Here is a 115,343-nt window from a genome sequence, read left to right as displayed (position 1 = left end):
CCGTGGCGCGGATATTGTCCAACATGGCGCGGATGCCGTCGGAGCGCTCGGCGCGGCCCATGCGCTTCAGCACCGCGTCGTGGGCGTGCTGTAGCGGGATATCGAAGTAGGGCAGGATGTTGTCATGCCGCGCCACCGTCTGCAGCAGCCGGTCGTTGATCAGCGTCGGGTAGAGATAGAGCATGCGAATCCACGGCTTCTGCGGAATCGCCGCCAACCGCTCCAGCAGCTCGGCCAGGTCGGCGCGGGGGGTCAGATCCCGCCCATACCAGGTGGTGTCCTGACTCACCAACACCAGCTCTTTGACGCCGTTTTCCGCCAACTGCCGCGCCTCGGCCTCCAGATCATCCAACGCGCGCGAACGGAAGCGCCCGCGCAACTGCGGAATGATGCAGAAGGCGCAGGTGTTGTTGCACCCTTCGGCGATCTTTAGATAGGCGGTGTGTTCGGCGGTGGTGAGCAGACGCGGCGCATTGTGGTCGCTCATCTGCCCCGGCGCGGCGAACAGATCGGCATCGCCCGCCTCGGCCGGGTGCGCCAGCAGCGGGATGATCTTGTCATACTGCCCCGAGCCCACCACCAGATCCACGTCGGGATAGTCCGCCTTCAGACCATCGCCGTAGCGCTGCGACAGACAGCCGGTGACGATGAGCTTTTTATCCGGGTGGGCGCAACGCACCTCGGCCATGGCGGCGATATTGCTGCGCGATTCGGCCTCGGCGTCGGCGATGAAGCCGCAGGTGTTGATCACCAGCACATCGGCCTCTTCGGGATCGCCGGTGAGCGCATACCCTTCGCCCACCAGACGCCCCAGCATATTCTCGGTGTCCACGGTATTCTTGGGACACCCCAGGGAGATGATCCCCACCTTGCGACTCATGGCGTTCTGACTCAATCGCGGAAGTTGGTGTATTGCAGCGGCTGTTCGAATTTCTGCTCTTTAATCAGGGCGATGGCCTCTTGCAGATCGTCACGCTTTTTGCCGGTGACGCGCACTTGTTCGCCCTGAATGGCGGCCTGCACCTTGAGCTTGGCGGTTTTGATCGCCTTGACGATCTTCTTGGCCAACTCGGTCTCCACCCCCTCCTTGATGGTGATCTCCTGACGCACCATGGCGCCGGAGGCGGGCTCCACCTTGCCATACTCCAGATAGCCGGGATCGACCTTGCGCTTGACCAGTTTGGTCTTGAGCACGTCGATCACCTGTTCGAGCTTGTAGTCGTCGTCGGCGAGGATCTTGATCACCTTGTCATCGCGCGACAGCTCGCTTTTGGAGCCCTTGAAGTCGTAGCGGGTTCCAATCTCCTTGGACGCCTGATTGACGGCGTTGTCCACTTCCTGCAGGTCCACTTCCGAAACCACGTCAAAAGACGGCATCGCTCTGTTCCTTTAATTCTGTTGCTTGCGAACACATCCAGATCTGACGGCAAACGCACACAGGCCGGATACGCGCACGAGGGTAAACTAACCGAGGTCCAGGAGGGCGTCCCTCCTGGTGGGTCCAGGGCAACGCCCTGGTGGGGTCTGGGGCAACGCCCCAGTCTCTTTACTCTTCCAAGACCAACAACAAACGCACAAACCTAGCCATCGATCACATCCACCCCTTTAGGCGGAGTGAACTGAAACTTCTGTTTGTCGATGGGCTCATTGCGCTGCATATCCTGAAAGAAGATATACGACCGATTGCCCAGATTGTCGGTCACCTCCAGATTGAGAATCGCATCCTTATTGGGGGCGAGAGTGATGGCGATCTCCTGATACTGCGCGGCGGCGCCCTCCTGACTCTTGGGCATCAACACCACGGTATCGGCGTTCCAGGCATCGCTGTGGCGCACGCGCCAACCAAATTGATCGACAATGCGCCCGCCGTTGACCAGGAAGGTGGCGGGGGATTGATCCATACGCTCTGCCGGAACCCGCGTGACCTGCTCAAGCTCCTGTTCATAGAACCAGAGGGTCGCGCCATCGGAGAGGATCATCTGCGGCGTGGGCGACTCATAGTCCCAGCGAAACTTGCCCGGCTTGAAGGCGGCGAACTGACCGCGGCTCTCCTGCAGGTCGCCTGACCCGGCCACTTCCGAGCGCTGGGTAAAGCGCCCTTGCAGGGTGATCATGCCGTCCAGGAACGTCTGCAGCCGCGTCACCGCTTGCGGCATCGCCTGTTCCGACTCCGCCGCAAAAGTTGGCGCGCCGACCAGAAGAGCGCCGCACGCGACAGCCAGCGTCACAAATCGCTTCCACATGGCAAAAACCTCTTACACAGTAAAACATTCTAGACAAAACAGGGAGACCAGCGCGCCTTACCACAATTAATTAACCATACAAACAACTTTCTCATATCAAACAACCCACTGTTATTCTGAACAAATATTCTTTATTCGAAAACTTTACCTGAAAAAATGGTTGATGGCGCGCTTTTCGCATCCGATGGTAGTAACGGACGACGCAGTTGCGCGTGACGACAGAACAAGCCTGACGCCACAGCCGAATCGCGGCTGATAAGTATGGCACAACCGCCCGCGCAGCGCCACGCCACGTCTCCCAAGGACGGGTTTGAGCCTGGAGGACGAGATGACTTTACAAGCGATCCACACAACCCGCGAAACCGCCAGCGCCATCCCCCTGCACCCGCTGCATGTGGCCTATGATGACAAGCGCATCGCTCTGGCGATTGATTCTCTGCGCGAAGCTCTGCAAGGCGATCTGCCCATTAACGCCATCATCGACCAATTGTGCCTGTGGTTGAATCGCCACATCGCCATTGAGATGGTCGGCTACTGGAACCCCCGTCGCGGCGCCCACGTGCTGGCGTGTGACAAACGCAATTCGCCGGAAGAGGCGCAACTGGCCGATCAGGTCGCGGAAATGATGGAGGGCGCCCTGCCGCGCATGAGCCATTGGCGGCGCGACGCCTGGGTGTTCCATCTGCGCGAAGGCGCGCCCATGGACAAATTCGACCGCTTGGTGATCGTCGAACGCGGCGAGCGCCTGCCGGTGGAGTCGGCCAACACTCTGATGCGCGAAATCATGGCCGTCCTCAGCGAGCCGCTGGAGCGCGCCTGGAGCGAATCCCACCCGGCAACCAAACGCCGCGTGGCGGTCGGCTATTAACGCGCACCCCGCAGTATAAGAGTCAGTTTTGGACGCTTGGTTGCAACCGGCCAGCGCCGCCTTCGCGCTCATCGCGCTGGCGGAGATTGGCGACAAAAGCCAACTGGTCTGCCTCACGCTGGCGGCGCGGCATCGTCGCGCGCGCCCGGTCATTATCGGCGCGGTGGCCGCCTTCGCCCTGCTCAACGCGTTGGCGGCGCTGTTCGGCGCCGCCCTCTCCCACTGGATTCCCCGCCCCTGGTTATTGGCCGCCGTTGCGCTCCTGTTCGCGTGGTTTGGCGTGCAGGCGCTGCGCGAAGCGTCGCAATCCGATGACGAAGAGGAGCCCATTGCCGCCAGCGGACGCAGCGTAGCGGTTTCGGCGTTCCTGCTGATCTTTTTGGCGGAGATGGGCGACAAAACGCAACTGAGCGTGGCGGCGTTGGCGGGGATTCATCCGCCCGAGGCTGTGTGGCTGGGCGCCACGATGGCTTTGACATTCACGTCGGCGCTGGGCGCAGTGGCGGGCAAGACGGTGTTCTCGCGTTTGCCGCTGGCGTTGCTGCATCGATTGGCGGGAGGCCTGTTCCTGCTCATGGCGGCGGGAGCCCTCTGGGGCGTTTTCAACAGCCTCCCAGCATAAACGGCTCGACACTCACGCCCGAAAGCGAAAGGTGGCAAATCGCGACATTTATTGGCGCGATTTGCCGGGGTCTGGGGGCCGCGCCCCCAGCGGGTCGAGGGCGGAGCCCCGCGGGTGCAGGGCGGAGCCCTGCCGGGTTGAGGGCAGAGCCATCATGGGGTTTGGGGCAACGCCCCAAGGTTTGGCCCTTGGGAGCTCGAGGGCAAAGCCCTCGATATCTTTCACCTTCCAAAACCAACACCAAAAAATTTCAATCCAGCGACATCAACTCACCCCGCCGCCCAGACAAAGATCCCCACGCCCAGCGCCAGGCGATAGATCACAAACGGCAGCATGCTCTGCCGCTTGAGCCAGCCCAACAGCCAGTGAATCACCGCCAACGCACACACCGCCGAGACCACAAAGCCAAACGCCAGCAGGGAGAGATCCATCATCCCCGCTTCGCCGCTGATGATGTCCTTCAGGTCCAGCAGCGCCACCAGCAGCCCCACCGGAATCGCCATCAGGAAGGAGAAGCGCGCCGCATCCTCCCGCGTCAACCCCACCGCCAACCCGGCGGTCATGGTGATACCCGAACGCGACGTGCCGGGGATCAGCGCAATGGCCTGCGCCACGCCCATGATCGCCACATCGCGCCAGCCGATGCTCTCCCAGCCGCGTAGATGCTTGGCGGCGCGATCGGCCCACCACAGCAGCAGTCCGAACACGATGGAGGTGGTTGCAATCACCAGCGGATCGCGCGCCACCGTGGCCACCCAATCCTTCAGCAGCAGGCCCGCCACCCCCACCGGGATGGTCGCCCCGGCCAGCAGCAGCACCAGACGCCCATCGGGGTCGGCGCGCCCGGAGGCGGTGAAGATCAGCAGGCTTCCGCGCAGCATGCGCGCCACCTCGTGGCGAAAATAGAGCATCACCGCCGCCAACGTGCCGGTATTCACCGCAATATCAAACGTCAGCCCCTGATCCTTCCAGCCCATCACATGGGGCATCAGAATCAAATGGCCAGAGGAGCTGATGGGCAGAAACTCGGTGACTCCCTGCACCAGCGCCAGCAGCGCGGCATTGATCCAATCCATACAGCCCTCTATTCTGTTGTCAGATATAGGCGCTTGAAACCAGAATGACGCAAACTCAGAATGCTCAATGTTTGCGTGACACAGGCCCGGCTTGCGCTGACTATTGGCCGCCGACCAGTCGGCGGCGGGGTCTGGGGGCCGCGCCCCCAGCGGGTGTGGGCGGACCCACGATTCGGCAGGATTGCCGAATCGGACTCGCGATAGCGAGCCCGAAGGGTGAGGGCCATGGATGGCCCGAATCACGGTTTATCTTTTGATCTTGGGAGCTCGAGGGCAAAGCCCTCGATATCTTTCATTTTCAAAATCGCCAATGTCCAATTTTGAATTCGACTGAGTATAGTGTTGTTCCCACCAGAATTCAGCAGGAGTAACCCATGTCCGCCATGCAATTCAAAGTCTCCGGCATGAGCTGCCAGCACTGCGTCGGCGCAGTGGAGAAAGCCCTCGACGCCCTCGACGCCGTGGAAGAGGTGAACATCGATCTGGAAGCCGCCACCGTCACCGTGGAGGGCGACGACTCCGCCCGCGACGCCATCGCCCAAGCCATCACCGATGCCGGGTATCCGGTGCAGGGGTAAGCTTGTCCAGCGCGGCGTTCTGTGTGATGGGATGATGAAAGATATTGGGGCTTTGCCCCAAACCCCACCAGGGCGCCGCCTTGGCCCCGCACACAGCGAACTCTCTCATCTTGCTCAACATGTTTGGGTGATGAAAGATATTGGGGCTCCGCCCCAAACCCCGGCAGGGCTTTGCCCTGCACCCACCAGGGCGCCGCCCTGGACCCGCACACCTGGAAATTTTCTTAACTTGCTCAGCATGTGTGGGCGATAAAAGATATTGGGGCTCCGCCCCAAACCCCGGCAGGGCTTTGCCCTGCACCCACCAGGGCGCCGCCCTGGACCCGCCAGGAGGCCAGCCTCCTGGACCTCTTGGACCACCGGCTGCCGCGCTTCACCCGCACCTCCCACCATCGGCCATACTCCCTGCCTTCGATGGACTCTGCGCGTCTAGCGAACGGGCTGATGGTGCAATTCCCACTCCAATCCGCCCGGATACTCCACCCGAGTCAATGTCAGCCCCCCGCCGGGGCCGTCGGCCCCGCTTGCGTGCGATCCCCCGCCGCCAACACCTCAGCAAATCGCTCAGACGTCCACTCGCCGCGCCCCACCAGCGCCAACGAACCAACGATATTGCGCACCATATGATGCAAAAAGGCGTTGGCCCCAATGCGCAGATGAATCTCCTCCCCCGCCTGGCTCACTTCAGCAAGGGACAGAATCTTCACCGGGTCGTCAGCCTGACACGCCGCCGCGCGGAATGCGGAGAAGTCGCGCTTGCCCAGCAGATGCTCGGCTGCAGCGTTCATCGCCGCCACATCCAGCGGCTTGGGGTGGTGCCAGATGTGATTGTGCAGCAGCGCCGGATAGGTAAAGCGCGTATGGATGCGGTAGAGGTATTCGCGGTAGTAGGCGTGAAAACGGCTATGGAAATCGTCGTCCGCCGCCATGCAGGAGCGAATGGTCAGAGTGTGGGGGGTGTTGACGTTGAGCGCCTGACGAAACGCGCCGGGCAGACGCGCGCGCGGTGAGTCGAAATGGGCCACCTGCCCGCTGGCATGGACTCCGGCGTCGGTGCGCCCGGCCCCGTGCAGGGTCACCGGGCCGCCGCACAGCGGCTCCAGCGCCTCTTCGATGGCCTGTTGCACCGACGCCTGCCCCTTCTGCCGCTGCCAACCATGAAAGGCGGCGCCGTCATACTCCACCAACAATCGATATCGGGGCACAGCCGCGCCTTATCACAATCAGGAGGTTAGAACGAACAAGGGGTAAGAACGAACAGGGGGTGAGAATGGGAAAAGCCCGCACTTGATGCGCGGGCTTTGATAATCCCTCAACCGGCGTAACCGGTGAATTACTCTTCCGCAGCCTTGGCCGCAGCAGCCGCTTTGGCGGCCTTGGCGGCGGCCACCTTGGCCTTGACGGCGGCGATCTTGGCGGCCTTGTCATCGGCGGCGGCGTCGCCCGCTGGCGCGGCTTCCGCAGCCGGGGCGGCTTCGCCATTGGCGGCGGCCTCTTTGGCCTTCTTGGCGGCGGCGGCTTTGGCCTTGATGGCGGCGATCTTATCGGCCTTGGACTGCTCGGCCACAGAACCGCCTTCGGCGGCTTTGGCGGGCGCGGGCTTCTTGGCCGGGCGCTCCTTTTTCTTCGGCTTGCCCACCGCCGGACGGTAGATCTCCACCCGGTCGCCCTCTGACAGCACTTGGTCAAGCTGCGCCAATTTGCTATAAACGCCTATCTTGTTGACCTCCAGATCGATCTGCGGGAACTTGTCCAGGACGCCCGATTTGCGAATCGCCTCCTCGCAGGTGCTGCCTTCGGGCACTTCGAACTCCAGAAGCAGCTGTTTTTGGGCTTCGGCATAGGTCACGGCGACGCGCATGGGTCTCTCCCGTTCTCGCTGAAAGAGCGTCTTCAGGTCAAACTTAAGCGTTCCAAGGCAAGATGCCTGAACGCGCAAATTTAGGAATATAACCGCCTGCGCCGAGTGACGCAAGGCCGTCGCGCATCGGGCGCGACGCGCGGCGCGGCGGCGGTCGGATGGAAACAGCATGAAAATCTATGCGGTGTACAATCTCAAAGGAGGCGTGGGCAAGACCACCACAGCGGTGAATCTGGCCTGGCTCTCGGCCCAGGAGGGCGCGCGCACGCTGCTGTGGGATCTCGACCCCCAGGGCAGCAGCAGCTACTACATGTGCGTCAGCCCCAAGGTCAAGGGCGGCCTCAAAGGGCTGATCCGGCGCAAACACGATCTGGACGACCTGCTGCGCATGAGCGGCTACGCCAACCTCGACGTGCTGCCGGCGGACCTCTCCTATCGCAATCTGGACATCCACCTGCACCACGCCAAGCACGGCGAGGAGGCGCTGCTGCGCATTCTCAAGCCGCTGCGGCAATCCTACGACCGGGTGATTCTGGACTGCCCTCCGGGCCTGTCGGCGCTGGCGGAAAACATCTTCCGCATGTCCGACGCCCTGACCCTGCCCATGATCCCCACCACGCTGTCGCTCAAGGCGTATAACCGGTTGATCGAATTCCTCAACCAAAAGCGCAGCGAAAAGCTCAAAGTGTTGCCGTTCTTCAATCAGGTCAGCGCCGCCAAGCCGATCCACAAGGTGGTGAGCCGCACCGTGCCGCTTAAACACCCGGCGTTCTTGAAGGCAACCATCCCCGACTCCAACCTCATCGAGGCCATGGGCATGAAGCGCGCGCCGCTGCTGGCCTATGCGCCCACCTCCGAAGAGGCGCAGGCGTACCGCAATCTGTGGAGCGCCATCCTCGCCCGCACCGATCCGGACAGTGTGGATGAGCGCGGCAAGTTCCGTCGCTTCCGCATCGATGAGAGCAAGAAAAAAAAGAAGAAGTGAGCGAAGCGCACAGCCCGCGGAATCCCCGGGCTGTGCGCTATACAGCGTTCGCTAAGAACTCAGCGGAACAGATCGGTGGAGAGGTAGCGGTCGCCGCGATCGGGCAGGATCACCACGATGGTGGCCTGTTGATCAGCGGGAATGGTGGCCGCCAGCTTCAACGCCGCCGCCACCGCGCCGCCTGCGGACTGACCGCAAAACACGCCCTCCTCTTTGGCCAGACGTCGGGTGACCTCATTGGCTTCGGCGTCGCCCACCGAGAGGATCTCATCCACCCACTCCCGTTCGTAGATCTTGGGCAGGTAGGCTTCCGGCCAACGGCGAATGCCAGCGATTTTGGCCCCCTCTTCCGGGTGCACCCCCACCACGCGAATCTTGGGATTGAACGCCTTGAGCGCGCGGGATGTGCCCATAATGGTGCCGGTGGTGCCCATGGCGCTGACGAAGTGGGTCACCTCGCCTTCGGTGTCGCGCCAGATCTCCGGGCCGGTGCCATGGAAGTGGGCGCGCCAGTTATCCGGGTTGGAGAACTGGTCGAAGTTGATGCCGCGCCCTTCGGCCACCATCTGCCGACACAGATCGATGGAGCCCTCCATGCTCTGCCCTTCGGGGGTGAGCACGATCTCGGCGCCGTAAGCGGACATGGAGGCGCGGCGCTCGATGGTCATGCTCTCGGGCATGATCAGCGTCATAGGGTAGCCCAGGCGCGCGGCGATCATGGCCAGGGCGATGCCGGTGTTGCCGCTGGTGGCTTCGATAATGCGCGTGCCTGGGGTCAGTTCGCCGCGGCGGATGGCGCCTTGAAACATGCTCAGGGCGGCGCGATCCTTGACGGATCCGGCAGGGTTGTTGCCCTCCAGTTTGGCCAGCAGGCGCACATGAGGGAACGGCTTACCCAGTTTGTCCAAATCCGCCAACGGGGTGTTGCCAACCAGAAACTCCAGCTTTGCCATCAACATGCTCCTTGAGCGCACAATCCAAATAAAGGCGCAGGATACCCCGGCTGGAAGTTGTCGGCCACCTGTTTTTTGTAGAAACCCTCCTCATTTCCATTGAACAGACGTCTTGGAAAATTCAATGAACAGTGAAGTAGCGTTAAAAGAGCGCGGTCTGCGCGTGGTCAGTCTGACCGTGGCCACGGGCCTGAACTATGCCTTCGCCGTAGCCCCAGGAGAGACTCTGGCGGTGATGGGCCCTTCCGGCAGCGGCAAGAGCCTGCTGCTGCGCGCCATCGCCGATCTCGACCCTCACGATGGCGATATTCATCTGCACGCCGACGCCCAGCAGGGCATCGCCGCCCATCTGTGGCGGCGGCAGGTGGGCTACCTGCCGGCCGAATCAGCATGGTGGGACGACACCGTGGGCGCGCACTTGCCGGAGAATCTGGATGCGACAGCCCTGAAGGGGTGGCTACAGGCGCTCAAACTCTCAGAAGAGTGCCTGGAGTGGCGCGTGGATCGCCTCTCCAGCGGCGAGAAGCAGCGTCTTTCGCTATTGCGTCTGTTGGCTGGGTCGCCTGGCGCGCTGCTGTTGGACGAGCCCACCGCCAACCTCGACCCGGAGACCACCGAGCAGGTGGAGAAGCTGCTGCTGGCGCGCATTGAAGAGGATGATTTGCCCGCCATCTGGGTCACGCACCATGAGGCCCAGGCCAAACGGGTGGCCAAGCGTATGCTGCGCATCACCAAAGAGAAGCAGGTTGAGGAGGTGACGCTGTGAACGATCCAACGCAACTGGTGGGCTGGCCGGATCTGGCCATTGCGGCGCTGCTGGTGGTCGCATTGGCGGGATTCTCCTGGCTGCAGAATCTACAATTGGGGTCACGAGTACTCATCGCCTCCACCCGCACGGTGGTTCAACTGAGTCTGATCGGTCTGGTGTTGCAGACGCTGTTTGCTCAGACCCATCCGGGCTGGGTGGCGCTGATGGGCTCCATCATGCTGCTCATCGCCGGACGCGAGGCGTCAGCGCGGCAGAAGCGGCGTCTGCGCGGCATTTGGGGCTACGGCGTAGGCTTGGTCTCCATGTTCCTCTCCTCGGTGGCGATCACGGTGTTGGCGCTGATCGTGATCGTGCGCGCCGACCCGTGGCACACGCCACAGATCGCCATTCCGCTGTTGGGGATGATGCTGGGCAACACCATGAACGGCGTCGCCCTGGGGCTGTCGCGCATCACTGAAGAGGCGTGGCGGCGCCGGGCGGAGATCGAAGCGCGTTTGTGCCTGGGCATGGATTGGCGCGCGGCGATTCTGCCTATGCGCCGGGAGGCGGTGCGCAGCGCCATGATCCCTATTCTCAATACTTTGTCGGCGGCGGGTTTGGTGACGTTGCCGGGCATGATGACCGGCCAGATTTTGGGTGGGGCGGACCCGATGACGGCGGTGCGTTATCAGATTCTGATCATGTTCATGATTGCGGCGGGGGTGGGATTTGGCGCGTTTGCGGCGGTGGGGCTGGGGGCGCGCAGACTGTTCGACAACCGCAGCCGACTGCGGCTGGAGCGCCTGCACGCGCCCAAGTAGGCAAAGGAACGGGCGGCAAGATGGCGGGCCGATGGAAGCAGTGAGCGGGCGGAGCGCAAAAGCGTGTGGTCCATGAGGCCCAGGAGGCTGGCCTCCTGGCGGGTCCAGGGCGGCGCCCTGGCGGGGTTTGGGGCAGCGCCCCAATATCTTTCATCTTTATGCCGTTTCCCCATGCAAAAACGCCGAGCCGGAACCCAGCATCAAGAGAAGTAAAGCCCACCAAGCCAGCACGGAGGCAAACGGGGAAACGGCGGTGAGCAGGCGCACGGCGCCGTCGTCCGCAGGACGGCGAATGCCGTAGGCCGCAGACCGGAACAGGGCGCCAATGTGTGCGGGAAAGAGTCAGAAAAACAGAGCGTCAGAGAGGAAAAGCGTCAGAACATTGGGAAAGAGCGCAAACCCAGCAACTCAGCCCCAAGCCTCAGACAGTTTCAATCGCTTTTTTTTAGCGGGAAAGAGTCGGAAATTGCGGACTTTCTTATAGACCCCTGCGCCGGGCACGCCCCAGATTTTGAAGAAGGCGTAGACCGCCACCGCCGCCACGCCCGCCACATAGAGCCAACCGCCGGTGAGCAGCAGCACCACCCCCAGCCCCAACAGCGCGCCCCAGAAGAGATTCTGAAACAGCCGTCCCACGCGGGCCAGATCCGGACGGATCATCACCAGCGACACCCCGGCCAGGAACGCCCCCGGCAGGTAGTCTCCCCACCAGAACATGCCGCTGGCCACCAGAGCCAGCAACACGGCCAGTATGCGCCGGGTATTGTCCCAACTGCGCTTGAACATGTGATTAACCCATCCCTGAGTTTATAGAGCCACGAGCATTCAAAAGTGAACATTTGGGCGCTGGAAGATATCGAGGGCTCCGCCCTCGAGCTCCCAAAGACCAAACCGTGGGCTCCGCCCATTGATTGTTGATACGGCTTCGCCTGTGGCGCTGGGGGCGCGGACCCCAGACCCCGCCGCCGACCAGTCGACGGCCAATAGTCAGCGCAAGCCGACCTACATCATGCAAACATTTCACGCTCTGTGCAGATTTGGTTTCGCATGGGGATATGCCCAGTATGCCCGAAGCTTGGCGCAAAAAAAAAGCCCCGGCCAGTGCGCCGGGGCTTTTTTATCCTCTGGCTGCGTCCCACACAAGACTTACAAGATCAGGGCCACAATCATCAACGCGACGATATTGACGATCTTGATCATCGGATTGACCGCCGGTCCAGCGGTGTCCTTATAGGGGTCGCCCACGGTGTCGCCAGTCACCGACGCTTTGTGCGCCTCGGAACCCTTGCCGCCATGATTACCATCCTCAATGTACTTCTTGGCGTTGTCCCAAGCGCCGCCGCCCACCGTCATGGAGACCGCCACGAAAATGCCAGTGACGATCACCCCCATCAACATGCCGCCCAGCGCCACCGGCCCCAACGCGAAACCAATCAGCAGCGGCGCGCCAATGGGCAACAGCGACGGCATGATCATTTCACGAATCGCCGCCACAGTGAGCAGATCCACTGCGCGGTCATACTGCGGCTTGCCGGTTCCCTCCAGAATGCCGGGGATCTCGCGGAACTGCCGCCGCACCTCCTCCACCACCGCCCCGGCGGCGCGGCCCACCGACTCCATGCTCATGGCGGCGAACAGATAGGGCAACATGCCGCCCAGGAACAGACCGATGATCACCTCATGTTCTGACAGGTCAAAGCTCAACGGCTCGCCCAGCACATGCTGCACCTCGTGGGTGAAATCAGCGAACAGCACCAGCGACGCCAACCCCGCCGAACCGATGGCATACCCCTTGGTCACCGCCTTGGTGGTGTTGCCTACCGCGTCCAGCGGATCGGTGATATTGCGGATTTCAGCAGGCAGCTCGGCCATCTCCGCGATGCCGCCAGCGTTATCGGTGATGGGGCCGTAGGCGTCCAGCGCAACGATGATGCCGGTCATGGAGAGCATGGCCACCGCCGCGATGGAGACCCCATAGAGCCCGGCGAAGGCGTAGGAGAGGGCAATGGCCAGACACACGGAGATCACCGTGGCCGCCGTGGACTGCATGGAGATGGCCAGACCAGCGATGATGTTGGTGGCGTGACCGGTCTCCGAAGCCTTGGCGATGATGCGCACCGGCCCATATTCGGTGCCGGTGTAGTACTCGGTGATGTAGACCAGGGCGGCGGTCAGGGCGATGCCGATAAGCGCGGAGACGTAAAGCGCGCCCACGCCGATGCCCAGAGGATTGTCCGACATCAACCACCAGGTGATGGGGAAGAACAGCATGGCCGAGACTAGCGCCGCCCATTTGAGACCTTTGTAGAGCGCGCCCATGACGTTGGTTTCGCCGGGCTGGGCGTGCACAAAACCGATGCCGATGATGGAGGAGAGAATGGAGGCCCCGCCCAGCGCCAATGGGTAGATCAGCGCGTTGCCGAAACCGGCCATCTCCAACGACGCCAGCAGCACCGCCGCCACCACCGTCACCGCATAGGTTTCGAACAGGTCGGCGGCCATGCCGGCGCAGTCGCCCACATTGTCGCCCACATTGTCGGCGATCACCGCCGGATTGCGCGGGTCATCCTCAGGAATGCCCGCCTCCACCTTGCCCACCAGATCGGCGCCCACATCGGCGCCCTTGGTGAAGATGCCGCCGCCCAGACGCGCAAAGATGGAGATCAGCGAGCCGCCAAAGGCCAGCCCCACCAAGGGCCGCAGCACCACATTGGTCTCCAGCCCCGGGAACGACGACAGCAGCACCGCCACCATCCCCGCTACGCCGAGAAGGCCCAACCCCACCACCAACATGCCGGTGATGGCGCCGCCCTTGAAGGCCACCTGCAAGGCGCTATCAATGCCGTTTCGGGCCGCCTCGGCGGTGCGCACATTGGCTTTGACCGAGATGCTCATGCCGAAAAATCCGGCCAAACCTGAAAGGATCGCGCCCACAGCAAAGCCAATCGCCGTGGGAATATCCAAGGTCACCAGAATCACCAGACACAGCGCCAGCCCCACATAGGCTATGGTCTGATACTGCCGCTTCATATAGGCGCGCGCGCCCTCTTCCACCGCACCGGCGATCTGCTGCATGCGCGCATTGCCCGCGCTCAAGCCCAAAATCCAACTTCGTTCACGAAACGCCCAGACCACAGCGGCTACGCCGCATGCCAACGAGAGGAAAAGCGCAAACCCACTGTAACTGACCATCCCCATCTCCCTATCGCAACCGGTCGCCCGCTCTTGGGACGCACGGCACACGCCGAAGACCCCTCCCCGGCTCTCCAAAAGCACTGCGCGCGCAACGCGACGGAATTTCCGTCGGCGAATCGCCGCGCAATGCGCCCTCAACGATGATGGAACGATGTCTGTATTGAAGCCTGCTTTTTCCCCTCAAATCAAGCCAAAAAGCGCTCAAAAATACTGATTTACGCCGCCGTCTCCGTGGTGGAGGCGCGCGCGCGTCCGCACCCCAGCGTCAAGCACAAATCGCGCGATACGCGAGCCAGATCCTGATCCCCGTTGACGGTATGAAACACGCCCTGGCGGCGGTAGTACTCAATGAGCGGTTCGGTCTCCTGATGATAGACGACAATGCGTTGCTTGACCGTGTGTTCATTATCATCGGCGCGCCGCTTGAGCGGACCGCCGCACTTTTCACACCGATCCGCAAAATGGCTCGGCTTGAACTCGTCGTGATACCCCTCGCCACACAGCGTGCACGTGCTGCGTCCGACGATGCGCCGCACCAGGGAGCGATCCGGCACCGCGATGGCGACCACGTAATCCACCTGCTGATCACGCTCGCGCAGCATGGCGTCGAGCATCTTCGCCTGCGCCACAGTGCGCGGATAGCCGTCGAGCAGGTAACCTTTCTCACAATCCTCCTTGCCGGTGCGTTGCGCCACAATCCGCGTGATCATGGCGTCATCCACCAGTTGCCCGGTGACCATGGCGCGTTTGATCTCCGCCCCCTCCGGAGACTCCGATTTAACCACCTCACGCAGCATGTCGCCGGTGGAGAGATGGGCGAGTCCAAAACGCTCGCAAACCAGACGCGCCTGCGTTCCCTTGCCTGCGCCGGGAGGACCTAACAGTATGATCCGCATGGCTGTTTGCCTTTCGTACAAGCCGCCACAAGTATTTTTTATTGTTAGATAGCGCAATTGAATAATCTCACACTTTGGCGGCGTCACAAAGCGAGATCGTCATGCATGGAATTGGCTATAGTCTCGATTTACCAAAGAAAGAAGAATTTTTGGCAACGCAAGAGGGCGTTTATGCGCATTTGTGCGAATTCTGTATATCGACAGCACGACGCGCCCAAGACGGAGCCGCGCCATCCCTCTTCGTGAAGAGCGCCTCAAACAGGATGCCGACATGCGGCCTGCGCCGCCCACTGCAAAAATCGCTGAACGATGATTTTTCTACAGGAAAACCTGACATGGCCCCGGCCAACTGTGGTATGAATTGATTGCGAATTGTATTCAACACGATGCGCGCGTTTTTTCGATCCCATGGGATCGTGCGCATCATGAAGGCCTATGGCGCCAGAACACTCTTTCTTAAGAACGATTTGCGGGGGTTCCTGATGGGTGAGCAGTCCAAATATCGTCTGATTACGCGCAGCGACTTCGATGGCCTGGTCTGCGCCATGCTGCTGCGTGAAAAAGAGCTCATTGATGACATTCTCTTTGTTCACCCCAAGGATATGCAGGATGGCAAGATTCCGGTCTCCGACCGCGATATCACCACCAACCTCCCCTACGTGCCCGGCGTGCATCTGGCGTTCGACCACCACCACAGTGAAGCGGTGCGTATGGAGAATCGGCCGGAGAATCACATTCTGGTGGCCGATGCGCCGTCGGCCTCGCGGGTTGTGTACGACTACTACGGCGGCGCCGAGACCTTCCACAATGTGGACCCGGAGTTGATGGCGGCGGTGGACCAGGCGGACACCGCCCAGTTCACCGATGAGGAGATCTTCGAGCCCACCGGCTGGGCGTTGATGAACTTCATCATGGACCCGCGCACCGGCCTGGGTCGCTTCAAGGAGTTCACCGTCTCCAATTATGATCTGATGATGGAGTTGATCGACTACTGCCGCAATCACAGCGTGGAGGAGGTATTGGCCCTGCCCCACGTCAAGGAGCGGGTCGATCTCTACTTCGAACAGGAGTACTACTTCAAGACCCAGATCCAGGCCCGCGGCGAAGTGCACGACAACCTCATCGTGCTGGACTTCCGCAATGAAGAGGTGCTCTACGCAGGCAACCGCTTCATGGTCTATGCGCTGTTCCCACAGTGCAACATCTCCATGCACATCCACTGGGGCAAGGATCGTCAGAACATCGAGTTCGCCATCGGCAAATCGATCTTCGACCGCTCCTCCAAAACCAACGTCGGCGAACTCTGCTTGCAGTTCGGCGGCGGCGGCCACGAAGCGGCGGGCACCTGTCAGGTGGACGTGTTCGACGCCCACAAGGTGAAAAAGAGTTGATCGCCCGCATCACCGCCGACGGCTGATCCGGCGCATCTCAAGCCCCAATAAAAAAACGCCCTGAGCCTGCGCTCGGGGCGTTTTTTTTATTGGGTGTCGCGTCAGAGCCTCTGTGCGGCGCTTACTTCTCGCTCATAACGATGACATCGCTGCAGGGAGCTTCCGGCGCAGACAGACGCTTTTTGTGCAGTTGAATCACCGGATCATCCGGGTAGAGTTCGGCCAGTTCATTGATGCTGGCGCGGCCCTTCTCATCACCCTGTTTGAGCAGTTGATAGGCGGCCATATAGCGCTGCACGCGCTCGCTGGCCAGGGTCTCGGCGCTCATGGGCTCGTAGGCGTAGATCGCTTCGGACTTACCCTTGAGCACCAATCCGGCCACCGGACGCCCCACAAAATCGTCGCCGCACAGCTCCACCGTGGAGTGGGCCACACACATGTTGGTGCCCAAATGCTTGTTGACGCTCTCCAGACGCGCGGCGGTGTTGATGGGGTCGCCCAGGGCGCGATAATCAAACATGGTCTCGCCGCCGAAGTTGCCCACCATCACCACGCCGGTGTTGACGCCGATGCGGGTTTTGCCGAAGTTGACCCCCAACGCCTGCTGCTCAGCGGAGAATTTGCGCCCGAACACGTCCATCTCCAGGGCGCAAGCGATGGCGCGTTTGGCGTGATCCTCCTGCTCCACCGGCGCGGAGAAGATGATCGCCACCGCATCGCCGACGATGCGGTCCAGGGTGCCGTCATGGGCGAAGGCGATCTTGACCATCTCATCCAGGTAGACGTTGAGCAGATCCACCATCTCCTTGGCGTCGTTCTTCTCCATCAGGGTGGTAAAGCCGGCCAGGTCGGTCATCACAAAGCTGCACACCCGCTCCTCGCCGCCGATCTGCAGCAGGTCGGGGTGCTCCACCAGATGCTTCACCAGGTTGGGCGACACATAGGCGGAGAAGGCGTCCTGAATCCACTTCTGCTCGCGCTCGGATTGCAGATATTTGGGGCCGATGTAGGCGGCGAACATGAGCAGCACCGCCAGAGTGGGGAACAGCGGGTCCACCAGCACCGCGCCCTGGGAGAAGGCATACCACGCGCCATACCACGCCGCGCCAGCGGCGACGACCCCCACCATGGCCGAAGCCACGGCGTTGAGCCCGCGCAGCAGCACCACCAGCACCACCCACATGACGATGAGGAAGATCACCACCGCGCCGTTGATCCACGCCGGACGCTCCAGATAGGCGCCGGAGAGCACCTGCTCGGCGATCTGCGCATGCACCTCCACCCCGGGGATGATGCCGAAGGGGCCATAACGCAGATCCAGCAACCCTTTGGCCGAGGTGCCGATAAATACGATGTGTCCCGTCAGCTTGGTGGGGTCGGCGGTTCCATCCAGCACTTTGGCGGCGGAGACATAACGCTGTTTGGTGGGCTTGGTGTGGTGCAGCCAGATCTCGCCGTTGCCATCGGTGGGCACGGCAAAGGTGGTGTTGGGGAAGATCAACCCTTCAATGGAGCCGGTCTGCGCCACATCGGCGTCGCCCGCCATGGTCTGCACCATCAGATAGGGCGCGCCCAGGGCCACGCGCAACCCTTCAATCGCCAAGGAGGGGAATAGGGTCTTGCCAATCTTGGTCATCACCGGCACATGGCGGATCACGCCATCGTGGTCCGGGGAGAAGGAGAACACACCCACACCGGTGGCGCTCTTCTCAAAGATCTCCAGATTGCGCACCGCGCCGGGATAGACCCGCAGATGGTCGGTCGGCGGCGGCCCTTGGAAGACGATATTGGCGCGCGAACGCGGGGTGTCGGTGGTGGTGTCGTCGAGCATGGTGAAGCCCGCCACCACCGGCGCGCGGCCGAACGCCTGGGCCAGCGCCTCATCATGGTTGGGCAGGGTTTTCAGTTGATCGCGCAACGCCTTGGGGGCGTTCCAAGTGTTGGCGATGATGTCCGGCGAGGTGCGATCCTTCTCGGCGAACACGAAGTCGAACACAATGGAGGCGGCGCCGTAGCGCTCATTGAGTTGATCCACCAACTTGGCCACCAGGGTGCGCGGCCAGGGCCACTGCCCCAACTGAGCCAGACTCGCCTCATCCACATCGACGATGCGCACCGGCAGGTCGGTTTGATACTCCCGCGGCTTCCAGCGCTGGAACATATCGAAGGAGACATTGCGCAAGGTGGCGCGGAACGCCGGATCCACCGCTTCCACATAGATGGCTCCCAGCATCACCGCCAGGGAGAGCCACAGGTGCATATATTTGACAAGTTGGTCCCACAGACCGCTCTTGCCCCGACGTCCGCCACCCTTATTACTTTGCATCAACGCCCCTCCGCACGCAGGAATTCCGTGCGCACATTGAAGCGCAAATTACTCCTGGGAACAACCATTCCCATATCGCAGACTCACTCCGATGCGCCGGAATCCTTGAATTTGCAGGTCAGCGTCACCTCCATGGGATCCTCGGTGCGCTTGGCTTTAAAACCGCTTTTTTCCAACACATGCAGCATAGGCGCGTTGTCCGAGCGCACATAAGCAACCAGCTTTTTCAAGCCGCGCTTCTGCGCAATCTCTTTCAGATGCTCCAGCAGAATGCCGCCCAGCCCCTGCCCGCGCTTGGTCTCGTGGGTAACGAAGGCGACCTCGCCGGACTGATCCTCCTCCAGATAGTAGTAGCGTCCCACCGCCTGGATGATTTCGTTGGGGCCGCTGCGCGTGACCACGCACAACGCCGGATCGCGCGACTGGTCCACGCTCACCAGGGCGTGGGCCTTCTCGCGGGAGAGTTGTTCCGGCGTGTAGCGATAGCGCTGCTGTAGCGTCTCCGGCGTGTGGGAGTAGAAGAACTCCTGGATCAGGCGCTCGTCGGCGGGGCGCAGCGGACGCAGGAAGTAGTCCTTGTTGCCCTTGACGTTCAGGCGCACCATATCCAGATCGCCCATATCCTTGATTTTGCTAGGCTGCTCATCCTGATAGTGGGGCACATAGAAGTGTTCGCGCACGCGCTCAAGGAGCCAGTCGCGGAAGTCCGGGTGGGCCACCTGAATCAACTCCAGGGCGCGCTCGCGCACGCTCTTGCCGCGCAGGGTGGCGATGCCGTATTCGGTCACCACGTAATGCACGTCCCCGCGCGAGGTCACCACGCCGGAGCCCTCGGTGATGAACGGCACGATTTTGGACACCGCGCCATTCATGGCGGTGGAGGGCAGCGCAATGATGGGGCGCCCGCCGCGGGAGAGCGAGGCGCCGCGAATGAAGTCCACCTGGCCGCCGATGCCGCTGTAGAAGCGCGTGCCCACCGAGTCCGACACCACCTGACCGGTGAGATCCACCTCAATGGCGCTGTTGATGGAGACGTGGTGGTCGTTCTTGCGGATCACCGCCGGATTGTTCACATACTCGGAGGGGTGGAACTCCACATGGGGGTTCTCGTGTACGAAGTCATACAGCTTCTGCGAGCCCATGGCGAAGGAGGTGACGATCTTGCCCCGGTGCACGCTCTTGCGGCTGTTGTTGATATTGCCGTTCATGAACAGGTCAATGACGCCGTCGCTGAACATCTCGGTGTGGATGCCCAGGTCGTTGTGCTTGGTCAGGTTGGCCAGCACCGCGTCGGGGATTTTGCCAATGCCCATCTGCAGGCAGGCGCCGTCATTGATCAGCAGCGAGACGTAGCGGCCGATTCGCTGGGTGACGTCATCCATCACCGCCGGCATCAACTGCGGCACCGGCGCCTCGATCTCCATGGCCGCGTCGATCTCATTCACATGAATGAAGCTCTGGCCGAAGGTGCGCGGCATGTTGGGGTTGATCTGCGCAATCACGAAATCCGCCGTGCGCACCGCCGCCACGGCGATGTCCACCCCCACCCCCAGCGAGCAGTAGCCATAGGGGTCGGGCGGCGAGACCATCACAAACGCCACGTCGATGGGCAGCACGCCATCGTAGAACAGCGACGGAATCTCCGACAGGAAGCACGGTGTGTAGTCCGCATGGCCGCTGCACACCGCCTCGCGCGGGCCGCGCCCCAGAAACAGCGCGTTGACCTTCAGATGGGGCTCGTACTGCGGCTCCACCCAGGGGGTTTCGCCCAAGGTCAGCAGGTGGGTGGCCTGCAGATCATGAAACTGATCCACATAGGGCAGGAAGCGTTTGATCAACTCCAGCGGAACGGCGGCGTTGGAGCCAAAGAAGATCCGGTCGCCTGACTTGACGTACTGCTTCCAGGCCTTCTTGTCCATCGAATCGTAGAGTTTCACCGAAAACCTCCGTGAGCGGCGCTGATGGCGGGGAAATTCCGCCTGTGCGAATGGGTGCGATTCTTGACCGGGAAAAGCGCTGCGTCAAGCGGCCTTGCGACATGATTTTCCGACAGATAAGCCATTAATTTTATGAATGTTCGATAATCCTAATACAGCCGCGAACAGATCCCGCCTTTTCCCTGCTGCAGCGCACAGACCGACTTCTACGCGTTATCAAATTGTTATCATTCTCCCGTTGGGCTAAAGTATGCCTCGGACGCTGTGCGCGGTGGAGAATCCCGCTCAACGATCCTGCGGCGTCGCGGTGAAATCCCAGTGAAAGCGTTGTCAGAGGATTCACACAATCTTCAAGTGCGCCACACGCCCGCCAGGCGTCGGCCCGCCAAGCGCTGGAATGAGGAGAGCATCCATGGGGGGATTGAGATCCATTTGGCGATTCCTGCGCAGACCCAGCGCCGCCACCCCCATGGGGATTCTGCTGGGAGTGGGCGCGGTGGTGGGGTTCATCGCCTTTGGCCTATTGCAGTGGGGCATGGCGCGCACCAATGCGCTGCCGTTTTGCGTCTCCTGCCACTCCATGACCTTCCCTTACGCCGAGTACAAGCAGTCGCCCCACTATCGCAATCCTTCGGGGGCGCGCGCCGAATGTTCCGATTGTCATGTTCCCCACGACAAGGATTTTGACGGCTGGGTGGACAAACTCACCGCCAAGGTGCTGGCCGCCAAGGACGTCTACCACGAGATACTCGGCTCCATCGACAGCCGCGAGAAGTTCGAAGCCAAGCGCTGGGTCATGGCCAACCGCGTGTGGGACAAAATGAAGCGCCGCGACTCCGCCGAATGTCGCCACTGCCATGCGTGGGACGCCATGCTGTTTGCCGAGCAGGATCGTCTGGCCAGCCGCCGCCACCGCCGCGCCATGGAAGAGGGCGAAACCTGTATCGATTGCCATAAGGGCATCGCCCACGAAGAGCCCGAGGAGCCCGAGGAGCCCGAAAAGCCGTGACTTTTCGCCCTGCGCCAGCTTCCGCCACACCCCGACCCCTAACGAGCCGCCCCATGTTGAAACAGATGAACAACGCCCTGCGGATCCTAATCACGGCCCTGCTGCTGGGCGGCTGCAGCGGCGATGCCCCGACGGATAAACCGACCCTGGGTCAGCCCGCCCCCGAGGCAGTGATGCAGACGTTGGATGATCGCCGCGTCACCCTCGCCGAGCAGAAAGGGCGCGTGACCCTGCTGGCGTTCTGGCTCGGCGGCTGCGGGCCGTGCCTGGCGGAGTTGCCGCGCCTGCAGGCCATCGCCGATCATCATGGGTCGGACACGGTGCGCGTAATGGCCATCAACATGGGCGAGGCCGCCCCCATCGCACGCATCAGCGCGCAATCGCTGGTGGACCAGTTTCACCTTCGCTTCCCCATCGGCTGGGATCCTGACGGCGCCACTCTCAAACGCTGGAAGCCGTTTGTCGCCCCCACCCTCTACGTCATCGACGAGGAGGGCGCCGTCGTCCACATGCTGCTGGGCGAGAGCGAATCCGACGCCGCCCTGGCCAAGCAACTGGAGCCCTGGCTACCCACGGAGTAGCGCTGCGCAGAACCGCAACCCGCAACATTCTCCACCCATATTTTGGGTTTTTATTGGGCTTGCTGCGGCAAAACTGATATAAAATTCGTTCAGATGTCACCCTTGCGCCACGCTTGTCCCACGCGCAGAACGCTCCGTTCGTCACGAGACCCCCATGGACGCACCCGCCAACGCTGCGATTTCGCAGAATCCGTTTCTGGCCCACAAACCCTCTGACGCCCAAATCGAAGAGGTGGTGGAGCAGGCTTACGCCCTGATTGAGGATTCGCTGATCTATTATCAGGGCAAAGCAGTGGGCTGCACGGCGGCGGTGACCGACCACGTTGCGGCGGCCAACTACACCGAGTGCTTCATTCGCGACTTCTTCCCCGTCGCCCTTATCCTGCTGATGGATGGCAAGAGCGAGGTGGTGCGCAACTTCCTGCATACGGTGGCGCGCCTGTCAGCGCGGGAGAAGCAGTTCAAAGGCCACGAGATCACCCCGGGCGTGATGCCCGCCAGCTTCTCGGTGCGCATTGACGAAGCGGGCGCCGAGAGCCTCAGCCCCGACTACGGCGACCGCGCCATTGGCCGTGTGGCCCCGGTGGACTCCATGATGTGGTGGGCGATCCTGCTGGATCTCTACGTGCAGTACACCCACGACCACGGCTTCACCCAGCGCCCCAGCATTCAGGGCGCGCTGCAGCACATTCTGCATTTGAGCCTCAACACCACCTTTGAGGTGGCCCCCACCCTGCTGGCGCCCGACGGCTCCTTCATGATCGACCGCCGCATGGGAGTGGATGGCCATCCGCTGGAGATCCAGACGCTGTTCTACGGCATGCTCTGCTCGGCGGAGAAGTATCTGGCGCGCACCAGCCACACCGCCGAGGTGCTGCTGGTGGCGCATCAGCGCCGCAGCGCCCTGCTCACCTACCTGCGCATCTTCTTCTGGCTCGACGTGCGCCGCTTGAACGAGATCCACCGCTACCCCACCGAGGAGCTGGGCTCGGGCAGCGTCAACATGCTCAACATCTACCCCGCCTCCATCCCCGACTGGGTGGAGGATTGGCTTCCCGACTACTGCGGTTACTTTGTCGGCAATCTGGGCCCCGGGCGCATGGATTTCCGCTATTTCGCCCAAGGCAACCTGTTGGCGATTCTGTTCGGCGTCAGCACCCAGGATCAGACCCGCGATATTCTCAATCTGTATGAAAAACGCTGGAGCGATCTGGTGGGGGTCTCGCCGGCCAAAATCGTCTATCCGGCGGTGGATGGGCTGGCGTGGGAGCTGATCACCGGCAGCGACCCCAAGAACGTGGCCTGGAGCTACCACAACGGCGGCAACTGGCCGGTGCTGTTATGGCCGTTGGTGGCCGCCGCCCTGGAGGGGGGCCGCGAAGACTTGGCCTGGAGCGCCTTCTCGCTGGCCTGCCGCCGTCTGCAGCGGGATGGCTGGCCGGAGTATTACGACGGCAAGACCGGGCGTTTGATTGGGCGCCGCTCCAATTTCAATCAGGTATGGAGCGCCGCCGCCGCCATTCTGTCCCACAAGATGTTGGTGGAGGAGCGCCGCATCCCCTTCTGCCTGAATGTGTGAACGCACGACGCCAACGGCATGCATATCGTGCAATTTCATATACTTGCTCGAATTGAAAACTGGACACTGCGCTCGATGAGTCAAGAGACTGGGGCTTCGCCCCAGACCCCACAAGGGCTCCGCCCTTGACCCGCCAGGGCTTTGCCCTGGACCCACCAGGGGAATGATTCCCCTGGACCCCCGTTAGTTGGCTTGGTGCGCGTAAAAGGTTTACGTGCATGTTCAATTCTGGATTATAGCGAGTATATAAATAAATGGCGATTCTGAATTCGTCTGGGTAAAACAACAGGCTCTGCGCTGACGTGATGGTGGGCGCAAAGCCTGAGCGATTCAAGATATTGAGAGCGTCGCCCTCAAACTCCCGCCAGGACGCCGCAACAGACGCACGCCCTGCGCGTGCGTCTGTTGCGGCCCTCTGATTCAATGATGTTTAGTGGGGTCCGGCGTTGGCGGAATCGGCTGCGCCTTGGCGCCTTTGGGCCCCACGCCCCCCACCAGCACCGTCTGCCGCTTGCCCAGGTCGAATAGCCGCTGCGCGGTGCGCTGTACGTCGGCCAGCGTCACCGCTTCGATCTTATCGGTCCACGTATCCAGATAGTCGTGGCCGCGATGGTAGAGTTCAATCACCCCCCAGATTCCCGCCAGCGCGCCCAGGCTGTCCAGACGCAGCGGGAACGAGCCCACCAGATACTGCTTGGCCTCTTTGAGTTCGGTGGCCGTCACCCCTTTATTGCGGATCTTCGCCAACTCATCATCGATGACGTCCAGCGCCTCAATGGCGGTGGCGTTCTGGGTGCGCAGGGTGATCACCAGCGGCCCCAACCCCTCGTAGGGGATAAAGTAGGAGGAGACGCCGTAGGTCAAACCGCGCTTTTCGCGCACCTCCTCGGTCAAACGGCTGCCGAAGCCGCCGCCGCCCAGAATGTGATTGAGCACAAACAGTGGAAAATAATCGGGATCGCGGCGATTGATGCCCACCCAGCCCATTTTGATGGCGGTCTGCGGATTCTGTTTGGAGAAGAACAGCGTGGCCGCCTCCGCAGGCGGTTGCGCCAGCGTCATGGGCTGCTGGAACGGCCCCGGCTCGCGCGGCAGATCGGCAAAGTATTTCGCCACCAAAGCGCGCAGCGTCGCTTCATCGATATCCCCGGCCACCGCCAGCACCATGCCCGGCGCGCGAATCGCCTGCTGCTGGCGCGCCAGCAGATCTTCCCGGGTGATGCGCAGAATCGACTGCGGAGAGCCCTCCTCCAGTCGTCCATAGGGGTGCTGCGGGTAGAGTTGACGCGCAAACGTCTCCGCCGCCAGTTGCGACGGGTCGTTGCGGGAGCGTTTCCAGCTATCCAGACGGTCATCCACCGCCCGCTTGATGGCGTCGGGCTCATAGCGCGGGCGCAGCGCCGCATCGGCCAGCAGGGCGAAGCCCACCTCAGCGTGTTCGCTCAGGGTTTTCAGCGAGAGGGTCAGATGATCCACCCCCGCATCCCCATGCAGGCTCATGCCGTAGAAACCCAGCGCCTCATGGAACTGCGCCGAACTGCGCTCCCCGGCGCCCTCATTGGCCAACCAGGCGGTCAGATAGGCCAGCCCCTCCTTGCCCGCCGGATCCCGCGCCGAGCCCCCTTCAATCAGCAGGCGCGCCTGAATCATGGGCGCGGACTGACTGTGAATCAGCACCACCCGCAGACCCGACTCGGCGGTAAAGAAGATCGGTTTATCCGCCGCAATCGCCGCGCCGCCGCGCAACGCGCCGGTCAGGAACAGCGCCAACAGCAGGCTGAAAACCCGCAGGAGTTGCATCGCCCAGGCGCTCATCCGGGGAACTCCTCAGCGGCGCTGCGCACCTGCGCTTGCGGTTTCTGCGCTGCGGGCAGGAAGGTCCCCATGGCCATGCTCTCGGGGTTGAAGTAGCGTTTGGCCACCCGGCGCAAATCCGCCTCGGTGACCGCGCGAATGCGCTCGGGGTACTGCTCCAACCCCAGACGCCAGGGGATGCCGGAGATGGTCATGCGGCCGATCATCCAGGCGGTCTGATGGATCGAATCCTGGCCATACACATGGTCGGCCAGCAGGCGGTTCTTGGCCGCCTGAATCTCGCGCGCAGCGATGGGAGCGGTGGCCAGCCCCTTGGCCTGATCCAGAATTGCGTCCGCCAGGGCGTCGATGCTGGTTCCTTCGCGGGGCAGACCATACAGGGTGATCTCCCCCGGCCCCAGATTGAGACCGCTGAAGCTGGCGCCGACGCTGATGGCCATCCCCTTCTCCAGCACCAGAGAGCGGTACAGACGGCTGGAGCCGCCATCGCCCAACAGGGTCACCAACACATCCAGGGCGAACACATCATCGCGCTGCGCCGCATCGCTCAGGGTGGGCGCGGTGGCGGCGGCCATCCACATCGGCGCCTTGGCCTGAGGATCGCGCAGGGTCACGCGCACCGGCTTGAGCGCCGCGCGCTGCTTGGCCCAGTCGCGCCGGGGTGGATTGGGGTCCGGCTTGAGCGCGCCGAAATCCTTACGGATCAACGCTTCGGCCTGATCAAACTCCACATCCCCGACCACCACCAGAATGGCGTTATTGGGGGCATAGTAGCGCTGGTACCACTGGCGCATATCCGTTGCGGTCATCGCCTCGATATCCCGCATCCACCCGATCACCGGACGCCCATAGGGGTGGCCCGCCAGACGCTGGATGCGGAACTGCTCCATCATGCGCTGATCGGGATCAGAGTCGGTGCGCGAGCGCCGCTCCTCCCGCACCACCAGATTCTCGGTTTTGAAGTCGTCTTCGCGCAGCAGCAGATGGCGCATGCGATCGGCTTCCAGCTTGAGCGCCAACTCCAGTTGGTCGGCGGCGATTTTGACGTGGTATTCGGTGTAGTCGTAGGAGGTGGCGGCGTTGTCGTCGCCGCCATGGCGGGAGATGATCTTGCTGAACTCGCCCGGGGGCACGGTGGGGGTGCCCTGGAACATCATGTGTTCGAGCATGTGCGCCACCCCGCTTTTGCCGGGGATCTCATCGGCGCCGCCGGTGCGGTACCACACCTGGGTCACCACCACCGGGGCCTTGCTCTCGCGCACGACGATGGCGCGCAGGCCATTGTCGAGGGTGAACTCCCGCGCATCCAGCGCGCCCGCTTGCGCGCGGGGCGCGAAAAACAGACACAACAGCGCCGCCAAACCGGCAGCGGCGCGGCTGTTCATTCCGTCAAGACGCCAAAACATGATCGATGCTCCATCATCATGCGCGCCGCCTTACGCCAGGGATTTTGCGTGGGGGTGCGGCGCGTTATTTGTTGATCCAGCCGGGCAGTCGCTCTTGTTGATCGCGACCCAGCTCGGGTTTCTCCTGTTTGCGCGCCGACGGCGCGTCGCCGCCAAACAGAATCTGCCCCGCCGACTTCTCCGCAGCCAGAGCGGTGGGGTTCTTGGTCACATTGGGATTGGTCCCCACCGGCGGCAATTCGTCCAGGTTGGGCGGAATCTCCAACGGCTCGCGGGTGGGCACCTGGCTGGCGTCCATGGGACGCTCCCACGGCATGCGAATGTTGGCCGAACAGCCGGCAAACAGCGACGAACCCAAGGTCAGCGCCACAATGGGCAGGATCATCCGACTCTTCATGTGCTCTGCGCCTCCTCGTCCGTCGCCTTGTCTGCAACGCCCGTTTTTGCTGCAACGCCCGTTTTTGCTGCAACGTGTTTACCCTGGTTTTCCGTCTCGGAACCGCCGACAAACGCATCCCAAATCAGCAGTCCCACGCCGATGGTGATGGCGGAATCGGCAATATTGAAGATGGGCCAGGAGAGGTCATGCCAATGGGCGTGGATAAAATCCACCACCGACCCCAACCGCACCCGATCGATCAAATTGCCCAACGCGCCGCCCAACACCAGCGCCAGGGCGGTCCCTTGCAAGCGCGAGTCCACCCGTTTCAAGGCGTACAATAACAACGCGCTGGCCACCACCGCAAAACCGCCCAACAGAGCGATGCGCCACTGATCCGACATCTCGGCGAACAGACTGAAGGCCGCGCCCCGGTTATACGCCAGAGTGAAGTCCAGAAAGCCCTCAATGAGCAGAATCGGACCGTCGGCCAGATGCTTGACCGCCAACCACTTGGTGATGTGATCGGCGATGATCACCGCCACGGCAATGACGATGCCCGCCCGCAACATGCTGCGGGGTCCCGTCTTCGGCGCCGATGTTTCCATGCTCACCCCGACACCACGTCGGCGCAGCGCGGGCACAGTTCAGGATGCTCGGCATGGCTTCCCACCGCCTCATCCCAGTTCCAGCAGCGCACGCACTTGGTTCCGCCGGCCCGGGTGGCGCCGATCTTCAGCCCTGTCACTTCCGTTGCGCTGATGGCGTCAGCCGGAGCGGCGTCCAGATCCGCCAGCGTCACCGATGCGGTGATATAGAGGCGGAAGTTGTCGTTGAACCCGGCCAGAAACGCTTTGAGATCGGCGTCGCAATAGAGGGTGAGGGCCGCCTCCATGAAGGAGCCGATGCGCTTCTCTTTACGATCGTTCTCCAGCACCCGATAGGCCTCCGCGCGCACCGCGCGGTAACGCGCCCAGCGCTTGGCCAGCTCTTCGTCGCGCCACTCGGGATGCTCCTGGGGGAAGCGCGCCAGATGCACCGAGGTTTCGCGATCGCCGGGCATGTGACTCCACATCTCCTCGGCGGTGAACGCCAACACCGGCGCCATCAAGCGCACCAGCGCCTCCAGGGCGTGATGCATCACCGTCTGCGCGCCGCGACGGGCGGTGGAGTTCTCGGCGTCGCAATAGAGGCGATCCTTGATGATATCCAGATAGAACGCCCCCAGATCCATGGCGCAGAAGTAGTGCAGCTCCTGATACACGCGATGGAAGGCGTACTCGTTATAGGCGCTCTCCACGTTGCGGATCAGGTTGGCCAGGCGGTCCAGCGCCCAACGATCCAGCTCCGCCAGATCGGCGTAGCCCACCAGATCGCGCTGGGCGTCGAAGCCATTCAGATTGCCCACCAAAAAGCGCAGGGTGTTGCGGATGCGCCGATAAGCGTCCGACAACCCTTTGAGGATCTCATCGGAGATGCGGATGTCGCCGGAGTAGTCCTCGGCGGAGACCCACATGCGCAGGATGTCGGCGCCATACTGCTTGACCACCTTCTCCGGGGCGATGACGTTGCCCAGGGACTTGGACATCTTACGCCCCTTGCCGTCCACCACGAAGCCGTGGGTCAGCACCGCCTCATAGGGGGCGCGACCGCGGGTGCCGGAAGAGGTGAGCAGGCTGGAGTGGAACCAGCCGCGATGCTGGTCGGAGCCCTCCAGGTAGAGATCGGCGGGCCATTTGAGATCGCTGCGCCGCTCCAGCACCGCCGCATGGGTGACGCCGGAGTCGAACCAGACGTCGAGGATGTCCTTCTCCTTGACCAGATGGGCCGAGCCGCATTGGGGGCAGACGTAGCCCTCGGGCAGGAAGTCGGTGACCGGCTTCTCATACCACACGTCGGCGCCGCCCTGCTCCACCGCCTGCGCAATGGTTTCGGTGATGGCCGGATCGCGCACGATGTGGCCGCAGTCGTCACAGGTGACCACGGCGATGGGCGCGCCCCAGGCGCGCTGACGCGACACACACCAGTCGGGACGGTTGGCCACCATGTTGTAGATGCGCTCCTCGCCCCAGTTGGGGATCCACTTGGTGGCGCGGATGGCGGCCAGGGCGTTGTCACGCAGATCGTTCTCGGCCATGGAGATGAACCACTGCGGGGTGGCGCGCATGATCACCGGGTTGTGGCAGCGCCAGCAGTGGGGGTAGCTGTGGCTCACCTTGCTGCTGGCCAACAGCGCGCCGCGATCATCCAGCAGCGCCACCACGGCGTCGTTGGCCTCCTTCACATGCTGCCCTTCAAAGTGGGGCGTGCCGGGCAGAAAACGGCCATAGTCGTCCACCGGATTGAACGGCTTCAATCCATATTTCAGACCAATATCATAGTCCTCGGCGCCGTGGCCTGGGGCGGTATGCACGCAGCCGGTGCCCGCCTCCAGGGTGACGTGGTCGCCGATGAGAATGGGCGCGTCCTGATCCAGGTAGGGGTGGGTGAACTTCTTGTTCTCCAGCTTGGAGCCCGGGAAGGCGCAGAGCAGCTCGATGTCGTCGGCATGGTGCAGACCACAGGCGTCAGCCACGCTCTCCCACAACCCTTCGGCGATGATCAGCACCTCGCCGATGGCCAGATTGACGTTCTCCTGCGGGTCGGTGACCTTCACCGCCACGTAGTTGATGTCGGGCCCCAGGCTCACCGCCAGGTTGCCGGGAATGGTCCACGGCGTGGTGGTCCAGATCACCACCGAGGCGGGTTGATTCTCCAACGCCGGATCCACGTCGGCCAGAGTCTCGCCATGGCGCAACGGGAATTTGACCATGATGGTGCGCGAGACGTGGTCCTCATACTCCACCTCGGCCTCGGCCAGGGCGGTGACGTCGTGGTGGCACCAGTAGACCGGTTTGGCCCCTTTATAGAGACCGCCGTTGTGTAGGAACTTGCCCAGTTCGCGCACGATGTCGGCCTCGAACTGGTAGTTCATGGTCAGGTAGGGGTTGGCCCAGTCGCCGCCCACCCCCAGACGCTGGAACTCGCTGCGCTGGATATCCACCCACTGCGCGGCGAAGTCGCGGCACTGACGGCGGAATTCGGGCAGCGGGATCTCCTCTTTCTTTTTCCCATCCTTCTTCAGCGCCTCTTCGGCCTTGAGCTCGATGGGCAGACCGTGGCAGTCCCAACCGGGCACATAGACGGCGTCATAGCCGCTCATCTGGCGCGACTTGACGATGATGTCCTTGAGCACCTTGTTGATGGCGTGGCCCATGTGCAGGTGGCCATTGGCGTAGGGAGGACCATCGTGCAGCACAAACTGCGGATTGCCCTGGGCGGAGGCGCGCAGTTTGGCGTAGAGGTCCATCTGCTCCCATTTCTCCAGAATCTCCGGCTCCCGCTTGGCCAGTCCGGCGCGCATGGGGAAGTCGGTTTTGGGCAGCAGGATGCTCTCTTTATAATCCATGTCCGATACTCCAGCGGCGTCGAAGGGACGGAAACGCTCCACCCGCCTGCGCCGCGCCAAAAAGAATTGACTCTCGCCAGCGCTTACGCCAAGGCGGCGCGCGTGGCGTCATCCATATTGAAGAACTTGCGCGCCGTGGCCACATCCTGCGCAATCTGCGCTTTGAGCGCCTCCACATTGGGGAAACGCACCTCATCGCGCAGATGTTTGCGAAAACGCACCCGCAGCGAGCGGCCATACAGATCGCCGCACTCGGTGAGCATGTGCGCCTCCAGGTGCAGCCCCTCGTCGCCAAAGGTGGGGTTGCGCCCCACATTGGCCACCGCCGGCCACCAGCGCCCACGGATGCGCCCCTCCACCACGTAGACACCTGGCGGCGGGTGCAGCAGACCGTGCAGATTCAGATTGGCGGTGGGAAAGCCCAGCGCACGACCGCGCTTCTGTCCGCCGCACACTCGCGCCTCCACCTCAAACGGCCGTCCCAGCAGATTGGCCGCGCGCACAAAGTCCCGCGCGATCACCGCATCGCGGATGCGGGTGGAGGAGACCGGCGCGCCGTCATCATCCAGCAGCTCCTGGTCGTGGGCGGCGAAACCATATTTGGCGCCCAACGACTGCAGTTCGGCGATGCCGCCCGCGCCGCGCGCGCCAAAACGGAAACCGCGCCCCACCAGCACCTCTTTGACCCCCAACCCCTGCACCAGGATTTCGCGCACGAAAGCCTCGGGATCGTGCTTCATCAGATCCCGCGAGAAGTGCATGATCATCACCGCATCGAGGCCGTAGGCGTCCAACCAGCGCGCCTTGCCGCGCAGAGCGGTGATGCGCGGCGGTGGATTGTCCGGCGTCAGCACCGAGCGCGGGTGCGGCTCAAAGGTCAACGCCATCACCGGCGCATCGTGGGGTTCGGCCAGTTCGCGCAGATGGCGAAACAGCGACTGATGCCCTCGATGCACGCCGTCGAAGTTGCCGATGGTGACCGCCGCGCCCCGGTAGCGGGGGGGCAGATTATGCAGTCCGCGTATAATGTACATCGTAATCCATCGCGTTGGCGCGCATTCGCCCAGACGGCGGCGCGCGCCTCATTTCCAGCGCTGTAAACGCTGTGAAGCCCTTCAAGATACCCTGACCGACAGCGCAAGGGAAGGCGCAACAACCGTGGGTGACAGGAAGTTCCGATTGACGCGCTGGCCGGTTCCTCGTACTCTGTCATAATCTGTGGGAAATCTGGATATTTAGATAATGAATTAACTGCGCGCTTGCATGCCCCTCAGGATTGGAAACGACGCCCTATGGCCCAAGAATCCGTCACCATACTGTTGGTGGATGACCAACCGCTCACCGCGCACCTGCTCGAACGCATGGTGCGCAGCGAGCCGGAACTCCAACTACACTATTGCGGCGACCCCACCGAGGCCGAGCAGGCGGCGCTCTCCCTGAATCCCAGCGTCATCCTGCTGGACCTGAACATGCCCAAGATCGACGGGCTCACCCTGCTGACCACCTTGCGCCAACGGGCGCAAACCAGCGACACCCCCATCATCATGCTGTCGGTGGAGGAGAACCCGCAGTTCAAAGCACGCGCCTTTGAGCTGGGCGCCAACGACTATCTGGTCAAATTACCTGACCAAAAAGAGGTGGTGGCGCGCCTGCGCTACCACGCCAACGCCTACTTCAACATCAAGCGCCGTCAGGAGGCCGAAGAGCGCTACCGCAACCTGTTCGAGACCTCCCGCGATGCGCTGTTCCTGGCCAACGCCGACAGCGACGTCATCATCGACTGCAACGAAGCGGGCATGATCCTGCTGGCGCAGGTCAAACAGGATGTGGTGGGACGCCGTCTGGACCACGCTCTGCCCACCACCGACGACGACTTCCATCCGCGCATGCGCAGCATGCTGCGTCGCGAAGGGCGCGCCCACGCCACCGACATCACATTGATCAAAAGCAACGGCCAGCCCACCCACGCCGACATCTCCACCGTGCTGTTCTACCAGGGCAGCCAGCGTCTGGCGCAGTGGATCGTGCGCGATGTGAGCGAACGCAAGCGCGCCGAAGAGGCCACCATCGCCCGCGAAGTGGCCGAAGCCAGCAACGGCGCCAAAAGCGAGTTCCTGGCGGTGATGAGCCACGAGATCCGCACGCCGATGAACGCCATCATCGGCATGACTGACATCCTCACCATCACCGACCTGGATGTGGAGCAGGCCGAGTGCGTCTCCACCATTCAGGAGGCCGGTCGCAACCTACTCAGCCTGATCAACGACATTCTGGACCTCTCCAAGGTGGAGGCGGGCAAATTCGCCCCGGACAAAGGACGCTTTCTGCTCACCGACATCGTCGAGAGCGTACTCTCCATCCTCCTGCCTCGGGCCCGCGAGAAGGGTCTTGAGGTGGTGGTGGAGATTCCGCCAGAGGTCTCCAACGAGCTGGAGGGAGACAGCAAACGCCTGCGCCAGGTGCTGCTCAACCTGTTGGGCAATGCGGTCAAATTCACTGACAGCGGCACGATCTCCCTCACCGTCGCCCCCACCAGCGAAGAGGCGCTCACCTTCCGCGTCGAGGATACCGGCATCGGCATCCCCGACCACAAGCAGGAGGATATCTTCCTGCCGTTCACCCAGGTGGACTCCTCCAATTCGCGCGCCTTTGGCGGCACCGGCCTGGGACTGGCCATCTGTCGGCGCTTCATCGAAGCCATGGGCGGGGAGTTGAACGTCCAGAGCACCCTGGGCAAGGGCAGCGTGTTCGAATTCACCCTGAATCTTACAGCGCCGACTCACATCGCCTCGCCCAGCGACGCCCTCGCCGCCCCCTTCGCCGCCAGCCCGGCAAACAGCGACGCGCCCGCCGTGCTGCCTGACTATGCGCAAACCCGCCTGCTGCTGGTGGAGGACGACCGCATCAATCAAAAGGTCTTCAATGGGCTGCTCAAGCGCCTGGGACTGCGCGTGGAGATCGCCGAAAATGGCCAACAAGCCCTGGAGCGCTTATTGGCCGAGCCATTTGATCTGGTGTTCATGGATTGCCAGATGCCCATCATGGACGGCTTCACCGCCGCCCGTCAGTGGCGCCAAACCGAGGCCGAGCAGCGCCGTCCGCATACGCCCATCATCGCCATCACCGCCTTCGCCCTCGATGGCGACCGCGAAAAATGCCTGGAGGCGGGCATGGACGACTACCTGCCCAAACCGATTCAAGCAGGCGAATTGGAGCGCGTCATCGCCCACTGGCTCACCCTCTAGCCCGCCCTTACCGCCATATCGCCTCGCCGCCTCAGGCCGCCCTTGCGATCATCAACTGGCCTGCGCATTGCATTATTTCACCAGCACACGCGCCAGACGCCCTCTGCGAGGCGACCGCCACGGTCTGCATTGCCCTCGCGCAAACACGCCTGCAGGACATCTTGCTGCGCCCAACGCGAACAGGAGCGAATGAATGACCATGCACCCCGCCGCCGATCAAAAGGAACCCGGCATGGACACTGAGAATAGCGCCATCACGCAACTGCTTGTCCAAGCGATGAAAGCGCAACGCGCCGGGCAGATCCAACAAGCGGTCAACGCCTATCAGCAGGCGCTCAACATTGATCCCAACAACTTTCTGACGCTGCGCATGTTTGGCATTCTGGCCATGCAAAACAGCTATCACAACGAAGCGTTGGAGCTGTTTGCCCGCGCCCGCAACGTCAATCCCAACGAGCCGGACATCTACCTGTTTATTGGTCAAACCCTGGCCGCCATGCCGTATCGGCATGATGACGCTCTGACGGCTTTTGAGAACGCGCTGTCATTGAACCCCATGCTGCCGCGGGTGCATTTTCAGATCGCCCAGATGCGCATGCGCGAAGGGGAGTTCCAGCTCGCCGTCGACAGCCTCAACGCGGAGCTGTCCGTCGCCCCCGATGACCCCGACACCCTCTATTGCCTGGGCACGCTGCTCAAGCGCCATGGGCGCTTCGCTGAGGCCAGCCCCTATGTGCGCAAGGCCCTGGCCGCCGACCCCACCCTGATGGAGTGGGGCGTATTTCCCCCCGCGCACTACGCGGCCAATGACGAGGGCGCGAATCAGGCCCTGCCAAGCGGTAAACAGACGCCCTTCCTGTGCGTCTCCTATCCCAAGTGCGGCTCACACCTGCTCTCGGACGTAATCCAGAAACTCAGCGGCAAATCTTTCCACTGGCCCGACAAATACCCCTCCAACAATTTGCCGGTGGACGCTCTCATGCAGACCCCGGAAGAGACTTTCATGATGGGCCACTGGTTCGCCCACGAGCAGCTCGCCGAGTCTCTGCGTCAGTCGGGAACCCGGGTGGTGATGCAGTATCGCGATCCGCGTGACCAGTTGGTGTCGTACTACTTCTATCAAACCCAGATTGAAAAGGATCTGGACACCCCGCTCACCGCCCTGCTGCGCGGCTTCAGCAAGGAGGACGCGCTACAGCAGCTCATCGCCGGCGTGGTGGGACCGGATCTGATGATGCAGAGCCAGACCATTGAGATGTACCGCTGGATCGAGCAGTGGCTTAAGGCGGGCGTGCCGGTGCAGGCGGTCAGCTATGAGTCGCTGGTGCTGAACAAGGAGGAGACGGTGCGCGACATCGCCCGCTTCCTGGGGATTGCGCCCGATGCTGAGTTGCTGACTCAGATTCAGCGCGACACCGCCTTTGAACAGCCGTCGGCGACCATGTCGGCTAACAAAGTCGCAAACAATTTCAAGCGCAAAGGACAGCCTGGCGATTGGAAAAACCACTTTTCCGAACGCAACAAGGATCTCTTCAAACGGGTGGCGGGCGACTTCTTGATTCAGTTGGGATATGAGAAGGATTACGATTGGTAAACAATAGGCTCAATTTATTGGGACAACGCGAAACTTTACCTGGATAATCCACTCTATAAGCGGTGAAGGGCCTGCAAAAAGCCCGAGGAGATGCAATTCCACCCCCTGCTCCCGCCGAAGAGGATCAAAAAATGGAATGTCACCCTGAGCTGGTATCGGCGTTCTTGGATGGTGAACTGGAGCCTGTCATCATGCAGGAATTTCTGGAACACATCACCCATTGCCCCCCCTGCCAGGAGCTGCTTCTCCAACTGGGCTGTTTCCAGGGGCTCTTCCAAGGAGCCCCGAAAATGGCTGATCCGGAATCGCTGACCCGTCACATCATGCTGGAGATCCACAACCATGCGGTGCGTCCCGTTGGCCAGGACGAACCGCGCGGCGTGGACGCGCCGGGCGGCGCAACCAAGCGTCCGACCACCTCGGCCTGATCCAAAAAATACAACGCGCCCGCCAACCCTGTTGGCGGGCGCGCGTCGTTTTGACCACAAGCGCCTCTGCGATATGAGATGTTGCGCCACGTTACCGCGCTGGCGCAACTGTGAGCCTATTCGTTGCTCCAAACGTCGCTCAAAGTCTCTTTCTGATCAGCGCCATCCCAGCGGAACAGCGTCATCCGTCCGGTCAGATGACATTGCGGGATCGAAGCGATGATCACCCGCCCCATCTCCAGCAGACAGCGATCCTCGGCGCGCTGTTTTACGCTCACCCGCGTCTTCGACTTCATGTAGGGGACGTAGTACTCCCGCTCGCGGAATGGCTCGCCGCCCTCAGCAGTGAACTGCGCCACATGAATGCGATTATCGCCCCACTGCGCCACCAGCCGCTCGCCACTCTTCGACTCCAGCAACAGGCCGAAATTATAGAAGAGGGGAAACGCATCCTGGGACTCAACCTGGAATGAAACCCCGCGCGTCCCCGCCGAGATCTCGATCTCAGCGCCATCCAGATGCAGCGCCTCCAGTTTATCCCAATCCGGACGCTTCTCCTGCTTAATCACGCCGCCGCCAGGCCCCCAGAACAGTCCGCGCAGACGCTCAGGCGCCAGCGCCGTCATTGGCGCCAGAGGCTCCTTGTGCAGGGCGCCGCCGCTATTGGGAGAGAACCAGAAGGAGAGCGGGTTGTACTCTCCCAACATCAGCTCTCCACTCTCCGGTGATCGCTTCATGATGTAATAGACCGGCTTGTCTTCATTGCGGTCGCAACTGCGCGGCTGGAACAGCGTCATCAAGCTCTCCAGGACCATGGTGTCCTGCTCGCTCTCCTGCTCGGGAAACTCCAGGAACACGCCGCCAAAGCACCGCGCTTTGCCCTCATCCTGTTGCGCTTGATGGCCGCGGATGCGCTGCGCCATATCCATCAACGCCAAAGTCCCGCTGCTCTTGGCTTCGGCAGAGAAGCGCTGCTTGATCAACGGCGCATTGAAGAGCAAGGGCAGCGCCAGATAGAGCCCGACGCCGATCAGAATCCTGCGCCGCTTACGCGGAGAACTGTGCGCCAACCACCGCCCCAGCAGCGCCGCCACGATGATAAGGAAGAAATAGAGGTACATGGTGTAGTACATGGAGGTGGCGTGACCGCGACTGATGATGCGTCCCACCAGCACCCCCGCAAACGTGCTGGCCAAGGCGATTTGCGCCGCCCGCTCCACCCAGTGCGTATGGGCAAACACACTGCGCCACCCATGCCGACGCAGCACCCGCCCCAACGCCCACAGCGCCAACGCCACACACGCCAGCGTCTCCCCTGCGCGCGTGAGCTTCAGCATCGAATCGGGCATCAAAGCCGCCTTCCATTCGCTCCAGATGGCGCTGGGGATCATCATCGTCAGCACGCCATACAGGTAACGCCCGGCCAAGGTGAGTTTTTCCACCAGCGTGCGATCATCCCCATCCCGCACCGCAGATGGTTCAAATTGCAGCGAAAAGATGGCGTTGGCGTCGTAGTAGAACGCATTGATGAGATAAAAAACCGCATACAGGGCGATGGGCGCGGTGAGGATCAGCAGGGGCTTGAGAGTTGAGCCCACAGGATTGCTCCCCAGCGCGCCACGCGCGGCGTGGTAGCCGATCATGCCAATCAGCGCAGGGATCGCCAGTTCATGAAACAGTGAGGCGAAAAACAGCGCCAATATCCCCAATACGGGGCGGGAGGGTCCCTGCCCATCGGAACGCCCCAACCACAGCGCGCCCTGGGTGAACAGCCCCAGGCAGATCATGTAAAAAACCGCTGTGCTCCAGTGGAATGAGACGTGGGCGTTTGCCGGAATCAGCGAGGTCAGACTCAGAGCCAGCAAGGCCGCCAGCCAGTGTGGGGTAAACAGCGCGCAGGCGCGGTACAGCACCCACAGCGCCAGCGCGCAGATAAGCAGCCATTCGAAGATGAGCAGATCCGTCGCTTCGCGCCACAGAATGTCATTGGCGCCCATCATGAAGAAGAGCCCGGGACGGAACAGCAGATAGTCGCCGGTGAACGTGAAGCGGGTCTGGTTAAACGACAGCATGTGCTTGAGCCACGCCCAATCGCTGTCGAACCAGCCGTATTCGGTAAACACGTAGTAGTCGTCGGCATTCAGCAGAAACGGCGACGGAATGAAAACAAGCACCAAATAGAGGTAAAAAAACAGCAGGACGCCAAGTTGCTTTATCCACGACCAAGGCGTGGAGGAGAGTGCAGTCATAAGAGAGGCCCTGGTTGCAGGCTGATGGAGTGACGGGTGGCCCCGCAAATGCCCAATGGGGCGGCCACAGCATGGCGCAGCCTCAACCATTGGCGCAAGGGACGCCCTGCCGTCGGCCTCGCCGCAGCAAACTGAGAACAGACACCCACTCAAGAGAATATAGTCGCTAGCATTCAAAACTGAACATATGGGCGCTGGAAGATATCGAGGGCTTTGCCCTCGAGCTCCCAACAACCAAACCTTGGGGCGCCGCCCCAAACCCCGCTGGGGGCGCAGCCCCCAGACCCCGCCGCCGACCAGTCGGCGGCCAATAGTCAGCGCTCGCTCAACCTGCGTCACGCAAACATTGGACGGTCTGTGCAGTTTTGGTTTTGACTCACGATATTATTCAACCGACTGAGCGATCAGAAAATAGGCAATCCGCTACACGTAAACAGAGAAGAGCCTACGCCAGATTGACTTCTGATCTCATCTGGATTCAGCCTGCGCCTCATCACGGGCAGGAACCCGCTGCGACATCCTACTTCGCTTTGTAAAAATCTTTATACCCCGCCATCTCACAAAGCTGAACAGTCACCTGTGAGTCGGTGGATTTTGGGTCGTAAGTGGAAATCTGTGGCAGCGCGCCAATATTCCGCTCTTTTGTTTTCATATAAAGAACCGTAAACGGAACAAACCCCGTGTATCCGCCCATTCTATTTTTGGCATTCACCAGCCCACAGTAAGTTTTATCCCCATTATAGGGCATCCACTTAAATTTCGCGGAAAACGGATCCACAAGTTTTTCCTTCACCGCGTCTTCAATAATCTTTTTATCCGCTTCCGTTAATTCGGGGGTTTCAGCCGCAACGCCCTCAGAGAAACTCAGTGAGAACACGGCGAAGAGTGCGAGAAAAGCGCCAACAAAACTCTTGCGACCCGCCCCAGAACAGACATGAAAATTGATCACCCGATGACCCCCAAAACCAAATCAGGATAAATGTCATCAGAAAATACCGCATGACGTTCTGCGCGACAAACAAAAAAAGCGCGGCAAAAGACGGGATTTTCACGTCTCTTACCGCGCTTATTTTCATCAGTCGTTAAGACTGTCAATCTTGATTGGCGTCCCGTACGGGTTTCGAACCCGTGTTACCGGCGTGAAAGGCCGGAATATTACGTTCATACCGTTTACTGACGTATATGCATATGTCTGATTATAGTTGAATTAATGGATATTTCATGCTTCACTGTCCACAGATGTTTGCTAGTGTACGCACATATATATTTGTGAAGTGTTAGAGATGATCAACTTTCACATCTTAACTGGAATGACCATGGCCCGCACCGTTCGCGATACAAACCTGGAATCCAGAGCAGCCCGGTCCAAACTGACCGCCCGGCATCACCCCTATTTCCGTTCTATTGATCAAGGGTGCCATGTGGGCTACAGGAAAGGTGCACGCTCAGCTTCATGGATCGCCCGGTACTTCATTGGCTCCAGCCGGTATCACACCACAAAGTTAGGCGACGCGGATGACGTCACTGACGCTGACGGTGTTAAAATCCTATCTTGGAGCCAAGCCCAAGAGAAGGCTCGCGCCTGGTTTTCAGAACAAGCCCACGTTGAGGCTGGACTTGGGACTGTTGGCCCCTTCACAGTGGCCGACGCCATCAATGATTATCTGGCCGACTACAAAGCCAGAAAGAACCCCTCCAGATCTACATACAACAACTTACTCTCACAAATTAACACGTACATCCTCCCCGGCCTGGAGGGGGTGATCGTAAAAAATCTCCAATCTAGAACCATTCGAGAGTGGCACCAGCATATATCCAACACGCCAGCCAAGACCCGCAGCCATAAGATAACGCAGACTGCTGAGCTGTCCGATGACCCCGAAATCAAACGAAAGAGACGGCACACAGCGAACAAAGCGCTTACCACCCTTAAGGCCGCACTCAACCATGCATGGAGAGAGGGTAAAGTGGCATCCGATACCGCTTGGCGCAGAGTCAAACCATTTCAGCAAGTAGCCTCCCCAAAGATCAGATTCTTGACAGATGACGAAATAACGAGACTTCTTAACGCCTCTCCATCGGCTTTCCGCACTCTGCTCCAGGGGGCTTTGCTAACTGGATGCCGATACGGGGAACTGTGCCGACTGGTCGCTGCCGATTTCGAGCCCGAAAGTGGGACTCTCTCTATCAAACGAAGCAAATCAGGCAAGTCGCGCAATGTTGTGCTCACAGGGGAAGGAGTCGAACTCTTTTCAAACCTGTCGCTCACCAAAAGGCCAAGTGATCACCTGTTCACCCACGATGACGGTACACCGTGGGCAAAAAACCATCAACAAAGGCCAATGGCCGAAGCCTGCAGCGCAGCATCCATCACCCCAGCAATCAATTTCCACATCCTCCGCCACACACATGCCAGCCGTCTAGCCATGGCAGGCGCGCCAATGGGCGTAATCGCTACACAGTTGGGACATGCAGACACCCGGATGACAGAGATACATTATGCCCACTTGGCTCCCTCTTATGTGGCCGACACCATTCGGGCTACCTTTGGACGCATAGGCTCACCTTTGACAGGAAACGTCGCACAACTCAAACATAAGGCGGTTTAGAAAACGCATCATTTTTCTGAAAAGGATTATGCACTATGGCCAGTAAATGGGATGATTTCATCAACATGGAAATTGGAGTATCCGAAAAAGGGGAGCTCGACCAGCTTGTGTTTCTTGCGGCTATTGGAAAGTATTATCTAGATGAACAAATCCACACCAAAACGGGTTATAAAAACGCTATCCGTGAGCGTAAGCAAGTAAATTCAATCCGGGTTGCGGCGGAACAGCTCAAGCAGGTCAGAGCGCGAATCAAGCGCGACTATAAAGAAGATGGGTTCGAGGATGTGTATGATGTTTTAACTCAGTTTATAACAGTACAAAGACAAAACGCTCAAGTAAGGCAACGCAACCCAGAAAACATTCGAAATCTGATTAGAAGAGCAAAAAATATAAATGAAGCCCCCCCTTTTTTAACCTATTCAGGAATTTCAAACTTCATACAATTTATAGAACGATACGAATGCTATAAAATCCCTTGTGAATACATAGAGCGCATTGGTTTTTTTGGGCCTTATGGGGACTGGGAGAGTGATCTAGAAGATAGCGCCGAACATACAGACACTGATCTGGACGATTACGACCCCGATAGTGACCCCATGACACTCTTCCCGCCTCCAGAGATCACTATCCCAACTGCACAGAAAAAAATAGACCAGCCACTAAAGCCTGGCCGGTCTAACAAAAAACATAGAGACAAGGCCTAATCCAGACTCACCCCGTACTTACCTAAATGCTCTTCGCACATCATAGACTTATGCCATAGAACACAATCTTCTTTTGTCTCGTAGACGTGGCAGAATCTATAATGCGCGTTTTTTTCGCGGATCTCACGCCACTGCTCTAAACGCTCCTCCTTCAAAGACACGTAGGCACTATAACAGGGCCTGCCTGGATACTCATAAGTGTTGCTTACCAGATATTTCCCTTCAGGCAAACTGAAGAGAAATTTTTTGGTCAGCTTTTCACTCATTTTTAAGCACATGATTAACCTCCTATGTCGTGCACTCTGCCTATCTCTCGCCCTCTTCACGTAGAAGACAACTCGACGCCAGACACCAAACCACCAGACGTGGACACAACAGTGCCCAATCAACACAGCAATTTATCAGGGTAGAAAAACTTGGCAAACTCTACCCTGAATTACCCACCTAGTTTTTTCGCAATCTGTCTCCGTCCATCAACGTTCGTAGGAGACTTACAATGCGTACCCTGTCCGAAGTGAACCCATTAGAATCTCAATCGGAGCGATCAACGCGCTCCCAGGAACAAAACGCCCTAATTTCCCGCTTGGCTTTCAGTCCAAGCGAAGCCGCCTCCGTATCTGGCATCTCTCGTTGTGGCATCTACCAAGCAATCAATAAAGGGCAACTCAGGGCCAAAAAGCACGGGGCCAGAACGCTCATCCTAAAGGATGACCTCCTGTCTTTCCTCAACGAACGTCCTGATTTCAACACGGAGGAATGACAGATGCCCTGCACCCTCTATTTGGATTTGGAAGCCAGGTCACCTTCTGACTTAAAAAAAGTCGGTGTTCATAAATATGCGGAGGATCCAGGAACTGAAATTCTGCTGTTTTCGTATAAGCTTGGCGAAAAATCTACCAAGCTGTGGTTTAAAGGAGAAAAACTCCCTCAGGAAATCATTGATCACGTTAACTCAGGGGGTATCGTCATCGCCCACAATGCTGAGTTTGACCGAGTGATCTGGAATACCATCGGCGAACGTAGCCACGGCTTCCCTAAAATTAAATCCATACAGTTTCGAGACACCATGGCGCGAGCAGGCGCAATGTCACTCCCCCGATCGCTCAATAATTGTGCTGTGGCGTTGGGCGTGGACATAGGAAAAGACAAGGAAGGCACGCAGTTAATGCGTGAAATGTGCAGCCCTACTGGAACCACCATAAATGGAGATCCTATCTGGAGGGAGGACCCCGAGAGCATCAAGCGCCTTGGTGAATACGCCAAACGTGATGTGGATGTGCTTTATAGAATAGATCAAAAGCTTAGACCGTTACGCAACTCAGAGCAGCGTGTCTGGGAAATGGATCAACGCATCAATGACCGGGGACTCCATGTTGATCTCGAACTCGCGACCAAAACACGATCCTTAGCAAACATGATCACTGAGGGTCTAAACGAACAGATTCACACAAAGACTGGAGGCGCTGTAAAAACAGCAACCGCTACCAAGTCTCTTCTCGAGTGGGTGAACAGCCAGGGTCTGAAAGCTCACTCTCTCAAGAAAGACGTTGTCCCCGGACTGATTGAAAAAGCAAAAGGGGCAGGGTTGTGGCATGTAGTCCGTGCACTTGAAATTCGCCAACAGGCATCCAAATCCTCCATAGCAAAGATCAAACGCATGGAGGAGCGCGTCTGCAACGATGGTCGAGTCAAGGGGATGCTGCTTTTCCACGGAGCTACTACAGGCCGCTGGACTGGTCGTGGGCTGCAGCCGCAAAATCTACCCCGTGGAGTACTGACTCCAGAAGAAATTGAAAAGGCGGCAAAGGATGTTCTGAATCAAGATGTCGAAGCACTACATGAAATGGGTTTGCCTGTTCTGGAAATCATATCCAGTTGCCTTCGGTCTTTGTTCACTGCAAAGCCCGGCCATTTGCTGATCGTGGCAGACTTCTCTTCAATCGAGGCCCGCATCCTTGCGTGGCTAGCCAACGAAGGCCCTGTCCTTAAAGTCTTCAGAGGTGACGGCAAAGTTTATGAACATGCCGCCAGCCATATCTTTGGCGTTCCTGTTGGGCAGGTTAATAAAGAGCAGCGCAGCATCGGCAAGGTGGCCGTACTAGCCCTTGGCTATGGCGGGGGAGTCAATGCCTTCAAACAGATGGCAAGCACCTACGACGTAACCATCTCGGACAAGAAAATTGAATCCGTCAAACAAAACTGGCGCAAGGCAAACCCGCGCATCACAGAACTCTGGCGGCTGCTAGAGGGTGCCGCCATCAGAGCTATCAAGCAGCCAGGGCGTGTGTTCCAAGCAGGGGGCAAAATCTCCTTCACTGTCGATGAAGGGCATTTGTGGTGCCGTCTGCCATCTGGGCGGTCTATCTGCTACCCATACGCCACGCTCAAACCCAGCACCACTCCATGGGGCAAGCCAACCACCAAGATCCTTTTCAAGGGCGTCGACTCAACCACCAAGAAATGGGTCCAGCAAGACACTTATGGCGGAAAACTGGCTGAAAACATAACTCAGGCTGTGGCCCGTGACATCCTGGCGGAATCCATGATGAGGATCGAAGAAGTTGGGCATCCGATCGTGCTCCATGTCCACGATGAGATCGTCTGCGAAATCAAAGAAGGGTCAGTTGAAGTCTCAGAATTCGAGCAGCTTATGGCTGAAACTCCGCATTGGGCAAAGGACCTTCCCCTGCAGGCCGAGGGTTGGACCGGCAAGCGCTACAGAAAGTGAGGGCGTCATGTGCCAAAAAACGAAGAGCAATATGAATCCGGACCCACACGAGGCTCAGCGCTTCCTGGACCTGCTAGCCCCCAGAGAGGACTTCACGTTCCAAACTTTTGATGACGCCAAAGACAGGAAGTCCAAAGGACTAATCAACATCCTCCACGGTTCTCTTGAGCAACACGCTGAAGAGTTGGCCGAACTAAACCGGCAAGGGGCTGGGGTTTTCGTCATGGTCAACGAAGGGGATTGTAAGGGACGAAAAGCGCAGAACGTCATCCGAGTCAGAGCCTCATTCATCGATCTTGATGGCGCTCCTCTAGAACCCGTTCTCGAGGGACCTGAACGGCCCCACATCATCATCAACACAAGCCCAGGTCGGTGGCACTGCTACTGGGTTGTGGAGGGCGTTGCCCTGGACGACTTCAAAAAGGTGCAGCAGCAGCTCATCAAACGCTTTAACGCGGACACCTCAGTTACTGACCTCCCCCGTGTGATGAGGCTGCCAGGGTTCTATCACATGAAGAGTGAACCATTCCAAACCAAGATTCAGGAGCCGAATGATGAGAGTTGAGCGCCCTTTTACCCCTATGACGGCCAACCAGTTCATGGAACGGTTTGGAATTGACCTGGACGAGCCGAAACAGACCAAAAAGAATTCGTCAGGATCTAGGCGGACCGGCACGGGCGGCACTCCAATTGATTCCCCAGAAGGGATCAACATGGCTGTGCATTTCCTGCAGGAAGAGGCTCCCCCCGCAATAGAGGGAGAACAGGGAAACAATACCACTCTGAAAGTCGCTATGCGTCTGGGAGACTGGGCAATTTCTAAGAAGCGCGCTTATGCACTCATGCTGGAGCACTATAATCCGAGATGCTCACCAGAGTGGGGGCCTGAGGAGATGACGGACATAGTCACCCACGCTTACAAGTACCGAGGCGGGCCCGTTGGGTCCGCTCTCCATCATGAGGCGACACTTTCACCGCTGGCGCAGCCGCTGCCTCCTCCAGAGCCATTGGCCCCTTTCTCCCCCAAGGACCTTCCGCCAGAGCAGTGGATAATCGAGAGACTGTTATGCAGGGGGTACGTCACAGTTCTAGTTTCACCACCAGGAACGGGCAAATCTGTCCTCTCTCTACAAATCGCAGCCGCAGCGGCATCTGGCAGGGACGACCTGCTGGATTTAGCTATCAGAGAAAGAACCCGCGTGTGGCTCTCCAATAATGAGGACAATCTCATCCTCATGAAGCGTAGATTCGCAGGCATTGTGCAGCATTTCATCCTCTCCTGGGATGAGGACCTGGAGATTGAAGGCGTATCAGGCGTTTCTATCAACAGCGGAATCGAGCGCCCATTGATGATGGCCACGCGTGGGAGCGAAAACAAGATGCAACCCCACGACGTGGATAGCGTCATCCAGTACATCAAGGAGAACAATATCGGCGTGTGGATCGCTGACCCATTCCTCGAGACACACCAAGCGGCTGAGAACAGCAACGAAGAGATCAACCGGGTCGCAGCAATGTATCGGAAAGTTGCCATAGAGTGTAATTGCGCGGTTCTACTAATACATCATACGAGGAAAGAGCCCAGGGCCAGCTCTGTGGGCTACGCAGGGGAAATGGACTCTGGAAGAGGAGCATCATCCCTTATGGGTGTGGCACGAATTGTCAAAACACTCTACACCATGGCAAAAAAAGACGCAGAATCATGGGGATTGGAGGAAGAAGAACATGTTAATTTTATACGTCTGGATGACGCCAAATCTAACCTCTACATGACTTCTGCCTCTCCCAACTGGCTAAAAAGGACGAATGTCGAACTAGAGAACAGTGAAACTGTGAAGACTGGCCGTACCAGCAGTGTTGGCGTGCTAGTACCGACAGACCTGTTGCAACTCTCGAGTGGGGAGATCCAGCAATCCAAAAACGACATGCAGATTCAAGACACTGCTGATGTGTTGAACGGGCAAACGATGACCATACACGCAGTCGCGAATATGTTGAAAAACGGCTACTCGTCATTCAGCGATATCAAGAGCGTTGCTGGCGTCGAAAAACGACTGAAGAGTCTTTTTACAGAGGAACAAACTTACGGGGGACATGCCATCCGCTATGTGCAGAGATCTGACACCAACCATGGGAAACACACGTTGGAGGTGAAAAAGTCAGGCGAAAAATAACCCTTAGACCCCTCCTAGACTCAACTCTCAACACTCAACTCTCAACTGTTGGCTCTGAAAACACACATGAAATCAGGATGTTACAAAAACGAGCAGTTGAGAGTTGAGTGTTCGTAAGTCACTGAATTCACACAACTTTATCCAACTCAACTCTCAACCCCCCTATGGGGGGCAGTCCGGAGTGCAGTTGGGCCCTCCGGAGCCCCCCGACTGCACCAGGACGGCCACAACCAAATGATCGCTCCGTGGTCCGCATCATCCGCTGGACCGTGTACCCTTAATCCCACCTTACCCCACTCTGCCCCCATTGCTTTTTGCTTCGGCTCCCCCTCCCCTGGGTTTGTGCTCTCCTTTTGGGCTTAATCTGTAGCTTAAAATCCGTGCGATATGTTAGAATAATTTCGGATTGATTTGTTCATGTTGGCAACTGAACACTTATTGAGCGCGTGATATGAGCAACCCTGAAAAAACTGGTCCGCAGCAGGTCGAACGCATCCAAGGCAGATTTCCCCCTGGGAGGTCTGGAAACCCCAAAGGACGCCCCCCTGGGAGCGGAAAAACCGCATTGCTGCGCGCCCGCCTCCTGGAAGGTTGCCCGGAGGTGGTAGAAATGCTGATTGAGAGAGCGAGAGAAGGAGATGTGCAAGCTGCTCGCATCATCTTGGACAAAGTTCTACCCAACTTGAAGCCTGAAGCAACCGGCGTATCTCTCCCTCTCCTAGATCAAGGATCACTCTCCGATCGAGGGGAATCTGTGCTTGGATTACTGGCCAGTGCTGAAATAGGTCCAGAACAGGCCTCAAAACTCCTCAGTGTTCTTGTGGGGGTTGCGAGGCTACACGAGGTTACTGAGTTGGCAAAACGCATTGAAGTGCTGGAAACTACCCAAAAGCGGCCTCTGCCTGCCTGACGCTATAGGAGAGATTTATGTCAAGCTCCCTCTCGTCACGAATTGGCAGCTTAGAGCGCCTTCGTGACCTGGATCCAGATTATGTGGAGGAGTGTGGCCTCTTGGTGCTAATTGACAGCGTCTACCGAAAGAGCGCCCCTTTCTCACCAGGTATTGATCTGGACAACCTCCCCGCAAATGTCACATCACTTGTGATCGTCCCTGCCAGCCCACGTATGCTTCCAGACGACTGACATCCGAGTCATGGGCTGTAATCCTTTACAAAAGGGACCCCCTATGGGACCCTTACAAATCTATGGGTGTCAGATTTTTTAAGTCAAAACAGCTCTTTCACTTCGGTAGATTTTATGAGCTATGATCGGAAGTTGTGTATGAGCGGGATGTGATCAGGTGGCGTATTCCGGTGAGGCTTTGGCAAGCACACACCAGAATCCACAAGGAAGGCGTACACCATGAATAAGGATGGCGTTGTTGCTTTACGTGCGCCAGCACAAGCACCGAACGGCCCACTAACGGAGGTGATTCCCCAAGGGGCACCTCCTGATATTGAAAATGGGGGCATTCGGGGCAATCTGGGACAGTGCTTGTTCAAAAGCCGCTGAGAATGGGGGCTCACACCAATTCGGAAGGCAAAAAACCGGTTTGAAACGCTCGTAGGCGCGCTCGATCAACGCGCTCCAAAAGAAGTCACCGATTCAGGATAGGTTAATGCGGAAAGATTTCATGCCCCCATTTCGACGTCGTTTGATCGCCCTGCCAATGGCGTGCGCGCTCCTGGCTATCCTGCCCGGTTGCATGACATCCACCACCTCGTCCCACCAGGGCGTGGCCAGTTCCGGGCTCAAGCAAGCGCCTGCCTCGCGCAAATATGCGCAATCCTATCAAAGCGTGTTTGATAGCGCCGTGCAGACGGTGCATCTGCTCGGCTGGAATCTGGCGCAGAGCAGCGCCAGTCAGGGCTTGATTACCGCCAGCACGCCGCTGAACTTGCTCACCTTCGGAGATCAGGTAAAGGTGCTGGTGCAACGGCGCCATGGTCGGGTGCAGGTGGACGTGACCAGCACCAGCCCGCAGTTGATCGATTGGGGTAAGGGCGGGCAGAACGTGGTGCAATTCTTCACCATCCTTGAACAGCAACTGGCCAGCGTAGAGCCCGCCGCCAATCCAGGCAGTGACCTGGGCGCGGCGCAGTTGGGCGGGACCGCTCCCCTGACGCCGCCGGAGGGCACCGCTCTGACGCCTTCCATGGATGTACCTGCGGGGGTGGATTTTGGGCGATATCACGCCCTGATCATCGGCATCAACGACTACCGGTCCTTGCCGCGCCTGAAGACCGCCGTGAGCGATGCGCGCGCCGTGGCGCAGGTGCTTGAGCAGCGCTATGGGTTTCAGACCCGCACCTTGGAGAACGCCTCGCGCGGCGAGATTCTTATGGCGCTTACCGCCTATCGCAACCGCCTCACGCAGCGCGACAATCTGTTGATCTACTACGCCGGTCACGGTTGGTTGGACCAGGAGGGGGATCAAGGTTACTGGCTACCGGTGGATGCCACCGAAAGCGACACAGTCAACTGGATTTCCAACGCCTCGCTGACCACTGCGCTTAAGGCGATCAAGGCTAAACATGCGATGGTGGTGGCTGATAGCTGCTTTTCCGGTAAATTGACGCGGGGGCTGAAGGTGCGCATTCAGACGCCGGGCTATCTTGAGCGCATCGCCCGCAAGCGTGCGCGCGTGGTACTGGCCTCGGGTGGTCTGGAGCCGGTGGCCGACGCGGGCGGAAAGATGGGCCATTCGGTGTTTGCTTCGGCCTTCCTGGAAGCCTTGCGTGATAACGCCGGGGTGATGGATGGCATGTCGCTGTTCAGCCGCGTGCGCCGTCCGGTGATGGTCAACACCGACCAGACCCCGGAGTACGCCGACATTCGCAAGGCCGGGCACGACGGCGGCGATTTCCTGTTTGTCGCTCGCCCCTGACCTCCACGTCCTGTTGCGCCGTTTTTTCGGAAGAGTATCCTGTTCACCCAACGCACCGTTCGTCTGTTTATCCTCGTTGCTGTGAAATAAGAATAAAATCCGGGGGTAATTTTGGGGGTATCTATTTTGCGTTTTTTTTTCTGGAATTCAATCAAACACATATAGATAGATTTGTGATGTGGTTGGTGGTGAGGAATTTCATCGAGTACAGCAAGATGGGCGTGTTCACCGTCGAGGTGTCCGAATGACCACGCAGGGACGGGTGGTCGCCATCTTACCTTTGCCCCCGTGCTAGGCGGGAGGGTATCCTGAGAGGCGGAAATTTGATGACCGCTATGGAGGGGGATCCTTCTGGACCGGACATCAGAAGCCAATGCCAAATTATGAATGGCTGAATATTCTCCTGATATCAGGTGTTTAGACAGGATTGGTTGAATACCGCTTTTTCAAGAAGCGGACTTGAGTATAGCATCCACGGGCATAGTCAAATCCAGAGGCGTCTTGCACCATTTGTGAAAACCCGTAGGTGTCCAGAACGATCTAAATCGCCAACGATTATCTCATAATGCTCGACTCAGAGATCGGAAGTCTTGCGGATTGGGGGGCATTTAGCCATAGTTACTCCGGTCGTACCTGGGGCGGCTGGTGCGAGATATCTATGACGAGGCGTACTCGTGATCTATAATAGCTGAGAATTTGTGAAGGAAGTCTTCACAGTTATGAATCCGTGAAGTTATTGAATGTTAGGTGATAGCTATGATTAGATATAAAATTTTCAATTGGAAAAACTGGGGTCGAATGATTTTTTTTGGTTTTGTTTTGATCCCCTTTATTGGTGGAAATTCAAGTGGAGAATCTAATCTAGCACTAATACTCTTAGCGGTATGGTTTTCTGTAATAATCACAAGTCCCTTTTTGATTCTAATAAACAGTTCTAGCATAAGAAATAGTTTGCCACCGGATGTAAGGTTTATTGCGTGTCATCTGCCTGTTGACTACGATAAATTTGTCTGGAGTGACAAGTATGCGACTGCTCTCAATGTTTATAGTGATGATATCCTAGAAAAATCAAGCATAGATGACTTGCCAAGATTTGCAAGAAGGTGTGTTTTATATTTGATCGAGTTTTTGCGTGCAAAGAGATACAAAAAAATAGAAGCAATTGTCAGGGATAATGTGGCATCTTTACACAGGGAGATGAAAGTTTCTCAAAGGACTGACTCATATGGAAATATTATTGATGATGGGTGGAGTAAGGCGTTATCATATTTTTATGATAATGTTGTATGCAGAGACTTTATAGACCCTGCTACATCAATGTCACTTGAAACAATACCAGACGATGTATTCAACAAAATTGCAGAGCCTGGTCTCTGGATAACATATGATCATAATAGAAACGAAATAATAGAGTTTATAAAACTGATTGTGGAAGATTATTCAAGGAACCTTGTGTCTACAAATGTTGATGTTGATGGCCTTGATGGATTCGAGTATGAGTATTATTGCAGTGACAGATTGAAAGAAAATGGGTGGGAAGCTTCAGTGACTCAAGCTTCCGCGGATCAAGGTGTAGATGTCATAGCTACTTATAATGGTAAGCGGGTCGCGATTCAGTGCAAGAAATATTCATCTCCAGTTGGGAATAAGGCAGTGCAAGAAGTGCATACCGCGAAAGCTCATTACGATACCCAGTTTGCAATTGTTATGAGTAATGCTGGTTACACCAGAGCGGCTAAAGAATTGGCGCAAACATCGGGAGTATTCCTGACCCATCACGATGACATTCCAATTTTGGCGCAAATGCTTGGTCTGGAAGCGGCCACCTGATTCGCACGAATCATTCCCCTGAAATCAGGGAAGGTCCCATTTCAGGAACCTGAAGTACGCTCAGGACACAGAGAATGTTGGAGCTCTATGGATGGGAATGCGCTCTTCCAGATATCTGAATACTGCGATATCTGAAAGGGCGAGTATGACGGTGAGGACTTCCTGTTCGTCCGGAAGAAGTGTCTGAAGTCCGCTTCTATCAAAAGCGGACATGAGTGTGGAGAATGGAGCTGTGAACATGTAGCTCCTTTCTTTTGCGTATTCCGGTGCAAAGCGGCCAGTGATTCCGACGCAAAACGGCCACTGATTCCGATTCAATCCGGCCACCTATTCCGACGTAAAGCGGCCACCCCGGCGAAGGGGGAATCTCAGGAGCGATCAAGACACAGATAACCTGGCATACTCCAATTCTTTCTCGCCATTTCATGGGGGAGGCTGGAGCTGCCCAAACAGAGGTTATCCATGCGCAAGATCAAGGAAATCCTGCGACTGAAATTGGAATCCCGCTTGAGCAATCGGCGCATAGCCGAGAGCGCGAGTATTGGGCGGACCGCAGTCTCCGAATATCTATCCAGGGCCAAACGTGCGGGTCTCACCAGGCCTTTGCCAGAAAATCTAGACGACGCGGCGCTTGAGCGCCTGCTGTTTCCTGAGCCCGCGTTACGCGCCGCCGCGCCCCCATCATTGCCACACTGGCCCCCTATCCATCTGGAGTTGAAGCGCAAGGGCGTTACCCTGACCTTGCTCTGGGATGAGTATAAACAGCGCCATCCCGAGGGGCTGCAGTACAGCCGCTTCTGCGAACTCTACCGAGAATGGCGCGGCGGCATCGACCTGGTGATGCGACAGGAGCATCTCGCCGGAGAGAAACTCTTCGTCGACTATTGCGGCTATTTTTCATGCTCCGAGTCTCTGGTCTCGAGGCCGGGTACGCATTGCCAGATAATCCCCAATTTCCGCACAAAATTTTTAGGGCCATTGGGTCTGCTATGGTCATACTGCTGGGTCCCCTGAAGGGGATCCTTACAAATCGCGGCCGGGTTTACCTGCGTGGCCGGGAGAACGTGCATAAACGCTATCTAATCCATGTGGCCGAATTCAACCTGGCTCTGCTGATGCGGTCAAAATATGACGTTGGGACCCCGAAGGGGTGGGCAGACGAGCCAATATTGCTTGTTCTCGTCGCTCAGGATGTGATTGCTGATGTTACGGTGGTTCTGTTGGCTATCATCGGGCCGCAAAGAGAAATCGTGCCGGTGGCCGGGATGGTTATGCGCCGCCGCTGAGGGCTGGTTTTATCAACGGGCTGTTAGGGCGCGACATATAATGTAGCTTTCCCTCACAGGAGTGACTTCAATAATTTGCTATGGGGGGAGTCCAGGAGAGAGGAGGAGGGCTGCAAAAAATCAAATGATGTGTATGGCTGTCTGGGGGCGTTTATTTGTGAAAATCTAGACAAGCACTCCACAGACAACCATACAACCATTTGATTTTATTGGCGTCCCGTACGGGTTTCGAACCCGTGTTACCGGCGTGAAAGGCCGGTGTCCTAGGCCTCTAGACGAACGGGACGCACGCTCTGAAAGGACGCTCTTTATACCGGGGCCGGGACGCGGACGCAAGCAAAAATTTCATCGGCGACGCATCCCGACCGCAATCGCTCCGATCAGACGGTTTTGATCATGAACACCGACGGGCGGCGACGCTTGCCCGCCGCCTCCAGATCCTGCAGATACTTCTCCCAATAGGCCGCTTTGTTCACGCCCAGATCGTAGAGCATATCCCAGGAGTAGAGCCCGGAGTCGTGATCGTCGGAAAACGAGATCTTCACCGCATAGTGACCCACCGCCTCGATGCCGGTGATTTTCACCCCCTGCTTGCCATCGATGAGTTTGGCCTGGTCAGGCGTATGCCCGCGACAGTCGGCGCAGGGGCAGAACACGCGCAGCTCTTCATCGGTAAAGGTCAGACTCTCGCCATTGTCCCAGGTGGTCTCCACCACGCCTTCGGCGCGCTTCTGCTTGAACTGGGTGGGGATGTGTTTGGCTTTGTACGTCATGCTCATAGTGTGCGTCATCCTTGTTACGGTTCATCCGGGCTCGGACAGAGCCTCGGTTGGATCCAGCGCCAGCGCCTCGCCCGCCAGCAGGCTGACCCGCTCGCGGGCGGCCCGGTAGGTGGCGTCCTGCAACAGATCGCGCCACGGGCCGGGGGCGATGCGCGCATTGTGCAGGATATGCTCCTGCCGCGCCAGGTTGGCGTCGCGCTCCGCCTGGGACAGGCCCGCCAGCGCCTGCTCCACGCCGTCCAGCGCCGCCTCGGCGTCGGCCAGCTGGCCGGTGCAGACCAGCACTTGATCGCACCCGGCCGCCACCGCGCGTCGCGCCCGATCGGCCATATCGCCCTCCAGCGCCTGCATCTCCAGGGCGTCGGAGACGATCAGCCCATCATACTCCCACTGCTCGCGCAGCAAGCCTGTCAGGGTTTCCCGCGACCACGTCGCCGGTTGCGCGCGATCCAGGCCGCTCATCACCAGATGCGCGGTCATGATGATGGGCAGTTGGCCCAGCAGACTGAGATAAGGGACAAACTCCCACTCAGCAAGTTCCTCGGCGGACTTCTCCACCCGCGGCAACTCCTTATGGGAATCCACCAGCGCCGCCCCGTGACCGGGAAAGTGTTTGCCCGCCGCCAGCAGCCCGGTGCTGGTGAAACCGCCCAGCCACGCCCCCGCCAGCGCCGCCACCACATCAGGGTCGGAACCGAAGGCGCGTTCGCCGATGACGTCGCTGGCGCCCGCCTGACGGATATCCAGCACCGGCGCGCAGTTGACGCCAATGCCCATGTGCCCCAACTCCACCCCGTTGAGCCAGCCGGTAAGCCGCGCCAGACTCAAGGCCTGTTCGGGATCGTCGTCAAATTGAACTTCAAACGCCTGGGCGCTGGGATAGGGTGTGAGCGGATCGCGCAGGCGCTGCACCCGCCCCCCCTCCTGGTCGATCCAGACTACCGGCGGGATATCGCATGCATCCTGCACCGAAGCAATCAGCGCCTGCACCTGATCCAGATCGGCGATATTACGCGAGAACAGAATCACCCCAGCCGGTTGACGCGCGCGCAGAAATGCCGTCTCTTCATCGCTCAAGGCGCATCCGGCCAATCCCATCACCAGATAGCGCGCCGCCTCCTGCTGCACGGAAAAGTCCAATGTCACCGTCTGAGTCTCCCCCACTGCGCCTCTCCTCACCGCTGCGCGGCCTGTTCTGGTTGCTCATCACCGCTCTGTTGAGCGGGGTGATTTTTCATCTCTCCAGCGGCCCCATCACCGCGCCGATGCCGCCGATTCCCCACATCGACAAGGCGATTCACGCCAGCATCTACGCCCTGCTGGCGATCAGCGCCGCCCTCTGTGCGCGGCATCTGTTCACCGCTCTGACGCGACCCGAATGGTGGGGCGCGCTCTACGCCGCCCTCTATGGCGCCAGCGACGAGTGGCATCAAACCTTTGTCCCAAGCCGCTACGCCGACATCTGGGACTGGCTCGCCGATGTGGCGGGGGCCATCTTGGCGGTTTGGGCGCTTAAAAAATATGGCAAGTTGAAAGAGACTGGGGCTTCGCCCCAGACCCCATGATGGCTCCGCCCTCAACCCGCCAGGGCGCTGCCCTGGACCCGCACGGGCTCTGCCCGTGACCCGCCAGGGAAATGATTTCCCTGGACCCTCGTTAGTTTTACTCCGAGCGGGACACAGTTTTGATCAATCTCCAATTTTATTGCGCAGGCACGAAGTAAAGGTGGAAAATCGGGACATTTATTGGCGCGATTTTCCGGGGTCTGGGGGCCGCGCCCCCAGCGGGGCGTGGGGCAGCGCCCCACGGTGTTAGGGGAGTTTGAGGGCGCAGCCCTCAATATCTTAACTCTTCCCCTCGCCCTACGAAGCTTTCGCTACCTCGACGCGATTGTCATGAAACGCCGGACCACCCGCCGGAACCACCGGGTCGGCATGGGAGAGCGCATTGGGGCCCACCCCCTGCTCGAACTCCTCCCCCGCATAGTTGGTCTCGGTCAAACATAACCCGGGCCGAACCACATCGCTGATCTTGGCAATGAACACCAGATGCGCCAAAGCGTTGTAGGCCACCACCCGCTCGCCATCGACGATACCCCGCGCGGCCGCGTCATCGGGATGCAGCAACAGCGTTGGTTTGCCGCGCTTGTCACGCGCCTTCTGCGAGGCGGTGAAGGTGGTGTTGAGCACCTCATGGGCCGGCGGGGTCATGAAGTCCAGCGGATATTGCGCCGATTGCGCATCATCGCGCCGGTTCACCGCCCAGTGATCAGGCATGGCGGGCATCGCGGCATCGCCCCAATCCGGCTTGAAGCGGAAACGCCCATCGGCGTGGCCAAAACCGTTGCGGAAGTGGCGCGCCTCCTCGTCCGGGGTCATATCCAACCACGGCTGCGGCCACGCTTCCAGCGGCGGCAGGCCGCTATCGGCCAACATCTGCGCGCGCATCTGCTTGGCGTCCATCTGGAAGCCGGGCTCATCCCAGCCCATCCGCTGCGCCAGCCGATTGATGAAGTCGTGATTGGAGAGCGCCTCGCCGCTAGGCGGAACAACCACATCCGAGCTTTGCACGGTGTACTGCCCATAGGATTTATACAGGTCGTCATGCTCCAGGAAGGTGGTGGCGGGCAGCAGAATATCGGCAAAGCGCGCGGTGTCGCTCATCACCTGCTCATGCACCACGGTGAACAGATCGTCGCGACACAGACCGCGAATGGTCTTGCTGGAGTCTGGGCAGGAGCCCACCGGATTGCTGTGCATCACCAGCAGGCCGGTGATGGGCGTCTCCAGGCTCTCGTCGGTGAGAATGCGGCTGATCTGCGACATATCCAGCACGCGGGTCTCATGGTCGATCCACTGCGCGCCGCGCGCCGCATCCAGATTGAGCGCTTTGAAGGCGTCGCCGGTCTCCAGCAGCGCGCCGCCGCCGCGTTTTTTCCACGCCCCGACCAGCGCAGGCAGACACGACACCGCATGCAGGTTGACCGCGCCGTTGTTCTGCCGCGTCATGCCGATGCCAATGCGGATATACGGCGCGGACGCCGCCGCATATTCGCGCGCAAAGGCGTCGATATCCGCCGCCGGAACGCCGGTGATCGCTTCCGCCCATTGTGCCGTGGCCGCTTGCATGTGGGCGTCCACGGCGTCATCGAAGTCGGTCAACTGCGCCAGATAGTCGCGGTCGGCCAGCCCCTCGCGCAGCATCACCCCCATCAGCGCCCGCGCCAGCGCGCCATCGGTTCCCGGACGCGGCTGAATGTGCCAGTCGGCCAGTTTGGCGGTGCGGGTGCGGTAGGGGTCCACCACGATCAGCCGCGCGCCCCGCGCCCGCGCCCGTTTGACAAAGCCCATGAGATTGATGTGGGTGGAGACCGCGTTGATGCCCCACAGAATGATCAGGTCGCTCTGCTCGGCCAGATCCTCCGCAGAGGGGCCGAGACCGCGCCCCACCCCGGCGCTCCAGCCCGCCGCAGCGATGGCGAAGCAGAGGGTTTTGCGCATGCGCGAAAAACCGCCGCGATGGACCAGACGCTCCACCGCCGAGCGTTGCACCACGCCCATGGTGCCGCCATACCAGTGCGCCCAGATGGTCTGCGCGCCGTGCTGCTCGATGCGCCGCCCCCAGCCCTCGGCGATGCGATCCAACGCCTCGTCCCAGGAGATGGGGACGAAATCCGCCACCCCTTTGGGGCCGTTGCGGCGCATGGGCTGCAGAATGCGCGGGCCATGCTGAATCTCGCTGTAGCGGGAGACCTTGCCGCAGATCACTCCTTGGGTGAACGGATGGTCGGGGTCGCCTGAAATTTTGGTGATTTGGCCATCTGCGCCGGTTTGCACGCGCAGGGCGCAGGCCCCGGGGCAGTCCAGCGGACAGACGCTCTGATGCGTAACTGGGGACATGATCAAGAACTCCAAATGGTGTTTGAAAATATCAAAATCTGTTATACCAGCCCCACGCGACGCCCCCAAGGCGCGCTGAATCGTGAACCGAGAAGATGAGATTCGCCATGCCGCGCAAGAAGAGTAAACCGGATATCCAGGCGCTGTTTGACGCCCTGGCGGCCAACAACCCCAACCCCAAGAGCGAACTGGATTTTCGCAATCCGTTTGAGCTGGTGGTGGCGGTGGCGCTGTCGGCCCAGGCCACCGATGTGGGGGTCAACAAGGCCACCCCGGGACTGTTCGCCGCAGCGCCCACGCCGCAGAAGATGGTGGCGTTGGGGGTGGAGGGGATCAAGCAGAAGATTCGCACCATCGGCCTGTTTAACAACAAAGCCAAGAACATCTACGCCCTGTCGCAGATGTTGATCGACGAATTTGGCGGCGAAGTGCCGGAGGACCTGGAGGCGTTGCAACGGCTGCCCGGGGTGGGGCGTAAAACCGCCAATGTGGTGATGAACGTCGGCTTCGGCCACCCCACCCTGGCGGTGGACACCCATGTGTTTCGCGTCGCCAACCGCACCGGGCTGGCCCACGCTAAAACCCCCGACGCCACCGAGCAGCAGTTGCTCAAGATCGTGCCGCCGGAACACGCCCTGCACGCCCACCACCACCTGATTCTGCACGGGCGTTATGTATGCAAGGCGCGCGCGCCGCAGTGCGACGCGTGCGATATCACCGCCTGGTGCGATGAGTTCAAAAAGCGCCAAAAGGCGGCCAAGCCCGCCGCTGCGTCTCAGACGTCCCGCGCCAAGCGCGCGGCCAAAGCCACAAAAAAGACCTAAATCACTCCGCTGCGGCGGGGTCGCTCAGATCCCGCCCCGCACACCAGCGCGTCCAGGTCGCTTGCACGCTCTGCGCTGCGCCTTCCGGCTGCTGGCGCAGAAAATCCACAAACCGGCAGCGCGAAACCTGTTTGCTCTCACGCTCCTCTTCAAAGCCGATATTGAACGCTTCAGCGGCCTCGTCCACGCGCCCCAACTTGACCAGCGCCACCGCCTGATTGAACGCCGCTTCGCGGATCATGCCATCCTGTTTCAGGCGCGCCGTGGGATCCCACTCCACCTTGCCCTCCCGCACCTGCGCCAACACCGGCGCCGCCTCAGCGAACTGCGCATTGCGCATCAACGTCAACCCCAGACGCAGCAGCACTCTAGCGTTATCGGGAAAAACTCTTTGCGCATCATATAGGTAAGACAACGCGCTCAGAACCCGCCCCTGCAGCAGCAGCATGTCCGCCGCGCCCAGGCGATACTGCAGATCGTTGGGTTGTTCGGCCAACGCCTTTTCGAACATTTTGCCCGCCATCACCACATCGCCTTCGCCCCAATAGGCCCGCGCCAACAAACCGTTCACAAAGTAGTGTTCGCCACGGGCCTGAATCGCGCTGTTCCACAAGGTGATGCTGTCGCGCCACTGGCCCATGTAGACGAACGCATTGGCGCCATACAGCAGGGCCGCCGCCAACGCAATCGCCGCCTGCGCGCGCAGATTGACGCGCCAACGCGACAACCACCACCCCGCCTGCCAGACCACGGCGATGAAGAGTCCCATGTGCGGCAGGTAGGTAAAGCGGTCGGCCATGCCCTGGGCGCCGATCTGGGCGATGCCGGAAACCGGAAACAGCGAGCCCAAAAACCACAGCCACCCCACCAGCAGCCACGGATTGACGCGCCACCGCCACAGCGCTACGCCGGTGACGCCCAGCAGCAACAGCGCGCTGGCGATGCGCTCCGAGAAGGGATGCCCCGCCATGGGATAAGAGTAGAATCCGGCCAGATCAGCCGGATAGAACGCCATCAGCAGGTACTCTTTATACGAAACCGTCACATGCCACAGACGCATGCTTAAGGGGATCTGCTCCAGGCTGGCCAAGCCGGTGGCGGTCTCCGTCGCCACCAACAGAGTCACCGCCGCCGACAGAATCATCACCCCAAAAAACGGGATTTTGTCGCGCAACAGCGCCCAGGAGAGCGGCCGCCCGCCAGGCCACAGATCCACCAGCACCAACAGAAACGGCAACGTGATCCACTTGGGCTGCGACATCAGACTGAAGGCGAACAACCCCAGCGAGAACAGTCGCCATCGCCGAGCGCTGCGCCCGCTCTCCTGATGCGCGCGCCAGTAGGCCAGCAGACTGCCCAGACCAAACAGGGCGCTGAGCACCTCCTTGCGCTCGGTGACCCACACCACCGCCTCCACATGCTGAGGATGCGCGGCGAAGATTAGCGCAGCCGTCGCCGCCCAACCGGTGCGTCCGGTGGCGCGCTGCAGCCAGAAATAGAGCAGATAGACGTTGGCCGCGTGCAACAGGATGTTGGTCAAATGCGCGCCTTGGACCAAAAACTCGCCGTAGATCTCCGCATCCAGCATGTAGCTGATCCACAATGCCGGCATCCAGTGCCCCAGCCCCATATCGCTGGTCAGAGCCCGCCACAACGCCTTGAGCGTAAAGCCATCCTGAACCGATTGGTTGTAGGTGATGTAGTGGTGATCGTCATAGTTGATCAGACCAAACTGCGTCACTTTGGCGTAGAGCAGCACGCTAAACAGCAGCAAACCATAGGCGATCAAGCGCTGATTGAAGGCCTCAGAGCGCGCGGGAGGCGCGGATGCGGTCGTGGTGGATGATTCGGGCGCTGACGCCTGCATGCGGACTCTCCTGGTGACCAAAGGACATGCGCCACAGCATCGCTTCAACAGGGCGCCAGCGGGCAGAATAACCGTGTTCGACGCCAATGGCACAGGGTCTTCCCAACAACGTTGAAAAGCATTGCATTTTTATCTCATTTCACGTAAAACTGATGAACATAACGCCTGCGATTCAGCATTCAGGAACGTGCGCAATCGCAAGGCGTCCCAGCGCAGAGTTCCGCGCCTGGGCCGGTTCTTCCCCCACTGCATGGATGCTGTTTCGTCGCGTTTCGCCTCTGGCGAAGCGCAGCTATTCGCCGTATGACGCCCGCTGCGCATACGAACGAAAGGAGCGATCCATGTCCGTGCGCCAACTGACTTACAGCGCGGCGAATCTGGCCACCGCGCAGCTCAAACAGAGCGCCCAAGCCAACTCCAAAGCCGTGCAAAGCGACCTGCTCAAGCACTACGGCGAACGCGCCGACGCCAAAGTGGAGGCCGCCGCCCGTCGCGACTCCGTGGCCTATCAAGTCGCCATCTCCGATTTAGCCCGTAGCGTGCGCGCATAACGTTTCCGCGCGTCACGCACGCTTTTCCTGCGAAATTCCTCTCTATTATGCTGCGGCGCCGACATCGGCGCCGCAGTTCGTTGCGCTGCCGTAGAGACGCCTGCGGCGTCGGTTTTCGATTTCCCACCTTGCATGAGCCTGCCTCGAGTCGCAAAATCGCCCCAGGATTTTGCCGCGCCCCCATCACGGAAGAGGTCGCTTATTCATGCCCATGTGTCGTCCCTTCGCCATTTTCGCCACGCGCCGCTGGCGCGGTTGGCAAGTCGTTATTTTTCTTATTTTCTGTCTCGCACTGCCCGCCCAGACCAAGGCCCAATCGCTCACTGCGGCGCAAATCGCCGATCTGTTTCAAGCGGCGCGTAAAGACGTCAACGGAGATCGTTTCACCACCCCCCCGGTGATAACGCCCTGGTGAAATTGCGCGCTATTCTCGACGCCGCTCCTGACCACGAAGGCGCCCACAGCCTGCTGCAGGAGATCGCCGAAGACCTCACCCGACGCAGTCGCGAAGCGCTGGACGTCGGCGACGCCCAGAGCGCCATTCGCCACGTTCTCAACGCTCAAGCCGCCCTACCCACCAGCGACACCGTGGCCAATACACGCGATCTGGTGGATGCGCGCTACCCCGATCAACTGGCCCGCGCCAAGCAGGCGCGCATTGATGATCTGCTGCAACAAGCGCAGGCCAATCAGGCCAACAATCGCCTCACCCGCCCCATGGAGCGCAACGCGCTGTATCGGTACCGTCAGGTGTTGGCTATCGACCCCACCAACATCGCCGCCCGTCAGGGTCTCGGCCAGATTATTGCGCAGTTGAACGCCCTGGCTGGTCGCCCCGGCGTGGGCCCGCGCGAGGCGCGCGCGCTACGCCAGAGCGCGCGTTTCATCTCCGCCGCCTACCCCGGCCTGGAAGAGGCCGCCAAACAGCGCTACGCCCCGCCCGCCGCGCCAACAAACGACGCCCCCCGCATGGCGGACGCCGCGCAAGCGGAGGCGGCGGATCCGGTCACCACGCTCCTGGAGCAGGCGGAGAGCATGCTGCAACAGGACTATTTGACCCAACCGGCCAACGATAACGCCGTATCGCGCTATGAAGAGGCGCTGCGCCTCGACCCGGGCAACCCCCGCGCCCTGGATGGCCTCACCCGGGTAAAAAATCGTCTGCTGGCCCTGGCCGACGCCACCGGCTCGCCCAGCCGTGCGGGGCAACTGCGACAACGCGCGCGCATGGTGGAGGCGCTCACCGCCGTGGCCCCGGATGCGCTGCGCGACGATGAGATGGCCGCCGCACCGCCCATGCCCGATGATGAGGGCGAACCGGTCGAGCAGGAGCCGCCCGCCGCTACGGCCCCCGCCGATCCCCGCACCAGCGCCCTGTTGACCCAGGCCGAATCGCTGCTGATGCGCGATCGCCTCACCCAGCCGCCGCAGGAGAACGCCCTTCAGCGCTTCCACCAGGCGCTGGAGCGGGACCCCGGCAACGCGCAAGCTATTGCGGGCATTGAGCGGGTCAAAGCGCGCCTGCTGCTGCTCTCCAAACAGAGTCTGGACCCGCAACGCGCGCTGATTCTGCGCCAGCGCGCCGAACAGATCGATCTGCCCAACGCGCCGCAACAACCCGCCGCCGCCGCGCCCGCCAAAGCGCCGGCGTGGATCAGCGTGCTGCTGCGTCAAGCCGACGCCGACCTGCAAGCGGATCGCCTCACCCGGCCGGAGAAACACAACGCGCTGTTCCGCTATCGCCAGATTCTCGCCGCCGATCCCGACAACCCCGACGCCCTGTCGGGTTTGGCGCGCATTGTCGGGCGCCTGAGCGACTTGGCGCAGAACGAAAGCGATCGTGACAAGGCAATGCAGTATCTGGACTCCGCCGCCTCCATTCTGCCGGGGGACCCGCGCATCGCCGTGGCCTATCGGCAATTGGCGGGCATCCCCAGCGCGCCCGCCGCCGCGCCCGTCGCCCCGCCTGCGCCTGCGCCACCGCAGCGCTTCGATGCGCTGCTGGCGCAGGCGCAGGCGAACCTAGCCAAAGATCGCCTCACCACTCCAGAAGATGACAACGCGCTGGAAAAATATGAGCGCATTCTCGCCCAGCAGGCGGATAACGCCGCCGCGCGGGCGGGCATTGAGCAGATCATCGGCCGCCTGCTGGAGATCGCCAAAAAGAGCGCCCACCGCCCGCAACGGCGCGATCTGCTGCGCAACAAGGCGCGCCTCATCGCCGAGCGCCATCAGATGAGCGCCCAGTTCGGTTTCGCCGCAGCCAAGCCGACGCCGAGACAACAACAGAGCAATCGCGCCGCATTGGTTCCCTCCGCTCCGGCGGGCGATATGGATCAGTTCTGGACCGAAGCCTCCACCGGCATGCAGTTTGCGCGCGTGCCCGGCGGTTGCTTTCAGATGGGCTCCACCCAGGGCGAGGCCGACGAGCGCCCGGTGCATCAAACCTGCGTTAACGGCTTCTGGATGGGGCGTTATGAGGTGACTCAGGGGCAGTGGGAGAGCGTGATGGAGTCGCGCAACAACCCCTCCAAGTTCAAACAGGGGCCCTTCTATCCAGTGGAGAACATCTCCTGGATGGACGCCCAGGAGTTTATTCAGAAGCTCAACGCCAAAACCGGCCAGCAGTTCCGCCTGCCCACCGAGGCCGAATGGGAGTACGCTTGTCGCAGCGGCGGCAAGCAGCAGACCTGGTCCGGCCCCCTGCCCGCCACATCTGTAGCGTGGTTCAAACAGTCGCCCTATGAGAGCGGCGCCACCCACCCGGTGGGTCGCAAACAACCCAATGGGTTGGGTCTGTACGACATGAGCGGCAACGTCTATGAGTGGGTCTCCGATCGCTATCAAGCGGACTTCTATGCCCACGCGCCGCGCGACAACCCCATCAATAACAGCTCCGACTCCGCCTATCAGGCGCTGCGCGGCGGCTCCTGGGAGAATGAAGCGCGCCATGTGCGCTGCGCCAATCGCGACTGGCTCAAGCCCAACCACTGGCTCGATCTGATCGGCTTGCGACTGGTCCGCCCATTGTAGAACAATTCACGCAGCTCTCTGAAGTTAAGTCGATTCTCTGGAACCGCGACAAAATCCAAAACGTCTGATACACTAGAATCGACTTTTTTGCCAAACGAGAGGGGGTCGTGATGAACTCCGCCCGACGTTTCTGGATTGGCGTACTGCTGGCCATGGCGCTGATACCGCTGTTGGGCGGCGCGGGTGAAGCCGGGTTCCTGGCTCTGCTCAATCTGCTCCTGTTCTGGGGTCTGTTCCTGGTATTCTGGTCGGCCCTGCACCACATTCTGCAACGCTATCGTCCCCATGATGATCCCAACGCCCACGCGCGCCATGGGCATGCGGGCGCCTCTCCCCCTTCGCGTCGGACACAACAGCGCCCCCAAGATGACGCCGCCAAATCGGAAGAGCCGCTGTTCCCCGCTCTGTTCGAGTGGGATGAGCCCGACGACGCCGCAACCGAGAATCAGATCGGCCCCTATGCGGGCTGGCGCGCGCTGGACCCCGATCAATGGCGCATCGCCGCCCATGGTCCCATCATTGGGCGATTCCAAAACCACCCCATCCCCGCCTGGATTCGCGCCAGCGACGGACGCACCGCCGACTACCACGGCGTGGATCAAAATCCAGAGACCGGCCCCACCCTCTGCCTGGAGTCCCCCGACCACGCCTGGTGGGTGACCGAACCGGGCCTGCGCTACCGCCTGCGCACAGTCGAATAATTTTTCCCCCGGCCGCCGGTTTGAGAGCCTCACGCGCCCGCCAGAACTTGCCTGCGGGCGCATGAGGCCGTATGGTTTGTCGATTATTGGGAATACATTTTTCGACACTCTCCAACCGCACGGTCATCCATGGGATCCTCCGCCGAACACACGCCGGTGATGCAGCAGTATTGGCGCGTCAAAGCCGACCACCCGGACACCCTCATCTTCTTCCGTATGGGGGATTTCTACGAGCTGTTCTACCAGGACGCCGAGACCGCCGCGCCGGTGCTGGAGATCGCCCTGACCACCCGCGGCAAATCCGCCGACAAGCCGATCCCCATGGCGGGGGTGCCAGTGCACGCCATGCAGAGCTATCTGCTCAAATTGGTGCAGTCGGGGTTCAAGGTGGCCATCTGCGAACAGATGGAGCCCCCCGGGCAGAGTAAAGGACCGGTCAAGCGCGAAGTGGTGCGCACCGTCACCCCCGGCACCCTCACCGAAGACACCCTGCTGTCGGCCAAGGCGCACAACTACCTGGCCGCGCTGTTCCCCGGCGATGGCAAGAAAAAGCCCCCCGCCATCGCCTCGCTGGACCTCTCCACCGGCCTGTTTGAGGTGATGGCGCTGGCCGATTGGGATCAAGCCGCCGCCGAACTGTCGCGCTTGCAACCTGCGGAGCTGCTGGTTCCTGAAGGGTGGCCGCCGCCGCCGCAGATGGATGTGTGGGCCAAGCGCATCACCCGCCGCGCCGACCTGCTGTTTACCCCCAAGCACGGCGCGGCGACTCTGTTGGAACACTTCCACGCCGGTTCGCTGGACGGTTACGGCATTGGCGATTCGCCCTCCTGCCAAGGCGCCGCCGGCGCCATGATCAGCTATTGCCAGGAGACTCAGCGCGAAGCCCTGGGCCATATCGTCGCCCTGACCCGCCTGCATCCGGGCGAAGGGATGCTGCTGGATGACGCCTGCCGCCGCAATCTGGAGATCAACGCCTCGCTCAGCGACGGCAAGCGCGATGTCAGCCTGCTGGGGGTGATGGACCAGTGCCGCACCGCCATGGGCTCGCGGCTGCTGGCGGTGTGGCTCAACCGCCCGCTACAGGATGTGCAGGCGATCCGCGTGCGCCAGGCGGCGGTGACCTGGTTCCTGGAGCGGGTGGACGCCCGCGAGGCGCTGCGCGCGGCATTGCGGCAGATGCATGACCTGGAGCGGTTGCTGTCGCGGGTGGCGCTCAAACGCGCGGCCCCGCGCGATCTCTCCGGTCTGCGCGCGGCGCTGCATCTGCTGCCGGAGATCCATCGCCAGTTGGGCGCCGGATTGGAGGGCTTCCCCTCACTGCTGGATGTGCTCTCCAGCCACCTCACTGGCCATGAGGAGCTGCGCGCGCTATTGACCAAAACCCTGGCCGAGGAGCCCCCGGCGCAGCTCAAGGATGGCGGCGTCATCCGCGCCGGATTTGACCCCGACCTGGATGAGACGCGACAGATGGCCCACAGCGGGCGCGACTATCTGGCGCAGTTGGAGACCCGCGAACGCGAAGCCACCGGCATCAGCAGTCTGAAAATCAAATTTCACCGCACCTTCGGCTACACCATCGAGGTCACCAACGCGCAGTTGGACAAGGTCCCCGCCGAGCGCTATATCCAGAAGCAGACCATGGCCAACGCCGTGCGCTATGTGACCATGGAGCTCAAGGAGACCGAGGAGCGCCTGCTCAACGCCCAGGAGCGGCTGCTGGCGCTGGAGGCGGAGCTGTTCGCGCAACTGGCCGAACAGACCGCCCAGCACGCCGCCGCACTGCAGAAGACCGCCGCCGCCGTGGCCGCCATCGACGTGCTGGCCTGCTTTGCCGACTCCGCCGACCGCTTCGATTACTGTCGCCCCCTGGTGGACGATGAACTGATCATCGATATCCGCAGCGGCCGCCATCCAGTGGTGGAGCGCTTTGCCGAGCAGACCTTCGTGCCCAACGACATCCTGCTCAATGGCGACGATCAGCGCATCGCCCTGATCACCGGCCCCAACATGGCGGGTAAATCCACCCTCATGCGGCAGGTGGCGCTCATCGCGCTGATGGCCCATGTGGGCGCGTTCGTGCCCGCCACCGAGGCGCGCATCGGGCTGGTGGATCGCATCTTCACCCGCGTGGGCGCGTCGGACGATCTGGCCGGCGGCCGCTCCACCTTCATGGTGGAGATGACCGAAACCGCCCACATCCTCAACCACGCCACGCCGCGCTCGCTGGTGATTCTGGATGAGATCGGCCGCGGCACCTCCACCTACGATGGCCTCTCCATCGCCTGGGCGGTGGTGGAGCATCTGCATGGCAAGAGCCGCGCCCGCGCCCTGTTCGCCACCCACTATCACGAATTGACGCAACTGGAGCGGCTCAAACCGGGCATCGTCAACCACACCGTGCAGGTGAAGGAGTGGCGTGACGAGATCCTGTTCCTGCACACCATCGCCCGCGGCGCGGCGGATCGCTCCTACGGCATCCATGTGGCGCGGCTGGCGGGACTGCCCAAATCGGTCACCGAGCGCGCCAAACAGGTGTTGGAGGATCTGGAGAGCGCCGACCTGCGCGCCCCGGTTGAGCCCGGACACAAGAGCGCGGCGGAGCCCGAATATCAGCTCACCCTGTTCGCTGAACCGCCGCCTTCCCCGGCGCTGACGGAACTGAACGCTCTGAATCCCGATGACTTGAGCCCTAAACAGGCGCTGGAGACCCTCTACCGACTCAAGGAGTTGCTATGACGCCCTCGCCCCGCGCGCCGCGCCGCCAACCTGCGCTCGCCATTGCTGCGTTAGTCACCTTGTGCGCTGCGCCGCAGTCGGCATTCGGCATCGGCTGGCTGGACGCCCCCGGCGCCGAGACCCAAGGGGCCGGCTGGTTTGCCCAGCCCAAAGCGCGCTTTGTACAAGATCAGCCGCCCCAGGCGCGGGTGCACCGCTACCAAGCCAGTCAGGAGATCATCGCCGACGCCGAGGGGGTCAGTGCGGTGATCACGCTGCGCCGCCCTGGGGTGGACGAGCCGGTGTGGATCGGGACCGCTCCATTGGCCCAGGGCGCCGCCTCCGACGCGCTGTTCCAGGACATTCAACAAAGTCTGCGCGCGCGTCTGGCCCCGGAGTATGATGAAGTGATCCTGCACGCCACAGAGCCCGATGCGCGCCTGCCGCAGCAGAGCAGCCACACGGTGGCCCTGGTGCATCTGGCGCCGCTGCCCGCCCCCCCTTTGCATGCTCCCGCCGCAGCGCCTGTCGTGGTGGCGACCCACGCGCCCGCAGCAACGGCGGTGGCGCGCCCTGCGCCTGCAGTGACGCCACAACCTGATGCATCAGCGCAATCGCAATCCGCGGAGCCGCTAGCTGCGCACATGCTTTCAGACGCCGCGCAGCAGGTCGCCGGTTTACCGCCAGCGTCCAGCGCAGCAGAACAATCTTACGTCACACATACGCCAAGCCCTAAGGCGCCACAGACTCAGACTCCTGCGCACACATCATCCCCTCGCGCCGCCTACGCCATTCAACTCTCTTCCAACCGGCAACGGGAGTACGCGGACCAGACCGCCAAAGCCTTGCGTCAACTGGGTCTGAGCGCCTATATCCATACACAGACGCACAGCGCAGATGTGACCTGGCAAATGGTGCGGGTCGGACCCTTTGCCGATCCCCAAAGCGCACAACAGGCCTGGGATCAACTCGCCGCCTCCAAGAGTTGGCGCAATCAGCCCCGCTATCCCGTCATCCAAGGCCGCGTGCGCTTTGAACCGGACCCCGCCAATCTCTGGAAAGGGTTTTAACATGCCTCTCTACCCCTATCGCGGCATCTTCCCGCAGATCGATCCCTCCGCCTTTGTGCATCCGGACGCGGTGGTGATCGGTGATGTGGGGATCGGCCCCAACGCCTCCATCTGGCCCGGTGTGGTCATCCGCGGCGACGTCAACAGCATCCGCATTGGCGCGTGCAGCAACGTGCAGGACGGCTCCATTCTCCACGTCACCCGCGATAGCGAATTCAAACCCGGCGGTATCCCGTTGATCATCGAGGAGGAGGTCAACATCGCCCACTCGGTGACGCTGCACGCGTGCACCCTCAAGCGCGGCGCCATGGTGGGCATGGGCGCCATCGTACTCGATGGCGTGGTGGTGCACGAAACCGGCATGCTGGCCGCAGGCTCCATGGCCACCCCCGGCAAGCAGATCGCCTCGGGACAACTCTGGATGGGCTCGCCAGCCAAGTTCGCCCGCGACCTCAAAGAGTCCGAACTGCGCTCCAATCAGGCCATCAACGCCAACTACATCAAACTCGGCGCCGAATATCGCCAAGCTTTCGGCGCAACCTGACCCTCTTCGCTTCCAACGCACGCCCAATCAAAAAAGCCCGTCTGCGCCAATATGGCGCAGACGGGCTTTTTGATTGGGCGTTTGCAGCGGCGACGGAACGCCAGGCTTAGATGCTTTTAATCAGGTAGTAGAGCGGCGAGAACAGCGCCATCGCCAGCACAATGAACATGCCGCCGCCGATCATGATGGCGAGAGGCTCCACCAATTTGCCGATATTGGCCACGATGTCGTCCAGCTTCAGGCGATACTCCTCAGCCACATACTCCAGCTGATCGGACAAAGTGCCCGACTGCTCGCCCACACCGATCATACGCACCACAAAGGTGGGGAAGATCTTGGCTTCTGTGAACGACTCGCGCAGACTCACCCCTTGCACCAATCGCTCCCGCACCATATCGAGCTTCTCGCGATAGATCTCATTGGGCAGCGCCTCCTTGAGGATCTGCAAGCTGCGCATGATGTCCACACCCGCATTGATCATCAAGCTCATATACTCGGTGATAAAAGCCAGATTGAATGAGGAGACAATCAGCTTGAACACCGGGATGCGCAAAAGCAGCCAGTGCCACCCCCGGCGCGTTGGCTGGTGCAGCTTAATCGCCATACTCAAACTGAATATGGCCGTTGCGCCGACTGCGAGAATTGTTCCGATATTTTCTGCGAACGCCTTGGAGGCTCCGATCACAATCACCGTCATGGCGGGCAGCGGCACGCGGAACGACTTGAACAGGTCCGCCATAGGCGGCACCACCAGATAGACCCAGAAAAACATGGCGCCAAAGATGGCGATGAACATGAAGGTCGGATAGGTCAGCGCGCTCTTGGTATCCTTTTTAATGCGGTCCATCTTCTTGGCGTGGTCCGCCGCATCTTTGACCGTGCGATCCAATCCGCCAGTCTCCTCACCCAGACGAATGAGGAAGCGAATGGTGTCCGGGAAAACCTGCGGATAACGCGCGCAGGCGTCGGTAAAGCTGGAGCCGCTCTCCACCCGCAGCACCAATTCGCGACCAATGCGCGCCAAGGTTTTGTTGTCGTGTTCACCAATGGCGTCACGGATGGCGGTAATCAGCGGCACGCCGGCCTTGAGCATCACCGACACGTTGGTCAGCGACTCGGCCATCTCCGCCTGCGTGACTGGCTGCTGCAGGAACCGGTTGACCATCCCCACCAGCGCGCCCATCGCCGGGGGCAATGGGGTGGCGAAGATCACCGTGTTGCCCTGCTGTTCCAGATAGGTCATCGCCGACAAGGGGCTATCAAACGGCAGCTCAATCATGCCGCCTTTTGGCAAGCCTTCCGCCGTGATTAATTTGTATCGAAAAATCGCCATGTTGCTATACCTTACATATAACCGATTACGCGGATCATCTCAGACACCGACAACTCGCCGCGAAGAACCTTCAAACGAGCGATATCAAAGATGTCTTGGAAACCATTTTGCTTGGCGGTTTTCAGCAACTCATCCAGCGGCGCATCGCGCGAGATCTGCAGCGCCAGCTCAGGGGTGGATTGCAAAATCTCATACACCAGCGTCCGGCCATGGAAACCGGTGCCGAAGCAGGTGTCGCACCCCACGCCACGATGCAACTCCGGCGCCTCCTCCGCGGACAACCCCAAATAGTCCAACTCCTCCTGGCTCGGCGTATAGGGCTCTTTACAATTGGGGCAGATTTTCCGCACCAAACGTTGACTCACCACCCCCACCAGCGAGTCCGACAGCATAAACGGCGGAATATTCAGCGAGCGCAGACGCGGGATGGCGCCGAACGCGGTGTTGGTGTGCAGAGTCGAGAGCACCAAGTGGCCCGTTTCCGATGCCGAGATGGCGGTGGCGGCGGTCTCGTTGTCACGAATCTCACCCACCAGGATCACATCCGGGTCGTGACGCAGGAAGTAGCGAATGGCGCTGGCGAAGGTGTAGCCGGCCTTGGTGTTAATTTGCGTCTGACGCACCAGCGGGATGCGGTATTCGATGGGGTTTTCCACCGTCAGCACGTTCTTCTCGGTGAGATTCAGGGCGCGCACCGCCGCGTAGAGGGTGGTGGTCTTACCTGAACCCGTAGGACCGGTCAGCAGTACGATGCCATAGGGTTCGTTGAAGATCTGCCGCACCAGATCGATAGCCTCCTGCTCGAAGCCCAACTGGGGCAAGCCCATGAAGTCGCTCTTCATGGGCAGCAGACGCATCACCATATTTTCGCCAAACGGACAGACCGTGGTGGAGACGCGGAAGTCGTAATGGTTATTCAGAATCTGCTCGGAGAAGGAGCCATCCTGAGGCAGACGCTGTTCGGCGATGTCCATGTCCGAGCGCATCTTCAGGGTGGTGAGCAGGCGCTTCATATTGGGCGGCAGCGAGAACATGGCGCGCATCACGCCGTCGATACGAAACGCCACGCTAATGGACTTGTCCATGGGGCGGATGTGAATATCCGATGCGCGGGTTTTCACCGCCAGCTGCAGCAGATGCTTGATGAAGTTGTCCAAGCTGCGCACATCATCGGTGTCCAGCGCCAGGAGCTGGATCTCTTTCTCCAGCAGCTTTTCAACCGGATTTTCCAGAAAGTAGTAGTAGTACTGGGCGGCATTGAGAATCTTACCGCGTTCGCCCTGCACGAACTTGGGCCGCAGACCGGTGTGGCGGGTGATCAGACGCTCCAGATCTTCGACGTTATCATCGGCGGTGATCACTTGAATCGAGTTACTGGCGCTATCGTGAATAATCGGCAGGAAGGTGTTGTTCAGACACAGCGGCAGGTTGAACAGACGCAGGGTGTCTTCGGCAGGGGTCATGGTGTCCACATCGACGAACTCGCGGGACTCCTGCTCGGAGACGATATTGGCCACGTCATACTGGGAGACAAAGCCCAACCGCTCCAGAATCTCACCGACGCGCTCTTTGGTGACCTTCTGATCCTGCAGCGCCAGTTCAATGTGCGCATCGGAGATCAGGCCCTTCTCCTGCAGCAGGACGCCGATTGGCTTACGTTGCGGTGCATTCATCTGTCATCCCTTTCGCGGTTATCCTTGCTGGCGGCGTCAGGCGACGCGGCCGTCGGATCCGGCTGGTAATGGATAATCAAGCCGTCAATGTGAAATTGCTCTTTCCACTGTTCCACCACTTTATCCGCTTTGGCGCGCACAGCCCAGGGTCCGGCGCGCACCACCAGCCATGTTACCCCGTCTTGCAGGGCGACTTCCTGGATAAAAGCGTCAATCCCCTTTGCGCGCATCTGCGTGGCCAGGGTAATGGCCTGCTGCGGAATCTGGAAGCTGGCGGCTTGCGCCAGATATTTCGGCTCCTGATCCGGCGTGTCCACCGCGCGCGCAGGCGGCTTGCGCAAAATCGAAATCGGCTGCGTGTTGGCCACCTGTTTGGCCTTTCCCTCTGAGCGTTTTGGCGCGCTCTTTTGGGGCTGCGCCTGCGGCTGATTCTCCAGTAAATAGAGGGTTGCGCCGTTGATCTGCCCTGTTGGCTCCAAGCCGTATTGGCGCTGAAAATTCACCAGCGCTTTAATGGTGTAGCGTCCGGCGATGCCATCGACTTCCGCCGGATAGTGGCCTGCGCGCTTGAGCAGGGACTGCAGGCGTTTCACGTCGGCGCCGCGCGAGCCATAGTAGACATCATCGATATTCTGTTCCGGTTTCCAGAAGAACAGATACTGCGTGCGTCCATCGCCCTCTTTATGCGTGAGCACGCCATAGCGGGAAGAGACCCCTTTTGGCAATTCACGCATTGCCGCCAAACGCTTTCCGGTCTGATCACCAATGCGCCGCGCGGCCACGGGCAGCCAACCATCGCGCAGCGCTTTGCTCATCAGAGTGGCATAGTTTTCCAGGCCGTTGCCAGCCATAAACTGTTGCAACTCCGGGGAGATTTTTTCCACAACAGCGCCCTTTGCGCTGGCCTGCGCCAGGCGTTCGGCCTCTTCACGGGTTTTTTGCGCCTCTTCCAGCAAGGTTTGGGCGCGCTTTTCCGCCTCTGCTTTGGCTTTCTGGGCGGCTTCCCGCATGGCGGCCGCCTCACGCTCGACTTTCTGGCGCTCCGCATCGACCAGTTTCTGCGCCTGCTCTTGCGCCTGTTTGCGCGCCTCTTCAATCAGCGTTTCCGATACCTGCTTATCCTGCAGCGCCGCCTGTTTCGCCGCCTCGGCGGCGGCTTCCGCCGCTTGCCTCTCCGCTTTAGCCTGTTCCAGCGCCTGCGCTTCGCGTTCGGCTTCGGCGGCGCGCTGCTTGGCCTCTTCCAGTGAGGCCTGCGCTGCGGCGCGCGCCTTCTCTGCTTCCGCTTCAGCGGCTTGCCGCAGCAACGTCGCCTCCTCCAACGCCTGTTTCTGTTTCTGCGTCTGCTCGCGAATCTGCGCAATCAACTGCTGCGTGCGCGCCACTTCCGCTTCGGCTTCAACGCTGGCTTTGCGGGCCTCATCCAGGGACTCTTGGCGCTTCTTGGCGGCTTCCTGGGCCTGGATCATCAACGCTTCCGCGCGCACCGCTTCGCGCTCGGCCTCCACCCGCGCTTGCCGCGCTTGTGACAGCCGCGCCTCCGCCTCGCCGCCTGACTCGCCATCGACGCCTTCAGCCGCCTGCGCCAGCGCCTTGGACTCCATCATCCGCGCCTTAGCCACCAACGCCTTGGCCTTCTCCTGCAGCGTCTTGGCCTTATTCAACTCCGCGCGCGCGCTCTCTTTCGCTTGCTGCGCCTGCGCCTCCTGCTGTCGCGCCTGCTGTTGCGCCGATTGCGCCTTGGCCATATCGGCCTTGGCTTGTTCCCGCGCCATCTGCAGTTGACTCATCTCCTCAGCGGTGGCTTTTTGCACCACCACCTGCGGCGGCGGCTGGCGCTGCAGCAGAACGGCTAACACCACCACTGCGATCACAGCGACGCTCGCCAACACGGGCCAGACCAAACTGCGCTTTTTGCCACTGCCGCCGGGCGTGGCGCTGGCCTCTTCAGACAGACCCACTTCGTCCGCCACTTCCAGCACCAGTTTGCGCGTCAGCTTGGTGGAGTTGTAGGCAAATAGGCCGTACAAGCAACGATCCATCAGATTGTTAATCTGACGCGGGTTTCCCCCAGTGCGCTGCTCGATGGCTTTGAAGGCGTTGTCGGCAATGGTGACCGCGCCACGGGAACCGGCGGCGTTTAAACGAAAATGGATATACTGCTTGAGTTCGTCAGAATCGAACGGTCGCACTTTGGCGTGCAATACGATGCGGCTTTTGAGTTGGCGGATTTCGTGCGCATTGAGCTTCTCATGCAGCTCCGGCTGCCCCACCAGGAGAATCTGCACCAGCTTTTCGGCATTGGTCTCCAGATTGGAGATCATGCGCACCATCTCCAGGCTCTCCAGACTCAGATTCTGGGCGTCATCAATGATGATGGCGCAAGTCTTCCCCTGTCGGTAGCGCTCCATCAAAAACGTATTGAGCGCCGCCATCTGCGCGGGCAACCCGCCCTCGGCTTTGGGCAGGCCGAAGTCCTTATTGATCTCTTCGATCAACTCAGAGCCTTGGAAATAGGTGTTGAAGACCAGCGCGGTCTCCACCTTATTATGGTCCATCACCCGCAGTATGCGCTGGCTGATGGTGGTCTTGCCAAGCCCCACCTCGCCGGTGATGACCATGAACCCCTTGCGGGTATAGATGCTGTGCAGGGTTTCGGTGATCAGCGCATCGATGCGCGCAGGCAGAAAGAAGGTCTCCGCATCCGGCGCCACGGGAAAGGGGTTGCGCTCCAGGCCGAGGAAATCCAGATACGCCTCACGCTGCGCCACCATCGCCGCCAACTCCGCGTCGCTGGCGGGTTTGCTGGGGTCGGCGCGCAGGTTCTCATACGGCGCATGTTGAGGATTCTCCGTGGCGCTCATGCAGGTCTCATCGGAAGTAGCGCATCATGCTGCGCACTTGGGCGTTATCAGGATACGCCCGTTGAAGATTGCTCAAACGCTCTTTGGCCTGCTCCATGCGCTTGGTGCGCATCTCCACAATGGCCAGATTGACTCCAGCTTCCAGATCATCGGGGGTTTTGGCCAAAATGCGTTTGAGCGACGCCTCGGCGGCGGGGTAATGCTTCTGTTTAATGGCCCAGAACGCTTCGCTTTTGAGCAGGAACGGATGATCGGGTCCACGCGTTTGACGCAGTTGCGTCAGCAGTTTTTCCACCACTGGTCCGTTGCCTTGGGCCATGGCGGCGCGCAACTGCCGCGCCAACTGCGCGCTATCACGCCGGTTGATCTCCACCTTGCGCGCGATTTCCGCAGTCTCGTTGTCGCGCGACGCAGAACGGGTGGGCTGACGCTGCGAGACGCTGTTTTGCGCGACGCGCCTCTCCCGCTTCTCTTGCGAGGAGGCCGCTTGACGCTGTTCAGGCGGTTTGGGGGTATGGCGCGGCGTGGGCGCCACCCGTGCATGTTGCGACAGCGGAGGTGACGAATGCGCAAGGGTGGACTGAATGCTCTTTGATACAGGAGCAGGCGGCTCAACGCGTTTAGCTGGTGCGGTCTCCTGGCTCATCGCCTGGCGCTGTTGCGCCGCCACATCCTGCTGCTGGAGATCCTGTTCGATGCGCGATTGCGCCGCTTCCATGGCGCTCAGCCCCGCCTCCACCCGGCTCAATTCTGACTGGGCGGACGCGATTCCCGGCGCACTGATTTCTGCAGAGGGGAGAGTCTGTGGCGCGGCGGATACAGATGTATCATGCCGTTGAGCAGGCTGCGCAGAGGCGGAATCCGCTGCGATATTTGATGCTGCTTGTGAGACAGACATCTCGTTTTGGCCATTGCTGATGTGCGTTAGGGGCGCATCATCAGGCGCAGGAGAAGTCACCAACAAGTAGACCGCCACGCCCCCCGCCACGCCGACGACAACGCCCAGAGGCAAAATATAACGCAGGCGCAAAAGAGCGTGCGCCCCCCTGGAAGCGGGAAAAGCGCCCGGCTGCAGAGGCCGGACGCTTCCCTTTTTTCCCTGCGCTGAGTTTTCTGCGTGTTGCAGATTGCGCAGCGCTTTGTACATCACGCTCACGGCGGTGACGACTCCCTGCTTGACTGATCGGAACGGATCAGAGAATCGTCGCGCGGATCATAATGACCAATTCGCGCGTACTCTCAGACTCGGAATCGGTGGAGAACGCCCGCCCGATGATGGGAAGCTCAGACAACACCGGCACGCCGGTCTTGGTGGTGGCCTTATACTTGTCGATCAAGCCGCCCAGCAGCACGGTGTCCTTATTGTTGACCTCCAGCACAGTGCTCATCTCTTTCAGATCCACCTGCGGCAGGGACAACTGGGTAGTGCCGATGGTGGTCAACTCCAAGCTGGCGGCGCTGACGTCGGACTTGATAGGATTGATGGTCAATTGGATCTTGCCATCGTCGCGAATGAAGGGCACCACGCCGATCATCAGACCATCAAACACCGTGTTGGTGGTGACCTCATAGTCGGTGGTGGTGGTGGTTCCGCCAGTAGTGGTCACCGTGGTTTCCGACACATAGGCTTTACTGGTGCCCACACTGATCATGGCGGGCATGCCATGACGGGCGCGCACCGACGGGTTCGACAGAACCTGAACGTCGCCGAATTGCTTGAGCAGATCCACGGCGGCCAGACCATACTTGCCGCCAATGGCCAGAGCCAGACCAGCAGGATTGGAGGTGATGGCCGGGATAGAGAGCGAGGCGAAATTGACTTCCGAGTTGATTTGGCCCTTGGAGCCGAAGTTCAGATCGGTATCCGCGACCTGCGTGGTGGTTCCCACCGTCGTGGCGGTCTCCCAAGGCTGCGGGATCGTCATGGAGACCCCGCGGGATGTCGCCAGATTGTTGCGCAGGAAGTACCAGTCCACACCGGCGCGATATTGATCGCTCAACGTCACTTCCATGACGCGGGTTTCGATCAGCACCTGACGCCCCAGCACCTCTTTATAGCGGTCCACCAGCTTGGTGATATTGCGCACCGCCGAGGGGCGGGCGCGCAGGAACATGGTGCCGGTCATGCGATTAACGGAGACGCTCTGTCCGCCGCCAGTATCCCCGGATGTGCTCATCACGTTGGTTACGACGGTTTCGATGGCGTCATAGGGGTTGGTGACGCTGCCGGCTTGACCGTTCAAGTTGAAGGAGCCGGTCAGCTGTCCGCCAGAGGCGTCGCCAGCGTTGGCTGAGCCCAGAACGTCGCCGCCAACAGAGAAACTTGAGGTGATTTGCGTCTCCAGGAAGCCCAGGTCCAGGGTCGCCTCCTGATACAGATCCACGCGCAGAACATTGTCTTGAATGACGCCGTGCAGGTCCGCCAGCTCCAGGATCTCCTTAAACACGGTGGCGGCGTCCACATTGCGGAAGCTCACGGAGATGTACGGAGGGTCCTTCAGCACGCGCGGGTGGATCAGCAGGTTCATGTCGGTCATTTTGGCCAACGCCTGCAGCACGTGACGCACATCCTCCTTATCCATTTCCAAGGAGACGTTGATATCCTGCAACGGGTTGTGCGTGGGCGGCACCGGTTCGATGACGGGCGGCACGTATTCGGACTTGTTCAGGTCACGGAACAGTTCATCCTGACGCGCGCGAAAGTTTTCCGACTCCTCCACAAACAGTTTGTGGATATCGCGATCAGGCGGCGTGCCCAGGATCACGCTCATATCCTTGCTCAAAGCCGCCTGTTTGGCGGCGAAAGACTCGGAGTCTTTCATCATGGACTGGTGCGCCTTCTCCAGCGCGGCCTCTCCGCTCTCGGGCTTAGGCTCGGAGACGGTTTGACAACCGACTAACGTGAGCGACAACGCCACGAGGCTGACGCTGAGCAGGGAGTGGTGCGACTTCATGGTCCAATTACCTCTCGTTGTTCGCCAATTCCAACGCCGTTTGCAACCGAAATACAGCTCTGCGCGTCTATCGGCAATGTAAACGAAGAATTCAATGCGCTTGAAGCAGTTGTGACGTGATTTCCATCGCCCTTAAAAAGGGTTGCGACGCGCCACACCACTCTTGCAGAAACTGCAAAACCACACTCACTCCTTCACGGAGGTTACGTGTCGCCAACCACGCAGACAATCATCGACATGGCTTGGCGATGCAGACTCTAACACTTTTGCCAGACGAAGCCCAGTCTTTCAATGCGCTACACACGCCTTTGTGCTGACGTGGGCAACACACAGTCTGTTTGGCGCGGCGCTCTGACAAGTTGCGCCGCAGCATACCAATGCAACATTAACGCCAACACAAAAAATCATTCGATCCCGAGCGCTGCGTCAAGCGGGTTCTGCCGAACATCCTCAACCCTGCGCGCGGTTTCACCACAACTCCTGTGACGGCGCTCCATTCATGCTATCTTGCCCTATCGCGTTTTAACGATTCGTCCTTGCGCGATTAAGGCGCTCACAACAGAACAATCTTCTCTCTCATCGGACTCCATGCGCGCGCTCTATACAATTTTATTATTGCTCCTACTCCTGATCACACTGCCGCTATGGATCTGGCGCTTCTGGCGCACGCCCAAATATCGCGGCACGTTGGCTTCGCGTCTGGGGCGGGACGCCCAGCGTCTGAGTCAATCCTTTGGCGACCGCCCGCTCATTTGGCTCCACGCCGTCTCCGTCGGCGAGGCGATGGCGGCGCAATCGCTATGCGCGGCGCTCAAGCAACGCTATCCGGATCACGCCCTGCTGCTCTCTACAGTGACCAAAACCGGTCGCCAAGTGGTGCGGGAGAAGATCCCCCAGGCTGATGCGCACATGTTCCTGCCGCTGGACCTGCCATGTATCACCGGCCCGGTTGCGCGCACCCTGCGCCCCCAGCTCTTCATCGTCATGGAGACCGAGCTGTGGCCCAACCTGTTTGCCGCCCTGGGCGCCATCAACACACCCATTATCGTGGTGAATGGACGCCTCTCCCCCGGCTCGTTCAAAAACTATTCCCGCGCCCGCTGGGCCATGCGCGCCTTTCTGCGTCCGGTCACCCTCATGGCGATGCAGTCGGAGATGGACGCCGAACGCATGCGCGCCATCGGCGGCGATCCCGCCCGCGTGCGCGATTTGGGCAATATCAAATATGACCAGGCGCTCAAACAGCCCAGTGACGCCGATTGGGCGCAACTGACCGCGCGCATCGGCGCATTGGACGCGCTCGGAGCGCTGTTCATGGCCGCCAGCACCCACCCCAGCGAGGAGGCCCACGCGCTGGACGCCTTCGCCATGCTGCAGGCTGAACGCCCGCAACTGCGCCTGATCCTGGCGCCGCGCCACCCGGAGCGCTGCGACGAGGTCGCCGCCCTGGTTCAAGAGGCCGGATTTGATCTACTGCGCCTCTCCCAAGCCCAGGGCCAATGGCGGGAAACGGTGCTGCTGGTGGATCAAGTGGGCTGGCTGACGCGCCTCTACAAACTCGCTCAAGCGGTCTTTATGGGCGGCAGTCTGATCCCCCATGGCGGGCAGAACATGCTGGAGCCCGCCGCCTGGGCCGTTCCCACTTTATACGGCCCTCACACCAGCAACTTCAAGGGCGTTTCCCAACAACTGGATGAATCCGGCGGCGCTTTTCGCATTCAGGCCCCCGCTGAGTTGGCGCCCCGCTTGGCCGAACTCCTGGACGACGCCGCGCTGCGTCAGCGCATGGGCGCGGCTGCCCGCGACGTGGTGGAGCGCAACGCCGGCGCGCTGGAGCGCGTCATGGCCGTCATTGAGGAGATCCACCCCCATGGCTGAACGCCGCGCCCTTTCCGCTCAGTGGCTCCCTCTCCTGTATGGCGCGCGCGCGCCGCAGACCGCGATGGAGCGTTGGGGACTCACGGCGCTTGGCGGCGTGGGCGCGCTCTATGGCGCGGTGATGCAGGGTCGCAATGTCGCCTATGACAGACGCTGGCTAACGCGCTATCGCTGTCCGGCGCCGGTGATCAGCGTGGGCAATCTCACCAGCGGCGGCGTGGGCAAAACCCCGCTGTGCGCCTGGCTGGCCGACTGGCTGCTGGCGCAGGGGCGGCGCCCGGCATTGATCAGTCGCGGCCATGGCGGACTGTGCCGCGAGTCGGTGTGCGTCATCAGCGATGGCGAGCAGATGGTGATGCGTCCGCCCGAGGCGGCGGATGAAGCGGCGCTGCTGGCGCGCCATGCGCCGCGGGCGGTCACGCTCACCGCGCCAAAACGCGCCTTGGCCATGGCGTTCGCAGTGGAGGAGTTGGGCGCGGATGTGGTGGTGCTGGATGATGCGTTTCAGCATCGCGCCGCCCAGCGGGATCTGGATATTGTCTTGATGGATGCGCGTCAGCCATTCGGCAATGGGCGCATTCTGCCCGGCGGCGTCTTGCGCGAGCCGGTCAGCGGACTGCGCCGCGCGCACCTTGGCATTCTCACCCGCGCAGACGATGCGGCGGCAGGCGATCGCGCCGCACAGAACATCGCCGACATTGCGCCGGAGCTGCCGGTGCTGCGCGCGCGCCATCAAGCCGATGGCTGGCGCAACGCCCAGGGCGCGCGCGTGAGCGCGCCGCAACGGGCGGCGGCTTTCTGCGCCATCGCCCGCCCCGACTCGTTCCAACGCTCATTGCAACAAGCGGGCGTCGATGTTCTCTCGTTGAACGCCTTCCCGGACCACCATATTTTCACGCAAGAGGAGTTGATGGAGCTGGCGCAGCGGGCGCAGGCTCAGGGCGCGGAGGCCCTGGCGTGCACGCAGAAGGACTTGATCAAGATCGCCCACCCGGAGCGATTGCCGCTGCCGGTCAAGGCGCTGGCCATTGGCATGGCGTTCGCCGACGCCGCCCCGCTGGAGAGGATGATCTCAGAGTTGCTCACACAGTGGGCTTGAGAGGGCGTGGGGCTTTCATGCTCATCTCCACTTCCAGGATGGCGCGATCGCTGGCCTTCTCTACGGTAAAGCGCACCCCCTCCCACTGCAGGCTGCGCCCTTCGGCGGGAATCTCCTCAAATCGCTCCAGCAGGAAGCCGCCCAGGGTCTCGTAAGGACCATCGGGCAACTCCACCCCCACCCGCTCCTTGAGCGCGCCCAGGTCGATGCGGCCGCTGGCCACAAACTGTCCCGGCCCCAACTGTTTGACCCATCGCGGCGACTGCTCCTGGGTGTCGTACTCGTCGTCGATGTCGCCCACCACCCGCTCGAGGATATCCTCCAGCGTGATGATGCCCTGACAGCCGCCGAACTCCCCCACTACCGCCGCCATGTGGCCGCCATCTTCGCGGAAGGCGCGCAGCAGATCCTCCAACGGCTTGGCGCCGGGCACAAAGGGGATCGGTTTGACAAACGGCTCAATGGGCTGACTGTTGGGCTGGCCCAGCAGATCCAGACCGCTGACATAGCCGATGATGTTATCCACCCGCCCCGAGAACACCGGCAGACGGGTGTGGCCATGCTCACGAGTCAGAGAGAGCGCCTGCACGCAGGTGGCGTTGCGCGGAACCGACACCACGTGCACCGAAGGAATCAGAATGTCCCGCACGCGCATCTCGCCGATATTGAACATGCGGCGGATCATGGTCTTCTCCGCCGGCAGCACATCGCCATGATCGGTGGCGGGCATCTGCAGCATCACGTCCAGCTCTTCGCGCAGAGTGAACGGCGTTTTGCTGCTCTCGCCACCGGCCAGACGCGCCAGTTGACGGGTGAGGAAGCTGAACACGGTGAGCACGGGATAGAACACGAACGAGGCGGCGCGCAGCACAAAGATCACGCGCGGCGTGTAGAGGTCGGCGCGCTGCTGGAATACGCTCTTGGGCACGATTTCGCCAAACACCCAGATCAGCGGGGCCACGCCAAGAATGGCGAGCCAGCTATTCTCATGGCCGAACAGCTTCACCGCCAGCAAGGTGGCCAGGGTGGTGTTGGAGACGATGGCGATATTGGTTCCCACCAGGGTGGTGGAGAGCAGCCATTCGGGCTTCTGCAACATCTCCAGAGCCAGCCGCGCCCCGCGTGAACCCTTGGCGGCCTGGTGGCGCAACTTCATGCGGTCGGCGCTGACCACGCCGATCTCGGAACCGGAGAAGAACGCCTCCATGAACAGGAAGAACAGCATCCACAGCAGAATTTGCGAAATTTCCATACTCACCCCTCCCGCTTGGCGTCATGGGGCTGAGTCGACTCCACCAGCGTCGCGTCCTCTGGGGACGCCGCGCTCTGCGGGGGCGGATCGGATTCCGCATCGGCGTCAGACTCCTCGCCAGCAGTCGTATTCTCGCCGGATTCCGCAGTGGGCGCGCTCTCGACCACCTCGCAATAGGGGTCGCTATGCAGACTGCGGATCGGGGCGCCATCGGCTTCCGCCACCTGTTCAAGCAGCTCGCGGCAGCTCTCGGGGTCGGCGCCCTCTTCGGCGCGGGCGGCCAGCGCCTCTTCAATGCGATTGCCCTCCAGCCGCGTCACCTGGAAGCACCAGGTGTCCATCTGGATGATCTCGCCCTCGTTGGGCAGTTCGCCATGGGTGTGCAGCAGCAGCCCGGCCATGGTGTCGGCCACTTCGGTGTCGAAGGTGGCGCCCAGTAGCGCATTAGCCTGCTCCACATCCAAGTTGCCGTCCAGACGGAAGCAGTCCTCATCCAACGCCTCGGCGCTGGCGTCGTGATCGGGATCCTCGGGGTCGTAGCTTTCGCCAAAGATTGACGCCAGCAGATCCTCCATGGTCACCAAGCCGGTGATGCCGCCATATTCGTCCAGCACCAGGGCAAAAGTGAGCTTGCGTTCGCGGAAGTCGTGAAACAGATCCACCACTGGCTTGCTTTCCGGCACCAGGAACGGTTTGCGCAGCAATCCGCGCAGACACTCGACGCCCTCATAGCCGGACAGGTCCGCCCCCATCAGGTCGCGGTAGTAGAGCACCCCCACCACTTCGTCGGGCTCCTCGCCATACACCGGCACGCGGCTGGCGCGCTCCTCGCGCAGCAGAGTCAGCGCCTCCTCAAAACTGGCGTCGATATTCAGCGAGGCCATATTCGAGCGCGGCGTCATCACCTCTTCGACGGTCTGATTGCCAAACTCGATGATGTTATGGATGTACTCTTTTTCCGTCTCCTGCAGGGCGCCGGACTCGGCGGCCTCTTCGGCCAGGGTGCGCACCAGATCCTCGGTGACGATGTTGCCCTGGGAGCGACGATCGCCCACCAGCATGGTGATCAGCAGGTCGGAGACTGCGCGCACCAGATAGCGCAGCGGCCCAATCAGGCGCGAAAACCAGTCGATGGGGCGACACACCAAAGAGGCGATCCTCTCGCTGTCGCGCACCGCCAGGGTCTTGGGCGTAATCTCCCCCAACAGCAGCAGCAGCGGCAGCATGATGCAGATATTGACCCACCAGTTGTCGGGGTCGCCGGTGACGCGCATCACCAGGGAGGCGGAGATGTTGGAGGCGGCGACGTTGACCAACTCGTTGCCGATGAGGATAGTGACGATGAGGCGGCGCGGCTCCCCCAGCAGACGCCGGATCAGCGCCAAGCGCGGATGACCGGCCTGCTTCATGCGCTCCAGTTGGATCGCATCCAGGGAGAACAGCGCGGTCTCGGAGCTGGAGAAGAAGCCCGACAGCGCCAGCAAAACCAGCAGCCCCCCGATGGGGAGCAGAAGCATTAAGTCCATGATGCGGCGCGCCCTGAGTGCTGCAACGCGCCGCGCAACCCGTCACCGACGGACGGATGGGCGGGGTCGACGTTCATGAGGTTGCGTTGTCCTCCAACGAGCGCGCCTCGTCGACGATCATCACCGGGATGTCGTCGCGAATGGGATAGGCCAACTGATCGACCCGGCAGATCAACTCTTGAGCATTTTTATCGTACTCCAGCGCCCCTTTGCAGTTGGGACACACCAGAATCGTCAACAGCTCTTTATCCACCATGTGAACTCTCCTCGTCCACCGGCCCCAACACAGCGCGCCCGTGCGCAGCCTGCGGAGCGGTGAGCAGATCGTGAAACAGGCCCCGCGCGCGGGTGGGCCGTCGCCCATGACGCTGCAGCAGCAGCGCGCCGACATCATAAAGATTTTGCGCCGCCAAGCCAATCCCCGACGGGGCTACGTCATCGCCCGCGTGCGCCTCGGGCGCCAGCGGCCAGGGCAGATTGCGCATCAACAACTGTGCGCCCGGATCCAGTTGCAACAGACGATCGGCATAGGGCGCGCCGCAACTCTGGCACACCGTCTGGTTGCGCTTGAGGGAGAAAAACGCCAGCGACGCCTCGGCCCCGCAGCCTACGCAGCGGTCGGCGCGCCAGCCGAACCCCAGCGCCCGCAACAGCCGCCCCTGCCAGATGGCCAGCACCGTCAGCGGATCGACGCCAGCGTCCAGCCGCGCCAGCGCCATATCCAGATCGTCAAACAGCCGCGGGTGCGGATCGCCCTCGCCCACCTGCCGCCACACCTGCTCCAGCATCACCTGGGCGGCGGCCCCGGCGCGGGCGTCGCGCCACAGCCGGTGCCGCGCCGCATCGATCTCCGCCTGTTGCAGGGTGGCCAGCGCCTCGGCCCGGCGCGCGCTCAAAAACACGGTAAGGCGATGATACCCCGCCAGCGCCCCGCGCGCCCCTTTCAAACGACCGCGCGCGCCGCGCGCCATGCACGCCTGCACCCCGCCATTACGGGTGAACAGCGTCAGTATCAGCGAGTTGTCGCGAAACGGAACCCGGCGCAGCACATAGGCGGCGTCACGACGCCGCATCGTCCGATCCGCCGCCCAGATCGCTCAGTTCATCGGGATAGCCCATCTCGCGCAGCAGGCGCGGATTGTCGAACCAATCCTTCTTCACCTTCACGAAGAGTTTGAGCATCACCTGACACCCCAGCAGCTTCTCCAGCTCAAAGCGGGCGGCGGTGCCGATCTTTTTGATCATGGCGCCGCCTGCGCCAATGATGATGCGCTTTTGCGTATCGCGGGCAGTGACAATGGCGGCGTGGAAGTGCAGCACACGGCCCTCCTCCTTGAACGACTCCACCTCCACCCCCACCGAATAGGGCAGCTCCTGCTTGAGGTGGGTGAAAAGCTTTTCACGCACGATCTCACCGGCGATGAAGCGCTCGGGCTGATCGGTGACCTGATCGTCGGGGAAGTATTGCGGCCCCTCGGGCATGGCGTCGGCCAGCAGATCCACCAGGCGGGTCACATTATCCCCCTCCAGGGCGGAGATGGGGGCGATCTCGGAAAAGGTCACGCCGCACTTGGAGGCGGCGTCAAGGATCGGCAGCAGCGCCGCCTTATCGGCCAGTAGGTCGGCCTTGTTCACCGCCAAATAGAGCGGCGCACCGCCCAGCGGGAGCTTCTGCAAAATTTCCACATCGCCCGGCGTGATCCCCTGCTGGGCGTCGACGAAATAGACCGCCGCATCCACCTCGCGGCACGCTTCGAAGGCGGCGCCCACCATGGCTTTATTCAAGCGGTTCTTGCCGGTTTTGTGAATCCCCGGGGTATCCAGGAACACCAACTGCGCGCCGGGGCGGTGCAGCACCCCCAGAATACGCGTGCGGGTGGTCTGCGGCTTGTGGCTGACGATGGCGATCTTCTGCCCCAGCACCCGGTTCAGGAAGGTGGATTTGCCCATATTGGGCCGTCCCAGGATGGCGACGAAACCGGAACGAAACGGCGCGTCGGACGCCCCGCCTGCATCATGCGTTGTCATCGCCGTCACCCTCTTGGTCAGTCGCGTTCAACTGTTCAAACACCTGCCGCGCAGCGGCCTGCTCGGCGGCGCGTTTGGAGCGTCCCAGCCCATACCCGGGTTGCGCCCCCGCCACATCACAGCGCAGCGAGAAGGTGCGCTCATGGTCCGGCCCGCTCACCGCTTCCACGCTGTATTGCGGCAGCGGCAGCCCCTGCCCCTGCAGACGCTCCTGCAACATCGACTTCCAGTCGCGGCCATGTTGCTCGGGGTCCACTCCATCCAAACGCGCGGCGAACAGCGCCAGCACCACCCGTTCGGCGGCGCCGAAGCCGCCATCCAGAAAGATGGCCCCGATCATCGCCTCCAAACCATTGCCGAGAATGGAGGATTTCTTGCGCCCGCCGGAGAGCGCCTCGCCGCGCCCCATGCGGATGAAGTCGCCCAGCCCCAACTCCTGCGCCATGCGCGATAAGGACTTGGTGTTGACCAGCGCCGCGCGCACCTGCGAGAGAGTCCCCTCGGGGGCGTCGGCAAAGCGGTCATAGAGGGCTTGGGAGATGATCAGACTCAGCACCGAATCGCCCAGAAACTCCAGGCGTTCGTTATGCGGGTTGGCCTCCGGCTCACTGCCCGGTTTGGGCTCCGGCGGCGGCCACGAACGGTGCGTCAGGGCCAATTTGAGCAGTTTGAGATCCCTGAAGGCGTACCCCAACCGCTCCTGAATGCGCCCCTCTTCAGGCAGGTGGCCATGGGCCGGTCGTTGTGCGGTCATTGGATGCTCGTGAACAGACGACCCCAGCGCACCGAATTCCACCAACTGATGGGGTTCCACCACGTGATGGGGTTGTCATTGCGCGACCAGAACAGCGCCACCGCGCGGCCCACCAAGCGATACTCCGGCACGAAGCCCCAGTAGCGGCTGTCGTTGCTATTGTCGCGATTATCGCCCATCACAAAGTATCTCCCCTCCGGCACCACAGTGCGCATGGGCATGCCGCCAAAGGTCATTTTATCCACCAGCAAGGTATGCGGCTTGCCGTCAATCACTTCACTGAACTGGGTGGTGTACTGACGAATACCGCTCTCGCCAAAGTACTCATAAGGCCCCAGCTCGGTGCGGGCGATATGCGTCCCATTCACATACAACTGTTTTTCCTGATAGACGATCTCGTCGCCAGGCAGACCAATGATGCGCTTGATGTAATCCTTGGTGGGATCATTGGGAAACTCAAACACCACCACATCGCCGCGGTGCGGGCCCGCCCCCATGAACACCCGCTTTTGGGTGTAGGGGATGCGATAGCCGTAGGAGAACTTGTTGACGAACAGATAGTCCCCCACCAACAGGGTGGGGATCATGGAGCCGGAGGGAATTTTAAACGGTTCAAAGGCAAAGGTGCGCGCAGTCAGCGCAATGCCCAATGCGATGACGATGGACTCGTAGTACTCCAGCGTCGTGCTGTTGCGAGAGAAGAAATCCTTGCCGCCCCAGACGATCACGCTGCCCAGCAGCACCAGGAAGACGCCCACCCCCGCGCCCACCTGAAACTCCTCCACACCGCCGCCGACATCTGGTCCAATGCTGATATAACTGCCGAGAATAAAGAGCCCCACCACCAACAGGAATCCGCCATGCAGCAGATGACGTCGGGATTTGGGGTTGACCTCCTGCACGGGGGGCTCGGCCGCCGTCGTCGAATCCATATCAATCCACCTTGAGCACCGCCAGGAACGCTTCCTGCGGAATCTCCACACGGCCGATCTGCTTCATACGCTTCTTACCGGCCTTCTGTTTTTCCAAGAGTTTGCGCTTACGGGTAATGTCGCCGCCGTAGCATTTTGCGGTGACGTTCTTGCGCAACGCCTTGACCGTCTCACGGGCGATGATCTTCGCCCCAATGGCCGCCTGCACCGCCACGTCGAACATCTGGCGATGGATGATCTCCTTCATCTTTTTGGCCAGCTCGCGACCGCGCATGTCGGCCTTGTCGGCGTGCACGATCACCGACAGCGCATCCACCGGGTCGCCATTGATGAGAATATCCAGCTTGACCAGCTTGCCCTCGCGGTAGTCCAGCATCTGGTAGTCCAGCGAGGCGTAGCCCTTGGTGGCGGACTTCAGACGGTCGAAGAAGTCCATCACCACTTCCGACAGCGGCATTTCGTACTGAATCATGACACGGGTATCGGAGATATAGTTCATATCCCGCTGAATGCCGCGTCGTTCGGTGCACAGGGTCATCACTGCGCCCATATACTCCGAGGGGGCCATGATGGAGGCGAGAATAAACGGCTCCAAAATCGCCTCGCGCTTGTTTTGCGCGGGCAGATCCGCCGGGCTGTGCACCTCCACCGAGGTTCCGTCGGTGAGCTCCACCTGATACACCACGGTGGGCGCGGTGGTGACCAGATCCAGGTCAAATTCGCGCTCCAGGCGCTCCTGGATGATCTCCATGTGCAGCATGCCGAGGAAGCCGCAGCGCACGCCAAAACCCAACGCCGGCGAGGTTTCGGTCTCATAGGAGATCGCCGCATCGTTGAGCGAGAGCTTCTCCAGCGCCTCTTTGAGATCTTCGTAGTCGGCGCTGTCCACCGGATAGAGCCCGGCGAACACCATGGGTTTGGCCTCTTCGAAGCCCGGCAGCGCTTCGGGGGCGGGATTGCGCGCATCGGTGATGGTGTCGCCCACACGGGCGTCCTTGACCACCTTGATGCCCGCCATCACGCAGCCCACATCACCGGCCTTGAGCGACGGCACCTTCTGCAGCACCGGCGTCAGATAGCCCACTGCATCCAGGGGGTAGTCCATGCCCACGCCCATAAAGCGGATTTTCGACCCCGCCTTGAGTTCGCCGTCATACACCCGCGCCAGACTCACCACCCCCAGGTAGTTGTCATACCAGGAGTCCACCACCAGCGCCTTGGGCGGGCCGTTGGGATCGCCCTTGGGCGGCGGCACGCGCTTGACCAGCGCCTCCAGAATGGCGTCGATGCCAAAGCCGGTCTTGGCCGAACACTCGATGGCGTCGGAGGCGTCCAGACCGATCACCTCCTCGATCTGCTGCTTGACCCGTTCGGGCTCGGCGGAGGGCAGGTCCACCTTATTCAGAACCGGGATGATCTCCAGATCATGCTCCAGCGCCAGATAGACGTTGGCCATGGTCTGCGCCTCCACTCCCTGGGCGGCGTCCACCACCAGCAGCGCGCCCTCGCAGGCGGCCAGGGAGCGCGACACCTCATAGGTGAAGTCCACATGGCCCGGGGTGTCGATGAGGTTGAGGATGTACTCCTCGCCATCTTTCGCCGTATAGCGCAGACGCGCCGACTGCGCCTTGATGGTGATGCCCCGTTCGCGCTCGATATCCATGCTATCGAGCACCTGCTCCTTCATTTCGCGGTCGGTCAGGGCGCCGGTCATCTGGATCAAACGGTCGGCAATGGTGCTCTTACCGTGGTCGATGTGCGCGATGATGGAGAAATTACGGATCTTTTCCAGGGACATATCGGGCGGCTTCGGAGGTGATCGACGACGGCGCGCCTGCGGCCTATCCGGGCGCGGCCTGTCGCGGGGCAATCAAACCCGGAACTATAGCGCAAAAGCAAAGCGCCGTCACGCCCCATCATGGGGCGGACGGCGCTTTGCCGCACTCTACAAGCCAGAAAATCAGTTGTAATCGCCGCGATCGCTCTTGGCCAGCTCCACGGCGGCCAGCACGGCGGTGCGATTGAGCAGGTCGCGCTCCTCGCCGACGCGCGGCGAATCCGACAGGGTGCGCAGTGCTTGATCGCGGGTTTCGATCAGACGCGCGCGGGCGCTGTCGCCGCCATCGCCGCGACCGCCCTCGGCCAACCCTTTCTCCAACCCCTCCAGGGAGTCCAGTAGGTCGTCGGCGTCGCGCAATTGGCGACGACGCTCCTGATCAGAGACCGCATCCACCTCGCCCACCGCTTCGGTGGCGTGGATGCGTTCAGCGGCGTCCACCGGGGGCAATCCGGCAACAGCGTCCAGGGTGCTGGCGAAATTTGCCCCGCCCGCAGCGCCGCTTTTTGCCCCGCGACCCACCTTGGGTTTGCTGTAAATTCCTGTATTCTTGTCGATCTTGCGGATGGTCATAACGGCCTCCGATGGTTTGCACGCTCTTCACCAAGGCGCTCGGGACGCCTTATTGTGCAAAACATGCAATATCCATGCTAACTCAATGCGCCGGTTACACCCTCGACGCCTTTTCCTTGACGGCCCAGCTTCCTTACACCCCGGCGCCGCTCTTCTCCTGGCGCGCGGCCATTTTATTCAGCGCCGTCACGAACGCCCGCGCCGAGGCCACGATCACATCATAGTCGCTGCCCTGCCCCTGCACCACCGCATCGCCGTTCTTCAAACGCACGGTCACCACCGCCTGGGCGTCGATGCCCTGAGTCACCGCCTGCACCTGATACAGCAGCACCGAGGCGTCGGCCACGCCGGGAATGATCGCCTTGAGCGCCTTGAACACCGACTCCACCGAGCCCTGGCCCCAGGCCGAGCCAGTCTCCATCACCCCGGCGTTCTTCACCTCCACCACCGCCACCGGCATGTCGCGGGTTCCGGTGGCCACGTGTAGACGCTCCAGCACATAGCGCTCCTGCTCAATGCGGCGCTCCTCGTCCACCAACACCGCCAGATCCTCATCCAGCACTTCGCCCTTCTTGTCGGCCAGCTCCTTGAAAGCCTGGAAGGCGTTCTGCAGCTGCTCGGCGTCCAGCTCATAACCGAGCTGCTGCAGGCGATCCTTGAAGGCGTGGCGACCGGAGTGCTTACCCAACACCATGCGGTTGGTGGAGAGTCCCACCGACTCGGGGGTCATGATCTCATAGGTAATGGCGTTCTTGAGCACGCCATCCTGGTGAATGCCCGACTCATGGGCGAACGCATTGGCGCCGACGATGGCCTTGTTGGGCTGCACCATAAACCCGGTGATCTGGCTCACCAGACGCGAGGCGCGGGTGATCTCGGTGGTCTCAATGCGGGTCTCATAGGGCATGATGTCCTGGCGCGTGCGCAGGGCCATCACCACCTCTTCCAACGAGGCGTTGCCGGCGCGCTCGCCCAAGCCGTTGATGGTGCACTCCACCTGGCGCGCGCCCCCCGCCACGGCGGCCAGGGAGTTGGCGGTGGCCAGCCCCAGGTCGTTGTGGCAGTGCACCGAGAACACCGCTTTGTCGGAGTTGGGCACGTTTTCGATCAACTGCGCCATGCGCGGCCCGAACTCGTGGGGCAGCGTGTAGCCCACGGTGTCAGGAATGTTAATGGTGGTGGCCCCGGCGGCGATCACCGCTTCGACGATGCGCGCCAGGAACTCCATCTCACTGCGCCCGGCGTCCTCGGCGGACCACTCCACATTGCTGGTGTAGCTTTTGGCGCGTTTGACCGCCGCCACCGCGGCTTCAATCACCTGATCGGGCTCCATCTTCAGCTTGTGGCGCATGTGGATGGGGCTGGTGGCGATGAAGGTGTGAATGCGCGGATCGGCGCCGCCCTTGAGGGCCTCCCAGGCGCGATCGATATCGGCGTCGCGGGCGCGGCACAGACCAGCCACCTGACACTCGCGAATGGTGTCGGCCACCGCCTTCACGCCAGCGAAGTCGCCCGGCGAGGCGATGGGGAAACCCGCTTCAATCACGTCCACCCGCAGTCGCTCCAGCTGCTGGGCGATGCGCAGCTTCTCCTCCTGATTCATGGAGGCGCCGGGGGACTGCTCCCCATCGCGCAGGGTGGTGTCGAAAATGATGACGCGATTGCTGGACATAACGCCTGAACTCCTGAAGATCACAAGACGAATCGACGGACTTTATTGATAGCCAATCAGTATGCGGGATCGCGCCCATGAAACCAAGGGGCGGCAAATTGCCCGTCCTACTGCGCTCAGAGCGCGCAACGGAGGGATTGGTTCACTCGCTGTGCGCGCAGGGAATCAGCAACTCCTGCTGCTTGAGCAGATCCACCACCGGCAGCAGCTCCAGCAGCGACATCCCCATGGCGTCGGCAGTGTCGATCAGATCGCGCGAGCCATCGCTCCAGGCCATCAAATCCTGCGCCTGCTTGCGCGCCGCAGCCACACCCACGCCGCCGCCCAGATTGAAATCCATGCCGCGTCGCGCCAAGTGCGGCTCGCCGACGATCCCAGCACACAGCGTCTCATTGCGCTCGATGGTCTCAATGGCGGCCTGATGCAGCTCCAGCGAGCGTTGCAGCCCGGCGGGGGTGGCGACGGTCAAATCGTCCAGCGAAGTGTGGTACTCGGGATAGTCGCCATAGCGGCTGCGCATGATGGAGACCATGGGCAGATCCGCCCCCGGACTACAGTATTGGCGCTCGTCGCTGCCGCGATCCTGATAGAAATCATACACCCGATGCTCTGGGGCCATATGGCGCAACACATGGCGCGCGGCGCGGTCGGTCAGGGTATTGCCCTGGCGCGACGGCATCAGCGAAACAGCGCGCTCATCGCCCACGCAGGTGAGATTGAAGGCGGCGATGGTGCGCCGTTTCATCTCCTCCAGATGCTGGCTCATATAGACGATGGGGCCGATGCTCTCCGGGGCCAATACCAGTCGATAGCTATAGCGGTTATCGCGCCCGGCCAGCCACTGCCCCAACGCCGTCAGCAGCGCCGGACCGGAGAGTTCGTTATTGGCCATTGAGGGGTGGCAAACATAGGAGCTGATGAAGATCTCCTGCTTGCTGCGACCGGGAATGCGCAGATCCGCATAGGTCAGATACCCCGGCGCCAGGGTGGCGTCGATCACCACCCGGTAGTTCTGCTCGGTGAGCGCCTGCCGCTGACGATGGCTCAGACAGAAGCCCCAGAAGCGGCGATAGTAGCTGGTCACATAGGGAATAGCGTCGAGCTGGTCCGGCAGGGAGAAGAGGTGCGATTGCAGCTCCTCCAGGCTCATCAGCCGGTCCACCGGCTCACTATAGCCCACCAGATGCAGCGTGTGCGCCTGAAAGTCCACCACCCGCTGACCCGCCCCGTTCTGAATGTAGGCGTCGCGGACGTTCCACTCGTCGGGGACCAACCAATCCAGAGCGCGGGTTCCGCTGGCGACTTCGTGCAGGGTCAGACCGGGCAGATGTTCGCCAATCACGCGTAGGGTCAGGCGCACGCCATCGCCGGTGAGGCTGCGATTAACGGGGAACAGGCGCGCCATCAGCGCATGCATGTCGGACCCGTTCACTACGGGCGGCGGCGGTGTGGTCATGGGATTTCCGGCTATATAGAGTGCGATTTTGGGAAGATGAAAGATATTGAGGGCTGCGCCCTCAAACTCCCCTAACATCAAAAGGCCACACCGTGGGCTCCGCCCACACCCGCTGGGGGCGCGGCCCCCAGGCCCCGCCGCCGACCAGTCGGCGGCCAATAGTCAGCGCAAGCCAGATCTACGTCACACAAACATTGGCCGTTTTGTGCAGTTTTGGTCTCGCATGGCAAGAGCAAACTGTCGGTCATAAAGGTGCGATTTTCCGTCTTTCCGGTTGCGCCTTCAAACAGATCGGCGCCCCTGTATTCAGCCTGGACGCGCAGCGCGCACCGGCTCCAGCCTGCCGCGCTTCTCCACCTCGGCGCACAGCGTCTCAACGGGCTGCGACAGACGCCGACGCCAGTTAGGATGCTGATCCACTGTGCCCGGCAGATTGGCGCACTCCAGCCGCTCCAACAGGTCTTCAAACTGCGCCAGAAACAGGCGCGAGGCGCTGCGCGACAACCACGCATGGGCCGCATCGATCAAGGCCACGTCATACACCGGGCTCTCCGGGTCAGCGCTGAGTTTGCCCAAGTCGAACCCAGAGTTGCGCAACGCATTGAGCAACTCGCCACGGAAGCGGATGCGCTCATTGCGCTCGGCCTGCTCCACGTCGGCGCTGGGGAACAGCGACAGCGTCTTGCGCCAGTAGAGATCGCGCCCGTTCCACCAGCCGCACAGGGTGGGCAGGTCGTGGGTGGTGGCGCACACCGCCGCCGAGGTGGGATAGGACTCCGGCGGCAACGGCTTGCCCTCGCCGGTCTGTGCGAACGGCAGCAACTCATAGGAGAGCACCCCCGCCTCAGCCAAGCGCTCGCGGAAGCCCGCAGGCACCGTGCCCAGCGCCTCGCCGATCACCAGACAGCCGTTGCGTTGACTCTCCAGCGCCACGATGGCCAGCAGATCCTCCTGCGGATAGGCCACATAGGCCCCCTCCACCGGCGACGCCCCTTCAGGCACCCAGTAGAGGCGGTTGAGCGCCATCACGTGGTCCAGACGCAAGGCCCCGGCAAAGCGCATGCTCGCCCGCAGCATCTCCACAAACGGCGCATAGCCCTGCGCCTTCATGCGCTCCGGATGCAGCGGCGGCAACCCCCACTCCTGACCGCGTGGATTGAAGGCGTCGGGCGGCGCGCCGATGCGCATGCCCGCCGCATGGCTCTCGGCCATGCGCCAGTGGTCGGCGCCGTCGGGATCCACCCCCAGCGCCACATCCACATAGAGCCCCACCGACAGCCCCGCCTCGCTGCTGACGACGCCGCAAGCGGCCATCTGCTCCTCGGCCAGCCAGAAACGGTAGAGGTGGAAGCCCACCCGCTCGGCATGCGCGGCGGCGAACTCCATGCACGCTTCGGTGCGGGGGTTGGCGTACTTTCCAGGCCACTGCGCCGGGTGCGGCCCCGCCTCCTTCTGTTGCGCGAAATGCTCGGAGAGCGCCTCGAACAGCGCCACGTCACGCAGCGGCTGGCCGCCCGCCTCCACAAAGTTGCGAAAGGCGACGCAACGCTCTGAAGCGGCGGGGACAGCGAAATTCAACGCCTCCGGGCAGCGCTGACGGAAGGCGGCGTAGAGCGGTTCGAACAGCGCCAGTTTCAACGCCATCACGCCGGGGTAATCCACCAGATCGCCCGTATTCAGAGCGTTTAATTGCGTTTGGATTTTGGGCTCGGCCAGCTTTTTTTGGAACGCGGCGTCATCGCTCTCCGGCGTGGCCAGCAGATCCACATAGAGCGGATTCAGGGCGATGCGGCTGGAGGGGGAATAGGGGCTGTGTCGCTCCGGGGTCTGGGTGAGCGGCGCATGCAGCGGGTTCAGGCCGATCACCGACGCGCCTTGGGCGGCGGCATCGCGGATCAAGCGCCCCAGCTCGCCGAAACCGCCGATGCCTTGCCCCTTCTCCGACCACAATCCATAGAGCTGAATGGCGTAGCCCCACCCCTTCCAGGCGGGGTTCTGCATCACCGGCGGCTGATAGCAGCGACGCGGGGCGATAATCAGCGCCATATCGATGCGCGAATCCGGCTGTGCGGCCTCCGCCGCCGCCCCCAGCGACAGGGTGAAACGGTGGTAGCCGCAGGGCAGATGGTCATGGTTCCAGAACAGGCGACGCTCCAACTGCTTGCCGCCCACTTCGATGGATTCGGCGCGGGGCAGATCGGAGAAGAGGAAACTGGCCCCCCGGGTGCGGCCATCCTCCAGGGTCAAACGCCAGTGAAACTGCGAATCCCCGCGCGCCGCATCCCACACGATGGGGATGTCGAACGGCACCTGATCCTCATAGCGCACCAGCACTGGCGGCATGCCGGGACGCCACGGGCGCCGCTGCAGCCGCTTGAGACTGGCGGCGGCGTCGCGCCGGGTGTCCGCTGGCAGGTCCAGCGCCGCCAGAATCGCCGTAAACGTGGCGCCGGGCGGATCCATCTGCGTGCCGTCGGCCAACCAGTAGCGCGTCTGCACCCCCGCCGCCTCCGCCAGCGCCATCAATTGCTCGCGTGAAGCCGCTTCCGTTTGCGCCGCACCCATCACCGCCCCGTTTCCGCCCTTCACGCGCTCTCTCCTGGTTAGAGCTTCGCCGCATCACCCTTTAACGGGGACCAACGGCTCCAAAATCAATACCGCCAACGTCCGCTCACGCACCACATACTCCCCCACCTCCACCGACGAACCACGCTTCCTGCGCTGCGGCTCGGCGGTGTTGATCAAGGTGCGCCACGCCTGCCCCGGCTCACAGGGCAGTTGAAAATTGATCGGTTCATCCTGGGCGTTGGCGATGACCAGAATGGCGTCATCGGGCTCAGGCTTGCCGTCGTCAGTCAAATCACGCCCGCCGGTTTCGCTGCACAGCAAAAACCCCAGAGATCGCCGCTCCGGATCCCGCCAATCGACGTCGGTGAGCTCCTTGCCTTCGCACTTGAGCCAGGCAATATCCTTGCCGTCGCCATCGGGGCGCGGCTCTCCGGTGAAAAAGCGCCGACGCCTAAAGCCCTTATGCGCCATACGCACGCGGATCACCCATTTGACGAAATCCCGCAGCGCCAAGCGCTCGTCATCCAGCTGATCCCAGTCGATCCAGTTGAGCTCATTATCCTGGCAGTAGGGGTTGTTGTTGCCCTGGCGGGTGCAGGCCAGCTCATCCCCCGCCAGCAGCATCGGCGTGCCCTGGGAGAGCAGCAGCGAGCCGATCAGATTGCGCATCTGCCGCCAACGCAGTTCGTTGATCTGGGCGTCGTCGGTCTCCCCCTCGACGCCGCAGTTCCAGCTCAGATTGTGATCGGAGCCGTCACGATTCTCTTCGCCATTGGCCAGATTGTGCTTGTGGTTGTAGCTGACCAGATCGCGCAGACTGAAACCGTCGTGGGCGGTGACGAAGTTGATGCTGGCCCAGGGGCGCCGCCCGTGATGGCCGAACAGATCGCTGGAGCCGGTCAAGCGGGTGGCGATCTCGCCCACGCCGCCGCCGTCGCCGCGCCAGAACCCGCGCAGACAGTTGCGATAACGATCGTTCCACTCGGCCCAGCCGCCGGGAAAGCCGCCCAACCGGTAGCCGCCCGGGCCGATATCCCACGGTTCGGATATCAGCTTAACGCCGCTCAGAAGAGGATCCTGTCGCACCGTTTCCAGGAACGGCGCATTCATATCCACCCCGCCGCCATCCACCCGCGCCAGCGAGGTGGCCAGGTCAAAACGGAAACCATCCACGCGCATCTGCCCCACCCAGTAGCGCAGGGAGTCCATCACCAGTTGCAACACGCCGGGGTTGCTGAGTTTGAGCGCATTGCCACAGCCGCTGAAGTTGTCGTAATAGCGGGGATTATCCGGCCGCAGATGGTAGTAGGAGGCGTTGTCGATGCCGCGATAGCAGAGTGTGGGGCCACGCTGGTTGCCCTCGGCGGTGTGGTTGTAGACCACATCCAGCACCACCTCCAATCCGGCGCGGTGCAGCGCCTGCACCATGGCGCGAAACTCATCGGGCTCGCCGGAGGCCAGATAGCGCGGCTCCGGGGTGAAGAAGTTGATGGGATTATAGCCCCAGTAGTTGGTCAAACCATTGGCGGCCAGATGCGGTTCGTCCAAAAAGGCGTGCATCGGCAGCAGTTCCAGGGTTGTCACCCCCAGATCGGTGAGATACTCCACCACCGGCTCCTGGTGCAGCCCCACGCAGTAGCCGCGCAGCGGTTCATCGATATCCACCCGGCGCTTGGTGAAACCACGCACATGCAGTTCATACAGAATGGTGTCGGTCCAGCGATGCTGTGGCGGACGGTCATCGCCCCATGGGAAGGCGTCGTGGGTCACCTGACTCTTGGGCACGAACGGGGCGCTGTCGCGGGTGTCGAACGACAGATCGCCCTCCTCCTCATTCTCCAACTGATAACCGAAGATCTCCGGGCGCCAGTGCAGCTCCCCGCGCAGCGCTTTGGCGTAGGGGTCCATCAACAGCTTGTGGTGGTTGAAGCGATGCCCTTGCTCGGGCGCATAGGGGCCGTAGACCCGATAGCCGTAGATCTGCCCCGGACGCACATCGGGCAGATAGCCGTGCCACACGCTGTGGGTATGCTCGCCCAATGTCAGACGATGGATCTCACGCGCGCCGCTCTCATCGAACAGGCACAACTCGACCTTCTCGGCATTCTCCGAATAGAGGGCGAAGTTGACCCCCTGGCCATCCCACGTCGCCCCCAAGGGCGATGGACGTCCCGGCCATAAACGCATGGCGCCGTGACTCATGCGCCGCTCCGTCGCAAAAGCATCAACGCCACGCCGAAACGCGACCAACGATCAATCAAAACAACAGGGTCCAACATTCAGATACTCACTCTCACTCGGCGCGCGTCTTACGCCGATCAGGCGCGGCGCTCGCGGAACAGCGGTTTGAGTCCCCAGATTTCGCGCGCATAGGTGTGCACCGTGCGGTCGATGGAGAAGCCGCCCACGCGGGCGACGTTGAACATCGCCCGCCGACTCCACTCCTCAGGCTGACGATAGAGCGCGTCCACCTCCTCCAGCGACTTCATGTAGGAGGAGAAGTCCGCCATCACCAGGTAGTGGTCGCCATGGGTCAGGGTGTTGACGATATCGCGGTAGCGGTCGTGATCGCCGCCGGTGAAGTAGCCGTTGCGCAACTGCTCCATCACATGGCCCAGCTCGGCGTTCTGGTTGATGTAGACGTTGGGGTCGTAACCCTTGGCGCGCAACGCCTCCACCTCCGGGGTCTCCAGACCAAACTTGAAGAAGTTCTCCGCCCCCACCGCTTCGCGGATCTCGATATTGGCGCCGTCGAGGGTGCCGATGGTGAGCGCGCCATTCAGGGCGAACTTCATATTGCCGGTGCCTGAAGCCTCGGTGCCCGCCGTAGAGATCTGTTCGGACAGATCGCTGCCGGGGAAGATGAAGCCCGCCTCGGAGACGTTGTAGTTGGGGATGAACGCCACCCGCATCAGATCGCGGGTCTGCGGGTCGGCGTTGATGGTTTTGGCCACGTCATTGATCAGACGAATGATCAGTTTGGCCATGTAGTAGCCCGGCGCGGCCTTGCCGGCGAAGATGCTCACGCGGGGGACCGGATTGACGGCGCGCCCCTCTTTGATGCGGTTGTAGTGGGCGATCACCGACAGCAGATTGAGCAGTTGCCGCTTGTATTCGTGGATGCGTTTGACCTGCACGTCAAACAGCGCGCTGGGATCCAGCGTCATATCCAGCAGCTCGCCGATGCGTTCGGCCAAGCGCGCTTTGTTGTCGCGCTTGACAGCGGCGAATTGGGCCATGAACTCGGCGTCGTCCACCGCCGACTCCAGCTCCTTGAGACGCTCCAGGTCGGTGGTCCAGCGCGGACCGATGCGACTGGTGATCAGCGACGCCAGCCCGGGGTTGGACTGCAGCAGCCAGCGGCGCTGGGTGACGCCGTTGGTGACGTTGACGAAGCGCTCCGGGTACATCTGATGGAACGGTTTGAACACCCCCGCCTTGAGTAGGTCCGAGTGCAGTTTGGCCACGCCGTTGACCCGGGTGCTGCCCACCACCGACAGCCAGCCCATGCGGATGCGCTGGGAGCCGTCGTCAATGAGCGACAGGCGGTTGAGCATGCCCTGATCGTCGGGGAAGTTGCTCATCACCGCTTTGAGGTGACGATGGTTGATTTTATAGATCAGGTCCAGATGGCGCGGCAGCACCCGCGAGAGCAGATCCACCGACCAGGTCTCCAGCGCCTCGGGCAGCAGGGTGTGGTTGGTGTAGGTGAAGGTCTGCGACGCCACCTCCCACGCCTCCTCCTTGCCCAGACGATACTCGTCGATGAGCAGACGCAGCAACTCGGGGATGGCCAGCGACGGGTGGGTGTCGTTGAGGTGGATCACCACCTTCTGCGGCAGATTGCGGATATCGCCGTTTTCGCTCAGATAGCGCGAGACGATATCCTGCACCGAGGCGGAGACGAAGAAGTACTCCTGCTTCAGACGCAGCTCCTGGCCGCGCTCATTGGCGTCGTTGGGGTAGAGCACCTTGGTAAGGTTTTCAGAGACGGTCTTGTCCTTGACCGCCGCCATGAAGTCGCCTTCGTTGAAGTAGTCCAGATTGAAGTCGGCCCCGGAGCGGGCGTTCCACAGGCGCAGATTGACCATGGCCGGGGTGCGGAAACCGGTCATGGGCATATCCGAACCCATGGCCACCAGATCGTCGGTCTCCACCCACATCACGGTTTCGTTGGCGGAGCCTTCGGCGTGTTTGATCAGGCGGCCATGAAAGCGGATGGGATAGTGGGCGTTGTGGCGCTCCAACTCCCACGGGTTGCCGAAACGCAGCCAGTTCTCCGGCTGCTCCACCTGCTGGCCATTCTCGATGCGCTGGTGAAACATGCCGAACTCATAGCGCAGGCAGTAGCCGTAACCGGGATAGCCGTGGGTGGCCAGGCCGTCGAGGATGCAGGCGGCCAGACGTCCCAGACCGCCGTTGCCCAGGGCGGCGTCGAACTCACAGTTGCGCACCGCCTCATAGCTGTGCCCCAGCTCCTCCAGACAGGCGCTGATGGGCTCGACCATATCCAACGCCAGCAGGTTGGCGGTGAGTTGGCGACCGATGAGGAACTCCATGGAGAGGTAGTAGGCGCGGCGCACCTGCTGACGACTCTGTTCGCGCTCGAGCTTGATGTACTGTTCGCTGAGCATCCCGCGCACCAGGAACGCCACCGCGTAATACCAGTCATTGGCGTCGGCGCCGTCCGGGTCCTCGCCCACGGCGTGGATCATGGTGTTGATCAGACGGCTCTTGAGGTTGGCCACCTCCCACGAACTGAGCCGTGAGGGAACCGTATCGCCGACACAGTGGATTCGACTCATTGCACTCTCCTGGACGCCGACGGGCTAATTTTTTTGGTTATTGTCATTGTGACGCCACGTGAGGGTAGCGACCCTATGCGACGACCGCGTGACAAAAAACATTGCCGCGCGCCCATAAGGGGTTGGGCGGCATTATGCACCCTGCAACAGACGGGCGTAAAGCGCCGCATACGCCGTGGCGGCGTTTTGCCAGCTCAGATCCAGCCCCATGGCGCGCCGTTGCGCCGCGCGCCACGCCTCCTGCTGGTCGTAATAGGCGTCCAACCCCCGGTGCAACGCGACTTTCAACCCCGGCATGCCGGGGGTGTCGAACAGAAAGCCAGTGGGCTCGGGAGCGGACCAGTCGACAATGGAGTCTGCCAGCCCGCCGGTGCGCCGCGCCACCGGCAGAGTTCCGTAGCGCATGGCGTACATCTGGGTCAGCCCGCAGGGTTCAAAGCGCGAGGGGATCAGCAGCATATCCACCCCCGCCTGAATGCGATGGGAGAGCGCGTTGTCATAGCCGATGTGCGCCGCCACCGCGCCGGGATGGGCTTCAGCCAGGCTGCGGTACGCGGTCTCCAGCTCCGCCTCGCCGGTTCCCAACACCACCAGTTGCGCCCCGCGCGCGATCAGCGCCGGAACCAACGGCGGCAGCATATCCAGCCCCTTCTGCTGCGCCAGACGGCTCACAACGCCCAGCAGCGGCGCAGCGGCGCGTTGATCCAGACCAAAGTGGGCTTGGATATCCGCCTTGCAGGCGGCCTTGCCCGCCAGATCCCCGGCGCTGAAGGGGGCGGCGATATGCGGGTCGGTTTGCGGATCCCACTGGGCCATATCGATGCCGTTGAGGATGCCGGTCAAGGCGTGACTACGAGCGGTAAGCAGCCCCTCCAGCCCATGGCCGAAGGCGGCGGTGCGGATCTCATCAGCGTAAGTGGGGCTCACGGTGGTGAGCGCATGGCTGTAGTAGAGCCCCCCCTTGAGGAAGGAGAGTTCGCCATGGAATTCCAACCCATGCACGCCAAACAGCGACGAGGGCAGATTCAACTTCTCCAGCCAGTCCGCTTCAAAGCACCCCTGGTATTGCAGATTGTGAATGGTGAATACGGTGGGAATATTCGGATTGCGCACGTTCAGATAGGGCGCGACCAACCCTGCCTGCCAATCGTGGGCGTGGACCACATCGGGCTTCCACCCCAGCATGCCGCCGCTCTCGGCCAGCATCGCCGCACACAGTGACAACGCTGCGAAGCGCAGAGCGTTATCCAGCCAGGCTTCCCCCTCGGCGTCCAGATAAGGCCCCCCCTCCCGATCGAACAGCGCCGGACAATCCACCAACCACAACGGAACACCCTGTTCACTCAGTTGGCCACGCAGCAATTGGACCGGCCCGCAACCGAGCAAATCCCCAAGTTCTATGGGGTTTCCATCAATTTTGACCTTCTCCAACACCCCCGAATAAGCGGGCGTCATCACCTGCGCGTCCAACCCGCTGGCGCGCTGCGCTTGCGGCAGCGCCGCGGCCACATCGCCCAATCCACCCGTCTGCGAAATGGGTCGCAGCTCCGAGGCCACATGTAGAATTTTCATGACAACGTTCCCATTGTGCGCATTTTCGGCTTAATATCACGACAGGTGTGATATAAGCGGGTCGGCAACGGCGCACAGAGCCCCCCCTTGTTTCGTCGTCCAGATCCGGCCCCGCCGATCTGGCGGCGGTCCGCCCCGGCGTCGACCGATCGCTTGGCTATAGCCTGTTTCACAGCTGGAGATGACGGCCTGCAAAAAACAATCTGGCCCGATTTCCGGCGTTTGATTATAAGGGTGCATGATGAGTCAGAACAATCCCCCCTCCAGCATTTCCATGACAGACGCCTTGCGCGAAACCCTGGTGATTATCCTTGCTGGCGGTCGAGGCGAACGTCTGAAACAACTCACCGACGCCATCGCCAAACCCGCCGTGCCGTTTGGCGGCAAGTTCCGCATCATCGACTTTGCCCTGTCCAACTGCGTCAACTCGGGTCTGCGCCGAGTGGGCGTGCTGACCCAGTACAACATGCATGTGCTCGCCCAGCACGTGCAGGCGGGCTGGGGCACCTTGCGCGCGGAGTTCGGCGAATTCATCCAGGTGTGGCCTGCGCAGCAGAAAAAAGGCAGCACAGATTGGTATCAGGGCACCGCCGACGCGGTGTTCCAAAACCTCGACCTGATCGTGGCGCAGAAGCCCAAGTACGTGATTGTTCTAGGCGGCGACCACATCTATCGCCAAGACTACCGCACCATGCTGCGCGACCACATCAACAAAGGCGCCGACGTCTCGGTGAGCTGCATCACCGCCTCCAAGGAGGAGGCCAAGGCGTTTGGCGTGATGGGCGTGGATGGCGACGACCGCATCGTCGATTTTGTGGAGAAACCGGCCAATCCCCCCACCCTGCCCGGCGACCCCAACAGCTCGCTGGTGAGCATGGGCATCTACGTATTCAACACCGATGTGCTGGTCAAACAGCTCACCGACGATGCTGAAACCGACGCCTCCAGCCACGACTTCGGCAAGGATTTGATTCCCAACATGGTGCCGACTCTGGACGTCTTTGCGCACCGCTTCTCCGATAGCTGCGTCTACTCGGAGGGCTCCAAGGAGGCCTACTGGCGCGATGTGGGCGAGCTGGACTCCTACTGGTCGGCCAATATGGACCTGACCGCGGTGACCCCCACCCTGGACCTGTATGACCGCAAGTGGCCCATCTGGACCTACCATGCGCAGCTGCCCGGGGCCAAATTCGTGTTCGATGACGATGAGCGCCGCGGCATGGCGGTGGACTCGGTGGTCTCCTCCGGCTGTGTGGTCTCCGGCTCCACCGTGCGCCGCTCGCTGCTGTTCTCCGGCGTGCGCATCCACTCCTACTGCAATATTGAGGATTCGGTGCTGCTCAACGGCGCCGCCGTGGGCCGCCGCTGCGTGCTGAAAAAGGTGATCGTGGCCGAAGGCTGCGAAGTGCCCCCCGGCACCGTGGTGGGGGTCAACCCCGAAGAGGACGCGCGCTACTTCCACCGCACCAAAGGCGGCGTCACTCTGATCACCGACGAGGATCTGGCCAAGCTGCCCAAGCCGTAAGCGCCGCAGCATCCTGCAACAGAAAAGGCCGCGCCCTCTCGGACGCGGCCTTTTCTGTTGCAAGTCAAACTGAGAATCGGACTTGCTCGGGTTTTGGATAATGAAAGATATCGAGGGCTTTGCCCTCGAGTTCCCTAAAACCAAACCGTGATTCGGGCCATCCTTGGCCCTCACCCTTCGGGCTCGCTACGCGAGTCCGATTTGGCAATCCTGCCAAATCGTGGGGCGCCGCCCTAGATTACACACCTTTGGCCGCTGGGGTCGCGGACCCCAGACCCCGCCGCCGACCAGTCGGCGGCCAATCTGTCAGCGCGAGTTTCACCTGCGTCACGCAAACATTGGACGTTCTGTGCAGTTTTGGTTTTGACTCACTATATTGCACTGCCCCACCTGGCTAACGTTGCGCGGCGGGCGCATCGTCATAGGTGGAGAGGGCGCGCTGCAACACCCCGCCGCCTTGCGTGCGCTCCTGATCAGATGGGATTGACTGCGCTGCTTGCGACGTCGGCTGCGGCGCCAGAGATTGCTCCAGGAGCCCCCGCGATGGCCCCTCCGGCGCGCTGGGCGTCGTCACTGAATTGGGCGCAGACGCCTCTGTCGGCGACGCCCAAGAGGAGTATCCCGGATCTTGACCCGCCGCATCCTGGCTTTTGCCATATTGTGACAGCCCCCACACCGCCGCGCCCACCAAGCCGAGAGCGACAAGCGCGGCAAACAGAATCTTGACCCAGCTATAGGGACGTTCGCCGCTGACCTCTCCGGTGCGTCCATTGATCAAACACTGGTAGCTCTTATCCCCCATGCGATAGGTGTGGATCCAGATGGGCAGAAGAATATGTTTGAAGGTCACATCATAGTGCCGCACATTCAGGGAGTCGATCCGCTGTCGATCGCCGCCAATATCCTGTTCCACCAGTTCGCGAATCTCCGCCTCCATCCGTTCATCGGCAAGTTCAAACCCCTGTTGCAGATCCACCTGATAGTTCTGCGCGCGAAAGCCACTGGTGTATTGCGCGTCATACACCACCAGATTTTCCAGATCCCAGGGCTCCAACTCCTGCGCCACTTCACGCGGCAAAGCGGTGGAGGCCATGATCAATACGTCGTCAAACCATTCAGAGATGCGCCCACTGACGTAGGTCCATTCGATTTTGCGCTCCTCTTTCTCTTCGCCGTTGACGATTCTGGTTTCGGTATAGTAGTCGCCGCGCTGCCCGTCATATTCGCTGTGCGTTTGTGAATCAAACGTCCAATAGGGGATATAGATCCCCTGCATCGGGGCCTCCCGCTGCGCCACCGCTGTGAGCGCGCTGGGGGCGAACCATCGGCTGGCGACCCACTCTTTGAATAGATTCGCAGCCGCCTTTTTCTCCACCGCAAAGGGGAGCAAACTGCTCGGCTTGATCTGCCTCTGGCTGATCTCCCGCAGGTTCATCGCCGCGCCGCAGAACGCGCACTCCGTGGCGGTGACATGACTCTCCGGCTCCACCGATGCGCCACACTGATCGCATTTGACCAGGGTGATGGATTGGGTCTGCGCATCGCTGGCGGCATGTTCCAAAAACGCATTGAGATCCAACTCTTCGGGCACAGCCAGTTGGTCGGGCAGCGTCTGTTGGTGGCCGCAATAGGGGCAGGTCAACGCAGCCACGCCGGGGTCAAAGCGCATATCGGCGCCGCACCCGTCACAGGGGAATTGGCGCGCGGACTTGCTCTGCGGCTCAGGCTCTGGCGGCGGCGGTTCTGTCATCGGCGGGGGGGGCGCGGGGGGGAGCGGCTTCCGCCTGCGTTGGCAGCGGCGGCGGCGCAGGCGTATCGGTCAGCTTTTCCGTCATGAGAAGAGTCTCCGCAAAGTTCAGGATGCAGGGGGCGCAGCGCGATCAGGGCCTGGCTTCATCAACAAACCAGGCCCTGGCGAACAGCGGAAATCAGCCGTTGGGCAGGGGCGGCGGTCCCCCGGCGGAGGGCGGCAGCGGCGGCGGCGCGGAGAAGAGCGTCGCCAAAGCGGGAATCTGACTGGCCGGGGTCCATTGGGGCAGGCCGGGCATCCACGCCAGGGTGTCGCCGTTGACCTGACCGGAGGCGACCCATTGGCGCACCCCATCCAGATTGTACGGCCCCTGCTGCGCCCCTTGAATCACCAGATGAAACTGCGCTGTGTTCGCCGCAGATGGCGGCGGTGGCGGCGCCTGTGGCGCCGGCGCCGGAGCGGGCGCCGCGTGCTGATTGGCCATCTGATTGGCCATGGCCATGCCGACGCCCATCCCCATCATGCCGCCTGCGCCGCCATCGTTGGAGGCGGCGGCCTCATGGCGTTGGCGGATTGGCACTGACTGTATTGGCCCATATCGCCCAGAATGCTCATGCTGGAGCGTTTATCCAGCATCTTCTCCACCTCCGGCGACAGAGAGATGTTTTCAATCAACGGCTTACTCATCTCCAGACCATAGGTCGCGAAGTCTGGACCAATCCGTTGCAACAGCAGCGCGCCCAGTTCGTCATATTGGGTGGCCAGATCCAGCAGCGGAATGCGGCTCTCCCCCAGCAGATCGCTGAAGCGGGAGAGAAACAGCGCGCGCAGTTTCTCGGAGATCTCATCCAGTGTGAAGTGGCCGTCGGCGCCGGCAATCTCGGGGATGAATTTATTCGGGTCGACAATGCGCAGGGAGTCGCTGCCAAAGCCGCGCAGGCGCACCGGACCAAACTCCCGGTCCCGCAGTATGATGGGATTTTTGGCGCCCCATTTCAGATTGGTGAAGGTGCGCAAGCTGACGAAATAGACTTCCGCCTTGAACGGGCTGTCGAAACCATACTTCCACCCTTTCAAAGTGGAGAGAATCGGCAGGTTCTGGGTGGTGAGGGTATGCATCCCCGGGGGGAACAGATCCGCCACCTGCCCTTCATTGACGAACAGAGCGTTCTGGCTTTCGCGCACCGTCAGTTTCGCCCCATTTTTGATCTCATTGTCATGCCGCTCAAATCGATAAACCAGCGTATCGTTGGAGTCATCAGTCCACTCGATGATGTCGATCAACTCACTGGATAAACTGCTAAAAAAACCAATTACTTAACTCCTGAAATGATTTAAAGACAGTAGAATTTCAGACTCTCACATCCACGCCGCACACCTGCGCCCGAGCGTTTGCGCTGGGCAGTCGCACACGTTCGGCTGATCCAGACAAGCAATCTTATCGGATTAAAGTCGTCATGCAAAGAAAGGCAGAGGATTTATCGGCACAAGCGGTGCGGAGATGGATTGGCCACAGGGTCACAACCAAAGCGACGGATAACGAAATTCTCAGGAAGGGATCGGCAGAGCGCAACGCCCGGGAGCACAGGCGTCGACTTTGATCATCCCGCCATCGCCAGCGCCATGACGCGCAGACAATGGCGGCAACAACTCAGAGGGAGAACTCCTCGGCTTCGTCGCGCTCCACCTCTTTGCCCTCGGCCAGCAGGCGCTGGTACTCCCGATGGCTGTGCAGCACGGAGACAATGTAGAACAGACCGATGGCCAGCAGCGTGGTGGTCAAATGGATGGTCAGCACCGTGATCAGACCCGCCGCCGCCACCAGAGTGAGGAACGGCTTGCGGCGATGGCCGGTGAAGTCCTTCATGCTGCGGAAACGCAGATTGCTCACCATCAACGCGCCCAGCGCGAACACCAGCAGCAGGGTGAACCACGCCTCAAAACCGTGCGCCTCCACCTTGCCCACCGCGAACAGATCGGTGTCGTTGGCGAACAGGATCAGCGCCGAGACGATGCCCGCCGCCGCCGGGGTGGGCATGCCCTGGAAGTAGCGATTGGAGATGCGCGGATCCGGCGCCGAGGTCTGCACATTGAAGCGCGCCAGACGCAGCGCGCTACAGGCTACGAAGAAGAACGCCGCCGCCCAGCCCAACCGGCCAAACGGCGCCAGCGCCCATTGATGCACCAGAATCGCCGGGGCCATGCCAAAGGAGAGGAAGTCGGCCAGGCTGTCATACTCCTTGCCGAACGCCGAGACCGCATTCATGGCGCGCGCCACGCGTCCATCCAGGGCGTCGAAGATGCCCGCAATGACGATGCCCAACGCGCCCATCTCGAATTTGCCGGAGAGCCCCATGACGATGGCGTAGAAGCCAAAGAACATGCCGCCGGTGGTCAGCAGATTGGGCAGGATGTAGATGCGTTTGGAGCGCACGCTCTCGGACATGATCTTACTCTCCGGTCGCTTGCAGGGGATAGTGGGCGATGGGGGTGACGCCTGCGGAGGTTTTCATGCCCAGGGTCACGCGCACTTCCGCCTCCAGAGGGAGGTAGACGTCCACCCGCGAGCCGAAGCGGATCAGACCGAAGCGTTCGCCGCGCCCCAGCACCGCGCCTTCGCCCACGCGGCAGACGATGCGCCGCGCCACCAATCCGGCCACCTGCACAAACGGGATGCGCACGCCGTCGGCGCGCTGCATCACCACCACCTGCCGCTCATTCTCCACCGCCGCCTTGTCCAGCGCGGCGTTGAGGAACTTGCCCGGGTGGTACTGGGTGGCCACCACTGTTCCGGCTTCTGGCATGCGGTTCACATGCACGTTAAACACGTTCATGAAGATCGACACCATGCGCGCCTTCTCGCCGGTGATGGGGGCGGCGTCGACTTCGCGAATGGCGACGATTTTGCCGTCCGCCGGGGCGATGAGCAGCCCCGGTTCGTCGGAGCACGCCCGCTCGGGGTCGCGGAAGAACCAGACGCACCAGGCGGCCAGGATCCACACCACCGCCCACAGCAGCGGCCAGGGGGTGAGCGCGGTCGCCGCAGCGGCGACGGCGATAAAAATCGCGATAAAGGGCAAGCCCTCAGGGGCAACCGGCGAGGCCATCGCCATCTCCTTATTCATGTTTATCAAGGCATTCCCCACCAGCATAAGAGCACGGAAGGGCATGAGCTCGACAGGTGGAAAAGTCGGACATTCATGGCCGACTTTTCCGGGGTCTGGGGTCCGCGACCCCAGCGGGTCGAGGGCGGAGCCCCGTGGGTCCAGGGCAACGCCCTGGCGGGCGCCGGGCAGAGCCCGGCTGGGGTTTGGGGCAACGCCCCAATATCTTTCATCACCCCATCATCAAACGCTCGTCAGCCCCCTGAATACGCCAAGGGCGGGAGTCCGTCAACCGGTCTCCCGCCCCATCGCATACAAAGCGTCGGTGCGCCTTAGTTCTTCTCTTTGTCCACCAGCTTGCTGGACTGGATCCAAGGCATCATGGCGCGCAGCTTGCCGCCCACTTCTTCGATCTGATGCTCGGCGCCAATGCGACGCAGGGCCTTGAACTTGGGCAGACCAGCCTTGTTCTCGCTGATCCACTCACGGGGGAATTCACCGGTTTGGATCTCTTCGAGGATCTTCTTCATCTCCGCCTTGGTGTCGGCGGTGATGACGCGGGGGCCGCGGGTCAGATCGCCGAACTCAGCGGTGTTGGAGATGGAGTAGCGCATGTTGGCGATGCCGCCTTCGTAGATCAGGTCGACGATCAGCTTGGTCTCATGCAGGCACTCGAAGTAGGCCATCTCGGGGGCGTAACCAGCTTCCACCAGGGTCTCGAAACCGGCTTGGATCAGGGCGCTGATGCCGCCGCACAGCACGGCTTGCTCACCGAACAGGTCGGTTTCGGTCTCTTCCTTGAAAGAGGTCTCGATGATGCCGGCGCGGCCGCCGCCATTGGCGGAGGCGTAGGAGAGGGCCAAGTCTTTGGCCTTGCCGGTGGCGTCCTGATGGATGGCGATGAGCGAGGGCACGCCGCCGCCGCGCAGGAACTCGGAGCGCACCAGGTGGCCAGGGCCTTTGGGAGCGACCAGGAACACGTCGTTGCCGGCGGGGGCTTCGATCTGACCGTAGTGGACGTTGAAGCCGTGGGCGAACACCAGAGCGGCGCCGTCTTTCAGATTGGGGGCCACGCTGTCGTTGTAGATGGTCGCTTGATGCTCATCGGGAGCCAGGATCATGACCAGATCGGCCGAACCCACGGCGTCTTCCACAGTGGCCACGTTCAGACCGGCGCCTTCGGCCTTTTTCCAGGAGCTGGAGCCAGCGCGCAGACCCACGGTGACGTCCACGCCGGAGTCTTTCAGGTTCTGGGCGTGGGCGTGGCCCTGGGAGCCGTAGCCGATGATGGAGACCTTCTTGCTTTGGATCAGGCTCAAGTCGGCGTCGCGGTCGTAATAGATCTTCATGGAACGTTCTCTCCTCGATAAATCCCGAATCGGGTTGTCTGTCTGTATGATAGGCCGTCGGTCACTTCTTGACCGGCGCTTCCTTCAGCCCTTCGCGCATGCGCTTGGCGCCCCGCGCCATGGCCACTTTGCCGGTGCGCACCACTTCCACCACGCCCAGCGGCTCCAGCAGGTTCAAACAGGCGTCCAGCTTATCCGACGAGCCGGTCACCTCCACCACAAAGGTGGATGAGGTGGCGTCCACCACCCGCGAACGGAAGATGTCGGCGATGCGCAGCACTTCGGCGCGCATGTCGCGTTCCGCCTCCACCTTCACCAGCATCAACTCGCGCTCCACGTGGGGGCGGTCGGTGAGGTCATGCACCTGGATCACCGGCACCAGCTTATGCAGCTGCTTGATGATCTGCTCGATGATGTTGTCGTCGCCGTAGGTCTCCAGGGTGATGCGCGAAGTCTCGCCATCGCCCACCGGCGCCACGGTCAAACCGTCGATGTTGAAGCCGCGCGCCGAGAACAGACCGGCCACCCGCGAGAGCACTCCGGCTTCGTTCTCCACCAACACGGAAAGAATGTGTTTCATGGCCGCCGCTCCTTACAGCAAAATCATCTCGTTGAGGGCCGCCCCGGCGGGCACCATGGGGTAGACGTTGGCCTCGCGATTGACATGGAAGTCCATGATCACCGGCCCCTTGGTGGCCAGCGCCTTCTCAATGGCGGGGACCACCTCCTTGGGGTGCGTGGCGCGGATGCCGGTGGCGCCAAAGGCGTCGGCCAGCTTCATGAAGTCGGGCGTCACCTCCATCACCGACTCGGCGTAGCGGCTCTCATAGAAGAACTCCTGCCACTGTCGCACCATGCCCAGGAAGCCATTATTCAAAATGGCGATCTTCACCGGCAGGCGGTACTGGAACGCAGTGGCCAGCTCCTGCAGGTTCATCTGGAACGAGCCTTCGCCGGAGATCAGCACCACGGTCTCTTCAGGATGCGCCACCTGTGCGCCCAGGGCCGCAGGCAGGCCGTAGCCCATGGTGCCCAGACCGCCGGAGGTGAGCCAACGACGCGGCTTCTCGAAGCCGTAGAACTGCGCCGCCCACATCTGGTGCTGACCCACGTCGGTGGCGACGATAGCGTTGCCATTGGTCAGCTCGTGCAGTTTTTGAATCACAAACTGCGCTTCGATGACGTCCTCTTTCTGCTCATAGCGCAGGCAGTCCTGCTTGCGCCACTGATCGATCTCCGCCCACCAATCGGTCAGGTCGGGCTTTTTGCTCTGGAATTTCTCCTCCAGCACCATGGGCAGCATCTTCTCCAGCACCGGCTTGATGTCGCCAACGATGGGCACATCCACCGCCACGTTCTTGGAGATGGAGGTGGGGTCCACGTCCACATGGATGATCTCCGCTTCGGGGGCGAATTCGGAGATCTTGCCGGTGACGCGGTCATCAAAGCGCGCGCCGATGGCCACCAGCAGGTCACAGCGGCTCACCGCCATATTGGCTTCGTAAGTGCCGTGCATCCCCAGCATGCCGACGAATTGCTTGTCACTGGCCGGATACGCCCCCAACCCCATCAGGGTGTTGGTGATGGGCGCGCCCCAGGCGCGGGTCATTTCGGTCAGCTCGTCGGAGGCGTTGGAGAGCAACACGCCGCCGCCGGTGTAGAGCAGCGGGCGCTTGGCGTTGGCCATCAGCTTGACCGCCTTGCGGATCTGCCCGGTATGGCCCTCGCTGGTGGGCTTGTAGGAGCGGATCACCGGGTCGCCGCTGGCGGGGGTGAACTCGAACATCTGGTTAGTGATGTCCTTGGGGATATCCACCACCACCGGACCGGGACGACCGGTGCGGGCGATGTAGAACGCCTCGCGCAGCACCCGCGCCAGATCCTTGATATCCTTCACCAGATAGTTGTGCTTGGTGCACGAACGGGTAATGCCGACGATGTCGGCCTCCTGGAAGGCGTCGTTGCCGATCAGCGCCACCGGCACCTGACCGGTGATGCAGACCATGGGGATGGAGTCCATATAGGCGGTGGCCAGACCGGTCACCGCATTGGTGGCGCCGGGGCCGGAGGTGACCAACGCGACGCCCACTTCGCCGGTGGCGCGGGCATAGCCGTCAGCGGCGTGCAGCGCGCCCTGTTCGTGACGGAACAGGTAGTGGTGAATCCGTTCCTTGTTTTTGAAGATTTCGTCGTAGATGTAGAGCACCGCGCCGCCGGGGTAGCCAAACACCGACTTGACCCCCTGCTCAAGCAGACACTCGACAACGATTTGCGCGCCATTCAATTGCATGGCTCAACTCCCGGTTTGGCTGCCCGCCGCGCGCTTGCGCAGCGGCGCAGCGCGCCTGTGCGAGACGGCCTTGCGGCCGCAGACATCGCAGGTGCGCGTTCCGCCCTAGCTGAAGCAAATTCCTGGAACAATTCCTGGAATAGGACGCCCGCCTCGCAGCGCGAGGCGGGCGTTTTTTCGCGATGAACGCTTTGAACCGGGCACTATGCGCCATCCGGCGCGCGCTGTCAACCGCGCGGAGCCATCGACGACGACCCCGCGCTGCGCTGACGTCAGCCGCGCTCGGAGATTGGCTTGTAGGGGCGAATGTCGTAGCCGGTGTAGAGCTGGCGCGGACGGCCAATGGCCTGCCCCGGCTCTTCGATCATCTCTTTCCACTGGGTGATCCAGCCGATGGTGCGCGCCACGGCGAAAATACAGGTGAACATGTTGGTGGGGATGCCGATGGCCGACAGGATGATGCCGGAGTAGAAATCGACGTTGGGGAACAGTTTGCGCTGGATGAAATACTCGTCCTGCAGGGCGATCTCTTCGAGCTTCATGGCGATCTTGAAGATCTCCTGCTCACCTGCGCCCACCACTTCCAACACCTCGTCGCACGACTGCTTGAGCACGCGAGCGCGGGGGTCGGTGTTCTTGTAAACGCGGTGGCCGAAGCCCATCAGACGGAACGGATCGTCGGGATCCTTGGCGCGCTGGATGAACTCGGGGATGCGATCGGCGGTGCCGATCTCCTTGAGCATGCGCAGCACCGCTTCGTTGGCGCCGCCGTGGGCCGGTCCCCACAACGCGCTGATGCCCGCCGACACCGCCGAGAACGGGTTGGCCAGGGAGGAGCCGGCCAGACGCACGGTGGAGGTGGAGGCGTTCTGCTCGTGGTCGGCGTGCAGGATCAAAATCCGATCCATGGCGCGCACCACCACCGGGTGCGGCACATACTCGTCGCACGGGGTATCGAACATCATGGTCAGGAAGTTGGCGGAATAGCTCAACTTATTGTTGGGATAGACGAACGGCTGACCTTTGGAGTACTTGTACGCCGCCGCCGCGATGGTGGGGATCTTGGCCACCAGACGGTGTACGGTGATCTCGCGGTGACGCGGATCGCGAATGTTCAACGAGTCGTGATAGAAGGCCGACAGCGCGCCCACCACGCCCACCATCAACGCCATGGGGTGGGCGTCGCGACGGTAGCCGGAGTAGAAGCGCAGCAGCTGCTCATGCACCATGGTGTGGGTGGCGATCAGATGCTTGAACTCGTCGAACTGCGCCTGGGTCGGCAGCTCGCCCATATCCAGCAGATAGCACACTTCCAGATAGGTGCTTTTTTCAGCCAGCTCTTCGATGCTGTAGCCGCGATGCTGCAGCACGCCCTTATCACCATCGATGAAAGTCAATTTGGATTCGCACGAGGCGGTGGAGCGAAACCCAGGGTCCAGGGTGAACAGTCCAAATTCTTTGTAAAACTTGGCGATATCAACCACGGGCGGCCCACAGGTGCCCTGTTTGATATCAAACTCAACGGTTTTTCCAGTTCGGTTATCCGTAATCGTTACGCTGTTCTTGGCCATCGTTTCACTCCGCTCGTCTGGGGATCATGCAAAATGATGCATGCGGAAGTTTTTTCGAATTCCTCCATTTTCCGCTGTTGTTGGATCGCATCCAAGTTTAAAGTAACCCATTGAAGTTTGCCACTGATAACGGACTTTTATCCGTCAATAAATCCCATTCACAGATATCAATAGTAAGGAGAGGAACGCATGAGCGGCCCCAGCAGCCAAATCGTTCGCCGAATGGAAAGTCTGGAGAAGCACCTCAAAGAGGAGAATCCGATTCTGCTGCAAGCGGTGCAGCGTTTTCGCGAACTGGACGCGGTGGCCTATCGCATGGGCATTCTCGACCCCGAGGAGTCCTACGCCACCCGCGTGCCGTGGTGGCCGCTGATCTCCGTGCTAGGCACCTTCAGCGCCGGCAAATCCACTTTTATCAATAGCTTCCTCAACAGCAAGCTGCAGCGCTCGGGCAACCAGGCGGTGGATGACAAATTCACCGTCATCTGCTTCTCGCAAGAGGAGGAGTCGCGCACCCTGCCCGGTCTGGCGCTGGACGCCGACCCGCGCTTCCCCTTCTACCAGGTGAGCCGCGATATCGAGTCGGTGGCCGCCGGTGAAGGGCGCCGCATCGACGCCTACCTGCAACTGAAGACCTGTCCGTCGGAAGCGGTGCGCGGCAAAATTCTGGTGGACTCCCCGGGCTTCGACGCCGACGCCCAGCGCGACTCCACCCTGCGCATCACCGACCACATCATGGACCTGTCGGACCTGGTGCTGGTGTTCTTCGACGCCCGCCACCCGGAACCGGGCGCCATGCGCGACACCCTCTCGCATCTGGTCAAGAACACCATCCACCGCCCCGACTCCAATAAATTCCTGTTTGTGCTCAATCAGGTGGACTGCACCGTCAGCGAGGACAATCTGGAGGACGTGGTGGCGGCGTGGCAGCGCTCCATGTCGCAATCGGGTCTGACCGCCGGACGCTTCTATCAGATCTATAATGAAGAGGCGGCCACTCCCATCGAAGACCCGGCCATGCGTGAGCGCTATCAATCCAAGAGCCGCGCCGATCTGGCCGAGATCAACGACCGCATTGGTCAGGTGGAGACCGAGCGGGTCTACCGCATCGTCGGCGTGCTGGAGTTCGCCGCGCGTCTGATTCAAGACGAACTGGCGCCCAAGGTGGGCGAACTGCTCAAACGCTGGCGCAAAATGGTCCTCATCGGCGATGCCGTGGTGTTGGGTCTACTGGCCATTCTCAGCCTCACCGCGCTGTTCACCTCCGCCCTGCCCTGGCCTGCGCCCAACCCGGCGGAGCTGGATTGGACCCAACCCGAAGGCGGCTTCGGCATCGCCCACTTCGGCGCGGCGTTGAGCGTCGCGGTGGTGCTGGGCATCGCCGGTTATCTGCACGGACTAATCCGCAAATTCTCGGCCAAGAGCATTCTCTCGCACCTGCCCAAGGAGATCGCCAATCCCGATCTGCTGGAGGCCACGCGCAAATCGTTCCGCTTCAGCACCCGCCCCGGCCGCTTCCTGTTCCTGAAGTCCGCCGCCGGGTGGGGCGGCGCCAGTCAGCGCGGCATCAACGACGTCCTCACCGGCGCCGCCGCGTTCGTGCAGGACCTCAACGATCAGTTCACCAATCCCTCGGGCGACGCGCCCAATCCGGTGCTGGAGAAAGCCCCCAAAAACACGCCGGAAAGCGCCGATTCGACCAGCGCCTAACGCCGCTTGCGTCGCACAGGCGCATCAGGCATTGTAGTCCCCTTTTCGCCCGCCCGGACGCGTTGCGTCCGGGCGGGCGGCGACTGTTTTCGCCGTAGCCGACAGTCAACGTAACCGAACGCTTCCTGCAACCGAATCGACATCGCGCCGCCTGCCATGCCCGCCCACGACACCCCATCTCTGCGCATCATGATGCGCCGTACGCCATTGGCCATCAAAATGTTGCTGGCCACGGTGGTGGTGGGCGTCGCCACCTGGGGCGGTCTCGACAGCTGGCAAACCAACCACCTCAAGGGGCTGTTCCACGAACATCTGGTGGACACCGTGTGGGAGAAGGCGCTGGAGAACCAGGTCGCTTTCGAACAGCACATCAAAGCCCATGCGCTGACCCTGCAACTGCTGGCCTCGCAGCAGAGCCTGGCCGACTATCTGGATAAACGTCCATTTAAAAAAGCGCATGCGCCGCTGGCGTTTCACACCACCCCGCCGCAGTGGCTGCCACAGCAGATTCAAGACAATGCGCTGGTGGCCATCCGCAACCTGATGTTGTTAGACGCCCACGGCATCCCCCGCGAGCTCTACTCCAAAAGCGGCGAAGCGCCGCCCAAAGCGCTGCTGTCGGTTAATGCGCCGCTGCTGCAACTGAGCCACGGCCAACCCTTTTTGACTCGACTGGGCAATGCGCCGTTCCTGATCTCCTCGGCCCCGGTGCTGGACGCCAAGGGCGCCGTGCGCGCCACCCTGTTGCTGGCCAATCCGCTGGACAACGCCTTTCTCAACGCCCCGCACGGCCCCATTCGCCCTTTCGGCGGCGCGCTGGCGCTGCTCAATGGC

General features: G+C 61.1%; 89 protein-coding genes, 2 tRNA genes and 3 pseudogenes (2 of these 94 cut by a window edge). 39 read left to right on the top strand and 55 right to left on the bottom strand.

The genetic code is table 11. From position 1 onward, the window contains the following. The 3 genes from rimO to lolA form a co-directional block, all read right to left on the bottom strand. A protein-coding gene (gene rimO / locus MAIT1_RS11770; protein ID WP_085442457.1) for a 30S ribosomal protein S12 methylthiotransferase RimO crosses the window boundary here: on the bottom strand, window positions 1-880 show its 5' portion. It extends 452 nt beyond the left edge of the window; 880 of the gene's 1,332 nt are visible here — the first part of the coding sequence; its start codon is at window positions 878-880; its stop codon lies beyond the left edge, outside the window. An 11-nt stretch (window positions 881-891) separates the two neighbouring features. Next, window positions 892-1,377: a YajQ family cyclic di-GMP-binding protein gene (locus tag MAIT1_RS11765; RefSeq protein WP_085442456.1), complete on the bottom strand. Its 486-nt coding sequence runs from the start codon at window positions 1,375-1,377 to the stop codon at window positions 892-894. A 203-nt stretch (window positions 1,378-1,580) separates the two neighbouring features. Beyond that, window positions 1,581-2,243, bottom strand: coding sequence for an outer membrane lipoprotein periplasmic chaperone LolA (gene lolA / locus MAIT1_RS11760; RefSeq protein ID WP_085442455.1), 663 nt, complete (start codon window positions 2,241-2,243; stop codon window positions 1,581-1,583). Window positions 2,244-2,571: 328 nt separating this feature from the next. Between lolA and MAIT1_RS11755 the strand changes: the two genes are divergently transcribed. Beyond that, the gene (locus MAIT1_RS11755) at window positions 2,572-3,111 is read left to right on the top strand and encodes a hypothetical protein (protein ID WP_085442454.1); all 540 of its coding nucleotides are present in this window, start codon (window positions 2,572-2,574) and stop codon (window positions 3,109-3,111) included. Between the two features lie 28 nt (window positions 3,112-3,139). After that, a complete protein-coding gene (locus MAIT1_RS11750; protein WP_085442453.1) occupies window positions 3,140-3,733 on the top strand; it encodes a TMEM165/GDT1 family protein in 594 nt (197 codons plus the stop codon). A gap of 269 nt (window positions 3,734-4,002) precedes the next feature. On the opposite strand, the gene MAIT1_RS11745 is transcribed toward MAIT1_RS11750, so the two are convergent. After that, window positions 4,003-4,809, bottom strand: a complete 807-nt coding sequence (locus MAIT1_RS11745; RefSeq protein WP_085442452.1) for an undecaprenyl-diphosphate phosphatase — start codon at window positions 4,807-4,809, stop codon at window positions 4,003-4,005. Window positions 4,810-5,183: 374 nt separating this feature from the next. Here MAIT1_RS11745 and MAIT1_RS11740 point away from each other — a divergent pair, with 374 nt between their 5' ends. Then, on the top strand, window positions 5,184-5,387 hold the full coding sequence (locus tag MAIT1_RS11740; RefSeq protein ID WP_085442451.1) for a heavy-metal-associated domain-containing protein: 204 nt from the start codon (window positions 5,184-5,186) through the stop codon (window positions 5,385-5,387). A 494-nt stretch (window positions 5,388-5,881) separates the two neighbouring features. Here MAIT1_RS11740 and truA read toward each other — a convergent pair whose 3' ends face one another. Both truA and MAIT1_RS22665 read right to left on the bottom strand, forming a co-directional pair. Next, entirely contained in the window at window positions 5,882-6,592 is a 711-nt protein-coding gene (gene truA, locus MAIT1_RS11735) for a tRNA pseudouridine(38-40) synthase TruA (protein ID WP_085442450.1), read from the bottom strand. Window positions 6,593-6,999: 407 nt separating this feature from the next. After that, window positions 7,000-7,248: pseudogene (locus MAIT1_RS22665) on the bottom strand (RnfH family protein); the annotation flags it as partial. Window positions 7,249-7,417: 169 nt separating this feature from the next. On the opposite strand from MAIT1_RS22665, the gene MAIT1_RS11725 reads away from it, so the two are divergent. After that, entirely contained in the window at window positions 7,418-8,233 is an 816-nt protein-coding gene (locus tag MAIT1_RS11725) for a ParA family protein (protein WP_085442448.1), read from the top strand. 59 nt (window positions 8,234-8,292) lie between these two features. Here the strand turns inward: MAIT1_RS11725 and cysM are convergent, their stop codons facing one another. After that, complete coding sequence (cysM, locus tag MAIT1_RS11720; RefSeq protein WP_085442447.1) at window positions 8,293-9,186, bottom strand: cysteine synthase CysM; 894 nt, start codon at window positions 9,184-9,186, stop codon at window positions 8,293-8,295. Between the two features lie 124 nt (window positions 9,187-9,310). Here cysM and MAIT1_RS11715 point away from each other — a divergent pair, with 124 nt between their 5' ends. Both MAIT1_RS11715 and MAIT1_RS11710 read left to right on the top strand, forming a co-directional pair. Further along, window positions 9,311-9,952, top strand: coding sequence for an ABC transporter ATP-binding protein (locus MAIT1_RS11715; RefSeq protein ID WP_085442446.1), 642 nt, complete (start codon window positions 9,311-9,313; stop codon window positions 9,950-9,952). Beyond that, complete coding sequence (locus MAIT1_RS11710) at window positions 9,949-10,755, top strand: ABC transporter permease (protein ID WP_241893463.1); 807 nt, start codon at window positions 9,949-9,951, stop codon at window positions 10,753-10,755. The genes MAIT1_RS11715 and MAIT1_RS11710 overlap by 4 nt, the downstream gene beginning before the upstream one ends. A gap of 408 nt (window positions 10,756-11,163) precedes the next feature. Here the strand turns inward: MAIT1_RS11710 and MAIT1_RS11705 are convergent, their stop codons facing one another. The 3 genes from MAIT1_RS11705 to MAIT1_RS11695 form a co-directional block, all read right to left on the bottom strand. Beyond that, window positions 11,164-11,541 carry a hypothetical protein gene (locus MAIT1_RS11705; RefSeq protein ID WP_085442445.1) on the bottom strand — a complete coding sequence of 126 codons (378 nt, stop codon included), beginning with the start codon at window positions 11,539-11,541 and terminating at the stop codon, window positions 11,164-11,166. Between the two features lie 360 nt (window positions 11,542-11,901). Next, complete coding sequence (locus MAIT1_RS11700; protein WP_085442444.1) at window positions 11,902-13,947, bottom strand: sodium-translocating pyrophosphatase; 2,046 nt, start codon at window positions 13,945-13,947, stop codon at window positions 11,902-11,904. 218 nt (window positions 13,948-14,165) lie between these two features. Next, window positions 14,166-14,846, bottom strand: a complete 681-nt coding sequence (locus MAIT1_RS11695; RefSeq protein ID WP_085442443.1) for an adenylate kinase — start codon at window positions 14,844-14,846, stop codon at window positions 14,166-14,168. 101 nt (window positions 14,847-14,947) lie between these two features. On the opposite strand from MAIT1_RS11695, the gene MAIT1_RS21540 reads away from it, so the two are divergent. Both MAIT1_RS21540 and MAIT1_RS11690 read left to right on the top strand, forming a co-directional pair. After that, a complete protein-coding gene (locus MAIT1_RS21540) occupies window positions 14,948-15,211 on the top strand; it encodes a hypothetical protein (protein ID WP_143814801.1) in 264 nt (87 codons plus the stop codon). 117 nt (window positions 15,212-15,328) lie between these two features. Further along, window positions 15,329-16,263, top strand: a pseudogene (locus MAIT1_RS11690) (exopolyphosphatase). A gap of 95 nt (window positions 16,264-16,358) precedes the next feature. Here the strand turns inward: MAIT1_RS11690 and MAIT1_RS11685 are convergent. Continuing rightward, complete coding sequence (locus MAIT1_RS11685; protein ID WP_085442442.1) at window positions 16,359-18,563, bottom strand: CHASE2 domain-containing protein; 2,205 nt, start codon at window positions 18,561-18,563, stop codon at window positions 16,359-16,361. Window positions 18,564-18,646: 83 nt separating this feature from the next. After that, a complete protein-coding gene (locus tag MAIT1_RS11680; RefSeq protein WP_085442581.1) occupies window positions 18,647-20,482 on the bottom strand; it encodes a GNAT family N-acetyltransferase in 1,836 nt (611 codons plus the stop codon). Between the two features lie 430 nt (window positions 20,483-20,912). Here MAIT1_RS11680 and MAIT1_RS11675 point away from each other — a divergent pair, with 430 nt between their 5' ends. The 3 genes from MAIT1_RS11675 to MAIT1_RS11665 all read left to right on the top strand — a co-directional run bounded on the left by MAIT1_RS11675 (window position 20,913) and on the right by MAIT1_RS11665 (window position 23,669). Further along, a complete protein-coding gene (locus MAIT1_RS11675) occupies window positions 20,913-21,509 on the top strand; it encodes a NapC/NirT family cytochrome c (protein WP_085442441.1) in 597 nt (198 codons plus the stop codon). 53 nt (window positions 21,510-21,562) lie between these two features. Then, complete coding sequence (locus tag MAIT1_RS11670; RefSeq protein ID WP_085442440.1) at window positions 21,563-22,090, top strand: TlpA disulfide reductase family protein; 528 nt, start codon at window positions 21,563-21,565, stop codon at window positions 22,088-22,090. Between the two features lie 196 nt (window positions 22,091-22,286). Then, on the top strand, window positions 22,287-23,669 hold the full coding sequence (locus MAIT1_RS11665; RefSeq protein WP_414673641.1) for a glycoside hydrolase 100 family protein: 1,383 nt from the start codon (window positions 22,287-22,289) through the stop codon (window positions 23,667-23,669). Between the two features lie 420 nt (window positions 23,670-24,089). Here the strand turns inward: MAIT1_RS11665 and MAIT1_RS11660 are convergent, their stop codons facing one another. The 6 genes from MAIT1_RS11660 to ribF all read right to left on the bottom strand — a co-directional run bounded on the left by MAIT1_RS11660 (window position 24,090) and on the right by ribF (window position 31,751). Continuing rightward, window positions 24,090-25,484, bottom strand: coding sequence for a M16 family metallopeptidase (locus MAIT1_RS11660; RefSeq protein ID WP_085442438.1), 1,395 nt, complete (start codon window positions 25,482-25,484; stop codon window positions 24,090-24,092). After that, complete coding sequence (locus MAIT1_RS11655; RefSeq protein ID WP_085442437.1) at window positions 25,481-26,890, bottom strand: M16 family metallopeptidase; 1,410 nt, start codon at window positions 26,888-26,890, stop codon at window positions 25,481-25,483. Before MAIT1_RS11655 ends, MAIT1_RS11660 begins: the two co-directional genes overlap by 4 nt. A gap of 64 nt (window positions 26,891-26,954) precedes the next feature. Further along, on the bottom strand, window positions 26,955-27,287 hold the full coding sequence (locus tag MAIT1_RS11650) for a hypothetical protein (RefSeq protein WP_085442436.1): 333 nt from the start codon (window positions 27,285-27,287) through the stop codon (window positions 26,955-26,957). Beyond that, a complete protein-coding gene (gene lspA, locus MAIT1_RS11645; protein ID WP_085442435.1) occupies window positions 27,284-27,877 on the bottom strand; it encodes a signal peptidase II in 594 nt (197 codons plus the stop codon). The genes MAIT1_RS11650 and lspA overlap by 4 nt, the downstream gene beginning before the upstream one ends. A gap of 2 nt (window positions 27,878-27,879) precedes the next feature. Then, window positions 27,880-30,717, bottom strand: coding sequence for an isoleucine--tRNA ligase (gene ileS, locus MAIT1_RS11640; protein WP_085442434.1), 2,838 nt, complete (start codon window positions 30,715-30,717; stop codon window positions 27,880-27,882). An 83-nt stretch (window positions 30,718-30,800) separates the two neighbouring features. Next, window positions 30,801-31,751 carry a bifunctional riboflavin kinase/FAD synthetase gene (gene ribF, locus MAIT1_RS11635; protein WP_085442433.1) on the bottom strand — a complete coding sequence of 317 codons (951 nt, stop codon included), beginning with the start codon at window positions 31,749-31,751 and terminating at the stop codon, window positions 30,801-30,803. A gap of 258 nt (window positions 31,752-32,009) precedes the next feature. On the opposite strand from ribF, the gene MAIT1_RS11630 reads away from it, so the two are divergent. The 4 genes and pseudogenes from MAIT1_RS11630 to MAIT1_RS22290 all read left to right on the top strand — a co-directional run bounded on the left by MAIT1_RS11630 (window position 32,010) and on the right by MAIT1_RS22290 (window position 35,984). After that, complete coding sequence (locus MAIT1_RS11630; RefSeq protein ID WP_085442432.1) at window positions 32,010-33,962, top strand: hybrid sensor histidine kinase/response regulator; 1,953 nt, start codon at window positions 32,010-32,012, stop codon at window positions 33,960-33,962. 193 nt (window positions 33,963-34,155) lie between these two features. Further along, the gene (locus MAIT1_RS11625) at window positions 34,156-35,556 is read left to right on the top strand and encodes a sulfotransferase domain-containing protein (RefSeq protein WP_085442431.1); all 1,401 of its coding nucleotides are present in this window, start codon (window positions 34,156-34,158) and stop codon (window positions 35,554-35,556) included. Between the two features lie 131 nt (window positions 35,557-35,687). Further along, window positions 35,688-35,780: pseudogene (locus tag MAIT1_RS22660) on the top strand (zf-HC2 domain-containing protein); the annotation flags it as partial. 66 nt (window positions 35,781-35,846) lie between these two features. Then, window positions 35,847-35,984 (top strand): hypothetical protein, encoded by a 138-nt coding sequence (locus MAIT1_RS22290; RefSeq protein ID WP_241893461.1) that lies wholly within the window; start codon window positions 35,847-35,849, stop codon window positions 35,982-35,984. 116 nt (window positions 35,985-36,100) lie between these two features. Here the strand turns inward: MAIT1_RS22290 and MAIT1_RS11615 are convergent, their stop codons facing one another. The 3 genes from MAIT1_RS11615 to MAIT1_RS21845 all read right to left on the bottom strand — a co-directional run bounded on the left by MAIT1_RS11615 (window position 36,101) and on the right by MAIT1_RS21845 (window position 39,411). After that, complete coding sequence (locus MAIT1_RS11615; RefSeq protein WP_143814799.1) at window positions 36,101-38,158, bottom strand: hypothetical protein; 2,058 nt, start codon at window positions 38,156-38,158, stop codon at window positions 36,101-36,103. 595 nt (window positions 38,159-38,753) lie between these two features. Beyond that, window positions 38,754-39,182, bottom strand: coding sequence for a hypothetical protein (locus MAIT1_RS11610; RefSeq protein ID WP_143814798.1), 429 nt, complete (start codon window positions 39,180-39,182; stop codon window positions 38,754-38,756). Window positions 39,183-39,335: 153 nt separating this feature from the next. Further along, window positions 39,336-39,411: transfer RNA gene (locus tag MAIT1_RS21845), tRNA-Glu, on the bottom strand. Window positions 39,412-39,516: 105 nt separating this feature from the next. On the opposite strand from MAIT1_RS21845, the gene MAIT1_RS11605 reads away from it, so the two are divergent. From MAIT1_RS11605 to MAIT1_RS11560, 11 genes are all read left to right on the top strand, one after another. Beyond that, window positions 39,517-40,842 (top strand): tyrosine-type recombinase/integrase, encoded by a 1,326-nt coding sequence (locus tag MAIT1_RS11605; RefSeq protein WP_143814797.1) that lies wholly within the window; start codon window positions 39,517-39,519, stop codon window positions 40,840-40,842. Between the two features lie 35 nt (window positions 40,843-40,877). Next, complete coding sequence (locus tag MAIT1_RS11600; RefSeq protein WP_085442427.1) at window positions 40,878-41,546, top strand: hypothetical protein; 669 nt, start codon at window positions 40,878-40,880, stop codon at window positions 41,544-41,546. A gap of 496 nt (window positions 41,547-42,042) precedes the next feature. After that, on the top strand, window positions 42,043-42,306 hold the full coding sequence (locus MAIT1_RS11590; protein WP_085442425.1) for a helix-turn-helix domain-containing protein: 264 nt from the start codon (window positions 42,043-42,045) through the stop codon (window positions 42,304-42,306). 3 nt (window positions 42,307-42,309) lie between these two features. After that, entirely contained in the window at window positions 42,310-44,274 is a 1,965-nt protein-coding gene (locus tag MAIT1_RS11585; RefSeq protein WP_085442424.1) for a DNA polymerase, read from the top strand. A 31-nt stretch (window positions 44,275-44,305) separates the two neighbouring features. Continuing rightward, complete coding sequence (locus MAIT1_RS11580) at window positions 44,306-44,839, top strand: DNA-primase RepB domain-containing protein (RefSeq protein WP_158089451.1); 534 nt, start codon at window positions 44,306-44,308, stop codon at window positions 44,837-44,839. Beyond that, a complete protein-coding gene (locus MAIT1_RS11575) occupies window positions 44,829-46,448 on the top strand; it encodes an AAA family ATPase (protein WP_158089450.1) in 1,620 nt (539 codons plus the stop codon). Before MAIT1_RS11580 ends, MAIT1_RS11575 begins: the two co-directional genes overlap by 11 nt. Window positions 46,449-46,899: 451 nt before the next feature. Next, window positions 46,900-47,358, top strand: a complete 459-nt coding sequence (locus MAIT1_RS22655; protein WP_414673640.1) for a DUF5681 domain-containing protein — start codon at window positions 46,900-46,902, stop codon at window positions 47,356-47,358. 723 nt (window positions 47,359-48,081) lie between these two features. Further along, on the top strand, window positions 48,082-49,335 hold the full coding sequence (locus MAIT1_RS11570) for a caspase family protein (RefSeq protein WP_158089449.1): 1,254 nt from the start codon (window positions 48,082-48,084) through the stop codon (window positions 49,333-49,335). Window positions 49,336-50,091: 756 nt separating this feature from the next. Further along, window positions 50,092-51,165, top strand: a complete 1,074-nt coding sequence (locus tag MAIT1_RS11565; RefSeq protein ID WP_085442420.1) for a restriction endonuclease — start codon at window positions 50,092-50,094, stop codon at window positions 51,163-51,165. 462 nt (window positions 51,166-51,627) lie between these two features. After that, window positions 51,628-52,179, top strand: a complete 552-nt coding sequence (locus MAIT1_RS21530) for a transposase (protein WP_143814796.1) — start codon at window positions 51,628-51,630, stop codon at window positions 52,177-52,179. After that, window positions 52,155-52,451, top strand: coding sequence for a hypothetical protein (locus tag MAIT1_RS11560; protein ID WP_143814795.1), 297 nt, complete (start codon window positions 52,155-52,157; stop codon window positions 52,449-52,451). Before MAIT1_RS21530 ends, MAIT1_RS11560 begins: the two co-directional genes overlap by 25 nt. 210 nt (window positions 52,452-52,661) lie before the next feature. Here MAIT1_RS11560 and MAIT1_RS11555 read toward each other — a convergent pair. From MAIT1_RS11555 to nagZ, 3 genes are all read right to left on the bottom strand, one after another. Beyond that, window positions 52,662-52,737, bottom strand: a tRNA-Glu gene (locus MAIT1_RS11555). A 94-nt stretch (window positions 52,738-52,831) separates the two neighbouring features. Then, window positions 52,832-53,230, bottom strand: a complete 399-nt coding sequence (locus MAIT1_RS11550) for a gamma-butyrobetaine hydroxylase family protein (protein WP_085442418.1) — start codon at window positions 53,228-53,230, stop codon at window positions 52,832-52,834. A gap of 24 nt (window positions 53,231-53,254) precedes the next feature. After that, a complete protein-coding gene (nagZ, locus tag MAIT1_RS11545; protein ID WP_085442417.1) occupies window positions 53,255-54,397 on the bottom strand; it encodes a beta-N-acetylhexosaminidase in 1,143 nt (380 codons plus the stop codon). Here nagZ and MAIT1_RS21525 point away from each other — a divergent pair. Beyond that, on the top strand, window positions 54,373-54,798 hold the full coding sequence (locus tag MAIT1_RS21525; RefSeq protein WP_198947870.1) for a VanZ family protein: 426 nt from the start codon (window positions 54,373-54,375) through the stop codon (window positions 54,796-54,798). The two genes, nagZ and MAIT1_RS21525, sit on opposite strands and share 25 nt — an antisense overlap. Window positions 54,799-55,095: 297 nt before the next feature. On the opposite strand, the gene MAIT1_RS11535 is transcribed toward MAIT1_RS21525, so the two are convergent. Next, on the bottom strand, window positions 55,096-57,132 hold the full coding sequence (locus MAIT1_RS11535; RefSeq protein ID WP_085442416.1) for a molybdopterin oxidoreductase family protein: 2,037 nt from the start codon (window positions 57,130-57,132) through the stop codon (window positions 55,096-55,098). Window positions 57,133-57,239: 107 nt separating this feature from the next. On the opposite strand from MAIT1_RS11535, the gene nth reads away from it, so the two are divergent. Further along, a complete protein-coding gene (nth, locus tag MAIT1_RS11530; RefSeq protein ID WP_085442415.1) occupies window positions 57,240-57,956 on the top strand; it encodes an endonuclease III in 717 nt (238 codons plus the stop codon). A 1-nt stretch (window position 57,957) separates the two neighbouring features. Here nth and MAIT1_RS11525 read toward each other — a convergent pair whose 3' ends face one another. Further along, window positions 57,958-59,823, bottom strand: a complete 1,866-nt coding sequence (locus MAIT1_RS11525; protein ID WP_085442414.1) for a tetratricopeptide repeat protein — start codon at window positions 59,821-59,823, stop codon at window positions 57,958-57,960. 341 nt (window positions 59,824-60,164) lie between these two features. Between MAIT1_RS11525 and MAIT1_RS11520 the strand changes: the two genes are divergently transcribed. From MAIT1_RS11520 to MAIT1_RS11490, 6 genes are all read left to right on the top strand, one after another. Further along, window positions 60,165-60,374 carry a hypothetical protein gene (locus tag MAIT1_RS11520; protein ID WP_085442413.1) on the top strand — a complete coding sequence of 70 codons (210 nt, stop codon included), beginning with the start codon at window positions 60,165-60,167 and terminating at the stop codon, window positions 60,372-60,374. A gap of 411 nt (window positions 60,375-60,785) precedes the next feature. Continuing rightward, window positions 60,786-63,407: an SUMF1/EgtB/PvdO family nonheme iron enzyme gene (locus MAIT1_RS11510; RefSeq protein WP_085442411.1), complete on the top strand. Its 2,622-nt coding sequence runs from the start codon at window positions 60,786-60,788 to the stop codon at window positions 63,405-63,407. A gap of 107 nt (window positions 63,408-63,514) precedes the next feature. Next, window positions 63,515-64,108: a hypothetical protein gene (locus MAIT1_RS11505; protein ID WP_143814794.1), complete on the top strand. Its 594-nt coding sequence runs from the start codon at window positions 63,515-63,517 to the stop codon at window positions 64,106-64,108. 129 nt (window positions 64,109-64,237) lie between these two features. After that, window positions 64,238-66,844 carry a DNA mismatch repair protein MutS gene (gene mutS / locus MAIT1_RS11500; RefSeq protein ID WP_085442409.1) on the top strand — a complete coding sequence of 869 codons (2,607 nt, stop codon included), beginning with the start codon at window positions 64,238-64,240 and terminating at the stop codon, window positions 66,842-66,844. Next, the gene (locus MAIT1_RS11495; protein WP_085442408.1) at window positions 66,841-67,893 is read left to right on the top strand and encodes an SPOR domain-containing protein; all 1,053 of its coding nucleotides are present in this window, start codon (window positions 66,841-66,843) and stop codon (window positions 67,891-67,893) included. The genes mutS and MAIT1_RS11495 overlap by 4 nt, the downstream gene beginning before the upstream one ends. Window position 67,894: 1 nt before the next feature. Beyond that, window positions 67,895-68,437, top strand: coding sequence for a gamma carbonic anhydrase family protein (locus MAIT1_RS11490; protein ID WP_085442407.1), 543 nt, complete (start codon window positions 67,895-67,897; stop codon window positions 68,435-68,437). A gap of 106 nt (window positions 68,438-68,543) precedes the next feature. Here the strand turns inward: MAIT1_RS11490 and MAIT1_RS11485 are convergent, their stop codons facing one another. From MAIT1_RS11485 to mshL, 5 genes are all read right to left on the bottom strand, one after another. Continuing rightward, complete coding sequence (locus tag MAIT1_RS11485; protein ID WP_085442406.1) at window positions 68,544-69,770, bottom strand: type II secretion system F family protein; 1,227 nt, start codon at window positions 69,768-69,770, stop codon at window positions 68,544-68,546. An 11-nt stretch (window positions 69,771-69,781) separates the two neighbouring features. Further along, complete coding sequence (locus MAIT1_RS11480; RefSeq protein ID WP_085442405.1) at window positions 69,782-71,443, bottom strand: GspE/PulE family protein; 1,662 nt, start codon at window positions 71,441-71,443, stop codon at window positions 69,782-69,784. Continuing rightward, complete coding sequence (locus tag MAIT1_RS11475) at window positions 71,440-74,304, bottom strand: AAA family ATPase (protein WP_085442404.1); 2,865 nt, start codon at window positions 74,302-74,304, stop codon at window positions 71,440-71,442. The genes MAIT1_RS11480 and MAIT1_RS11475 overlap by 4 nt, the downstream gene beginning before the upstream one ends. 7 nt (window positions 74,305-74,311) lie before the next feature. Continuing rightward, window positions 74,312-75,022: a tetratricopeptide repeat protein gene (locus MAIT1_RS21840; protein ID WP_158089448.1), complete on the bottom strand. Its 711-nt coding sequence runs from the start codon at window positions 75,020-75,022 to the stop codon at window positions 74,312-74,314. A gap of 475 nt (window positions 75,023-75,497) precedes the next feature. Continuing rightward, a complete protein-coding gene (mshL, locus tag MAIT1_RS11465) occupies window positions 75,498-77,258 on the bottom strand; it encodes a pilus (MSHA type) biogenesis protein MshL (protein ID WP_085442402.1) in 1,761 nt (586 codons plus the stop codon). 615 nt (window positions 77,259-77,873) lie between these two features. Between mshL and MAIT1_RS11460 the strand changes: the two genes are divergently transcribed. Together MAIT1_RS11460 and lpxK are read left to right on the top strand one after the other, a co-directional pair. Next, the gene (locus MAIT1_RS11460; protein ID WP_158089447.1) at window positions 77,874-79,136 is read left to right on the top strand and encodes a 3-deoxy-D-manno-octulosonic acid transferase; all 1,263 of its coding nucleotides are present in this window, start codon (window positions 77,874-77,876) and stop codon (window positions 79,134-79,136) included. Continuing rightward, entirely contained in the window at window positions 79,129-80,235 is a 1,107-nt protein-coding gene (gene lpxK / locus MAIT1_RS11455; RefSeq protein WP_158089446.1) for a tetraacyldisaccharide 4'-kinase, read from the top strand. The genes MAIT1_RS11460 and lpxK overlap by 8 nt, the downstream gene beginning before the upstream one ends. Here the strand turns inward: lpxK and MAIT1_RS11450 are convergent. The 15 genes from MAIT1_RS11450 to glgA form a co-directional block, all read right to left on the bottom strand. Then, complete coding sequence (locus MAIT1_RS11450) at window positions 80,219-81,487, bottom strand: hemolysin family protein (protein WP_085442399.1); 1,269 nt, start codon at window positions 81,485-81,487, stop codon at window positions 80,219-80,221. The genes lpxK and MAIT1_RS11450 overlap by 17 nt on opposite strands. 2 nt (window positions 81,488-81,489) lie before the next feature. Next, the gene (locus MAIT1_RS11445) at window positions 81,490-83,013 is read right to left on the bottom strand and encodes a hemolysin family protein (protein WP_085442398.1); all 1,524 of its coding nucleotides are present in this window, start codon (window positions 83,011-83,013) and stop codon (window positions 81,490-81,492) included. 73 nt (window positions 83,014-83,086) lie between these two features. Then, window positions 83,087-83,266 carry a Trm112 family protein gene (locus MAIT1_RS11440; RefSeq protein ID WP_085442578.1) on the bottom strand — a complete coding sequence of 60 codons (180 nt, stop codon included), beginning with the start codon at window positions 83,264-83,266 and terminating at the stop codon, window positions 83,087-83,089. Further along, window positions 83,259-84,086: a DNA repair protein RecO gene (gene recO, locus MAIT1_RS11435; RefSeq protein ID WP_085442397.1), complete on the bottom strand. Its 828-nt coding sequence runs from the start codon at window positions 84,084-84,086 to the stop codon at window positions 83,259-83,261. Before recO ends, MAIT1_RS11440 begins: the two co-directional genes overlap by 8 nt. Next, the gene (gene era / locus MAIT1_RS11430; protein ID WP_085442396.1) at window positions 84,073-85,041 is read right to left on the bottom strand and encodes a GTPase Era; all 969 of its coding nucleotides are present in this window, start codon (window positions 85,039-85,041) and stop codon (window positions 84,073-84,075) included. Before era ends, recO begins: the two co-directional genes overlap by 14 nt. Continuing rightward, entirely contained in the window at window positions 85,028-85,795 is a 768-nt protein-coding gene (gene rnc / locus MAIT1_RS11425) for a ribonuclease III (RefSeq protein ID WP_085442395.1), read from the bottom strand. The genes era and rnc overlap by 14 nt, the downstream gene beginning before the upstream one ends. After that, window positions 85,792-86,727, bottom strand: coding sequence for a signal peptidase I (gene lepB / locus MAIT1_RS11420; RefSeq protein WP_085442394.1), 936 nt, complete (start codon window positions 86,725-86,727; stop codon window positions 85,792-85,794). Before lepB ends, rnc begins: the two co-directional genes overlap by 4 nt. Window position 86,728: 1 nt before the next feature. Further along, on the bottom strand, window positions 86,729-88,525 hold the full coding sequence (lepA, locus tag MAIT1_RS11415) for a translation elongation factor 4 (protein WP_085442393.1): 1,797 nt from the start codon (window positions 88,523-88,525) through the stop codon (window positions 86,729-86,731). A gap of 162 nt (window positions 88,526-88,687) precedes the next feature. Further along, window positions 88,688-89,137, bottom strand: a complete 450-nt coding sequence (locus MAIT1_RS11410) for a flagellar assembly protein FliX (protein ID WP_085442392.1) — start codon at window positions 89,135-89,137, stop codon at window positions 88,688-88,690. Window positions 89,138-89,270: 133 nt separating this feature from the next. Next, complete coding sequence (locus MAIT1_RS11405) at window positions 89,271-90,809, bottom strand: 2-isopropylmalate synthase (RefSeq protein ID WP_085442391.1); 1,539 nt, start codon at window positions 90,807-90,809, stop codon at window positions 89,271-89,273. 142 nt (window positions 90,810-90,951) lie between these two features. After that, entirely contained in the window at window positions 90,952-92,265 is a 1,314-nt protein-coding gene (locus MAIT1_RS11400) for a DUF4910 domain-containing protein (protein ID WP_085442390.1), read from the bottom strand. Window positions 92,266-92,571: 306 nt separating this feature from the next. Continuing rightward, on the bottom strand, window positions 92,572-94,854 hold the full coding sequence (malQ, locus tag MAIT1_RS11395) for a 4-alpha-glucanotransferase (RefSeq protein ID WP_085442389.1): 2,283 nt from the start codon (window positions 94,852-94,854) through the stop codon (window positions 92,572-92,574). A gap of 30 nt (window positions 94,855-94,884) precedes the next feature. Beyond that, complete coding sequence (gene glgX, locus MAIT1_RS11390) at window positions 94,885-97,035, bottom strand: glycogen debranching protein GlgX (RefSeq protein WP_085442388.1); 2,151 nt, start codon at window positions 97,033-97,035, stop codon at window positions 94,885-94,887. Window positions 97,036-97,151: 116 nt separating this feature from the next. Then, entirely contained in the window at window positions 97,152-99,638 is a 2,487-nt protein-coding gene (locus MAIT1_RS11385; protein ID WP_085442387.1) for a glycogen/starch/alpha-glucan phosphorylase, read from the bottom strand. 132 nt (window positions 99,639-99,770) lie between these two features. Further along, a complete protein-coding gene (glgA, locus tag MAIT1_RS11380; RefSeq protein ID WP_085442386.1) occupies window positions 99,771-101,210 on the bottom strand; it encodes a glycogen synthase GlgA in 1,440 nt (479 codons plus the stop codon). 241 nt (window positions 101,211-101,451) lie between these two features. Between glgA and glgC the strand changes: the two genes are divergently transcribed. Then, window positions 101,452-102,735 carry a glucose-1-phosphate adenylyltransferase gene (glgC, locus tag MAIT1_RS11375; RefSeq protein WP_085442577.1) on the top strand — a complete coding sequence of 428 codons (1,284 nt, stop codon included), beginning with the start codon at window positions 101,452-101,454 and terminating at the stop codon, window positions 102,733-102,735. 394 nt (window positions 102,736-103,129) lie between these two features. Here the strand turns inward: glgC and MAIT1_RS11370 are convergent, their stop codons facing one another. The 9 genes from MAIT1_RS11370 to gltA all read right to left on the bottom strand — a co-directional run bounded on the left by MAIT1_RS11370 (window position 103,130) and on the right by gltA (window position 112,799). After that, a complete protein-coding gene (locus tag MAIT1_RS11370) occupies window positions 103,130-104,404 on the bottom strand; it encodes a hypothetical protein (RefSeq protein ID WP_143814791.1) in 1,275 nt (424 codons plus the stop codon). 259 nt (window positions 104,405-104,663) lie between these two features. Continuing rightward, on the bottom strand, window positions 104,664-105,008 hold the full coding sequence (locus tag MAIT1_RS22045; RefSeq protein ID WP_198947869.1) for a DUF4339 domain-containing protein: 345 nt from the start codon (window positions 105,006-105,008) through the stop codon (window positions 104,664-104,666). Continuing rightward, window positions 105,005-105,769, bottom strand: a complete 765-nt coding sequence (locus MAIT1_RS11365) for an SPFH domain-containing protein (RefSeq protein ID WP_198947868.1) — start codon at window positions 105,767-105,769, stop codon at window positions 105,005-105,007. Before MAIT1_RS11365 ends, MAIT1_RS22045 begins: the two co-directional genes overlap by 4 nt. A 367-nt stretch (window positions 105,770-106,136) precedes the next feature. Next, window positions 106,137-106,931 (bottom strand): CDP-diacylglycerol--serine O-phosphatidyltransferase, encoded by a 795-nt coding sequence (gene pssA / locus MAIT1_RS11360; protein WP_085442384.1) that lies wholly within the window; start codon window positions 106,929-106,931, stop codon window positions 106,137-106,139. A 4-nt stretch (window positions 106,932-106,935) separates the two neighbouring features. Beyond that, entirely contained in the window at window positions 106,936-107,598 is a 663-nt protein-coding gene (locus MAIT1_RS11355; protein ID WP_085442576.1) for a phosphatidylserine decarboxylase family protein, read from the bottom strand. Between the two features lie 323 nt (window positions 107,599-107,921). Beyond that, window positions 107,922-108,938 (bottom strand): ketol-acid reductoisomerase, encoded by a 1,017-nt coding sequence (ilvC, locus tag MAIT1_RS11350; protein WP_085442383.1) that lies wholly within the window; start codon window positions 108,936-108,938, stop codon window positions 107,922-107,924. A gap of 61 nt (window positions 108,939-108,999) precedes the next feature. Beyond that, window positions 109,000-109,518 carry an acetolactate synthase small subunit gene (gene ilvN, locus MAIT1_RS11345; RefSeq protein ID WP_085442382.1) on the bottom strand — a complete coding sequence of 173 codons (519 nt, stop codon included), beginning with the start codon at window positions 109,516-109,518 and terminating at the stop codon, window positions 109,000-109,002. A gap of 12 nt (window positions 109,519-109,530) precedes the next feature. After that, complete coding sequence (ilvB, locus tag MAIT1_RS11340) at window positions 109,531-111,228, bottom strand: biosynthetic-type acetolactate synthase large subunit (protein ID WP_085442381.1); 1,698 nt, start codon at window positions 111,226-111,228, stop codon at window positions 109,531-109,533. 272 nt (window positions 111,229-111,500) lie between these two features. Further along, window positions 111,501-112,799 carry a citrate synthase gene (gene gltA / locus MAIT1_RS11335; RefSeq protein ID WP_085442380.1) on the bottom strand — a complete coding sequence of 433 codons (1,299 nt, stop codon included), beginning with the start codon at window positions 112,797-112,799 and terminating at the stop codon, window positions 111,501-111,503. A 189-nt stretch (window positions 112,800-112,988) separates the two neighbouring features. On the opposite strand from gltA, the gene MAIT1_RS11330 reads away from it, so the two are divergent. Then, window positions 112,989-114,509: a dynamin family protein gene (locus tag MAIT1_RS11330; protein ID WP_085442379.1), complete on the top strand. Its 1,521-nt coding sequence runs from the start codon at window positions 112,989-112,991 to the stop codon at window positions 114,507-114,509. Window positions 114,510-114,665: 156 nt separating this feature from the next. Then, window positions 114,666-115,343 carry the beginning of an ATP-binding protein gene (locus MAIT1_RS11325; RefSeq protein ID WP_085442378.1) on the top strand. Its footprint extends 2,034 nt past the window's final position, so 678 of the gene's 2,712 nt are visible here — the first part of the coding sequence; its start codon is at window positions 114,666-114,668; its stop codon lies beyond the right edge, outside the window.

The sequence above is a fragment of the Magnetofaba australis IT-1 genome, from assembly GCF_002109495.1.
GTDB classification, from domain to species: Bacteria; Pseudomonadota; Magnetococcia; order Magnetococcales; family Magnetococcaceae; genus Magnetofaba; species Magnetofaba australis.
This window is presented reverse-complemented; position numbering and strand designations above follow the sequence as displayed.

Bases quoted from the DNA above. Each gene is read 5' to 3' on its own strand.
- MAIT1_RS11765 (WP_085442456.1), bottom strand. From the start codon at position 1,377: ATGCCGTCTTTTGACGTGGTTTCGGAAGTGGACCTGCAGGAAGTGGAC.
- lolA (WP_085442455.1), bottom strand. From the start codon at position 2,243: ATGTGGAAGCGATTTGTGACGCTGGCTGTCGCGTGCGGCGCTCTTCTG.
- MAIT1_RS11755 (WP_085442454.1), top strand. From the start codon at position 2,572: ATGACTTTACAAGCGATCCACACAACCCGCGAAACCGCCAGCGCCATC.
- MAIT1_RS11745 (WP_085442452.1), bottom strand. From the start codon at position 4,809: ATGGATTGGATCAATGCCGCGCTGCTGGCGCTGGTGCAGGGAGTCACC.
- MAIT1_RS11740 (WP_085442451.1), top strand. From the start codon at position 5,184: ATGTCCGCCATGCAATTCAAAGTCTCCGGCATGAGCTGCCAGCACTGC.
- MAIT1_RS11725 (WP_085442448.1), top strand. From the start codon at position 7,418: ATGAAAATCTATGCGGTGTACAATCTCAAAGGAGGCGTGGGCAAGACC.
- cysM (WP_085442447.1), bottom strand. From the start codon at position 9,186: ATGGCAAAGCTGGAGTTTCTGGTTGGCAACACCCCGTTGGCGGATTTG.
- MAIT1_RS11715 (WP_085442446.1), top strand. From the start codon at position 9,311: ATGAACAGTGAAGTAGCGTTAAAAGAGCGCGGTCTGCGCGTGGTCAGT.
- MAIT1_RS11705 (WP_085442445.1), bottom strand. From the start codon at position 11,541: ATGTTCAAGCGCAGTTGGGACAATACCCGGCGCATACTGGCCGTGTTG.
- MAIT1_RS11700 (WP_085442444.1), bottom strand. From the start codon at position 13,947: ATGGTCAGTTACAGTGGGTTTGCGCTTTTCCTCTCGTTGGCATGCGGC.
- MAIT1_RS11695 (WP_085442443.1), bottom strand. From the start codon at position 14,846: ATGCGGATCATACTGTTAGGTCCTCCCGGCGCAGGCAAGGGAACGCAG.
- MAIT1_RS21540 (WP_143814801.1), top strand. From the start codon at position 14,948: ATGCATGGAATTGGCTATAGTCTCGATTTACCAAAGAAAGAAGAATTT.
- MAIT1_RS11685 (WP_085442442.1), bottom strand. From the start codon at position 18,563: ATGCAAAGTAATAAGGGTGGCGGACGTCGGGGCAAGAGCGGTCTGTGG.
- MAIT1_RS11680 (WP_085442581.1), bottom strand. From the start codon at position 20,482: ATGGACAAGAAGGCCTGGAAGCAGTACGTCAAGTCAGGCGACCGGATC.
- MAIT1_RS11675 (WP_085442441.1), top strand. From the start codon at position 20,913: ATGGGGGGATTGAGATCCATTTGGCGATTCCTGCGCAGACCCAGCGCC.
- MAIT1_RS11670 (WP_085442440.1), top strand. From the start codon at position 21,563: ATGTTGAAACAGATGAACAACGCCCTGCGGATCCTAATCACGGCCCTG.
- MAIT1_RS11660 (WP_085442438.1), bottom strand. From the start codon at position 25,484: ATGAGCGCCTGGGCGATGCAACTCCTGCGGGTTTTCAGCCTGCTGTTG.
- MAIT1_RS11655 (WP_085442437.1), bottom strand. From the start codon at position 26,890: ATGTTTTGGCGTCTTGACGGAATGAACAGCCGCGCCGCTGCCGGTTTG.
- MAIT1_RS11650 (WP_085442436.1), bottom strand. From the start codon at position 27,287: ATGAAGAGTCGGATGATCCTGCCCATTGTGGCGCTGACCTTGGGTTCG.
- lspA (WP_085442435.1), bottom strand. From the start codon at position 27,877: ATGGAAACATCGGCGCCGAAGACGGGACCCCGCAGCATGTTGCGGGCG.
- ileS (WP_085442434.1), bottom strand. From the start codon at position 30,717: ATGGATTATAAAGAGAGCATCCTGCTGCCCAAAACCGACTTCCCCATG.
- ribF (WP_085442433.1), bottom strand. From the start codon at position 31,751: ATGTACATTATACGCGGACTGCATAATCTGCCCCCCCGCTACCGGGGC.
- MAIT1_RS11630 (WP_085442432.1), top strand. From the start codon at position 32,010: ATGGCCCAAGAATCCGTCACCATACTGTTGGTGGATGACCAACCGCTC.
- MAIT1_RS11625 (WP_085442431.1), top strand. From the start codon at position 34,156: ATGACCATGCACCCCGCCGCCGATCAAAAGGAACCCGGCATGGACACT.
- MAIT1_RS22290 (WP_241893461.1), top strand. From the start codon at position 35,847: ATGGCTGATCCGGAATCGCTGACCCGTCACATCATGCTGGAGATCCAC.
- MAIT1_RS11605 (WP_143814797.1), top strand. From the start codon at position 39,517: ATGATCAACTTTCACATCTTAACTGGAATGACCATGGCCCGCACCGTT.
- MAIT1_RS11600 (WP_085442427.1), top strand. From the start codon at position 40,878: ATGGCCAGTAAATGGGATGATTTCATCAACATGGAAATTGGAGTATCC.
- MAIT1_RS11590 (WP_085442425.1), top strand. From the start codon at position 42,043: ATGCGTACCCTGTCCGAAGTGAACCCATTAGAATCTCAATCGGAGCGA.
- MAIT1_RS11585 (WP_085442424.1), top strand. From the start codon at position 42,310: ATGCCCTGCACCCTCTATTTGGATTTGGAAGCCAGGTCACCTTCTGAC.
- MAIT1_RS11580 (WP_158089451.1), top strand. From the start codon at position 44,306: ATGAATCCGGACCCACACGAGGCTCAGCGCTTCCTGGACCTGCTAGCC.
- MAIT1_RS11575 (WP_158089450.1), top strand. From the start codon at position 44,829: ATGAGAGTTGAGCGCCCTTTTACCCCTATGACGGCCAACCAGTTCATG.
- MAIT1_RS22655 (WP_414673640.1), top strand. From the start codon at position 46,900: ATGAGCAACCCTGAAAAAACTGGTCCGCAGCAGGTCGAACGCATCCAA.
- MAIT1_RS11570 (WP_158089449.1), top strand. From the start codon at position 48,082: ATGCCCCCATTTCGACGTCGTTTGATCGCCCTGCCAATGGCGTGCGCG.
- MAIT1_RS11565 (WP_085442420.1), top strand. From the start codon at position 50,092: ATGATTAGATATAAAATTTTCAATTGGAAAAACTGGGGTCGAATGATT.
- MAIT1_RS21530 (WP_143814796.1), top strand. From the start codon at position 51,628: ATGCGCAAGATCAAGGAAATCCTGCGACTGAAATTGGAATCCCGCTTG.
- MAIT1_RS11560 (WP_143814795.1), top strand. From the start codon at position 52,155: ATGGTCATACTGCTGGGTCCCCTGAAGGGGATCCTTACAAATCGCGGC.
- MAIT1_RS11550 (WP_085442418.1), bottom strand. From the start codon at position 53,230: ATGAGCATGACGTACAAAGCCAAACACATCCCCACCCAGTTCAAGCAG.
- MAIT1_RS21525 (WP_198947870.1), top strand. From the start codon at position 54,373: ATGTCACCGTCTGAGTCTCCCCCACTGCGCCTCTCCTCACCGCTGCGC.
- MAIT1_RS11535 (WP_085442416.1), bottom strand. From the start codon at position 57,132: ATGTCCCCAGTTACGCATCAGAGCGTCTGTCCGCTGGACTGCCCCGGG.
- nth (WP_085442415.1), top strand. From the start codon at position 57,240: ATGCCGCGCAAGAAGAGTAAACCGGATATCCAGGCGCTGTTTGACGCC.
- MAIT1_RS11525 (WP_085442414.1), bottom strand. From the start codon at position 59,823: ATGCAGGCGTCAGCGCCCGAATCATCCACCACGACCGCATCCGCGCCT.
- MAIT1_RS11520 (WP_085442413.1), top strand. From the start codon at position 60,165: ATGTCCGTGCGCCAACTGACTTACAGCGCGGCGAATCTGGCCACCGCG.
- mutS (WP_085442409.1), top strand. From the start codon at position 64,238: ATGGGATCCTCCGCCGAACACACGCCGGTGATGCAGCAGTATTGGCGC.
- MAIT1_RS11495 (WP_085442408.1), top strand. From the start codon at position 66,841: ATGACGCCCTCGCCCCGCGCGCCGCGCCGCCAACCTGCGCTCGCCATT.
- MAIT1_RS11490 (WP_085442407.1), top strand. From the start codon at position 67,895: ATGCCTCTCTACCCCTATCGCGGCATCTTCCCGCAGATCGATCCCTCC.
- MAIT1_RS11485 (WP_085442406.1), bottom strand. From the start codon at position 69,770: ATGGCGATTTTTCGATACAAATTAATCACGGCGGAAGGCTTGCCAAAA.
- MAIT1_RS11480 (WP_085442405.1), bottom strand. From the start codon at position 71,443: ATGAATGCACCGCAACGTAAGCCAATCGGCGTCCTGCTGCAGGAGAAG.
- MAIT1_RS11475 (WP_085442404.1), bottom strand. From the start codon at position 74,304: ATGAGCGCCACGGAGAATCCTCAACATGCGCCGTATGAGAACCTGCGC.
- MAIT1_RS21840 (WP_158089448.1), bottom strand. From the start codon at position 75,022: ATGGAAGCGGCGCAATCGCGCATCGAACAGGATCTCCAGCAGCAGGAT.
- mshL (WP_085442402.1), bottom strand. From the start codon at position 77,258: ATGAAGTCGCACCACTCCCTGCTCAGCGTCAGCCTCGTGGCGTTGTCG.
- lpxK (WP_158089446.1), top strand. From the start codon at position 79,129: ATGGCTGAACGCCGCGCCCTTTCCGCTCAGTGGCTCCCTCTCCTGTAT.
- MAIT1_RS11450 (WP_085442399.1), bottom strand. From the start codon at position 81,487: ATGGAAATTTCGCAAATTCTGCTGTGGATGCTGTTCTTCCTGTTCATG.
- MAIT1_RS11445 (WP_085442398.1), bottom strand. From the start codon at position 83,013: ATGGACTTAATGCTTCTGCTCCCCATCGGGGGGCTGCTGGTTTTGCTG.
- recO (WP_085442397.1), bottom strand. From the start codon at position 84,086: ATGCGGCGTCGTGACGCCGCCTATGTGCTGCGCCGGGTTCCGTTTCGC.
- era (WP_085442396.1), bottom strand. From the start codon at position 85,041: ATGACAACGCATGATGCAGGCGGGGCGTCCGACGCGCCGTTTCGTTCC.
- rnc (WP_085442395.1), bottom strand. From the start codon at position 85,795: ATGACCGCACAACGACCGGCCCATGGCCACCTGCCTGAAGAGGGGCGC.
- lepB (WP_085442394.1), bottom strand. From the start codon at position 86,727: ATGGATTCGACGACGGCGGCCGAGCCCCCCGTGCAGGAGGTCAACCCC.
- lepA (WP_085442393.1), bottom strand. From the start codon at position 88,525: ATGTCCCTGGAAAAGATCCGTAATTTCTCCATCATCGCGCACATCGAC.
- MAIT1_RS11410 (WP_085442392.1), bottom strand. From the start codon at position 89,137: ATGACCATCCGCAAGATCGACAAGAATACAGGAATTTACAGCAAACCC.
- MAIT1_RS11405 (WP_085442391.1), bottom strand. From the start codon at position 90,809: ATGTCCAGCAATCGCGTCATCATTTTCGACACCACCCTGCGCGATGGG.
- MAIT1_RS11400 (WP_085442390.1), bottom strand. From the start codon at position 92,265: ATGACCACACCGCCGCCGCCCGTAGTGAACGGGTCCGACATGCATGCG.
- glgX (WP_085442388.1), bottom strand. From the start codon at position 97,035: ATGAGTCACGGCGCCATGCGTTTATGGCCGGGACGTCCATCGCCCTTG.
- MAIT1_RS11385 (WP_085442387.1), bottom strand. From the start codon at position 99,638: ATGAGTCGAATCCACTGTGTCGGCGATACGGTTCCCTCACGGCTCAGT.
- glgA (WP_085442386.1), bottom strand. From the start codon at position 101,210: ATGAAAATTCTACATGTGGCCTCGGAGCTGCGACCCATTTCGCAGACG.
- glgC (WP_085442577.1), top strand. From the start codon at position 101,452: ATGAGTCAGAACAATCCCCCCTCCAGCATTTCCATGACAGACGCCTTG.
- MAIT1_RS11370 (WP_143814791.1), bottom strand. From the start codon at position 104,404: ATGCGCTTTGACCCCGGCGTGGCTGCGTTGACCTGCCCCTATTGCGGC.
- MAIT1_RS22045 (WP_198947869.1), bottom strand. From the start codon at position 105,008: ATGATGGGGATGGGCGTCGGCATGGCCATGGCCAATCAGATGGCCAAT.
- pssA (WP_085442384.1), bottom strand. From the start codon at position 106,931: ATGTCCGAGAGCGTGCGCTCCAAACGCATCTACATCCTGCCCAATCTG.
- MAIT1_RS11355 (WP_085442576.1), bottom strand. From the start codon at position 107,598: ATGGCGATGGCCTCGCCGGTTGCCCCTGAGGGCTTGCCCTTTATCGCG.
- ilvC (WP_085442383.1), bottom strand. From the start codon at position 108,938: ATGAAGATCTATTACGACCGCGACGCCGACTTGAGCCTGATCCAAAGC.
- ilvN (WP_085442382.1), bottom strand. From the start codon at position 109,518: ATGAAACACATTCTTTCCGTGTTGGTGGAGAACGAAGCCGGAGTGCTC.
- ilvB (WP_085442381.1), bottom strand. From the start codon at position 111,228: ATGCAATTGAATGGCGCGCAAATCGTTGTCGAGTGTCTGCTTGAGCAG.
- gltA (WP_085442380.1), bottom strand. From the start codon at position 112,799: ATGGCCAAGAACAGCGTAACGATTACGGATAACCGAACTGGAAAAACC.
- MAIT1_RS11330 (WP_085442379.1), top strand. From the start codon at position 112,989: ATGAGCGGCCCCAGCAGCCAAATCGTTCGCCGAATGGAAAGTCTGGAG.